Origin of the sequence: Acinetobacter sp. YH12046 (assembly GCF_013419905.1) — a bacterium.
GTDB lineage: Bacteria > Pseudomonadota > Gammaproteobacteria > Pseudomonadales > Moraxellaceae > Acinetobacter.
The window spans coordinates 57,672-145,502 of the sequence record NZ_VOZF01000005.1; the positions used below are offsets into that span (position 1 = coordinate 57,672).

Genomic DNA, 87,831 nt, shown 5'->3' on the forward strand with positions numbered 1-87,831 from the left:
AATGTGTGCTTAATTCGGTTTTTTGCCATCAATTTTTATCTACATGTTGGGTATCATGAAAATAAATTATCAATGGCCGTAATTTCCATAAGTATGGGTTAAAAAGCGAATTGAAACAGATCTGCTATTCCCTATCGAAATCTATGATCTGCACCTGATAAATTGATAGTTAATCCTAAAGACTTAAGACAACCTAAATAATAGTCACCTTTCTACTCTTTGTTCAGTTTAAATTATGTGCATTTTTTTAATTACCTTTACAAACACTGGAAATGTATCGACCGTAATTCAAATAAAAAAATGGTTCTATTGGTTTAATAGGCTTTAGATAATGCCAGTATGTTGGTTTAATTAATAAGAATCTTCTAATTAAATTTGGGTAGAATGCTGATTAATTTACAATAAGGACTTATTTTATGCTGAATTATTTAGTTAGTTTTTCGACATGGGCTGAGAGCAATTCAGGACAGATTCAGATTCTGATAGGCATATTAGCGCTAAGTCTTGCAATTTTTGGTTATAGACAAATAATTGAACAGATAAAAATTGCAAAAAAACATGAAGATCGTGCAGATGAACAAAGAAAATTTGAATTAAAGATACAATCCCTTAATATGTCACTCATAGCTTTAGATAAAAACGCATTAAAAATAAATAATTTTAAAAAAATATTGAAATTGTCGGAAGGGTCTATCAAATCACTCGATCAGAATAGCGAAGTAATAGAAGGTGATATTCGAAAGTTAATTACACTCACTAAAGAAAAAGTTAACCATGCTGAAGAAGTCCAAGAAGATATTTTTGATATGTGTAAGCGTATAAACAGAAAGAGCGCTTTCCATAGTCTAGATGAGCTAACTGCTATATATGATGTATTAATTTCTATAATAAATGATGCAAATAATACTGACTTAATGAGACATCACTTTACGATAACTGAAGATTAACAATCTCATATCACACAAAAATCCTCAGCCTCACTACTCACCCTACCCCATTAACTGAATAAGGCTTTTCGTATGCAGCCTCTAACATGTCAGCAATATCTTCGATCCCGGGTGTAGTAAGTATTTGCCAGCACTTTGATATACGCCCAGTGATCAGGGCCAGCACATCAATCGATAATTTCTATTTATTCACAAAGAGTTGAGTGCTTTATGTCGCGTGTCATAAAAATGAATATCTGGAAGCCCTGCCTTTTGCTTTCTACGTTTCCATATCAACTTAAATGAATTCTCTTTTTAAGGGATTAATATTAAGTCCGTCATATTGAATCAAATCCAGAAGCTCTATAGCCTTTATAGTTAACGGCATATTAAGTGCATCACCATTTTTAGTCTTTGGCAGATGAACATTTCTATCGTAAATATTTTTTATCTTTATACCCATTTCCCCCATCACATTGCAGTTTTAAGTGCAAACCGAAATGTCCATATAACAGAATGATCTGACCTTATTCATAGCATTATTTTAACCTGAATCGCGGATAAGAAATTAACTTGAAAAAAAGGTGACTGAAAACCATTAGGGAGTTACCACACAACCTAAGCCTTCAGCCACCATGTTCGATTTTACATATTTCTTCTGCATCGTTGATGACTTTTTTCAGAAATTTGAAGCAAGCTATTGGGAATTTTTAAAACACAACAACAAGCGTTTGAGAATGCGGTCTTCTCAATTGAAAATTTCAGAAATCGTATTCATCGCAATTTGGTATAAATGCTCTCATTTCAATAACTTCAAAGCATTTTTCTTTTCATTAAAGCACAATCATAGTCAACTCTTTCGATATTTACCGTGTTACCAACGAATGGTTCATCTCATCAGAGCACATCAATTGGCACTGCATGCTTTACATTTTGCCTTAATGAAAGACTGTCAGAGTCAGTATTTATGGATCGATTCGACCACACTACCTGTATGTAAAAATCAGCGGATTCAACGGCATAAATCTCTAGCAGCAATTGCAACACGCGGCAAAAGCTCAATGGGATGGTTCTTTGGCTGTAAGCTGCATTTAATCATGAATCAGTCAGGAGACATGGTCAGTACAGCTTTATCAAATGGGCATACAGCAGATATTAAAATGGTTGAACAGTTGGTAGAAGGATTAAAAGCCAAGCTCTATGCTGATCGTGGTTATATCAGTCAGGAATTAAAGAGTAGATTAAAAGTACAAAGTACTGATTTAATTACCTATCACCGAAAGAATATGAAATCTGTACAACTCTCAACAGCAGATGAATATCACTTAAAGCAGCGTAATAAAATAGAGACTTTATTTAGCCTGTTAAAAGGGAAATATCATTTGGTGACGAGTAAAGCGAGAAGCATTGAAGGATACTTAGCTGGAATTTATGCATCTCTATGTGCTTACCAGTTATGCCATCAAAACAAGCCAACCATTCGAGTAATGGAATGATTGGCTTAAGCAGGATTCAGGTTATTTTATTATCAAAAGATTCAATGTACTTTCTTATTCTTGGCTCAGTTAATTTCATGACGTACTTTCCAAAATTCTTGTCGTAACCTTGACGTAAATTAAGCTGTATAATCGGTAAAAAGCAGCGATTTTAAGGATAACGCGGATAAAGATACTTTTTATTGTAGGTATAAAAAAAGGGTTTTAAGCTACTGTTTTCGCTTAAAACCCTTATAACATTAGTTTTTGAATCCTGGTAGGTATATCCAGACTCGAACTGGAGACCTCTACGATGTCAACGTAGCGCTCTAACCAACTGAGCTATACACCTAGAATGCTTGGCATATTATAAATTTTTCGATCTCAAAACAAGTCTTTTCATTTAATTTTCAATATATACGTACAAGTTTTAAGCAAATCTTTGAATTGTTTCAGATCTTGGTTTGAGAATTCCCTGCCTGAATAAATTGATTTTTCAAATAGTCTAATTGCTTCAAAGAATACAGACTGATCTTTATCCTGAACTTGCTGAGATAGCCGTAACATCCACTGATGAAAAGTCTCTGCGGGTTGTCTTTTTAATTTTTTTTTCAAAGACTGATTAAACTGCTGAATAGAATGTTCAAAAGGTGACTGTAACTGCCGATTTTTAAAATAGATTTTTAAAATATAAAGCAGTACGAGTATGCCAATACCAGATATTAAAATAATTACGCTGGAATAGACTGAACTTAGGCCCAGTTTCGCTAACCAGCCCTGCTGTGATTCGGCATTATAGCCTACGACCTTACTTTGCCATTGGTAACTTGCATAATCACTCCAGACTCTTAGTTTGGTCAGCCATATATTACGGTGTGATGTCCAGCCAGAATTACTTGCCCATACTCGCTCATCTTGCGAGATTAAATTTTGCATCCCATCATCAATACGTTGCGGGGCTACCATTGCGGTAGGATCAAAACGCTGCCATCTTTGGTCAATCCAGACTTCTGTCCAGGCATGAGCATCCAACTGACGAACTTCCCAACTTTTCCCATCGGGCGCCAATTGTCCGCCTTGATAACCTGTGACCACACGTGCCGGAATTCCAACATATCGCATCAGCATCACGAAACTGGAAGCATAGTGTTCACAAAAACCCTGCCGAAATTTAAACAGAAATTCATCAATCCGGTTTTTACCGAGTACGCCCGGTTTCAGGGTATATACAAAATGATTTTGCTGATACCAGTTTAAGACTGTTCGGATATAACGTCGTGGATCCTCCTCACTTTGTAGATATAAACGCTGTGCCAACTGTTGTGCCTGAGTATCCAAATGGGCTTGAGTCTGGGTATTAAGTCGCTGAACAAATTGCTCCGGTAAAATACTTTCAGTATTTTGACTACCTAGCCATTGCAGATGAATCGGTTCTACTCGTTGGGTTAAACGCCTTGGTACGATACTCCAGTCCTGACGATTATAATAACGGCGTTCCAAAGGCATCGATTTTTCCAGGCCCATCACCCAGAACACAGAAGGATCAGCAGCCAGATATTGGTAATTCCACCCTGATGTGGATACTGGAACAACTTCTCCAGGCTGACGGATTAAAGGCTGCTGATTAATAAAGCTACTGGTCCAGCGCTGTCCATCATATTCATCTAGCACCAATGCCCGCCAATACAACTCTGAACGTGGCGGCAGTTTACTCACATCACCAATAATCCTGAAAGCTAGAGCATTAGATTGAGATAATTCAGCAATATCGCCCGGTGACATACTGTCACCGATTCCGGTTATACCTTTATTTTCTGGAATTGGGATATGCCAAAGCGGTGGCAAACGCGGAAAGAAAATGAATAACAAAATAAAAAACGGCAAAGCATAAAGCACAAATCTGCCGACATATTTGGCATCTTGCTGTAAGGCTATACGTGGTGATTGCTGACTCTGCTGAAACTCACTGGTCTGAATCCGGTATAAGCCAATTAGACAGCTTAATAAGCATAGAATAATCAAAACAGCCATGCCAAAAGACTGGCTATATAGAAATGAACTGGCCGCAACAAAAAGTGCAAAATTAAACAAGATAATCAGATCCCGCCGGTTTTTCGTTTCTAATGATTTGGCAAATAAAAAAGTGGAAAGAACTGCAACACCTGCCTCCACTCCAATAAAACTTTGGTGGCTAAGATAAATACTACCTAATGCTAAGGCCGTGAGAAGAAAAGTTCCTATTTTAGGAAATGGCTTTTGCCGTTTAAGAAAAATCCAGATACACAGTAAGCTAATGACAAAGATAATGCTGAGCAGCACCGGGATGAAAGCTACTTGGGCAAGGATGATCAAGCCTAGGGTCAAGACGATCGAAATTCGGATTTTTCCATCAATCATAGATTCACCCGTTATGCCTGAGCCAATAATTGTTTGGCCTTACGTAACTGTTCTTCACCTGCTCCCTGCGGCAATTCTGCCTGAGGTAAATGCAGTGCATATGCACATTGCTGCTGCTCACATTGCTCAATCAGTCCCATCATCAAGCCCAGTTTCTCCTCATGCGACTGGCTAGGCATGTGTTCATAATGAATCTCAAAGCTATGTTCATCCTGATACTGTTCAAAGACTTTGACATACAAGCCTTGCCCACGTGCAAACTGTTTCCAGGAAACCGCCTGCAATGAGTCTCCAGATTGATAATTTCGTAATTCACGGAACTCATCCATATCCGGTTCAAAGCTATTCTGATAAATCTTGTTTTCCGAAGTATTGTTTTGAGCTTTAGGTGCCACCCAAGCAAACTGATGATGATAAAGATAGGTCCAGGCTCGTACCAGGCCAAAGGGATAAACCGAATAGATCTGAATCACCGGATACTCAAATTTACCACGACGTTCAGCATAAAATGGCAGCACCCAATGCTGTTTCTGTTCACTCAGATAAACTTTCTCCAGCTGATTGCCGACCTTAATATACAGATAACGCGGCCGGGCTGTCGCTTGCTGAAAATAAAAATGCAGATTAAGTGCATGACCCACCTGCCCGACGTCTTCAGCAATCATTTCAATATCCAGATCATGCAACTGTTTAAAGGTCAGATAGAAGCTGACACATAGCACTGCACTAATCAGAAAGCAGAAACCTAAAATCAGGTTATTGGCATAGTTCACGCCAGCGATAAAGGTGATAAAAATCAGAACCAGATACAGATAGCCCTGCTGATAAATAAAGACCAGTACATCCTTTTGAGAAAGTCGTTTTTGCTGTGAAAATTGAAAGCGTTTCGCCAGCCAGTTTTGCCAGGTTTTATCCAAGAGCGGACTCCTTTAACTGACTGCGACCTGTTGCATCACATTTAATGTTTCTGCATCGCTCAGCCCCAGACGATGGGCGGCGACTGCCACAAAAACGGCTTGTACATCGTCCGGAGTTACGAAGCTACGTTGCTGAATAATGGCATTCGCCTGTGCTGCACGTTTAAGCGCCAGCAAACCTCGTGTTGATAAGCCTTGGCGTTTCTTACGGGTTTCTTCCGCAAGATCTAGCATATATTCCTGAACCGCTTCACTGATAAAAATCTGCTGGGTCAACTGCTGTAATTCCAGCACTTCATTTTCAGTAAATACATGTGCCAAGCTAGCGATCAAGGCAAAACGGGATTCTTGCTGTAATAACAGTTTTTCAGCATGACGGGATGGATAACCTAAAGACAGACGCATTAAAAAGCGGTCAAGTTGGGATTCAGGCAAGGCATAAGTGCCACTTTGAAATAAGGGGTTCTGGGTCGCGATTACCCAGAATGGCTTAGGCAAAGCATAACGTATCCCATCGACAGTGGCATAGCCTTCTTCCATCGCCTCCAGCAAGGCACTCTGAGTTTTGGGACTGGAACGGTTAATTTCATCTGCCAGCAAAATCTGGGTAAAAATAGGCCCCTGCTTAAACTCGAACTGATGTTCTTTCTGGTTAAACATATTGATACCGATCACATCACTGGCCAGCATGTCATTGGTAAACTGAATTCGCTGAAATTTCAGTCCTGCGAGATGGGCTAGGCTGCTTGCCAATGTTGTCTTGCCCAAACCGGGTAAATCTTCAAACAAGACATGCCCGCCTGCAATCAGACAGCATAGGGCTAATCTGGTCTGTGCATGTTTATCCAGAACAATGGCATTAATTTCTTGGAAAAATTTTTGAATCTTGGGTGCATAATCAGCCAGCTTCTGTTCAAGCTCATCATTGTTGTGCGCAATATCCAGCTTTTCTTTTTGTTTCATGCCCCAGATCACAATATTTTCCCTAATAAAACATGCTGTAGGATTAACATACACTGTTTTTTAAAATTCCCCAAAGATCAGTCATCTGCCGACTTTATTTCTGCAGAATAAATTAGGAATTTTAGAAATTTTATATGATTAAATTTCCTATAAGAGCCAATTGAAGCTTTAAGATTAAAGTTTAGAAAAATTACATTTTGATTGGCATATTTATTAGAGAAAACAGGTTATTAAAAACCTTTGAGATCTGAACTTATACCTAAAAGGTAAAGACTTTTAAAAATTTAAATTCCCAATGTCAAAATAGATCATAATTTTGTTTTATCTTGTTTGAATCCTAAAATTTGCCCGTAAAAAAGCGCCCCGAAAGGCGCTCATTTTATTCATCCATTAGCATGGACACTTCTTCATATCTCCACCGGCAGAGGGATAACGCGAATCTACACAGTGACGATAAAATGTTTTAGGGTCCATCGCTTCCAGATCAGGATGGTGCTTTTTCATATGCGCCAGATAGGTCTGATAATCCGGCACACCCACCATCAGGCGGAAACTCTGCTGTAAACGCTGCCACAACGTCGCAATCCGTGACCAGTTTTTCGGGTTCAGGATCAGGTCTTTTTGTGACATCACGGTCATCTTGATGATTTTATAGATAACCGCTTTTCCACCTTTAGCAAACTTCAAGTTCATGCGCTGCTCCTTAATGTCCTTTTGCAGGCTGAATTTCTTCAGGATCGCGATATACTGCTTCGGCTTCATTTACAGTTGGTACAGGGCTCGCCAGGGCACGACGGATCACGCCAATTGCAGCAAATAGCATTACAAATGCTACGATCATAAAGAAACCACAAAGTGCTGCGTTGATCTGGTTTGACATTGCGACAGTCTGCATTTCAGCCAGGGTTTTCGCTGGTGCCAGAATTTCATTATTCGCAATTGCCGTATTAAAACGCTCTGCCTGTGCCAGGAAACCGATCTTTGGATTTTCATGGAAAATCTTTTGCCAACCGGCTGTCATTGAAGTAATAAACAGGAATACGGTTGGAACAATGGTTACCCACACATATTTCTCTTTCTTCATCTTGAACAGGATGACTGTACCCAGAATCAATGCCATTGCAGCCAGAATCTGGTTACCAATACCGAACAATGGCCATAAGCTATTAATACCGCCTAATGGATCAACAACGCCCTGATAAACGAAGAAACCCCAGCCAGCCACAGCAACGGCTGTACCCAGCATATTACCGAAGAAGTTATGAGATTGTTTTACCGCAGGAATCACGATACCAACTGTATCCTGAACCATGAAGCGACATGCACGAGTACCCGCATCTACCGCTGTCAAAATGAATAAAGCTTCAAACAGAATTGCAAAGTGATACCAGAAGGCCATCATTTCACGGCTGTTAAAGATTTCGGTAATGATATGCGCCATACCAATCGCGAAAGTCGGTGCACCACCCGTACGTGACAGAATCGAGTTCTCACCTACTTCCTGAGCCAAGAGAGTCAGCGCTTCAGGCGTTACCACAAAACCAAGATTACGTACTGCTTCAGCTGCAGTATCTACGGTTGTACCTAGTAGTGCTGCTGGTGAGTTAATCGCGAAGTACACACCTGGATCAAGAATCGCGGCACAGATCAAAGCCATGATCGCAACAAATGATTCCATCAACATACCGCCATAACCGATTATCCGGATATCGCGTTCGTTGTTGACCAGTTTCGGTGTCGTACCTGAAGAAACCAGTGCGTGGAAACCGGAAATCGCACCGCAGGCAATGGTAATAAACAGGAACGGGAACATTGAACCAGCGAATACTGGGCCTGTACCATCAACAAATTTGGTAATCGCTGGCAATTTCATTTCCGGCATCGCGAACAGAATACCAATCGCCAGACCGGCAATCACACCAATTTTCAGGAAGGTCGATAAATAGTCACGTGGTGCAAGTAATAACCAGACGGGCAATACCGATGCAATAAAACCATAAATGATTAGTGCCCAAGTCAGCTCAGTACCCGTTAAGGTAAATAGCTGCCCCCAGTATGGATGCTGTGCAACGTTTTCACCATAGATAATGCCAAGCATCATCAATACGAAACCAATGATCGAAACTTCTGCAATTTTACCCGGACGGATAAATCGCATGTAGATACCCATGAAGATGGCGATCGGAATCGTAGCTGCAATACTGAATACGCCCCATGGACTATTGGTCAGTGCTTTGACAACCACTAGCGCCAATACTGCTAGGATGATGATCATCACACCCAGCGCACCAAGCATCACGATAATACCAGCAAAGGTACCCAGTTCCTGTTTTGCCATTTCACCCAGTGAACGGCCGTCACGACGGGTAGAAATAAACAGTACCAGGAAGTCCTGTACCGCACCTGCCAGTACCACACCGACCAGTAGCCAGATCGTGCCTGGCAGATAACCCATCTGCGCTGCAAGGATAGGACCGACTAAAGGACCCGCACCGGCAATCGCGGCAAAATGGTGACCGAATAACACGCTTTTATTGGTCGGCACATAATCCAGACCATCACCCAGACGATGTGCGGGTGTTAAACGGCGTGCGTTCAGTTCAAAAACTTTATTGGCAATAAATAAACTGTAGAAACGGTAAGCGATGCTGTACACACAGGCTGCGGCCAGTACCAGCCAGACTGCATTCACATGCTCACCACGACTGAGTGCAAGTATCCCGAAGGAGACTGCCCCGACTATGGCTACCAGGAGCCAGATGATTTTCGAAGTCATGGTTGACTTCTGTTGTAAAGTTTCCATTCAATCCCTCATTTTGTGAAGCATATAAATCAGCGTGATTTTTTTATTCGAGGTACTGCTGTTTTCCCTTGCGACTTTACGCTTGTTCCTTTCGAATTCCTCTAAGACTTTGGCATAAAAAAAGGGATGATTTTAGTCATCCCCTTTGATAATAGTCTATTTTCCGACCATTATGCACGTTCTAAATAGTCACCAGTACGAGTGTCTACACGAACGCTTTCTTCTTGCTGAACGAATAATGGAACACGTACTACTGCACCTGTTTCAAGTTTCGCTGGTTTACCGCCACCGCCAGAAGTATCGCCACGAACACCTGGATCAGTTTCAACAATTTTTAATACTACAAAGTTTGGTGGGCTTACTGTTAAAGGTACGCCATTCCACAACATGATAGTACATTTTTCATTTGAATCGTCTTTTAACCATTTTGCAGCATCGCCCATTGCTGTTTTATCAGCAGCGATCTGTTCAAAGGTTACAGGATCCATGAAGTTCCACATTTCGCCATCGTTGTACAAATATTCCATTTCTACTTCTACGATGTCTGCAGCTTCTAGAGAATCACCAGATTTAAAAGTTTTTTCCAAAACTTTACCACTGCGAAGGTTACGTAATTTAACGCGGTTGAACGCCTGGCCTTTACCTGGTTTAACGTATTCGTTTTCCATGATTGAACATGGGTTACCATCAAGCATAACCTTCAGGCCAGACTTGAAATCGTTCGTAGAATAATAGGCCATGATTGGCTCACTCCAAACTTACTAACTTTAAGCTATTGATGCTATGGGCTGTTGCAATGTCATTTAGCAAGTCTGACACGAACATGAGTTGCCACATGCACATTCATTTAATGTTGCGTATTCTAAATGAGCAATACACCAAGTCGCAACGAAAAAATCGGTTTTAACTTGCTGACACTGCTTAACTTAACATCAGCTATTCCAATACTGGTGCACAACCAGTCTTCCAAGCACATAAAAGTCTCTATGCTTTTGCATACCATAGCAAACTGATCGTGTTTAGAGAAATTTTAGCCAGCTTTCACATTCCCATCTGTAGACAAACTGCTAAACTGCGCACTTCTGGCTATCGCCTTCATCTTTTTTTGATCTTCCGGCATGACACAGTATTTATATCAAGAAGCAAATTGGCAATCGCAACTGAGCGACCTGATCACCGATCCACAGGAATTACTGCAAATTCTACAGCTTTCTCCAGATCAGCTGTTATCTGGTGCTCTGCTGGCCTCTCAAGCCTTTAAACTACGTGTGCCGCGAGCTTTTGTTTCCAGAATGCAGCCAGGCAATCCTTTAGATCCACTTTTATTACAAGTGTTACCGCATCATCTGGAACTGGAAGACCATCCGGGATTTGTCACCGATCCCCTAGGTGAAGAACAGGCCAACCAGCAGCCTGGTGTTCTACATAAATATAAGTCACGTTTTCTACTGACCTTGACCGGTGCCTGTGCAGTCCACTGTCGTTACTGTTTCCGACGCCATTTCCCCTATCAGGAAAACCTGCCTAAAAATGAGGACTGGATCAATATCAAACAATATCTGGAAAGCCAGCCAGATATTAATGAAGTAATTCTAAGCGGCGGCGATCCACTGACCTTATCTAACCGAAAATTAAAAACCTGGATTGAACGACTAGAATCGGTACCACATCTCAAATTTTTAAGAATACATTCACGAGTTCCTATTGTGATCCCAAACCGGATCGACGAAGAGCTACTAAGCATGTTAAAAAACAGTAGGCTACGTATTATTCTAGTGGTACACTCGAACCATGCATCAGAGCTGGATGACCTGACCTGTAAGCAGCTTAATCAGCTGGTTCAGCATCAGATCACGGTACTCAATCAGGCAGTTTTATTAAAAGGGGTTAATGATTCTGCTCAAGTTTTGATTGATTTAAGCTATCGCTTGTTTGATGCTGGCGTGATGCCCTATTATTTACATGTACTTGATAAAGTAAAAGGTGCGCATCATTTTGATTTACCTGCTGAGCACATCAATGAGATTTATACAGAAGTTTTAGCGAACCTACCGGGGTATCTGGTTCCTAAACTAGTTCGAGAAATAGCGGGCGAGAAGAATAAGACACCGCTTTTTGGGGTTTCAACATTTTTGAGTTAAATAATAAAGATGAGTAAGCATACTGCAGACATTTTTCAGACAACGGCTGAACTCACCATAGAACAGCTAAGTTTTTGTCCCACAAATGCCAAAGCATTGCAGGAATGGGTCGCAGGAATTTCAATCCTGCAATTGGGGAATTCATCCAAGTCTCTGTTCAGTGCTTTACTGGAAATTTCCGAACTGAAATGTGCGGAAACCTTGCGTTTTGACCTGATTCAGGTATTGCACCCTACCCTTGAAAATGTTTTGGCCAGTCTTGAGAAACATTTCGTCAATCAGGGTCTGATCACGACAGATCGCAATGACCAGATTATTGAGCTGGCTATGCTGTTACGCAGCTATTTTGCCAAAATCTATATAGATATTGCCAAACGCTGTAATCATCAGCTGAATCATCAAAAGTTTTCACTATTTTCCCTGGGCAAAAAGAAAAGCCTGCAAAGTGCCCGGATGGTGTCCATCTACTATGGGCTGCAACAGTTAAGCCTGCTGCTCTATCAACAGCATATGCTGTATAGCACACCTGGCGCTGGCCAGTGGTTGGCGGCACATCAGTTACTGGAATGTGCGATGGAAAATAATTTCTATCAGACCAACATCAATCAGGTTCTTGGCACCCAGCACGAAATCCAGAATATTACCCAAGCCTATGCACGACTGATTTTGCTGGATATTTTCAATACCCATCAGATCCGTCCAGCTGAAATTCAGGGTTTATATTTATGCAGTGCGGACTGGGCAAAACTGGTTCAGATTCTGCCAAAAGAAACCACACTGTCACGTTATGTGGTCGATGCCAGCAAAGATCATCCGCCTTTACTGAATTCTCATCAGGGTCAGCATTTCCAGCCGAGCTTCTATATTTCGACACAAAACCTGATGGAACACCTGACCGGTACGCAAAGCAAAAATGCCCAGTATCTGTCACGTAATGAAAAACTGTTCCTGACACCTGCCCTGCATTTTCATATCTATAACCTGCTTTCGAATAATGTCGAACGCCGTCATGAACGTTATGAATATTCCGCACAGATCAATATCTGCTTTGGCTTAACGGTGGCGCATTTTTATCTGTCTAAGGGTAAAAACTTTAATGAAACGCTGGAACTGGAAGGTAATTATGGTTTCCAGAGCGAAAGCAGTTTTGTCAGCTCAATGCATAATGCCGTTCCAAGCGGATTCAGCAGTATCAAGGCGCTCGATCGCGAAGCCAAACAGATTCATACCGCTGAAGTTCTCGATATCAGTGTCAATGGTTACCGGATTAAATGGTCAGGTATCACGCCTGCCAATCTGAAAACTGGTGAATTTATTCTGGTTCAGGAAAAATCTCAAAGCCAGTGGCGTGGCGGTGTCATTCGCTGGATCAAACAGTCAGCAGATAAAAGTCTGGAAATTGGTCTGGAAATTCTGGCACAGGAACTGTTCCCTTGCGCAGTTTATGCCCGTACCGACAAACACAGTATTAATTACCAGCCAGCTATTCTGGTACAAATGACCCAGCTCGATCAGGTCTCAACCAGTATTATTGTCTCTGGCTCACAAATGTTTAGGGAAAAACAGACCATTCATTTACGACTTGGCCAAAAAGAACTCAGAATCTACCTGACCAAGGCACAGCTCATTACACAAAGTTTTATCCGTTTCGACTATGAATTATTAAATGATCAAGAAGAAGATGTCATCGAAAACTTTATACATAAGCAATTGAATGAAACTAGAAATCACGATTTATGGGAAGCATTGAAGTGAGAAATCCATTATTGTCTAAAAAGTTAAAACGTACTGAAACACGTTTACTGATCATTGATGATAATCAAATTAGATATAACCAAATCCGTGATCTCTTAACCAGTAATGAATATCAGGTCGACGCCGTTCTGCTTGATGATCTGCAATCTTTTGAAAAACAGTTAAACTTTAACTGGGACCTGATTATTTTTGGTCGTGCTTATGATCTGAAATATGAACAGGCCTTAAGTCTGGTTCAACTTTCGCAGCAACCTGATCTTCCTATTCTTTTGTTAAAGCCGGAAGATTATCAGGCTGAACAATATGCCCAATATATCCGTAAAGGCATTTTTGACATTCTGAATCTGGATTATCCAGACCGCTTCTTCCTGAATCTGGTGCGTGCCCTTTCCTTTAGCCGTACCATGCAAGCCCAGCGCCATTTAATGGAAGAACTGGAAACTGCACAAAGCCAGGCACAATCACTGGTAGAAGATAGTAACCGTGCAGTCGCAACCATTCAGGAAGGCATCCATATTCAGGCTAATGCCGATTATCTCAAACTGTTTGGCCTTAAAAGCGAGGACGATATTATCGGTCTGCCACTTTTAGACCTGTTACAGCCGCAAGATTTGAATGATTTTAAATCCCGCTTTAAAAAGATTTCTCAGGGTCAATTTGATTTAGGTCGTTTTGATATTACTTCTTCGAATCCAAATGTGGCTGCTGCCAATCCATTAAAACTGGAATTTCTGGCATCTAGTGCTGAAGAAGATGCACTACAAATTACGATTGATACAGCGACTACTCAGGCGAGTGCCTCTTCTGAAAAAGTTGCAAACAAGCCAAATACCTTACAGTCACTTAAGCGTGAACTCAATCGTGAACCGGCCAAAGCCAATGCATTGATCACGTTCTCCTTTACTGCGTATGAGCCGCAAGTCCTGAATGGTGATTGGGCGACCTACATAGGTTATTTCCATGAAGTTAAGAAATTTCTAAAAGAGCAGGTTCGTATTCCACTCTTTAAACTGGAACATGATGTTCTGGTGGGGATCATTCAGGCAGATGCGCAAGACATTCTGGAATCCAAACTTGTTGGATTAGGTTCATTGACCAAACCACAGCTTATTACAGTGAATCAGCAAACTTATCCGCTCAATCTACGCATCGGTTATACCCTGCTTGACGGTGAGTTGCGTGATGAAAGCCATTGTAATGAATTAGTCGGTCGGGCCTTCTCTACTCCTTTACCACAAGCACAAAAAACGTCTGAATTTGTTCTGGATATTCCTGCAACGACTCAGGAATCGATTTCAATGCCGAGCATTGACTTCACGGTTTCAGAACCCGTTATTCCAGCGTCTGAGTCCATACCGGTCAGTCCGGCAGTCAGCACTGTACCACTCACAACCTCTCCAGTATTAAAAGCACTGCGTGAATGTCTGGAACGTGGTGAAATTCATCTGAAATATCAACAGCTCTATGATAAAGAAGATACCAACCTCTATATGTATGAGGTGACTAGTGGCTTTATCTTTGAAAATAAATGGCAGGATATTTCTTCCTTGATGGAACTTAATGAAGATGATGAATTGTCTATTAAACTGGATCGCTGGATTCTGGTTGAATCAAGCAAGCAGTTGCACAACTTTATTACCCAGTATCCGGATGCCCGTTTAATCGTGAACCTGAACCGTGCGGTGCTATTTAAAGACCGTACTTTCCCTGAATTTATTTCCAAACTAATTACCATTATTCGCAGTAAAGTCGAGCATCCTTTAACTTTACAGTTCTCTGAAGAGGATATCCTGATGAACCAGCAGGATGCGCAGAAATATCTACGTACTTTACGTGAACATGGCGCGCGGATTGCGATTCGTAACTTTGGTCACTCAATGTATAGTGAAACCTTGCTACGTGAGTTCGATATCAATGGTCTGAGCCTGGATAGCAAACTAACCAAGATGCTGAACAACGATGCTGAAATTGAACAGCTACAGGAAAAAATCATCACGTACAATGAAATCAAACCAGTGAATATCATGATTCGTGAACTGAATGACATGACCTTATTTGCGAATGCCTGGAACGTCGATGCCCGCTTTATTCAGGGTGATTATTTCCAGAAAAAACTGGATCATCTGATTGATGTACAAGACCACTAAGGTCTTGTACTCGCCTTTCAATCTAGAAACGTGAAATGATTTTCTAAATTGCAGGCACAAAAAAACGGGCATAAAGCCCGTTTTTTCATTTTGGGTATTAACGTTTAACAGAACGTGACATACCAGCAAAACGTTGTTTGAACTTGTCGATACGGCCGCCAGTGTCAACGTTCTTTTGCTTACCAGTGTAGAATGGGTGGCAAGCTGAGCATACGTCTAGGTAAAGAGTTTCTTTACCAACAGCTGAACGAGTTTCGATTACGTTACCACATGAACAAGTAGCAACTAGTTTTTCGTATTTTGGGTGAATATCGGCGCGCATCGTCGATTACTCCATTAAGATGAAAGAAGGTTTTGCTGTCATCGCAATTGATCACTCTCAAATATTGAGGAAGGGCCAGAATCAGGATTCAGGCAGATCAACACCACAACAGACCATTCTTTTGGCCCACCGAGACGGATACCGTCAGAGCTAAGCACAACAAGTTGGGCAGTATTATACGGCAAACAAAAGCAATAAGCGAATTATTCTTCTGTATGTACCGCCTGTTTGGCCCAGAGATTCGCAATCACGCCGCAGGCCATCAGCTGGATTTGATGGAAAATCATAATCGGTAAAACTATCATGCCAAGTGGCTGACCAATAAACAGAATCTGTGCCATTGGTACGCCACTGGCCAGTGTTTTTTTGGAACCACAAAAGAACACCGTTTTCTGGTCGGCGCGATTAAAGCCCAGCCAGCGTGGGATAAATAATGACAACAGCATTACGATGGTCAATAAAACCGAACATGCCAGCAGCAGTAAGAGCAAAGTACTTAAGCTGACTTCACGCCAAAGCCCAGCCACCACCGCACTGCTAAACGCCCCATAAACCACCATCAGAATTGAGCCCTGATCGAATACCTTGACGATCTTGGGCATTTTCTGCATTTTTGGGAAAATCCACGGACGCAGTAACTGACCTAAAATAAAAGGCACCAATAACAGCAGCGTAATCTGTAGAATCGATGCTGTCGGATCAAAGTCATGCTGGGATTGCCCAAGAATAAAGAATGCGACCAGCATCGGGGTAATGAACATCCCGATAATATTGGAAAAAGAAGCACTACAGATCGCACCGGCAATATTTCCCTGAGCCACTGAGGTAAAGGCGATCGAAGACTGTACGGTTGATGGCAAGAAGCACATAAACAGGAATCCCCAATATAATTCCTGCCCCAGCATTGGCAATAGGATTGGCTTTGCCAGCAAGCCTAAAATTGGAAAGAGCGCAAAGGTCAAGGCAAAGACCAAAGTGTGTAATTTCCAGTGCATCAAGCCTTCAATTACGGCTTCACGAGAAAGCTTGGCACCATGCAGGAAAAACAGAATCGCAATGGCTGCTGTCGTGATCCAGCTAAAGACTTCAGCTGCCTGCCCTGACACTGGCAATACACTGGCCAGTAACACCATAACAAAGAGCAAGATCGTAAAGCGGTCCAATGCCAGCAGTTTAAGCATCTGATGTCCTTCCCTCAAAATTTTATTATTCGATAAAAAATACCCGGCTATCTTAACAGATGCCGGGTCCATGTTATGCATTCAGATTGAAGGAATATTTTCATCCATACATGAATACATTTCACATATATCGCTTTATAACATTTAGTTATTACGTGCGTTGTTGTCTTGCTGGATTAGCTCGATTTTATAGCCGTCTGGATCTTCCACAAATGCAATCACGGTTACACCGCCTTTCATTGGGCCAGCTTCACGAACAACATTGCCACCACGTGCCTTGATTTCTTCACAAGCTTTATAAGCATCATCTACCGCAATCGCAATATGACCGTAGCCATTGCCCAGGTCATAGCTTTCTGTATCCCAGTTATGGGTCAGTTCAAGCACAGTGTGATTTTCCTCATCGCCATAACCCACAAAAGCCAAGGTAAAACGACCTTCTTCATAATCACGCTTACGAAGTAAAGTCATACCAAGAACTTTAGTATAGAACTTGAGTGATTGTTCCAGATTGCCTACACGTAACATGGTATGCAGCATGCGCATATTAATCATCCTTATTTACAGATTGTTGTTGGTGTTCACCGAGCAATTTTGCCACCCAAACCACCAGAATCAGGATTGGAATCCCGATTAAAGTGGTCATCAGGAAGAAATTCGGATAACCGATATTGGTCACTATAGTACCTGAATATCCACCTAAAATCTTAGGAGTCAAGGTCATGAGTGAGCTAAAAATAGCATACTGAACAGCGGTAAAGGACACACTGGTCAGACTGGACAGGAAGGCAATAAAAGCAGCGCCTGCGAGACCTGCGGCCAGATTATCGACAATAATTGCAAAATATAGCCACCATGAACTATACGGTTTAATCACCTTACCTTGAATTTCAACATTCTCGCCTGTTCCAATTGTAATCGGCTGAATATCAATATCCATCGGATTGGCCTGAGTCTGCGACAAGTCCACAGCATATGAATGCTGCTGGGTCACTATTGGCTGCTCCTGCTGCATTAAGCTTGCATTGATTCGCTTCACAGGTGCAGTAATCAGTTTCTCGGCAGGAATAGCAGCACTAAAGACACGCTCTTCATCCAGCTTGGCATCGAATTTATCGCCATTCAGCTCTAATACAATTTTTTGCTCTGCAGTTAAATCCGGCCCTAGATACTGACCGCGAACCACGATGCTATTCTCCTGTTCATTGGCACTGATCAGGTTATCTGTGGTAACAGGCAGAAGCTGTAATTGTGCTGCTTGCGAAGCATTCTGTTGCAGATAAGGCAGGTTGACTTGTACTGCATCTGCCGGATGATTCAGATAATGTGCACGAACCTGAATCTGTTCGGCCTCTTTAAAAGCAGTAGTGGGCACATTCAGTTTCCAGTAACCGACTTCATCTGTATCTGCCTGAAAGGTTTGCTGGCCTACCTGAACTTCGACCTGTCCCAGCTTTTCACCAGACTTTACTAAGCCAATAAAAATCAGATTGGTTGAACAGGCCAAAATCGCGCCTACAAACATCAGTTTCATGATGTTCATTTTCTGAGCCAGCAAGCCACCTAAAAAACCGCCAAGCAGGGAGAAAATTACCCCATACACTTTCACAGCTTCAGCAATCTGTTCCTTGCTAAAATTCAGATCCTGATAGAACACATTGGAAATCACACCGGCAATAATATCGGAGACCCTATAAAAACCGATCAGCAATAACAACACCAAAGCCAGTTTTAAGCCATAGCGATCAAAGAAATCTGCTACGGGATTGACCCAGGTTTCGAATGCCATTTGCTTATTCACAGCACCCATTTTGACCAGAATCGTACCCACACCGAAAGCGACAGCACCTGAACCGATAAAGCGTAAAGCCTCAAAACAGAACAAGGCAAAAGTATCCTGAATTGCCCACTGTGCAGTGATACTAGATACCAAGTCACCGGAATAGACATAGCTCAGAACAAAGCTGATAACTGCCACAAAAAACACGCCGACGAGACGGAAATAATCACTGCGCTGATAATCTTTACGTGCCCGATCTACTTGAGGCTCACGGATGACCAGTGTGGTAATAATCCCGACCAGCATAACCGCTGCCATCGCCAGATAAGTCCATTTCCAGGCATCATAAATATAGTTGCCTTTGGCCGTACCTAAATACGCCGCCAGAAACAGAGCCCCAGCCCCAGCCACAATCATCCCGATCCGGTAACCCGCGTTATAGGTGGAAGCCAGTACGGTCTGCATCTGGGTTTCGGCCAGCTCGATACGGTAAGCATCAATGACAATATCCTGTGTTGCCGCCGAGAACCCTAGCAGTACTGCACCCAATGCCATCTGCTGTAAATGTGCCTGCCCCAATGCCGGATCTGAAAAAGCCATAATTGAAATCGCAGTTACAATCAGGATCTGAGCAATCAATAGCCAGGCTCTTCGTCTACCCAAAGCTTTAGTCAGAAACGGGACAGGTAATTCATCGATCAGTGGCGCCCAGACGAACTTGAATGAATAGCCCAGTGCAGCCCAGCTGAAAAAAGTCACCGCACTTTTACTGATTCCGGCTTCACCAAGCCATAAAGACAAACTGGAAAAAATCAAAAGAATCGGGACACCGGCTGAAAATCCGAGAAACAGCATGATCAGGGCACGTCGATCCAGAAATGCTGTAAATGCGGATTTCCAACCCGTCGTTTGTGTTGTCATTGCCTTGTTATTTTCCACGAAAACCAATTGCTGCTATTCAATCCTTTAATAACGTATCTTTCAACAAAATTTATATATTTCTCGCATGCCCGATTTTTTATTTTGTGGCAAAACTGACATGTTGGCTTGAATTTTTCAAGTAAATCTGTATACCTTAAACCTTATCCACGTCATATTTCGTTTTGGACTTTCAACAGTGACTCAGAGACTCGATCAAATTCATTCTTCAATTTCAAGTAATACAACTATATCTCAACAAAACATCAGCTCCGACCTACTTATCTCAGCCTTTGAACAAAGCGAAATTACACCAACCCTTGAAAAGACATGCCTGAAACCGGCACAACTGACGCGTATTGCAGATCCGGATAAAATCCCGGCATCGACCAAGCGTATCAAGCCTTTAAATAATTTTTTAGGTCAGGATCGTGCCCGCGCTTCGGTTGAAGCCGGTATTGCCCTGCCATATTCAGGCTATAACATTTTTGCCGTGGGTACGGCAGGACTCGGCAAACGCACCATGGTAAAGCGTTTGCTGCAGCAACATGCCAAAACCATGCAAACGCCAAATGACTGGGTCTACGTCAATAATTTTCAGAATCCTCGTCAGCCTATCGCACTGGAATTTCCAGCCGGTCAGGGACCCAAGTTTCAGGCGATGCTGCACCAAAGCTGGCAATCCATTCTAAAACAGCTGGAGCGCCGTTTTACTGCGGAAAGCTATCACAACCGGATTGAAATGATTCGTCAGGAAACGGGGGATGAACAGCAACTCGCACTGATTGAACTGACCCGTGAAGGTGAAGAGCTCGATCTGAAACTGATTTCTCGTAATGATGAGCATTGTTTTGTGCCAATTCATCTAAAAGATGACAAAGTACAGGAAATGTCTCAGGAAGATCTGAATGCTTTAAGCAATAAAGATCGTGCTGAAATCGCCTCTAACATGCGTTACATGGACAAGAAACTGGAACGCCTGGGACTTCATTTGGGTGACCTGGAAGATGATGCGCGTGACCGTGTTCAAGTATTGAACCGTGATATCGCTAAACAGGTAGTGATGCCACGCGTTGAGCAGATGCTGACTAAATTCAAGCATGTCGAAGGTCTAGAACAATATCTGAAGCAATATGCTGAAGACATTATTAATAATGTCGAAATTGTATTAGAACAGGAAGAAGATGATTTTACCCCTGCCCAGTTTAGTCGCGTACCAGCGCGCTTCCAGGCCAATGTGATCGTCACCCATAAGCCAAATAGCGGCGCACCCGTTATCTTTGAAGACTTCCCGACGCATTACAATCTATTGGGTCATGTGGAACAGTTGACCCAAAATGGTACGATTACTACAGATTTCACCTTGATCCGTCCCGGCTCCTTGCATAATGCCAATGGCGGTTTCCTGATGCTTGAAGCTGAACAACTATTGGAACAGCCTTATGCATGGCAAGGTCTGAAACGTGCCTTGAAATCTGGGCATCTCAAGCTTTCATCTTTAGAGCATATGCTGACTCTCACCGGTAGCATTTCCATTGAACCAGCTTCTATTCCGCTGAATATCAAAGTGGTGCTGCTGGCAGAGCCAGAAATTTATTATGAAATTCTGGAACTTGAACCAGAACTAGGCAGTATCTTTAAAATCCGTGCTGATTTTACCGATACCTTGCAACGTAATGATGAAAATGAGCAAGCCTATACGCAGCTCATTGCTGACTATGTGCAATCAGATAAATTATTACCATTTGACCGTTCTGCATTATCTGCCCTGCTGACCGACTCAAGTCGTCAGGCTGAAGATCAGAGTTCCCTGTCACTACATGCATTAACGCTGGGCGACCTGATTCGTGAAGCGCATCATCATGCATTCGAAGCGGGTGATAAGATGGTGTCAGAAAAGCATATCAATACCGCACTGGATCATCGTAAATATCGCTTAGGCTATTTACGTGAGCTATTCTGGCAAGATCTGACCCGTGGCACTCAACTGATTGAAACTCGCGGTCATCGTCTAGGCCAAATCAATGCGCTGTCTGTGATTCATTATGCAGATGTTGAATTTGGTCTACCTTCACGCTTAACTGCTTCTGTATATCAAGGTGGCGGTGATATTCTGGATATCGAACGTAGTGTAGAACTTGGCGGTTCTTTGCATGCTAAGGGCGTGCTATTGATGGCCTCCTTTCTAAAAGCCCATTTTGGTCGTGAACAGACCCTGCACTTCTCTGCCGCTTTAGCTTTCGAACAAAGCTATGGTCAGGTGGATGGTGACAGCGCGACAGTTGCTGAACTTTCAGCGCTGATTTCTGCGATTAGTCAGTTACCGATCGACCAGTCCTGGGCGATTACCGGTTCTATGAACCAGCTTGGTCAAGTACAACCGATTGGTGGTGTCAATGCGAAGATTGAAGGTTTCTTCGATGCCTGTAAGTTACAAGGCCTGACAGGTAAGCAGGGTGTGATTATTCCACGACAAAATATGCAGCATCTGATGTTACGTAAAGATGTCATTGCTGCAGTCGAAGATGGTCAATTCCATATTCATGCCATTGATAATATCGCGCAGGCTTTGGAAATCCTGATGGCACGTCCGGTCGGGACTATGGACAAGAAAGGCCGTTATAGCAAAAACTCGATCTTTGCTGCTGTGATGGAACAACTCGAATACTGGCAAGCCATTGAAGATGGTGCCGAGTTTGAGGAAGAACCTAAGAAAAAGAAAAAAAAGAAGAAAAAGAAAAAAGATAAGGCGCCTATAAAGGAAGTTCTGACCGATCCAGATACCTTAGCTGAGGCCTTGGTTGCTGAATCAAAAGAACTAGAAAAATCTGAGGGTCAGCAGGCAGAAGATTAATTCTGCCCCCTGCCTCACTATTCACCCATAAAAAAAAGCGCTTCTCTCGGAAGCGCTTTTTCACATCTATCAGTTTAATCCAAGGATTAAGCTTCAGGTGCTGGACTGTATTGCTCTACTAAAGGCTGTAATTCACCTTTTTGGAACATTTCGAGCATGATGTCACTACCACCGATCAATTCACCATTGATCCAAAGTTGTGGGAATGTCGGCCAGTTCGCAATTTGTGGCAGAGTTGCACGAATATCCGGGTTTTCCAGAATATTAACATAAGCAAATGGACGACCAATTTGACTGAGTGCTTCTACCGCACGTGCAGAAAAACCACATTGTGGAAATTGTGGTGTGCCTTTCATATAAAGAAGTACTGCGTGCTTGGCAATTTGGTCACGAATTAACGCTTCGGTATCGCGTGCTTGTTCAGTCATTGATAAATCCTCAACTAATCTGTCTCGCATTATACCCAAAACAGAGAAAAACAGTACGTCTAAAGTAATAAATCCATTTTTATTTACAATTACCCTTTAAATCTGACCAAGTTTTTGCTTATATAAGTTTTTCTTTCCACCTAACAGTAAAGAGTTAGTCATGAACAATATTACCCTCGCTCCGGTACAAACTGATCAACCTTCACATTTGATGCCAGTCTTTGGTCGTCAACCGATCAGCTTTGTCCGAGGACGAGGTGCATATCTTTATACCGAAGATGGTACAGAGTATTTAGATGCCTTAACTGGGATCGCCGTTTGCGGTTTGGGTCATGCTCATCCAGTGATTGCTGAAGCAATTGCGGAACAAGCTGCAACCCTGATTCATACCAGCAACCTTTTTGAAGTGCCTTGGCAAACTGCTGCTGCACAGAAACTGGCTGAAGTCGCTGGCATGGAAGAAGTTTTCTTCTCCAACAGTGGTGCAGAATCGAACGAAGGCGCTATCAAAATTGCGCGTAAATTCGGTCATATGCAAGGTATTGCGTCACCAAAAATTATTGTAGCTGACAAATCTTTCCATGGCCGTACGCTGGCAACCCTATCTGCAACGGGTAACAAAAAAGTTCAACAAGGCTTTGGTCCATTGGTTGAAGGTTTTATTCGTGTACCTTTTGGTGATATTGAAGCCATTGAAGAAGCTGCAATTAACCATCCGGATATCGTGGCTATTCTGGTTGAACCGATTCAGGGTGAAGGTGGTGTCAACACTGCACCGCAAGGCTTTAGCTACCTAGAAGAAATCCGTCAGATCTGTAATCAGCACAACTGGTTAATGATGCTGGATGAAGTACAAACAGGTAATGGCCGTACCGGTAAATATTTTGCTTATCAGCACACCAATATTGTGCCGGATGTACTGACCACAGCTAAAGGTCTGGGCAATGGCTTCCCGATTGGTGCCGTGATGACTCAAGGTCGTGGTGTCGGTGTTTTGACTGCGGGTAACCACGGTTCGACTTATAGCGGTACTGCATTGGGTTCACGCGTGGTTTATACCATTATCGATATTATGCAAAAAGAGAATATCGTGGCCAATGCCGCTGAAAAAGGTGCATATATTGTTGAGCAGTTACGTAACCAGCTTGCAGATCATCAAGTGACTGTACGCGGTTTCGGTCTGATGATCGGGATTGAGTTGCCTAAAGACTGCGGTGAGCTGGTGGATATTGCACGCGATGAATACAAAACCATTATCAACGTGACTGCAGGTAATGTCGTTCGTCTGTTGCCTACCCTGAACATTACTCAGGAACAGGCCGATCAACTGATCGAACGTTTAGTGAAAATGATCAAGGCTTATCTTGCTTAAGTCTATCTTGAACAACAAAAAAGCCGCTTTAAAGCGGCTTTTTTGTTTATAGGGAATTTATGATGCGACTTGTAACAAACGTCCACCAGAGATCTGGCTAAAATATTGTTTCAATGCCTCCAGACAGCGCAGCACTTTAGTCGGTTGCTGTTCTCGATTAGGCATAACTGCATAAAGGGTGACTGGCGGAAGTTTCCATTCAGGCAAGACTTCAATCAGTGAACCATTTAATAAATCTTTTTTAACATCAAGATATAAAATCTTGGCAACCCCATTGCCTTGCAGACACATGGCTTTTGCAACCAGGCTGTTATTGGTACTAAAGCGTGAGCTCAGTTCAAATTCAACCTTTTCTGCACTATGCACATGCTGAAAACTGAAATTCTGATGATTTTTAATATGCGTTAAAGGCAAAACATCATGATGTTTCAGGTCTTCAGGACGCGAGATAATGGCGGTCTGGTTAATATAGCTTGGCGCAGCAACAAGAATCTGTTCAATCTGCATTAATGGCACAACCTGAAGGTTGTGATCATCATCGTTCTGGTCAAATCGCAGGGCAATATCAATACGCCCTTCCAACAAATCAACCTCATGATTGTTTGTTTCCAGGTGGACTGTCAGGCCACGGTGTGCGGACATCCAGTGAGAAAGTGCAGGAATCACATGATTCGCACATACTTCCGGTAAGGATACAATACGAAGTTCACCAACAAGATCGTCACGTAACTCGTTAATGCGAACCTTTCCACGCTCAGCAGCAGACAACATTTCCTGGCAGCTGTGAAAAAAAGCTTGTCCCGCTTCGGTCAGACTTAATTTTCTCGTAGAACGATTTAGAAGTACAACTTCCATATCCTGTTCTAAAGAGCGAATTTGTTGACTCACGGCGCTGGTTGTAATCCCTAGCTCACGTGCAGCACCGCTAAACGAGTTCTTTTCCACAACACAAGCAAAGACACCCATTGCTCGAAGTTGATCTAACATAAATTCCCCTCTAAACTTATGAGATGCTTCATCTTTTGATAAAAGCAACTCATTGTATTATACGGTGAAATTTACGTTTTGCATTATTTATTTAATTATTTGGTAAAACTGCTGTTGGATTAATCGGTTTTCCGTCTAAGCGAACCTGAAACTCAAGCATAGTACGGGTTGTACCAGTCGCCCCCATCTCGGCAATTTTTTGACCAGCCGTTACATTTTGGCCACTTTTCACGCTTAATTTACTGTTATGCGCATAAGCCGTAATATAGCCATTAATATGTTTAACTAGTACCAGATTACCATATTCCTTTAGGCCATCTGCTGCATATACCACCTGCCCATCTGCTGCAGCAAAGACCGGATCTCCGACATTACCGCCATAACGGGTACCTTTGATATTTGCAGCCAGATCATAGTTTTGTAATACCGGACCATTTGATGGCTTGACCCAACGTAATCCCGCTGCTGTCGATACTGGGGTAATCGGTGCAGAAGTAGTGGTGGCAGGTTTTGGCGTAGTCTTAACAGTTGTTGGAGCGGGAGTGGTTGGCGCTGGAATCGCAATCGTTTGACGCTGAATCGGGGCAGCTTGGGTAACAGGTTGAGTCGCTGTAGTACGGCGAGCAGTAGTGTTATTTTTCAGGCGAATCGACTGACCCACATAAATACGATACGGCGGAGCAATATCATTCATCTCTGCCACACTGATATAGCTCAGACCATAACGTGCAGCAATGCCACTCAAAGTATCCCCAGAGCGTACCGTATAGAAGTCAGGCGCTGCGGCATAGCGCGTCATATTATTGACCTGAGGTTTAGTGGCACAACCAGTAATAATCATTGTGGAAACAACCACAGTGGACAAAACCAGAGTTTTGATGAAGCTGGATGGTGAAGCATGAATGAAGTATTTCGGTGACACCAAGGACATTATCTTCCTCTCTAACATCTATACGGTTGCAAAAACCCAGTAAGATTAGCAAAGTTTTACTACAATATACTTGTAAGCTTTCATTTTTCACAAACTTATAACATTCATTAGATTTTATTTAGAATCTGGGCTTGCAAAGTGTGAAGTGTGTCATAGTTTGTGGCATCCATCTGAATTGGCGTCACGCTTACATAGCCATTGGCAATTGCAAAAAAGTCTGACTCGATTTCAGTTCCTTTATGTTTTGGCATTGCGACTGCTTCACCCGATAGCCCAATCCAGTAAACCTGACGACCACGTGGATCTACATGACTGGTAATCGGCTTGGACTGGCTACGGCGTCCCTGAAAGGTCACTTTAGTTCCTTTCAGCTCAGCCACATCAGGAATATTCACATTAAAAATATGACGCTCAGGCAAAGTCGGCAAACCTGCCGCAATAAAATCATGTACCCATTGCGCTGCAATGCGATAATCTTCTGGTAAGGTATAAGATCGAACGTTTTGCCCACATAGAGAAACTGCTAATGCAGGTTGTTTGGCCAGACGGCCTTCAAATGCAGCCCCCACCGTACCCGAGTACAGCACATCATCTCCCAGATTGGCACCACTGTTAATGCCGCTGACCACCAGATCGAATTCAACATCAAATAAGCCGTTCATGGCCAGATAGACACAGTCAGCCGGCGTGCCATTAACCGCCCATACATCGGGAGAAATCTGGATCGGTCTTAATGGTCGGTCTAAAGTCAGTGCACTGGAAAATCCGCTACGTTCACTTTCTGGAGCTACCACCACAACACGTCCTAAAGGCCTCAAGGCCTGCGCCAGTGCCTGTATACCTGGTGCAAAAACGCCATCATCATTGGAAATTAATATATTCACTGCAAAATCTCGTTGAGCTAAAAAATGACTCGCTAGGACATTTCATTGTATTAGTTCAGGAATTATATATATTTGTAGCACGATATCCATTAATACATATGGCTTAAGATGATGAAAAAATTCTCTCTTTGGGGTACTTTGGCTTTAAGTTTGGCAACTTTTGTTTCTCCTGCAGTTATTGCCAATGATTTGACAGCTGAAGAAAATGACATGATCGTGAAAGAAGATGTCGCATCTGCACAGGTAATGATTGAAGTATGCCCGGGCATTATTGGTCAGAATGCAAAATTCGATACAACGATTCAGCAGCTGATTCAATCTTATCTAAAAGAATACTCAGACAAATCGATGACCTATCAAAAACTTCAGGCAGACAGTGAATACAAGACTGTGCTTGAAGAAGCACGTCAAGGTGCAAAACAGACTGCAAAAGACGAACAAAAAACAGCGTGTGAAGACGTTTTAGCTTATCAGGAATAAGGTCTTTCTCACTGAAATGAGACGATGCCAGCATCGTCTTTTTTCTCTTACACATTTCTTCATAATTCTACAGCTTCACTACATTTCCCCTCTTTTCAATTTTGAAAATATCTTTAAGCTAACAAATTATTGTTCTACATGTAATTTTTGAGTTTTTTGATGAAACATACATTAATTAAAAGTTTAAGTTTATCTGTTGTTGCTGGTATGACACTTTGGGGAAGCTCGGTTTATGCAGCAAATGAAAATATTGAAGTCACCCCGAGTCAGGAAATCACCAAGCAAGAATTAGCTGCAATTTATGTCCTTTCTGAAATTTGCCCAAGCATGGTCAAAGACAAAGCAAAATTCAATCAGGGGTATAACCAGCTGGTGACTGAATATTTGCCCGGCCAAAAAAATCCGGTTGAGCGCCTGAACCAGATGGTAAAACAGTCAGATTTCCGTAACATTCTGGCCGAAGCACAGAGTGATGCCAAAAAGGCTGGCAAGAAAAAGAATCAGGCCATTTGCAATGAGTTGGTGAGCTACAGTAAATAATCCACTTTTTGCGTGATTGCTTACAATACTTTTGAAATAACCCCGGGTTTCCCATAGAAGTCAGCCTAGCTTTGTCCTAAAATGCTAGGCTCTTCGTGCTTACATCAAGATATTGGAACCCACTAGAAATGACCCAAAAAACTGCCCTTGCTGCATTATTATTAATTCCTAGTTTTAGCTTTGCAGCAACTGTCTTATCTGCACCACCAGAATTGAATAATAAATCTTATGTGCTAATGGACTACGAGACAGGGCAAATTCTCGCATCAAAAAATGAAAATGAAAAATTAGCCCCTGCTTCAATGACCAAGATGATGACCAGTTACATCATCGAGCAGAAGTTATTAAGTGGTGAGCTGACTGAAGATGAACAGGTTCGCATGAATGAATCTGCATGGTGCCGTGGTAGCAGTGCAGAATCATGTATGTATGTGCCTTTAAATGGTACGGCGACTGCACTAGAAATGTTGCGCGGGATTATTATCCAGTCTGGTAACGATGCATCTAAGGCGATGGCTGAACATATTGCAGGGAACGAGGGTACCTTTGCACATATGATGAACCAAGAAGCGAAACGGATTGGCATGACCAATACCAGCTTCATCAACTCGACTGGTATGCCAGCTGAAGGCCATTATTCGACTGCGAAAGATATGGCAACTTTGGCTCAGCACATCATCAAAGACAGTTCAAAATACTATCCAATCTACTCTGAAAAAGAGTTTACTTTTAACGGGATTAAGCAAGGCAACCGTAATGCCCTGCTCTATACTGATCCAAGTGTAGATGGTTTGAAAACTGGTCATACTGATGAAGCCGGTTACTGCTTAACGACTTCTTCAAAACGCGGTCCGACTCGTCTGATTTCAGTGATTTTTGGTGCACCAACCATGAATGAACGTGCATCACAAACACGTGAACTTCTGGCTTGGGGTTATGCGAACTTTGAAACCAAAAATGTTCAACCCGCTAAACAGGTTCTAGCCAAGTCTAAAGTCTGGTTTGGTAAGGAAAATGAAGTTCAGATCGGACTTGCAGAAAACTTTAACGTGACTATGCCTAAAGGTCAGGCCAATGCCATCAAGACTCAATTGGTCGTTCAGCCTAAACTGACTGCGCCTTTACAACCAGGTCAAGTCGTAGGTAAATATGTGGCGACTTTAAACGGCAAAGTGATTGCTGAGAAACCACTTGTTGCACTGAAAGCAGTTGAAGAAGCTGGTTTCTTTGCCCGCATGCTGGATCATATCAAACAATTCTTTAGTAACCTGTTCTAATATTTATTATCAATATTAGATCTTACTAAAGCCAAAGCACACATTCATCGAATGTGTGCTTTTTTATTTTATAATGCTTATAAACTTTCAGGATGATACTGACATGAGCCAAAACATTCGCCCTTATCTGGATACTCGCCCGCAAGTCGCTGACTCCTGTTATATCGATCCGATGGCGGTGGTCGTAGGTGATGTCGTTTTAGGCGAAAATGTATCTGTGTGGCCTTTTGCCGTAATTCGTGGTGATGTGAATCATATTCGTATTGGCAAGAACTCGAATGTACAGGATCATTCCATGTTGCATGTGAGTCATAAAAAGGCGGATAAACCTGAAGGTTCACCACTGATTATTGGTGAAGATGTGACGATTGGTCATCATGTAAAATTACATGGCTGTATCATCGGTAATCGTGTTTTAGTGGGTATCGGTACAATTATTCTAGATGACGTGATTATTGAAGATGATGTGATGATTGGAGCAGGTTCACTGGTACCACCGAATAAGGTATTAGAAAGTGGGTACTTGTATGTAGGCAGTCCAGTCAAAAAAGCGCGTCCACTGACTGAAAAGGAAATAGCTTTCTTGCCTTATTCAGCACAAAACTATGTAAAAGTCTCAGGTAACTACAAATAAATCGACAAACTAAGGCTACTTTATGTAGCCTTATTTAAATCAAGGAATAACCACATAATCATTCTTAAAACTATTGGCTTCAAAGTCTCCCTCTACCAGATGCACAAATTTCTGGTCCATCCTGTTCAGTTCTAAACAATCATCCACATCAATCACGGCATCGGTATGAGGTTTAAACCAGGTCTTTTCAATAGCCAGCTTACCTTGTGCTTTAGCTTCAGTTTTATTTTTAGCAGCAACTACCAGATATTTATGGATTTCACCAAACTGATCTGGCACATAAGCACCCAGATTGATCAGGAATAATTTTAAATCCTGTTTTACAGGTGTGTCTGTCACCTGAACCTGATAATTCAGATCCTGATAGCTGACACCATTGATCGTCATCCAACCATCGACATGCAGGCCTTTTTGCAAACCAAACCATTGTTCCTTCAGATATGGAAAAGCCGTCTTAATATCTGAACTAATGACCGGAACTACATCATGTACTTCTACATTGGCTTTTTCATGCTTGCCGCCCAATAAAGTAATGTAGAGCTTAAGTTCAGACATAAAAAAATCCTTTAAAAGCAGAATAGGGAAGACTTTAGCCGCATAGTGTAAATGAAACTTACTCGTTCCACTTCAAGTAAATTACCTCATATTCTTAAAATCCTGAAATTCACTTAAATCAGCCTCAATACAGTGAATAAACAATCCTAATTTGATCTATTTTTAAGCAAGCTTATTTGTATTAAAATAAGGTCCGAATTCCCCTTCTCTTATAAGTGAGTCACGCCAATGAAGTAAGTCTATTTTTCTCATCAACGATTATTTTTAGATTGATGTGCAAAATAGATCGTCTGGCTTGATCTTTTCTAGAAAAAATCTCTTGTTTATTTTGTGCATCCTGTATTTATGAGGTTATTTATGACTCAACAGGCATGTGTAATATCCAATCTGACTTTAGAATTCCCTTCCAAAGTCATATTTCAGAATTTAAATTTTACCCTTCCTAAAGCTCAGGTCAGCGCTTTAATTGGCCGTAATGGACAAGGTAAGTCTTTGCTCATGCAGCTTTTGTATCAGGCTCAGCATTCTTCTCCACATTGCTCAGGCCAAGTTTCCTGGCAAATGCATCATGCCTATCTACCACAATTGCATCGGTTAAAGGCAGCCACAATTGCTGAAGCACTCGAAGTAAGTCAGTTACATCGTGCTTTTAAAAATGTTGAACATGGTACAGCCAGTTTCGAGGATTATGAGCTACTTGAGGATAGTTGGCATTTGCCGCATCAATGGCAGCAACTGTTGAGTTCAGCACAATTACCCACCGATCTGGACTTTCCCGTACAATATTTGAGTGAGGGCCAAAAGACCAAACTTGCTTTATGTAGCTTGTTCTTAAAGCCTGAATATTATTTATTGCTGGATGAGCCGAGCAACCATCTGGATCGTGAAGCACGAACATGGTTAATAGAGCATTTAAAGTTACATCCTGCTGGTGCATTGATCATTAGTCATGACCGGACTTTGCTAGATCAGGTTGATCATATTTATTATTTAAATGAGCATGGATTACAGCACTCTACAGGAAACTATGCGGAGTTTTTTGAACAGTATCAGAAAAATGTCACTTCACTCGAACAGTCAATTCAGCAGAGTCAGCGTGATATTAAACAGATGAAGCACAAGCAGCATGACGTTTTAATGAAAGCACAAAAGCGGGAACGTGCCGGAAACAAATTACGTGATTCGAATTCCCAAGCCAAAGTGCTTTTAGACTTTAAAAAAGAACAGGCTGGTCAAAGTATAGGTAAAGTTCAGGCACAGCACCAACGGCAAATTTCCAATGAACAATCTGAGTTAAAATTTCAAAAGCAGCAACTCGAAAAGATAAAACCTCAGCTATTTCAATTTCCAGACCTTAAACCACAGTCTGGTGAAATTCTGCGGGTTAAAGAGTTAAAGCTTCCTTTTGGTACTCCACAGCCTGTGAATCTTGCTTTAAGTGCAGCTGAAAAGATCCATATTGCAGGCCGAAACGGAATTGGTAAATCCACTTTGCTGAAACTGGTCGCCCAACAAAAGCAGCAACCTCTGGATCAAATCTTTCTGGCACGAAACTGTTTTTATCTGGATCAAAATTTTAGTTTTCTCAATGAGGCACTAAGTGCGATTGAAAATTTAAGGCAGATGAATCCTGATATTCCGGAAGTGGAATGGCGTAATCTGTTGGGCCAACTCAGAATTCGTGGTGATAAAGGTACTTATCCTTTGTCTCAGTTAAGTGGTGGTGAAAAGCTGAAAGTGGCGTTATTAGGTCTTAGCCAGGTCTCTCCTCAACCCGAACTTTTATTATTGGATGAGCCAGAAAATCATCTGGATATTGAGTCTAAAGCTTTGTTGGCAAGTGCAATTCGATCTTATACAGGCGCTGTGATTTTAGTTTCACACGATGAACAGTTTGTGCGTGATTGCGGGATCACTGAAGTATTCAATATGAATGATTTTAATTAAACTTATATACGTAAAAGCCACCTCAACAGGTGGCTGATCAATCTCAGGAAATAAACTTATTGATTTGTAGTCACACTCTGAGAATATAAATTTAATAAATATTTTGACAGTATGGTATTCCCCACAAATAGAGAGCCTGATTCACTTAGGTGTCCATAATCCACCTGAAGCAGGTCTTCTCCTTGAGCTGCACGAATCCGACATTTGTATTGCTGCTGAACATCATCTTTTTTACATAAATGATCAATGAGGGATATATAAGTAATCCCCTGAGGATATTGTAATTTTTTCATTTTCTCGTCTACCTGAACTGCTCTTAAATCCAGTCCGGCATCAAATATAAAATCTTCAGTACTATTCCAGTTTTTCGGTTTCACCATCACTTTAGGAAGTGAAGGTTTCCATTGCGAAATTGGCCCCACAATGACGATATTGGATACGCCAAGCTGAAGTAAACTTTTCCCGATGTTTTCCCAATTGGTTTCGTCGTGCTTCAAGGCTTGGGTGATAACCACAATTTTGGGCTTCAGTTCTGCGATGCTCTTTAGTGCCAATTTATTGGAATAGTCACAGGCTTCTTTATAAGCCCCTTTATGATAGTTAATCTCGGTCAGCGATGCCCTGCAAATGGAAGAGGTTTTCTGATAAAAAGGGATATCATTGGATTTCAGTAATGTCCTCAGCCCTAAAGAAAGTGCTTCAGCATGAGAATCTCCCCATAAGAACACCCCGCCTTCCTTTTGTTTCGTGATACAGACCGGATCAGGATCATAACTATTATGCTCAGTCAGGCTCACGTAAGTATCACATTTTAGCCAGTACGCATCCCTTAAATTTTTGAATTTTTCATTATAATAATCTAAGAATTTTGCCTGTTCTGAGGCTGCACCTTGGCGCAGATCTGTATTAAAACCATTAAATATATTTAAAGTAACTCCTAAGCTCATGAGCACTAGAGAAAAATAAAGTGGTTTTATACGATAAATATCTTTCCATTGATGGTATGAAGGTAATTTAATCTGCTCAATATACTTATAGCTCAGAAAACCTAACACTATAGAAAGTACTATTCCGGCATATACATAATACTCAGGCAATGAGTAGATATAGATCAGCACCACCAAAGGCCAGTGCCAGAGGTAAATAGAATAAGACCAGGCTCCTAATTTTTGAAATACAATATTATTGGTAATAACGCTGTCATTTTGATGTGCCTGAATCATCAGGAAGGTACCGATAACAGGAAAAACTGCCAGATAGCCAGGCCACAAATCTTCTGCTGAAATGAAGAAATAAGACCCCAGTATAAGTGCCAATCCCGTTCCTTCCAGTAACCTTTTCTTATTTTCCTGCAAGGTCAAAGGGTAAAGATAAGCAATTCCCCCGATCATCATTTCCCAGGCTCTGGTAGGTAACAGGAAATAAGCCGGGTTTGGCCATTTATAGGTAGCGATTATTGATAGGATGAATCCTAAAATTGTTCCTGCCAGCAGCATAAATTTCATGGTCTGGATGGACATGAACTTGCGCATGGCAATGAGAACGAGCGGATAAATCATATAGAATTGCCATTCGACGGAAAGTGACCAGGTATGTAATAACCACTTTTCGTGAGTGCCTGCCTCAAAATAACCGGATTCCTTCCAGTAACTGATATTGGATAAAAAAGTCATGCTACTCGCAGCATGCTTACCCAATAACTTGTAATCAAAAGGTGTCAGATAAAACCAGCCAAAAATCATTAATACCAGACATAGCAGGGCCAAAGCTGGAATAATCCGATTCGCACGAGCCACATAAAATTTCAGAATAGAAAATTTTTCATGTTCTAAATCTTTAAATATGATTCCAGTCATTAAAAAGCCTGAAATCACAAAGAAGACATCTACTCCAACAAAACCGCCAGGCATCCAGGCCGCATTAAAATGAAATAGCATGACTGCAATCACGGCAATTGCTCTGAGGCCATTAATGTCTGTTCTGAATTTCATTGGAATCCTGTCCTATAAAGCCTGTTATTTATTTTAATTGTTATGAAATACTGCTAATTTTTATTAAATTTTATTTTAAATCAAATTCTTATATTAAAGCGTAGAATGCAAATATTACTGTTTTAGTATTTTATGTACTCATTATATTCTACGCTTTCTTTTTCGCCAAATACCTTTATTGTTAATCATCTAAATTAAAATCCCGAGTATCGACATAGCCACCGCCGCCTAAATTTTGTAGAATACAGTTTTTATTCCATGGTGCTCCTTTATGACCGCTTGGACTGCTCACGTCACTGTTGCAACTGTCGTCGAAAAAAATGGAAAATTCCTGTTCGTTGAAGAACATACTGAAGGTGTCACCCATACCGTATTCAATCAGCCAGCAGGCCATGTGGAGGCAGGTGAAACCATTGTCGAAGCAGCTATTCGTGAAACCATGGAAGAAACCGGCTATCAGGTTAATGTCACTGATCTGATCGGCATCTATACCTATACCCCACCGATGTTCCCGGATCGTACCTATTTCCGTTTCTGTTTGAGAGCAGAAGCCATCAGCCATGATGAAAATGCTGAACTGGATACCGGTATTGTCGGTGCAGTCTGGATGACGCTGGATGAACTGGTTGAAACCGCACGTGCTCGCAGCCCATTGGTGATTAAAGCCGTGCAGGATGCCCAAGCTGGCAAACGCTATCCTTTATCGCTCATTTACGAGCACCAAAATTCTCCCTTAATTTCAAATTTGGATGCCTAATCCTATGCAACAACGTGTCATCGTCGGTATGTCTGGTGGTGTAGATTCATCTGTGTCTGCAGCTCTCCTCCTTCAACAGGGTTATCAGGTTGAAGGTCTTTTCATGAAAAACTGGGAAGAAGATGACGGCACAGAATATTGTACGGCAATGGAAGATCTTGCCGATGCACAAGCCGTTTGCGACAAGATCGGGATTAAACTGCATACTGCCAACTTCGCGATGGAATACTGGGATCGCGTGTTCGAGCATTTCCTGGCTGAATATGCTGCTGGCCGTACGCCAAACCCGGATATTTTGTGTAATAAAGAAATTAAATTCCGTGCCTTCCTGGATCATGCGATCAATCTGGGCGCTGACTTTATTGCCACCGGTCACTACTGTCGTCGCGGTGAGACCATGACCAATTCACGTGGTGAGCAATATGCTCAATTACTGCGTGGTTATGACAATAATAAAGACCAGACTTACTTCCTGCATGCGGTTCATGGTCGTGAAATTAATAAGACCCTGTTCCCTGTCGGTGAAATTGAAAAACCACAAGTCCGTAAAATTGCAGAAGAATTAGGTCTGGCAACAGCCAAGAAAAAAGATTCTACGGGTATCTGTTTTATTGGGGAACGTCGCTTCAATGACTTCTTAAAGCAATATTTACCGGCTCAACCTGGAAAAATCGTGCTGGAAGATGGCAAAGAGGTTGGTGATCATCACGGCTTAATGTACTATACGCTCGGTCAACGTGGCGGGATCGGTATTGGCGGTATGAAAGGTGCTGAAGAAGGTGCCTGGTTTGTACTGCATAAAGATATTGAAGGTAACCGTCTGGTGGTGGGTCAAGGTCATGAACATCCACTGATGCAAAGTACCATATTGTGGTCTGAAGCGATTGACTGGGTAGCCGGTGAACAGGATATTCCTGAATCAGGTTTCCGCTGTACGGCAAAAACCCGCTACCGTCAGCCTGACCAAGCGTGTACTATTTTCAAGGATCCAGAAACACCAAATGGTGTTCGTGTTGAATTTGATGAGTCGCAACGTGCTGTGACCCCGGGTCAAAGCGTTGTATTCTACTCAGGTGAAGTTTGTTTAGGTGGTGGCGTGATTCATCATACCAATGCGCCTAAACCTGATTTTATTAAAGGATGATTTCGGCATGACGGAGTTACCGTTTCAACAAGCCACAACGTTGAATGTTCGTCAAAATCGTGCGTTGGCGCTGGCAGGGGTTTTTCAGGCCACTCAGCTGACGCATATGACTGCATTGACGGGACAGCAAAGCATTGGTGAAAGCGGTAATTTCTATTTTGAGCAGTTGATTAAAGCCAGTTTAAATATCCGTCCAAGCGGCAAGTTAAATGCCCAGACCTTAGACTTCTTTAATCAGCTGGCCGATATTTCCCTCGGTTTAAAAACCCTGGAAAGCAGCATTACCCAACCTTTTAATACGTCCCCAAAATCCCGACTTCCAAAACTTTCATCGACCAAGCTTCCAATGTCCTATGCCATGGCACTTCTTCAATTAGAAAAGAAGGTCTATAGTAATCCCAAGTTTGTTGAAATCATCGAACAATCCCAGCAAAAAATCCTCAGACAGCTCTCCTTCTTCGATAACAATTACATGCACCCCAGCATCATTGCCAATCTCGCTCAAACCTATGTCGATACCGCCGGACAGATCAATCCGCGGATCATGGTGCGTGGCAATGCTGAAGCCTTTAAAGATTCCGGTCATACCAACCGCATCCGTGCTTCACTATTTACTGGACTGCAGATGGCGCACTTATGGCGTCAGCTTGGTGGCAGTTCATGGGGCATGATTTTTGGCAAGCGCAAGCTGCTACAGGATATCCAAAATCTCGCGCGCTTACAGTTTCAGGTGATCTAAACCATGTTGTTGTACGCGCACCGTTTTTCGTTTAATTCCAAAATTTAGGGAATCGATATGAACGCTTTAACTGCACTTTCTCCATTAGATGGACGCTACGCTAGCAAATGTGATGCGCTGCGCCCTTTTCTTTCTGAGTTTGGTCTGATCCATGCTCGTGTGACTGTTGAAGTGCGTTGGTTACAAGCGCTTGCCAACCGTCCTGAAATCACTGAAGTGCCAGCTTTCTCATCTGAAACCAATGCTGCACTTGATGCGATTGTTGCAAACTTCTCTGAAGAAGATGCCAACCGCATTAAAGAGATCGAACGTACTACAAACCATGACGTGAAAGCGGTTGAGTATTTCCTGAAAGAAAAAATTGCAGGGATTGAAGAGCTGAAAAATGCAGGTGAATTCATTCACTTTGCATGTACCTCTGAAGACATCAATAACCTGTCTCATGCTTTAATGCTGAAAAATGGCCGTGATGTTTTAATCGCGTCTATGCAACAAATTATCGATTCAATCGTGGCTTTGGCTGAGACTCACGCTGAACAGCCAATGCTGTCTCGTACTCACGGTCAAACTGCCAGCCCAACCACTTTGGGTAAAGAAATGGCGAACGTGGCTTACCGTCTGGCTCGTCAAATCAAACAGTTCAAAAATGTTGAATTGCTGGGCAAAATCAACGGTGCTGTAGGTAACTACAATGCACACTACTCTGCTTACCCAGAAATCAACTGGCCTGCTCACTCACAAGCTTTCGTGGAATCTTTAGGTCTAACTTTCAACCCGTACACCACTCAGATCGAACCGCACGACTACATGGCGGAACTGTTCGATGCACTGCGTCGTTTCAACACGATTCTGATTGACTTTAACCGTGACGTTTGGGGCTATATCTCTCTTGGCTTCTTCAAACAAAAACTGAAAGAAGGCGAAGTGGGTTCTTCAACCATGCCGCATAAAGTGAATCCAATCGACTTCGAAAACTCTGAAGGTAACCTGGGTATTGCCAATGCTGTATTGGCTCACTTGGGCGAAAAACTGCCTGTATCTCGCTGGCAGCGTGACTTAACTGACTCTACTGTGCTTCGTAACATGGGTGTTGGTTTTGCACAAAGCTTGATCGCGTTTGAGGCATGCTTAAAAGGTATCGGTAAACTTGAACTGAATGCTGCTCGTATTCTTGAAGATCTTGACCACGCACAAGAAGTTCTGGCTGAACCAATCCAAACAGTAATGCGTCGTTATAACGTTGAAAAACCATACGAAAAACTGAAAGCACTGACTCGTGGTCAAGCGATGACTCGTGACATGATGGTGAGCTTCGTGAATGGTAATGAGCTTGAAGCTGTTCCTGCTGCAGACCGTGCACGTCTGGCTGAAATGACCCCTGCAACTTATACAGGTAATGCTGCTGACCAGGCAAAACAAATTAAAGACTTAATTTCTAAAATCTAATTTAGATAATTAAGACCAAAAGCGAGGCTCCGGCTTCGCTTTTTTTATTTATAATTATTTTCAACTTTAAAACAAAACGACAGATAACAAGATGATAGATCATCGATTGAGCGGCAAACATTTGATCAGCCTGGGGGTTTTGGTGGCTGCGATCATTGTTGCCAGCATTCAGCCTCTGGAAATGCAATCCTATTTACTGCATCAGACCGGTACCCTATTTATGATCGGTATGCTGATTTTCTGCCTGTATAAAATCGGACTCAGTTTTCTTAGTTTTAATCTGTATATTCTGTTTTTATTCATCCATATCGTTGCAGCACATTATCTATATTCTTATGTGCCTTATAATGACTGGATTCAGACACTGTTTGGCTTTGACCTAAATGCTCTCATAGGCTGGTCTCGCAACATGTTTGACCGTTTTGTGCATCTGGTTTTTGGCCTGTTGCTCTATCCTGTTTTTTATCGACTGTTTCAGGTCTGGTTACCCCAGCAAAAACCATTCACCATTTTTCTTTTAGTCATTCAATTTGTGATGGCAACCAGTCTGATTTATGAATGGATTGAATGGCTGATCGCCATTGGCTTATCACCTGAACAGGCGGAAAGTTATAACGGCCAGCAAGGTGATATGTGGGATGCCCATAAAGATATATTATTAGCGACAGTTGGGGCGATGTTTACTGGTGGATTGATGTTAATTCCAGCAAATAAAAAAGCCCACTAAAGTGAGCTTTTTTATTTGCTGGAATTAAAGACTTAGATTTTATATTTTCTTATTTTAAATTATGGAAGTGGGCAATATCGCTGCCAATCATCTTTCATTTTTTGCAATTCATTACCCGTCAATATCTCGCTGTAATAAATATAATAGGTGGCATCGGGATATTGAATCTCATGTCTGTACATAATTCCACGTAGAGAAACAGGCAACTCTTCTGGGAAGTCATCCGCTAAATTCAGTTCCTCAAATTCATAGTTAAAATAACAATTTTGGATTGCTAAAAATGCTTCAGCCACGGTCATCTTTCTGCTCTTAATGGAAATATGCTTCATTTTAGCTGATGAGCAGTAACCATGGCTGATATTTATGAAGGTTCAATCCATTTAACCAGCTTAGATTCTGCCAAATGCGGATATTTGAACTTATCTAAATATTCAAAGCAGGCTTTTTGACCTTGAGGAATTTTCTTTAGATGCTTATCAAAAAATAGATGGCGATTATATTGAGCACCATCAAAGCGGATGCTGACACGCTCAAAGTAACCACTCCGACGAGCATTGAATTGGTAAAATTGAATCACGCCACAGTCCTTCGAAGGACTAACTGGTGGAGCATCTGGCTTTAAAAATGCGTAAAGTAAAAAGATTGAAGTGCCCGGAAGAAAGCTGAGCCAAAATAAAATCTTCTTCGATTCGTCAGTGGTTAATTTCGCTTCAGAATAGAGCATAAATAGCATCGGAATAAAAATGATACTGAATAAGCCGAATAGTAAAAGAAACGTGAGCATATAAATGAGAAACTTCTATAAGTCAGTTATTTATAGCACAATTGTTTGATTTTAGATCATAAAAAAGCCCACCGAAGTGAGCTCTTAGATTCATAACTGAATAATGAATTAAAGTTTAGGATCACGCATCTGTACCAGATTTGAATTGGCTTTGGTTAATGTATCTACTACTTTATTCATCACCGCAGGGATAAAAGAATCTGCAATTTGTGCTGCTTGCAAACCTAGTTTTTCGCCCAGCGTTGGTTTTTTACGGGTCTGGATTAAATACACATCATGTTGTGGTAATAGGCCTAGCAGATATTCATCGGAAGTTTGCAATTTATCTACCAGATTCAGGTCTAGGGCATCCTGACCATACCAGTGTTCACCCGTTGCCACTTTTTCAACATTTAACTGTGGACGATATTTTTCCACGAAGTGTTTAAACAAGGCATGTGTCTGTTGCAATTCTTCTTCAAACTTGGCTTTGCCTTCTTCGGTATTTTCACCAAACATGGTCACCGTACGTTTGTATTGACCCGCAGTATAAAGTTCAAAATCGATCTTGTTTTCTTTCAGCAGACGGTTAAAGTTCGGCACCTGTGCCACTACCCCAATTGAACCCACAATCGCAAACGGCGCAGAAATCACTTCATTTGCAATACACGCCATCATATAACCGCCACTGGCTGCCACTTTATCGACACAGATGGTCACATGGAAACCCGCTTCACGTAAGCGCACCAGTTGCGCAGCTGCAAGACCATAACCATGTACCATACCACCCGGACTTTCTAAACGTACAATGATACGGTCACGACCAGCTTTTGCTGTAGATAGAATCAGGGTAATTTCTTCACGCAGGCTTTCTACTGCAGACGCAGCCATATCACCTTTAAAATCGAGCACATAGATTTTCTGGTTAGTTTTCTTACGCGCACGCGCTTCTTTTGACAATTGCTGGCTCAATTGCAAAAGTTCCAGTTTAGATGAAGTTGTTTGCGCTATTTTTTTTCGTTGCTCATTAATGCGCGCATTCAAATGACTAATACGGATTTCAGCGGGTAATTTGGGGGTATGAAATAACATAAAAATCGGGTCTCAATTATTTATATAGGTTTCAATTTAAGATAAGGTCAAATGATTTTTTTTCAATAGAATATTGTTGTTTAATTGCTGAAACAGAGCAGTATCCATGGGGCTCTAGTAGAGCAAAAATAATTTGTACTATAAAAGATTGATGCCATGCTGATAACCTGCCCAGAGAATAACACCCAGCAATACAGCAGAATTCGCATATAAGGCTTTTTCCTGCTTTTTAAAATAGAAATTCAAACTGAGTCCATACAGCAATCCAATCAGTGTATAAAACATGCTGCCGCCTTGTAATTGATGCCACAGACCACCCATGCTTAAACTTAATGCAATCAGCAGCATCAGAAAAACTGACATCTTTTTGAGTGTTTTCATAGCGGATGCAACCTTTTCTTAACATCTATCTTTTGACAGCTCTGCCATGTCAAAGACGGCATATTCTATAAGAATTTCGGGCACAATAGGATTCGGTTTATTTTTCCACATTTCACTGATTCAATTGATATATCTTCTATTCTTTGGTTACTTTTGGATATAAAAAAAAGAGCTTTTTAGCCCTTCTTTCTTGAGATAAAACTTCTTAACCAAAACGCCCTGTAATATAGGCCTCAGTGAGCTGATGATCTGGCTGGGTAAAGACTTTCTCGGTCGAGTTGACTTCGATCAGATCACCTAAATGGAAATAAGCAGTCCGATCAGAGACTCGCGCTGCCTGCTGCATGGAGTGAGTCACAATAGCAATGGTGTATTGGGTTGAAAGCTCGGAGATCAGTTCTTCAACTTTGGCTGTTGCAATCGGATCGAGTGCTGAACAAGGTTCATCCATTAGAATCACTTCAGGAGAAACGGCAATCGTCCGTGCAATACATAAACGCTGCTGCTGACCACCCGACAGCCCCGTACCCGGCTGATTTAAACGGTCTTTGACTTCATCCCATAATCCCGCTTTACGCAAGCTGTTTTCTACAATTTCTTCCAGATCATATTTGTCCCGTGCCAAACCATGTAATTTTGGCCCATAAGCGACATTGTCAAAAATCGACTTTGGAAAAGGGTTTGGCTTCTGGAACACCATCCCCACCTGCGCACGCAGCAATACCACATCCAGATTCGTGTCATAAATATCCTGATGATCCAGCAACACCTTACCGGTTACACGACAGCGATCAATCGTGTCATTCATCCGGTTTAAGGTACGCAGGAATGTTGACTTACCACAACCTGAAGGACCGATAAAAGCAATCACTTCATTTTCATAGATGTTCAGATCAATCCCTTTAATTGCTTCTGTTTCACCATAGTAAACATGTACATCTGAGGTACTGATTTTGACCTGATCTGACTTTTTCGGTGCTTTGTTTTCAGCCTGAGTATCAAACTGGGAAACAAAAGCAGTCGCCGGCTTTTGGGTCACAGAATCTTGGGTAAATTGTGTATGTTGTGGATTCACAGACGGATCCTTTTCTAAGGCATTTATAGTTGGATTTGCTGTATTCATATTCTGCTCTTCCTTACCAACGGACTTCAAATTTCTTACGTAACCAGATGGCTAAGCTGTTCAGGCTGATCATCATGGCCAGAAGTACAATAATGGCTGCTGCAGTACGTCCTTCGAAGAAGTTACGTAGCTCATTGCCTTGCCACAGGAAAATTTGCACCGGCAATGCTGTGGATTGATCAAATGGTGAAGCCGGTACACTTGCGACAAAAGCACTCATCCCGATCAATAATAGCGGGGCCGTTTCACCCAGTGCTTGTGCCACACCAATAATCGCCCCCGTCAAAATACCTGGTAGTGCAAGCGGTAAAACATGGTGAAATACGGTTTGCAAGCGTGATGCACCTAAGCCTAATGCTGCCTGACGAATGGATGGCGGTACGGCTTTAAGTGATGCACGCGTAGTAATAATCACAGTCGGTAGTGTCATCAAACTTAATACCAGACCACCCACCAACGGTGCTGACAGTGGTAAATGCATCCAGCCAATAAAAATCGCTGCACCGAGTAAACCAAAGACAATGGAAGGAACTGCTGCAAGGTTATTAATATTCACTTCTACGACATCGGTAATCCAGTTCTTTGGTGCAAATTCTTCAAGATAGATGGCCGATGCTACCCCGATCGGAATCGAGATAAAGATCACGATCAGCATCATGAACAATGAGCCCATAAATGCGCCTGCGAGACCTGAGGTAGCAGGTGAACTGCGCGAGTCCGGACTGGTAAAGATATTGGTATTAAAGCTACTTTCTATGATTCCGGCAGCTTTCATATCATCCGCAAGCTGACGGACTTCAGGACTGAGCTGTTGCTGTTCATCGGGCAGATCGCGGTCAATATTGCCAGCCAGCCAGACATCAACATTGGCATCTGCGAGAATTTTTACGTCTTTGGTTTGACCGACCAGAGCCGGATTATTCAGTACCATATCCCGCAGACGATACGCTTCTGAACTGGTATATAAATAGCCCAGTTCATCACGCTGGCTTTCCAGCTTACTGTCTTTGGCAATCATGCCATTTACAATCAAGGCATCCCAGTCAACCAGACCGACCTGCATTTGCCAATCCACCATACGCTGTTCAAATTGTGCCTGGGATTCTCCCGCAGCCTGTTTAGGTTTAGGATTAATATTGACAATGGCTGGATCAAAATAAATCGGCAAGCTCATACTGCTTTGCCAGAATGCCGGCAAACCTTTGCCCAAAATACTGCCGAAAAGAACTACCACAAAGAACAAACCAGCCAATACGGCAGAAAGCCCCATGACACGAAAGGTTTTTTCTTTGCGATGACGTCGTGCCAGAGAGCTTTGAATGGTCTTCCTGCGCTTTTCACGTTGCTCAGCAGCCACAGATGGATCAATAGGCTGATCTACAGGCGTTGTATTTGAAGTACTCATTAGTCGTATTGCTCTCGATATTTACGCACGATGTACAGTGCAACAATGTTCAGCCCCAAAGTAATGACAAACAAAGTAAGACCTAAGGCGAAAGCCACCAGCGCCTGCGGACTGGCAAAGTCAGTATCACCCGTCAACTGATTGACGATGGTAATGGTCACTGTTGAAACTGCTTCCAGTGGATTGGCATGCAGTTGCGGACTGTTTCCTGCTGCGAGTACCACAATCATGGTCTCACCAATGGCCCGCGATGCCGCCAGCAAAAAAGCGCCAATAATGCCGGGTAAAGCGGCTGGTAATACGACCTGACGAATCGTTTCAGATTTGGTCGCGCCCAGACCTAAAGAACCATCCCTCAAGGCACGTGGTACCTGGGTAATAATGTCGTCTGATAAAGATGACACGAATGGAATAATCATGATGCCCATGACGAAGCCAGCAGTAAGCGCACTGGTGGCATTAATATCAATACCGACCAAAGCACCTAGACTTTTAAGAAATGGCCCCAGAATCATTAAGGCGAAAACACCGTAGACAATCGTTGGAATTCCAGCCAAAACCTCAATGGTCGGCTTTGCCCAAGCTCGGAAGCGTGGTGATGCGTACTCGGCCAGATAAATCGCAATCATCAGTCCTAAGGGGACTGCAACAAGTAATGCAATCCCGCTGACCATCAATGTTCCCCACAGCAATGGCAATAATCCATAACTGCCTTCGGCATGACCCGTGGTGCTAAAACCCGGATCCCATTCGGTGCCAAAGAAGAAATCCAGTGGACTGACAAAGCTGAAGAATCGCATGGCTTCGCCAAACATCGACATCACAATGCCGAGTGTGGTCAGGATGGCTACTCCAGAACACAAGGCCAGCCCGATATTCATGATCTTTTCGACCTGATTCCGTGCACGAAAATTCTGGCTGATCCGTTTTTTTGCCCAGACCAGACCGGCCAAAGCCACAGAAATGACAACTGCCAGTTTGGCAAAAGTACCGATGGTAGAAAATTTAGCTAATTGTTCTGCTGCTGCAAGTTCATAAGCAGCCGGCTGATCACTGACACCGAAACCGGAAGCCAATGCCTGTACACGATCTATGACCACACTCAGACTGGCTTGATCCAGATGAGTCAAAACATCATGAGGCAGGTGTTTAATTACGACCTGTTCCAGCAGGCTAGGTTCAACAATGTTCCATGCCATCAGAATCAAAAATGCAGGAAGTCCACACCACAAAGCTACGAGCGCGCCATAATATCCAGGACGTGAATGTAGCATCTCAGAATTATTGCCCTGACCTGCTAGTTTCCGGCTTTTACTTAATCCGATTTGATAGGCGATGGCAATTAAAGCCAGTAACACACCTATAAGTAGCAGATTCATGTATTCTCCATGGTTCTTTTCAGGATTTTAGTCTGTGAAAAAACTTGCTTGCCATGAAAAGCCGATGACAGGTCGACTGTCACCAGCATTTCCCTAAATCCTGTTTTATTTCACTACTACGGCTTTTGCAGCCTTAAAATTTGCCAGCACTGCTGCACGTTCTTTGTCTGACATTGAAATCAAGCCGGCTTTTTCCAGCTTGGAACCCTTACCCGATACCTTTTTATTCAGGAAATACTCTGTGAACTGTTGCAAACCTTTGATTGATTTCAGGTGTTCGCCTTTGACATAGAAGAACAATGGACGAGATACCGGATAAGCACCATTTAAAATGGTCTTTTCAGAAGGTGCCACGTTATTGACTGTAGCTACACGCAGACGATCACGGTTCTGGTCATAGAAGCCCAGGCCGAATACGCCAACAGCGCTCGGTGAGGTTTTTAAGCGTGCCAAAGTTTCAGTATAGTCACCTGAAATTTCAACAACACGGCCATCTTTACGGAAGCTGGTACATGCTTTTTTCTTGGCATCTTTATCTAGAGACTTAATTGCAGCATACGTTTCACAGCCTGCATCCACCATCTTCTCCTGGAAGACTTCACGTGTGCCATGATTTGAAGCCGGAATCACTAAAGTGATGGGTTCATTCGGCAAAGCTGGATCAATCTGGTTCCAGCGGGTATATGGATTAGCCACCATTTTCCCTTTAGAAGGTAACTGCGCAGCTAAAGCAGCATAAACATGCTGAGGTCGTAATTTATAAGCGGCTTTATTCGAATTAGATGCAAAGACAATCCCGTCATACCCGATCTTGATTTCTAGTACCTTGTTGACACCATTCTTTTTACATTCTGCCAGTTCGGCACTTTTGATTTGACGCGAGGCATTGGCAATATCAATGGTATTGTCCCCTACACCATTACAGAACTGTTTTAGGCCGCCAGATGAACCACCTGAACCAACGACTGGTGTTTTAAACTGAGGGAAAGTATTGCCAAATTCTTCAGCGACAATACTGGCATAAGGTAAAACAGTAGAAGAACCTGCGATTTGAATAGTGTCACGTGCTGCATTCGCTGTCGTGGATGCCGCTACCCCCGCTGCAATTAAGATTGCTATATTTGTTAAGCGCATTCTGGATCTCTCTCATTTATTAAAATTTCGAGTACACCACTTTTGATTCAGTTGAGTACCTGTTTTCGATATTCACATTTTGATTTTGGAATATGACAGCCGGGTTACAGCTTTATGACGGTTTTATGATAATTAATCCGTCACCTGATCAAGACAATATAATAGAAAAAAGACCCTGTTCAGGGCCTTTTTATTTAAGTGGTGGGTTCAGTAGATTCAGGCAAGAGTACCGGTTTCCTGCGATATTTCATCACATACATCACCGTCAAAAACAGCAACCAGACCGGCACCAATGCAACAGCAATCTGCATTTCTTTGGTAAAGCTCATGATCATTAAAATCATGATGATAAATGAAATCGTCAGGTAATTACTCCAGCGGCCAAACAGACTTGGGAATGCGGTCGTCTGCTGCTGTTCCTGCATGGCTTTTCTGAATTTCAGATGGGTCAGTGAAATCATCAGCCAGTTAATCACCAGAGCTGAAACCACCAGTAGCATCAGAATACCAAAAGCTTCACCCGGCATGAGGTAATTCATTAATACACAGATACCGGAGACTGCTGCCGAGAATAGAACAGCATTTACCGGGATACCACGGCGGTTAATTTTCTTTAAGAATGCCGGTGCATTACCCTGCTGAGCCAGACCCAACAACATGCGGGTATTACAGTAAATACAACTGTTATAGACTGAAAGTGCAGCGACCAAGACTACAAAATTAAGAACATTGGCCACGCCGTGACTATTCAATGACTGGAAAATCATTACGAACGGACTACCGCCTTGCGCCACCAGATTCCATGGATAGAGACATAGCAACACACCTATGGCGCCAATATAAAAAATGAGTACACGGTAGACAATTTGATTGACTGCTTTTGGAATGGTCTTTTCTGGATTTTTGGTTTCACTGGCGGCAATACCAATCAGCTCCAGCCCACCAAATGCGAACATGATCACAGCGAGTGCCATCATAAAGCCCGACCAGCCCTCAGGGAAAAATCCGCCATGCTGCCACAAGTTGGTCACACTGGCCTGACTTCCTGCAGAACCGCTAAAAAGCAGATAGATCCCGAATCCGATCATGCTTAAAATGGCAATGATCTTGACCATGGAAAATATAAATTCGCTCTCACCGAAGAATTTGACATTGACCAGATTGATCCCATTCATAAGCAGGAAGAATGCCAGTGCCGTGAGCCAGGTCGGAATCTCCGGCCACCAGAACTGAATAAAAGTACCAATTGCACTCAACTCAGCCATACTGACTAAGACATAGAGCACCCAATAGTTCCAGCCTGAAATAAAGCCTGCTTTTTTGCCCCAGTATTTATTGGCAAAATAACTGAATGAACCACTAACCGGTTCATGCACCACCATCTCACCCAATTGGCGCATGATCAGAAATGCAATGATGCCAGCAATGGCATAGCCTAAAAGTACTGATGGACCTGCCAGCTGAATCGTATGTGATAAACCTAAAAATAATCCTGTACCGATCGCTCCGCCTAAGGCGATTAGCTGAATATGCCGGTTGGAAAGCTGTTTTTTTAATTGATGATCTTCAACATCCATATTGTCACTCCTTGTGAACAATTTTTTTAATTTCTACATTTTGCTAGATTGCCTTTTTGTAGGGAGGTGTATTCTGCTCAACCAGCTGCTTATAACCATATTCACCATAGTCATAGCGTGCCACGACTTCAGCAAACTGTTTTAAACGTTGTGGTGCATCCATACGTGGGAGTTGCAGTTCAATCAGACATAATTCCTCAGCCTGATGAACTTGTGCGAGTGTACGCTTTAATTCTGCCGGGGTTTTCACTATATGAGCCTGATGCGGAGTATCAGCAGAAAAGACTTGAGCAAACTGGCTGTATTGCCAGTTCTGAATATCGTTGTACTTGGCATTTTCACCCATGATCAAACGTTCAATGGTATAGCCGCCATTATTTAAAATAAAAATTACGGGTTTTAAGCCTTCTCTTAATAAGGTAGAAAGCTCCTGAATGGTCAGCTGAATCGAACCATCACCAATAAACAGCAGATGACGGCGCTGTGGTGCAGCAAGCATACTGCCAAGCAAGGCAGGCAAGGTATAGCCGATTGAACCCCAGATCGGTTGTACCAGATACTTGGCGGTCACTGGCAAGGTTAGTCCAGACAACCCCGCATTGGCGGTGCCCACTTCTGCCACAATCACATCATCTTCCTGTAAGAATTCAGAAATCTGCTGCCAGAGTGCAGTTTGGCTCAGCGCAGTATTTTCTTCGATCTGTTGAGTTTGTAACGATGGTTTCGGTGCAGGATTAAAAGTACGTGGTTGATCATCTAAAGTCTGTTTTGAGATAGCTTGGATCAACTGAGCTAAATCCAGTCCACTGATCATCTGCCCATCCAGACAAAGACAGGAATCCGCCAGATACAACATATTTTGTACGGATACACGATGTGAGAAAAATGCGGTGGCAACATCGGTAAAACGTGGCCCAATAGCGATCAGGCAATCCGACTGTTCCACCAGCTGACAAGTCGATGCTGCGCTTGCTGCACCTGCATAAACGCCCGCATATAAGGGGTGACTTTCATTCATGATATTTTTGGCAGTAGACAGACAGGTATAGGGAATCTGCATGCGCTCAGCCCAATTTTGCAGCATATCGGTAAGCTGGAAAATTTCTGCTTCATTGTCAATGAGCAGGACTGGCTGACGTGCCTGTTTGATGCGTTTGGCTATCCGTGCCGCAGTTTCTTGCAGAAGTTTTGGATCACTCTGTGGACGGCTCAGATCCAGAGGCTGCTTAGGTGCTTTAATCTGAAGATGGGTAATATCCGATGGAAGCTGAATATGAACCGGTCGACGCATCAATATACATTGCTTTAATACCCGGTCAATTTCACTCACTGCATTGGCTGGAGTCAAACGCGTTTGTGCCACAGTAAATTCGCGCATACAATTCATGATATTGTCATAATCGCCATCAATCAGGGTATGGTGTAACAAAGCGCCCTGCTCTACGGCATGCAAAGGCGGAATACCGGAAATATGCACCATGGCAACCTGCTCGGCATATGCACCTGCAATGCCGTTAATCGCGCTTAAGTCACCAACACCATAAGTGGTGAGTAAAGCGCCGACACCATGCAGACGTGCATAACCATCTGCTGCATAAGCTGCATTTAGCTCATTACAGTTACCAATAAATTCCAGTTTTGGATCAATTTCGATCTGTTCTAAATAGGAGAGATTAAAGTCGCCTGGCACACCAAAAATATGCTGAATTCCTAGCTCTTGCAGGCGCTGATTAAGGTACTGACCAATTTCCATAAACATTATTATTTTCCCTATCACTTATTATGCTTCAATTACAGAATATTGCATTTCATTTTCTGATTTCGTGCATAATGCAAGTCACAATGATTCAAAAACACATAAAACGTGTATCGGATAAGGATTCAATGCAATGGATGCAATGGATAAATTTGACTGGAAAATCATCCAGGCTTTGCAAAAAAATGGGCGCCTGACGAATCAGGAAATCGGAGATTTAATCGGTTTGTCAGCCTCTCAATGTTCTAGACGGCGTCAGCTGCTAGAGCAAAAAGGAATTATTTTGGGTTATAGCGCCTGCATTCATCCTGAAGCTTTGGGAATTGCAGTTTTGGCTATGGTTCAGGTCAATCTCAAAACACATGACGCAGCAGCGAAGATCGCTTTTCAACAATTGATTGAAGAAGAAGAAGCTATTCAGGAAGCTTTTTCTTTAAGTGGTGATGCAGATTTCATGTTAAAAGTAGGCGCTAAAAATCTGGAAATGCTGGCAAATTTTGTGACTGAAAAATTACTAAGCTGTAATTTTATCGGCCATATCAAATCTTATATTGTCTTAAATAAATTCAAGCAATTACATTTTGATTTTCAGGCTGCCCGCCCTTTATTACGTTGATATATTTTAAGTAAAAGAAAAAAGCTCAAGTTAAACTTGAGCTTTTTTTGATTTAATTTTTATTGATATGAACAACCTGTTGAATCGTATTTTCGAGCAGGCCACTCAGTCCAAACTGTGCACCGATGCCCGAATGTTTCCATCCACCAAAAGGTACATGCGGGAAAATCTCACCATGCGTATTGATCCACGCCGTACCACAACTCAGTCGTTGAGCAAACTGCTGCGCCTGCTCCAGATTGGATGACCAGATCGAACCACCTAAGCCAAAATCCGTATTGTTGGCTTCAGTCAGTACTTCTTCAATATCGTGATAACGAATCAAAGGTAACACCGGACCAAACTGCTCTTCCTGCACCAGACGGCTATCTGGGCTTACATTGGTCACAATTGTTGGTGCAATAAAATAGCCTGTATCCGGTAGATTCTGACCAGATGTCATGACTATTGCACCTTCATCCTGAGCTTCCTGAATCATGGTCTGAACTTTTTGGTATTGCTTGATGTTTTGCACTGGGCCAAAAGTAGTCGTCTCGGCTAAACCATCTCCCAGAGATTGTTGCTGTGCGACTTTTACTAATTCCTGTGCCAGTGCATCATACTGACTGTCATGCACATACAGCCGTTTCAACGCTGCACAGGTCTGGCCCATGTTGATAAAAGCTCCATTAAAGATTCGGGTTGCCATTGCCTGGATATCGGTATCTGGCAAAACAATGCCTGCATCATTGCCACCAAGTTCCAGTGTCAGATGTTTGAAAGTCGCGGCTGCATTTTGCATGATTCTTTGCCCAGTCGCAGTTGAACCGGTAAATACCACTTTGGCAATTGCAGGGTGACTGGTCAGCTTAGCCCCAACTTCTCCGCCTCCTGTAAGTATAGAGACCACTCCAGGTGCAACCTCTTGCTGAATCAGCTCACCGAGTCGAAGTGTCGACAATGGGGTAAATTCTGAAGGTTTATTGATCACCACGTTGCCAGCGCGAATTGCCGGCATGATATGCCAGACAGCAATCATTAAAGGCCAGTTCCATGGGGTAACCGATGCCACGACCCCTAAAGGCCGATGATGAAGTTCGATCCGCTTGTTGGCATCATCCTGTAAGATTTCAGTTTCAATTTTGAGTTCTGCCTGATAGCGGGTCCAGGCAATGGCCCCACCGACTTCAAATTCAGCCAGTGCATAGGGTTTGCCCTGCTCCTGCACCACTAAACGCGCTAATTCTTCTCGGTGTTCTTCAATACGATCTGCAATACGATGCAGGATTGCCTGTCGCGTTGCATCATCCGTATTTTTCCAGTGTTGAAATGCCTGCTCGGCACTACGGATGGTATCTTCAATTTGTGCTTCCGAGGGAGAGGAACATAGGGCCAATACCTGCTCATCAGCAGGATTAATCACCACAAAACTTTCGGCAGCGCCTTGTACCATTTTTCCTTGAATAATACAGCCAACGGGTTGGGATACATGCAAATTAGTCATCTCTTCATCCTGAATCAGATATTTTGTTGTTCCCTGACATTAGCTGATTTTGTCTGAATGGAGCTTGCATATCACATTAGGCATAAAGTCCTGAATGCACATTTTGTGCATGGAAAATAGAAGAATCATCTTTCGGGATGCTTTTTTGGAACTTTAAATATTGCTTCCTTTAATTTTTTGCCTATAGCTCATTCTTCCTTACATCCTGTTCGAATTTATGCAACAGGATGTCCTGATCTTTGAAATTTCGTAGAACATCACATTGGCCTATATTGGAAATAAAGAATCACAGTGATAGCGTCATGAATAGCACAACCATTCCAGTTTTCAATCCCGATTTACCGATTCACATGACATTTGAAGAACATGACTGGCATCTCCTGGCTCAATATTGGTATCCAGTGGCCTTAGCCCGTGATGTCTCTGAACAGCCGCTAGGGACAATGTTGTTAGATATGCCACTGGTCATTTACAAGATGCAGGATCAACTGATCGTGGCCAAAGATGCCTGTCCACATCGTGGTGTGCCTTTAAGTTTGGGAAAAAATGATGGTCAAGGCATCGTCTGTCCTTATCATGGCTTGCGTTTTGGTACACAAGGTAAATGCAACCGTATCCCTGCCCATCCACAGCATAAAATTTCAGATCGTTTTCATTTACGGACCTATGCCGCGGTTGAACGTTATGGTCTGATCTGGTGTTCACTGACAGCTGACAAAGATGCTGAACCGAATATTCCAGTGATGCCTTATTGGAATGATGCAGATTATCAGCAACTGGTTTGCCCACAAGTCGACATCAAATGTTTTGCTGGCAGACAGCTAGAAGGCTTTATTGATGTCGCCCATTTTGCCTGGGTACATCCGGATACCTTCGGTGATCCGAATGATGTTGAAGTCCCGAATTACACTACAACAGAAACTCAATATGGTTTCAGTGCTGACTATATCAGCAGTGTCGGCCGTTATCCGATTGGGTTAGATCAGCGTGGTCAGGAAGATTTTAAATGGCTACGGCATTTTGAAATTAGTCTGCCCTTTACCGCAACCCTGACCATCCATTTCCCTAATGATGCCAAACAGGTGATTATGAATGCTGCCTCACCGATGACCGCCCGTCAGACCCGACTGTTTGCTCCCATCTGTCGTAATTATGATAAAGACTTACCTGTCGAAGAAGCCTATGATTTTAATCTGAAGATTTTTGAAGAAGATCGTCTGATTGTCGAAAATCAGAAGCCTGAGTTTTTACCGCTAGACTTATCTCTGGAAGCACATTTCCCGGCAGATCGCAGCTCCAGTATGTACCGTAAACTGTTAAGGAAAAAAGGCTTTAATCCTTTATTTGCAGCTTAATCACCTTGAAGCTGATGATCTATATATGGATCAAAACCCAATAAAAAAGGAGATCATCTAGATCTCCTTTTTTCACCTGCAACCGCTTATGCGATTGGCGGTGTATAAGTACCATCAGCAATTGAATCTTTGATACGGTCCGCTTCTGCAAGCACAAGTGCCAACAGGTTCTTCACGTTTTCAAGCGTTGCAACCGGGCTTAAAGTCGTCATTTTCAGAGATTGAACCTGACCGACTTTAGTGACACCAATGTTCGCTTCACCACGCGCAAACAGTTCATCCGCGACGTTCTGATTTAAGGCATCGACAAACTCAGCTGGATAGCCTGCTGGAACCACACGGAACAATACCGATGCAAATTGTGGCTCAACCAGAAGTTCCAGACCATCAGTTGCCTTGATGTAATCTGCGACTTCACGAGTCAATTTCACGCCATGGTCGATCATCGAACCATAAAGCTCTTCACCCAACGCTTCTACAGTCATCCACAATTTCAACGCGTCGAAACGACGAGTGGTTTGTAGCGACTTCGACACCAGGTTAGGTACACCGTGCTCTTCGTCATAAGCAGAGTTCAGATATTCTGCTTCGTAGTGCATGAAACGATAGTTCGCTTCATCTTTCAGCAAGAACGCACCACATGAAATCGTCTGGAAGTAATGCTTATGGAAATCCAGTGTCACAGAATCAGACAGCTCGATGCCATCCAGCATAGAACGATAGTCATTAGACAGAATCAGTGCACCACCCCATGCTGCGTCGATGTGCATCCACGCACCATATTTATTGGTGATTTCACGAATCTGTTTCAGTGGATCAATTGCACCCGCATCCGTTGTACCCGCAGTTGCCACCACACATGCCACGATTTTACCTTCAGACTGAAGATGCGCCATGGTTTTTTCCAGAGCATCAACATCCATCTGAGCATTTTCGTTAACAGGAACAGTCACGACAGACTGGAAGCCCATGCCCATCATCGCCATATTCTTTTGCACAGAGAAGTGTGCATTTTCAGAACAGATGACTTTAACGTTACGCATTGCATCCGCTGGGATACCATCACGTTGAACAGACCACGGATTACCGTTTTCGTCTTTCCAGTTTTTTGCGATACAGGCATCACGCGCCAGCAATACGCCCATCAGGTTGGATTGTGTACCACCAGAAGTGAATACACCCGCCTGACCTGAACCATAGCCAACTTTCTGACGTAGCCAGTCAATTAGCTGCACTTCCATCAAAGAACCCGCTGGGCTTTGATCCCAAGAGTCCATTGACTGGTTAGTGGCATTAATCAACACTTCCGCGATCTGGCTAGTGACCATCGTTGGGCAATGCAAATGCGCTAAAGAATGCGGGTGATGTACTTTCAAGCTCTTGTTGAGGAATAGCTCAACCATACGCTCTAAAGACTTTTGTACGCCCAGACCTTCTTTAGAAGGATTGAAAGCAATTGCGCTACGCAATTCCTTGATGCTACCGCCAGTATACATCTTGTCGTTTTGCAACCATGCTGCAACCGCTTTGGTCGCCTGATCCATCGCCGACTCATAGTCAGCGATAGATGCAGCATCATTGCAGAGTAACGCTTTACGGTGTTCTGCAAAATCTACCATGAATTATGCGCCTCGAACTGCGACTAGAGCTTCAGCAACCGCTTTCTTGAAGCGAACCAGAACTTCTTCACACTCAGCCTGAGTGATGATCAATGGGCAAAGTAAACGGATCACTGTACCGTTACGACCACCTTTTTCCAGCAACAGTTTGTTGTTGAAACAAGCGGTTTGAATTGCTGCAGCCAATTGGCCATCAGCAGGGAAAGAACCCATATGGTCTGCTGGTTTACGCTCGTCGACGATTTCAACACCGATCATCAGACCGCGACCACGTACGTTACCAATACATGGGAATTCAGCCGCCAGTTTTTTCAGTTCAGCTTGCAGGAAATCACCACGTTCTTGTGCATTTTGCGCAAGATTTTGTTCTTTAATGGTTTGTAGCGTCGCAAGACCTGTACCCATTGCCAGCTGGTTACCACGGAAAGTACCGGTATGGCCAGCAGGTTGCCATGCATCGAACTTACGTTTAATACCCAGTACTGCAAGTGGCAAGCTACCGCCAACGGCTTTAGACATTACAACCACATCAGGTTCGATACCAGCATGTTCGAATGCGAACATTTTGCCTGAACGCGCAAAGCCTGCTTGAACTTCGTCAAGAATCAACACAATGTTGTGTTTTTCAGTCACTTCACGGATTTTCTGCAACCATTTTACAGGTGCTGTTACCACCCCACCTTCACCTTGAATCGCTTCAAGAATCACAGCTGCTGGCTTGGTTACACCGCTTTCGACATCTTCAATGAAGTTTTCGAAATAATAAGTCAAAGCATCAACGCCCGCTTCACCGCCTAGACCCAATGGGCAACGGTATTCATGCGGATATGGCATGAATTGAACGCCTGGCATTAAACCATTCACCGAGTTCTTCGCAGACAGGTTACCTGTCATTGCCAAAGAACCGTGAGTCATACCGTGATAGCCACCAGAGAAGCTGATCACTGAACTACGGCCAGTAAAGGTTTTGGCAAGTTTAATCGCTGCTTCAGTCGCATCTGCACCAGATGGACCACAGAACTGTAAGCAATATTCTTCTTTGCCACCTGGCAGGTAAGCCAGAAGTGCTTCAGTAAAAGCATCTTTTAAAGGAGTTGTGAGATCCAGCGTATGCAATGGAAGACCGCTTGCAAGTGTGTCCTGGATACTTTGAATGACCGCAGGGTGATTATGGCCTAATGCCAATGTCCCTGCCCCAGCTAAACAATCAAGGTACTCCGTACCTTCAACATCGGTAACCCAGCAACCTTGTGCTTTCGCTATCGCTAACGGTAATTTACGTGGATAACTACGCACATTCGATTCCATCTGACTTTGGCGAGTCAAGTAGTATTCGTTTGTGGAATTGGTGGCAGGATTTACAGAAGAAACGCTCATATCGAATTACCATCTCTGATATGGGTTGAAAGAAATAAGTCTGGTGACTTGCGGTCGTTTGACTCGGTGCTTTATATAATCTAGTTAGACAATTTTCTATTCAGTAACTAGGAGAGGCGGATGATACAGTTTTTTTCAGGAAAATAAACAACTTTTAGTATCAATTTGCCTCGGCTGTTATTGAAAAAATATATCAAAAAATGTTGCTGTCTAAATTATCAACTTTATGCATGGCAATGACAAGGAACCCTAAACATTTTATGCAATTTTGTTGTCATGAATACAACAGTGTAATTATCAAACAATTATCTCAATAAGTATATAATTTTTATCACATTTAGTTTCTATATACCTATAATAAATAAAATATATTTTTAACAATCCAACGACAATAATTTCGGAATATCAACACATTTCCACCTTAGTATTTTATGATCAGCACAAGGCCAACAATTCCACTAAAACAGGACAACAAAATGCGTCTTTCTTCTTTTTCAGCGCTTGCTTTGCTCGGCGCATTATCTTCTGCCGCTTTCGCAGCTCCTGAAGAAACCTTGAATTATAATGTGGTGAATATCTCGGCAGAAGCCAGCCGCGATATTTCCAATGACCTGATGAATGCCAATTTATTTGTTGAAAAATCTAATAAACAGCCGGCTGAGCTGGCAGCACAAATCAACCAGTTGATGACGCAGGCCATTAATACTGCTAAAAAATATCCTACGGTAAAAATTGAAACCGGTTCACAGCATACCTATCCAGTCTATGACAACGACAACCGCAAGTTAAGAGAATGGCGTGCTCGTGCGCAGGTACGGATTGAATCGACTGACTTTAAAGCCGCCTCGCAACTGATTGCTGAGCTACAGCAAAACTTCCAGACTGAATCGATTAACTTCACAGTATCTGAAGCAAAACGCAAGAAAGTAGAAAACGAGCTGATGCTTGAAGCTTCGAAAAACTTCCAGCAACGTGCGCAAAGTCTGGCTCAAGCTTGGAACAAACCGGGCTATCAACTGGTGAATCTGAATATCAACACCAATAATTCGGGCTATCCACCTGTGCCACGCATGGCGATGGCCAAATCTGCTTATGCCGAAGCAGTTCCAGAACAGGAAATGGCAGCGGGTGAATCCAAAATGACCGTCAATGCCAATGGTTCTATTCAGTTTAAATAAGTCTTAATAAAATTATTCAGATGTTTAAAAACCACCCTTTTGGGTGGTTTTTTATCACTTGAATATTCTGTGAAAAATCGATGCTACAAATTCATACAAACTCAGATATGAATTGAGCTTTGATCGGTTTAGAGTAACGGACATTTGTGTCAGCCCTCTCTCCTCATGTTACTCGATCAACTAAACCTGTATCTGTTTCATCTTCTCAATGTACCTGACCAAGCCTCGATCTGGATGATTAACTATGCCAGTCTGATAGCGCATGATCTGGTGTATGTATTCCTGCTGATTTTTGCTATTACCTGGCTGCGTGGCAGTCGTGAAATCAAAACAGGGATTATTAAAGCTGCGATCTTCACAGCAATCACCTTGTCGATTAGCGAGGTATTATCTGCCGTTCTAAACACACCCCGCCCTTTTGTCATGGAGGTTGGTCAAACCCTGATTGAGCACGCACCTACAGGTTCATTCCCAAGCAATCACATGAGTATTTTTAGCGGGATTGCCTTTGCCTATTATTTCTCAGCACAACGTGATTTGGGACGAATCCTGCTCTGGACTGCTTGGCTGGTAGCCTGGTCACGGGTTTATGTGGGTGTACATTTTCCGATTGATATGGTGGGAGCATTCCTGATTGCTTTAGCAGTCAATCTTGCCGGCTTACCGCTCTGGTGGAAATATGAGAATAAAATCATGAGCTTTATTTTCAGTATTCATCAATTCCTGTTTAAGCCTTTTATTCGAATGGGATGGATTAAATAAACTTAATCCAAATGTCATAAAAAAATCCCGCTCGAAAGCGGGATTTTTTTATAGACCGAAGATTTAGTAAATCGCCATATGATTACGGTGAATCATCTCTAAAGAACGCGCTTCACCCAAGACCTGATGCACTTTATCTGAGGCCAGACCTTTCACGATTTCCGCTGAACGTGAACTGAAGTTGACACGTCCTACAGCAATGCGGTGACCTTGTCGGTCAACACATTCAACCACATCACCACGGTCAAAATGTCCTTCTACCGCTTTGACACCGACCGGCAACAGGCTACGGTGATTCTCTTTAATGGCTTTAACCGCACCATCATCAATTACCAAACGACCTGCGGTTTGCAGATGCGCTGCCAACCATTGCTGATGTGCAGTCATGCGATCATCATCAGTGATAAATAACGTACCCAACATTTCACCTGCCATCAGGCGCGATAAAACATTGTCGCTATCACCACTAGCGATCAAGGTTGGGCAACCAGATTTCGCAGCCAGACGTGCAGCACGGACTTTGGTCAGCATACCGCCACGACCAAATTTTCCGCCGCCGCCTGCCATATCAAACAGGCTTTCATCCATGGCACGCACGGTATGGAACAGTTTGGCATCCGGATTAGAACGTGGATCCGAGTCAAACATGCCTTCCTGATCAGTCAGGATAATCAGCAGATCTGCGTGAACTTGTCCCGCCACCATCGCAGCTAAGGTATCGTTATCACCAAAGCGAATTTCGTCAGTAGAAACCGTGTCATTTTCATTAATGACCGGAATCACATGCCAGTCAATCAGGTGCTGCAAAGCATCACAAGAGTTGAGATAGCGACGACGGTCTGCCAGGTCATCATGAGTCAATAACACCTGAGCAGTTTGAATGCTGTGTTTTTCCAGCACACTTGACCAGGTCTGGATTAAACCCATCTGACCAATGGCAGCACAAGCCTGAAGACTGGGTAGATCGGTGGGTCGATTCTCAAGTTTCATTCGAACCATACCTTCAGCCACAGCTCCGGAAGAAACGAGAATAATCTCGTGTCCGGCATTGTGTAGATCCGCGATTTGTCCCGCCCAATGCGAGATAGCATCTAAATCTAAACCTTGCCCGTTTGCTGTGAGTAAAGATGATCCGATTTTAACAACGATTCGTTTACAACCCTTGAGCTGACGTTGCCCATCTACCACTTCTATCATCTTGTCCTCAGACTTATCTTTAAAAGATTAACGTACGTAATATACTTCTACGTCGCTGTCGTCATCATCTTCATCATCAAAGTCATCGCCGCCCAGACGTTGAGCGCGACGCATTTCACGATAAGCTTCTTTCGCAGCAATCGTTTGTTCACGTGTTTCAGCTTCAAGCTGATCACGGAATTCTTTCATCTCTGCTGCGTATTCAGGATCTTCAACTTCGCGTTCGCGTTGCTGCTCGATTTGATCCATCAGGTAATACACCACATCCTTAGTTCCTTCAGCCGTTAAGCCTGAAGTTTTAAAGACAGGACCTTCCCACTGCAATTCTTCAAGAATGTGATTACACCATTCATCGCGAGTATCTACAGCAAGCTGATCGACCTTATTCAGAACCAATACCACCGGTAATTTTGAAAGTGTTGGGGAGAATTTTTGCAACTCATTCAAAATCGCTTTGGCATTGTAAGCTGGATCTGAACCGTCAATCGGTTGAACATCGACAATGTGAAGCAGAATACGGGTACGTGCCAAATGTTTCAGGAAGCGAATCCCGAGACCTGCACCTTCTGCCGCACCTTCGATCAGACCTGGAATATCCGCCATTACAAATGAACGGTGACGATCCGCATCCACTACACCCAGATTAGGTACCATGGTCGTAAACGGATAATCTGCCACTTTTGGTTTTGCTGCAGAGACTGCACGGATAAAGGTTGATTTACCTGCGTTTGGCATGCCAAGCAAGCCCACATCAGCCAGTACTTTCAGCTCAAGGCGGATTTCACGGAATTCGCCTTTGGTACCATGCGTACATTTACGCGGAGAACGGTTGGTTGATGATTTAAAGTGGGTATTACCCAAACCACCTTGACCGCCATGTGCCACTAATACTTTCTGGCCATCTTCAACCAGATCGCCAATAATATCGCCAGATTCTGAATCGACGATAGTTGTTCCTACAGGAACTTTTAAAATAACTGATTCGCCACCACGACCAGCACAGTTTGCGCCAGCACCGTTTTTACCACGTTCAGCGCGAAATTTACGGGTATAACGATAATCTACAAGGGTACTCGTGTCGTCGTCAGCCTGAATATAAATGCTGCCGCCACGACCACCATCACCACCATCTGGACCACCAAATGGTACGAACTTTTCACGGCGAAAACTGGCTACGCCATTGCCACCGTCGCCAGCCTCTACGGTAATGACTGCTTCATCAACAAAGCGCATAATGCCAATCCTCTAAAAACTTTAAAAACCGCCTATTCTGCCATATTTTAAAGCATTTCTCGACTATATTTATTGGGCTTTCCATGAAGAAGACCCAATTTAAGATTATTTTATATTATTCAAGCAAAAAGCTGATACAGATTGACGATTTATCAAGAAATTATTGTGAGGAACTTATACAAAATAAAGATCAACAAAATATTTTTACTTGGCTTAAATTTGAGTTAGGTCTTTTCTTATAGTTGAAGTGATTTACTGCTTTAAGCTTAATTTTCTTGATTGTGTTTTACTCTTTGATTGAGTTGATTTTGAAAAAATAACTTATTTGTAATCCAAAAGAAAATTAGAAACTGTCTTATTAAGTTTTATAAAAAACAAGGTTGATGAGATAATTTCTAAGCTCTTGATTCGATTTATTAGCTTCACCTACTGTCATATCAAGATCATTTTCATATTTTAAATAATTAGCTTTAAAGTAAGTATCATCATTACCATATGTTCCAATATGATCACAGAGTTCTTTTATACCTTCATTCACCAACTCACATTCAGAATTAAAATTATTTACCAATGTCTTTAATTCTATATTTTCCTCTTGATACCGAACTATCATATCCAGATTCTTTTTGAGTGAAGATGTTCGATCTTTTAATTTTTCAATTTCAAAAAGATACTGGTTATTAAAAAGTTTTTCTCTATTTTCACTTAATTGCCATGATCTAAATTGATATTTCACACCATTTGCTACATCTATCAAATGATTCTCTAATTCAAGCAAAGATGCATAATTATCTTTAGACATACTAGATAGAATTTCACTCCCTTTCTGCTCTCTCCAACTCGTATAAGTCATCAATACTGCTATTGGAGCAAAGATTGAAGCTGATCAAAGTAAAAGATTAGTCGCTAAAGTGAGATCAACTTCTAAAAGTCGAAAGATCGCATAAATTGCGATGCATAAAGTTAGGATAATTGCGTACACTGCCAATAATCGAGCAACTAAATTTTCTGATTTATCCATTTATTGCTTCCCCCAAAAGCAATTTAATTTTTATTTAGTAACACGCTCTTTATTTTCCAAAATCTCTGGCAAACTGCGCTCTACCCAGCCAATCAAATAGTTTATTTTTTCTGCTGCTTGCGAACCGGTAATGGTCAATTGATATTCCACTTTGGGTGGCACAACGGGATAAACCGTTCTTAAAATAAAACCATCTTGCTCCAACATTTTTAAGGTTTGCGCCAGCATTTTTTCACTGACCCCTTCAATTCGCTGTTTCAGCTCACTAAAGCGATGTACACCTTCACTTAAACAGCGCAATACTAGCACTGACCATTTATTGGTGAGATGTTCCAGTATTTCACGGGATGGGCATTCATTAGATAGCACCTGTCCCAACAATGGACTGATTGCATACTTGGTCATTGAAGAGTTCCTTTCTTGATCACGGTTTTTAGTTATTACTTACTATTTTTAATGTACTTACCATTTGTAAGCTAACAGATTCATATGAGCGTATCAAGGTGAATTTTCCATCAATTAATGTATATGATTTTATTAAGCTGATTGGCCAACTTTATTTTCCACAATAAAAAAGAGCCTCAAAAGAGGCTCTTTTTTTAGATGACTTCTACAAATTATGCATTTGTTTCAGCAGGAACTTTTGGATAGCTTACGCCGCCCATTTGTTCAGCAATGCGAAGTACCTGGCAGCTATAACCTACTTCGTTATCATACCAAACGTAGCAAGTTAAACGGTTGCCTGAAGTGATGGTCGCTTGAGCGTCGAATACACCTGCAGTACGAGAACCGATAAAGTCAGAAGATACAACTTCAGTCGAGTTTGTATAACCGATTTGACCTTGAAGGTTAGAATTGATTGAGATTTGGCGAATGTATTCATTTACTTCATCACGATCAACTTCTTTGTCTAAAGTCAGGTTCAGAATTGCAAGAGATACGTTTGGCGTAGGAACACGTACAGAGTTACCAGTCAACTTGCCTTTCAGTGCAGGAAGTGCTTTCGCAACCGCTTTAGCAGCACCAGTCTCAGTAATAACCATGTTCAATGTTGCAGCACGGCCACGACGATCAGCTTTATGGTAGTTGTCGATCAGGTTCTGGTCGTTTGTGAACGAGTGAACTGTTTCAACGTGACCATTGATCACTGTGTATTTGTCGTTTAACACTTTCAGTGTTGGAGTGATCGCATTGGTAGTACAGCTTGCAGCAGAGATGATTTGATCTTCATCAAGGATGTCAGCCTGGTTCACACCAAATACAACGTTCTTCATGTCACCTTTACCAGGTGCAGTCAGAATTACGCGAGCAGCGCCTGGACATTTCAGGTGTTGAGCAAGACCTTCAGCATCACGCCATTTACCAGTGTTGTCGATCACTAAAGCATTTTCGATACCGTATGCAGTGTAATCCACTTCAGATGGATTAGATGCATAGATCACTTTGATGAACTGGCCGTTTGCAATGATTGCTTCGTTTTCTTCGTCTACAGAAATCGTACCCGCAAATGGACCGTGGATTGAGTCACGACGTAATAAAGACGCACGTTTTTCAAGGTCACCGTCAGATGATTTACGAACTACGATTGCTTTCAGGTTCAAGCCGCGGCCTAGACCTGACTGGCTGATCATCAAACGGGCCAGGATACGACCGATACGACCGAAACCGTAAAGCACCACGTCTTTACCTTCTACAGAAGTTGCATTGCCTTCAAGTGATTTCACAGCGTCAGCAACGAATGCGTTAACATCACCACCTTTTGCTTTGAATTCAACAGCAAGTTTGCCTAGATCAATTTCAGCAGTACCGATGTTTTCCACTTTTGCCAATGCTTCAAGGATTGGGAAAGTGTCTACAACAGAAAGCTCAACGTCTAATACGCGAGTACGACGATGCGCTTTAAGGATCTGGATTACAGAACGGTTAATTAAAGAGCGACCGTAAACTGTAGCTACGATATTTTTTTCACGATATAACTGACCTACTAGGGCAATCATACGTTCCGCAAGTTCTTCACGGTTTTTCCAACGACCTTGGTGCTCTGCATGGAGGGCAACGATAGTGTCTTTGCTCACAGATACGTCCTCTAATTAATTGTAAATCTAAGCATAAATTTCAAAACCCGATAATTGTAATGGAATTGGCCGCAAGTTTGAATCAAAAGCTGATTAACTCTGGCCGAAAATCCGATATATTCACTATAAATTTTGAAAATAATTGTAATTAGTCAGATGATTTTGCATTTAAAATTTGAAAAATCATCTATTCCCTGTAAAAACCAGATTTTTGTTAAATGTTGTTTATTCAGCCAAATTTATCATTCAAGAATCTAAACGTTTCTGATAACGCTCTAAATTTTGTGCTAGTGTCAGGCGTCTTTTTCGTTGTTCAATAATGTGTAGTATACCTTCAATTACCAACAATACGACGGCCAGCCAGATCGGAAGATAGGTCAGCCATTCGCCGGCTTCAACCCGCTCCCCTAATGCCATAGACGCAAAAGCCAAAAGTACTGGCTCCAGATAGCTCAATAGCCCAAAGATGACAAAAGGCAAATAGCGGCTTGCCAGAATATAGCTTCCCAATCCTAACGCACTTAAAAAGCCTAGACCCAATACCGCAAAAATCAGATGCTGCGCATTAAGAATCAATTGCATGGAATCGCTATGAATAAAGCCCAGATAAATCGCGACAGGCAGAATGATGAAGAGGTCCCACCAGAAACCGCCTAAATGATCCGTCTGGAATTTACGGCGCATAAAGAAGTACAGCGGATATGCCAGTGCCACATAGACCGTTTCCCAGGCAATGAAACCAATCCGCCAGATTTCATGTCCCACACCTAATATGGCCAGTGCGACTGCTGCCATCTGCCAGCGCGATAGTTTTTCCTTATAAAGCACACATCCGACCAGCACCATGACTAAGGGCAACAGGAAATATCCCAAGGATACCTGTAAACCGCGGCCATTAATTGGTCCCCATAAAAAGAGCCACAACTGTGTCGTACATAACAGGGAACTGATGATCAACCAGAGCAGAAAAGCAGGTTGTTTGAGAATGCGTTTTAAAATTTGAGTGATATGGCTGAGGTCACCTGACCACCACATGAACGCAGTCAAAAATGGAATGGTCGCCAGCATCCGCCAGGCAAAGGTTTGTTCACTGTCTAAAGGCTGCAACAATGGCGTGAATATATACAGGACACCAAATACCACTGATGCTAATACCGATAATGCAATGCCTTTATACATGCTTCAAACCCAAAATCATTCCGGCGCATTATAACGATTAGTCTAAAATAAAGCTTGAAGATTCATCTGACCAAAGGTGACAACAAGGCAAAATACATGATTCAAAAAAGAAAGCATTAAAAAACCATGCCGAAGCATGGTTTTTATACATAGCCCGAGTGGCCTTTTATTTTCTTGCCTGTTGGGTTTGTTTGGTATGAATCACATCACTCAAATCATAACCCACAGATTGCGCATATTGCAGGTATTCATTCACCACATTCTGATCCAGTTGAGGATCACGTGACAATACCCACATATATTTACGTTTTGGCTCACCGACCAGTACGGTTTGATAATTATCATCCAGCTTCAATACCCAATAATCGCCACGGCCCACTGGTAACCAGCGAATAAACTCTGGTAAGAAACTTACCTTAAGCTTGGTGTTATAAGGTGCATTCTGAATGTATGCCTCACCTACGGATTGAGTCACCTGACCATTTTTCTGGATACAGCGGTTATCTACATTAACGTTACCATTTTCATTTAATGTATACGTCGCCGTAACGTCACGATCACACTTGTTCTGGAATGTAAGTGGCTTACGAGCCACTTCATACCAGGTGCCCAAATAACGGTCCAGTTCAACTTTCTCTACAGTGGGTAAAGAATCGTTCTTGGCATAAGCCATGGTTGCAGCCCCGAGTCCAAGTAGAACTGCACTACCCACTGCAATTTTTGCAAGTTTCAATCCCGCATGAGGGAGATTATTTTTAGTTGTCATACGATACCTATTTGATCAGGACAAAATTTTCAACATGAATATTTCGTACTTACAATAGCGGCATCCGCAGACATATTTTGTAGCATTATGTTAGGTTTGTGATTGATTTTACGTAATTTAAATCTGTAATTTACACACAGACCTAACTTAACATCTGCGCTTTTAAACGTAAAATTTCATCCCGTATACGTGCAGCCTGCTCAAACTGTAGTTCTTTTGAAGCCTTGAGCATTTCTTTTTCCAGTTTATTGATATGCTTCGCGAACATCTTTGGATCGGCCATGATATGGCGTTCATCTGCACTAATTGCACGGGCCTGATCGGAAGCTTTCAGCTCAATAGTTTCATCATCCAGCACTTCGCCTGTATCAATTTCCTTAATCACCTGACGTACTGCACTACGTGGTGTAATGCCATGCTCTTCATTAAACTGGATCTGTTTGGCACGACGGCGTTCAGTCTCATCAATCGCTTTTTGCATAGAATCGGTAATGCGATCCGCATACAAAATCGCTTTACCTTTCAAGTTACGCGCTGCACGACCAATGGTCTGGATCAGTGAACGCTCTGAACGCAGGAAACCTTCTTTATCCGCATCCAAAATCGCAACCAGTGAAACTTCTGGCATATCTAGACCTTCACGCAGCAGGTTAATGCCGACCAGAACATCGTGCACACCGGTACGCAGCTCATGAATAATTTTCACACGCTCAACAGTATCAATATCGGAGTGCAAATAGGCCACCTTGATTCCATATTCTTTTAAATAGGATGTCAGGTCTTCCGCCATACGCTTGGTCAAGGTCGTCACCAGCACACGCTCATTCATTTCCTTACGAATATTGATTTCAGACAATACATCATCGACCTGTGTCAAGACTGGACGGATTTCAATTTCCGGATCAATCAGACCGGTTGGACGAACCACCTGCTCGACTACCTGTTCAGATTTTTCCAGTTCATATCGTGCAGGTGTGGCACTGACGTACACGGTCGTCGGTACAATACGTTCCCATTCCTCAAATTTCATTGGACGGTTATCCAGTGCACTTGGCAAGCGGAAACCGTAATTCACCAGATTTTCTTTACGGGAACGGTCACCTTTGTACATGGCTCCAATTTGTGGAACAGTCACGTGCGATTCATCGATAATCAGCAAGGCATCATCGGGTACATAATCAAAAAGCGTCGGCGGTGCTTCGCCTGCCGGACGACCCGATAAATGACGTGAATAGTTTTCGATACCGTTGGTATAACCGAGCTGCTGCATCATTTCCAGATCATAACGGGTACGCTGCTCGATCCGCTGAGCTTCCAGCAACTTGTCATTTTCACGGAAAAAGACCAGACGTTCTTTTAATTCATCTCGAATGGTTTCAATCGCGCGAGCCAAATTGTCTTTCGGTGTTACATAGTGACTTTTAGGATAGATCGTGACACGCGGCACTTTACGGATCATTTTCCCGGTTAAAGGATCAAACCAGCGAATGGAGTCGACTTCATCATCAAACAGCTCAATCCGGATGGCATCCTGATCCGATTCGGCTGGGAAAATATCAATGATCTCACCACGAATACGATAGGTACCGCGCAGGAATTCCAGTTCATTACGCGAATACTGCATTTCAACCAGACGGCGAATAATATCATCACGTCCAATACGGTCGCCTTCGACCACATGCAGCAACATGCTCATATAGGCATTCGGATCACCCAGACCGTAAATCGCAGACACTGAAGCGACAATAATTGCGTCGCGACGTTCTAAAAGTGCACGGGTGGCCGAAAGACGCATCTGGTCAATGTGGTCATTAATTGCCGCATCTTTCTCGATAAAGGTATCTGAAGATGGCACATAGGCTTCTGGCTGATAGTAGTCATAATAACTGACGAAATATTCAACCGCATTATTCGGGAAAAATGCTTTAAATTCACCGTAGAGCTGTGCAGCCAGCGTTTTGTTATGGGCCATGACAATAGTCGGACGCTGGGTACGGGCGATGACATTGGCCATAGTATAGGTTTTACCTGAACCGGTAACCCCCAGCAAAAGCTGATCGTGATAGCCTTTTTCTATACCCTTGACCAGCTTTTCAATGGCCTGTGGCTGATCGCCAGCAGGTTGATAATTGGTCACCAGTTCAAAGGGTTGTTTATCACTCATAGCTTTAATCATTTCACTGCGGATATCGACTCAATTTATTATGGGGGTAAAACTGAATTACTCAATCCCTATCCAGGTTTCTGTTTGGTAAAATAAAACAGTATCATTGTCATTATTTTATAGTGCTTTACTTTACTTAGATTTAATGAATAAGGTACAGATCAATCCAAATCAATTTTGAATTATGCAACAATCAATATAAAATTGAGATCTTTAAAAATTATAAAAAATTGGCAGGATAATGAAAGATAAAGAGTATCGTGAAATCGTGACTAAGAATCAGTTTCGCTATATGGGCACAATCATATTTTGTTTGGGCCTTTTCTATTTAGTTAGCGTTATTTACTTTCTTATTCAAAAACACTTTTTTTAAAACTCACCCATGAGTATCACTTGTGCAAAAGAATAAATTAAGCATTTTCAGACAACAACTTTATTTAGGTTTACTCGGTATGCTGTTTTGGATCATGGGTGGAATATTGTCCTATCTGTTTGGCTAGTCCTGCATAATAATACCTTGACCCTTATTCAATTCAAAGGCAACATGAAGCTAATCAGGACATCGAATAAAAAAGCCATGACTTACCATTATCACGATGAAAGTATTGTTAAATCTCTGCCAGAAAATACGGTATTTGTTTTCGGAAGCAACTTGGCTGGACAACATGCCGGAGGAGCAGCCAGAACAGCTTATGAGCATTTTGGGGCGGTCATGGGGGTTGGTCGTGGCTGGGCAGGTCAAAGTTATGCCATTCCGACTATGAATGAGCATTTGCAACAGATGCCTCTCTCACAGATCCAGCACTATATTGATGACTTCAAGATTTACACCAAGAACCATCCTAAAATTAAATATTTTATTACTTCGGTCGGTTGTGGCATTGCTGGTTATAAAGTCGAAGAGATCGCTCCAATGTTCAAAGGCATTTCTCACAATGTCATTTTTCCGCAATCTTTCCGGCCTTTTGTAGAAAAAGCGCTTCCGAAAATTACGTCGCAATTCCTGCATACCATCTTTCGGGATTCAGTGATTTTTACTCCGGCGACAGATGAGCTGATTGATGTTCTGGCACTGACCGATAATGAAAAGAGTCTGGCCAAAATTCTGCTCAATACTCAGATTTATCCGGTCGACAGCAATGGTCGTGATCGTGTATTCGAGATTGAAGATATTCTGCATAACCTGAATGGCAAGATTTTTGACTTTCAGAATAATTCTGAAGGTTCCATGCTGTTTGGTGCCGTAATTCTGGCGCTACTGGAACTTTATAATATCAATGAAAAAGACTTTATTGATGTCTGGAAAGGCGATCGTGAGATTGCCCCGCCAAAACCTGAAAATAAGGCGCGTAAAACAGTTCGCTAAGAAAATCTCAAATTTTACTCATAAAAAAGCCATGAACTTCATGGCTTTTTTATTTTTTAACGTTTGCCCATTGAACGGCGTGTACCACGAGGTGGCATCCAAGTCCGGTCGGCATAACGCTGCGGTTTAGGTCGCAGATCTTCCAGAACTTCATCTGAAGCAGATTGCTCTGCCTGTTTTAATGGAAACGGTAAATTAACCAGTGGCTTTTTCTTGGGAGAATTTTGGGAGCTCATGCGCAATACTCAATAATTTATGCGGCTATTGTACAAAAAAACTCTATCTGCTGTGTAGCATCGGTTAGCTAAATTTATTCAAGCTTTTTCTAGTAGGTTTTGAGCGGAAAATTTGCTGATTTCTTGTATAAATTACGTCCAGAGCAGAAAACTTAAATCATTATTTAAAACTTAGATTAATGAGAAAAATGTTACTCACTTATTATTCTATTACTTCGATAAAACTGAAAATTTTATAAAAATTAATATCCTATTTATCTTCACTATTCATAATAATTTTTACATAAATATATATTTTATTAATACAATTTATACAAATTTTGGAATTTTTTACTTTCTGTTAACTTTTCACTACTCGTTCTGTAACTGTGTAAATTGGTGAGATTTAACTAAATTGTTCAATAGAAAAACAAATAACTAGCACGGACAAGGAGTCCTCTGAACAATGAAGACAATCATGGTATGCATGGCAGGTCTAGCCACACTACCCCTGCTTGCACATGCAGAATCCCCATATTTCAGCCTACAGGATGGCGATGGCTTTAAGCGATTTTCCGTTTCAGTCGGTGCACTGCATGTCATGCCACAAGGAAAAGCACAACCATTTGCGGTAAATACAGCAGTTCAAGATGGTGAAACGGCTAAAGTTGGTGACATCTCGATCGCTGCAGTCAAAGGCAATCTTGATCCTGCTATGGAGTCGAATCTTTCAACCGGCTTCATTAACCTCATCGATGGCTTAGGCGGAAAAACTTTATCTGGCAATTTAAGTGGCAGTGCAGAGATTTATGGCTTGGAAAGCTGGAATAATGCTGGAACAGGTCTGGAAGCTGATGATGTCACTACACTCGGGATCATGACCAACTATTTCTTTACCGACAATGTCTCACTGGAAATAAAAGCCGGCATTCCTCCCAAAGTCGACTTGCAAGGTAAAGGCAAGATTTATGCACCATTCTCTGCAATGGCAACGCCAAGTATTGATTTAATTCCTCAAATACCGGGTGGCATTGATTTACCGAGTATTGACTTAAAAAATGACATCCCGATTACGGATCTGGAAGCATATGGACCGGCAGCATCTGCACGTGCCTGGACCCCGGCTTTTGAATTTCAGTACCATTTTGGCAAAACAGGTGTCAATAAATTCCGTCCTTATGTCGGGCTTGGACTCATGTATGCCTATTTCAATGAACTGGAAATCAATTCAAGTACTGAACAAGACCTGATTAAAGCCGGTCATATGATTGCCAACATTAAGGAAGGCAAAGCTGGCGCTTCTCTAGATGGGATAGAAAGTAGTGCTAATCCAAAAGTTGATCTGGAAGCGTCTGATGCTTTTGCTCCTGTCGCGACTGTCGGCTTCACTTATGACTTTAATGATACCTGGTTCGCGGTAGGTTCTGTATCTTATGCTCATCTGAAAAATGACACCACGATTACGGTAACAGATGCAAATCTAGGTGAACTGATTCGCTCCAAAGCCGATATTGAAGTCAATCCAATTCTGGCCTATGCCGGATTCGGGATGCGTTTCTAATCAATTAATTCTTTCATTAAAAAAAACTGAATACTTCAGGACAACGGCTACGGCCGTTGTTCTGTTTTCTGACGTTCTATGCAGCTATAAAAAAAATTTATCGTTTGATTAATTTTTATTTTATCGCCTCTCTAGGTTGAATCGAATACTATACCTATCAACTTTATATGCATGAATGACTTATGGCTGACAGTCAATTTTCCAGAACCCTGATTTGTATGCTGATTGGCGCTGCCATTATTCTGGCTTTATCTTTGGGGATTCGTCATGCATTTGGCCTGTATCTGGTGCCAATGAGTGAAGAATTTGGCTGGGGTCATAATGTCTTTAGTTTAGCCATTGCCATGCAGAACCTGATCTGGGGTGCTGTTCAGCCCATTACTGGTGCCTTCGCTGATAAATATGGCAGCAAGATTGTTGTTGCCATTGGCGGTGCCTTATATGCGCTTGGCCTGTTATTGATGGCTGTCAGTTCAACCGGATTATTGTTGAATCTCAGCGTCGGGCTGATTTTAGGTCTGGCCTTGTCTGCCACCTCTTTCCCGGTTTTATTATCTGCGGTTGGACGAGCTGCACCACCTGAAAAACGTAGTCTGGCAATGGGGATTGCCAGTGCAGCAGGCTCCTTCGGCCAGTTTATTATGCTGCCTTCAACATTATTACTTTTACAAAATGTCGGCTGGTCAGCAGCACTTGTCGTTAGCTCAATTTTAATCGCTTTGATTGTACCTTTGGCCTGGATGCTAAAAGCCCCGATGTATGTCGATCCGAATGCGACTCCTACACCGAATAAGGTATCACTCAGCTTTAAAGAGATTTTAGTGGTAGTCAAAAACCATAAGCCATTCTGGTTTCTGGCGATGGGCTTTTTTGTCTGTGGCTTTCAGGTGGTCTTTATCGGGATTCACCTGCCGGGTTATCTGATTGATCATGGGTTCAATGCTACAACTGGCACCATTTTCCTGGCGCTGGTCGGCCTATTTAATGTTGTCGGTACCTATACGGCTGGCTGGCTCGGTGGAAAGTATTCCAAACCACGTCTGCTAATGGGTTTATACGGTTTGCGCGGGATTGCGATTATCGCCTTTCTGATGCTGCCTTTAAGCACCTGGACGGTCTATGCGTTTGGTGTCATCATGGGATTATTATGGCTTTCTACCGTACCGCTCACTAACGGTATTGTTGCCAACATGTTTGGCGTGAAATATCTAACTATGCTCAGCGGGATTGTATTCTTTACCCATCAGGTCGGTTCATTCTTTGGCGGCTGGCTCGGTGGTTTAAACCATGACATGAGTGGTAACTATAATGCGGTATGGATGTTGTCGATTGCCTTAAGTATTTTTGGCGTACTGGTGCACTTATGGGTAAATGAGGAGCAAATCGTACATGACTGATTCGACCTTTCTGCTCAAGCTTTCCATTGCGGTAGCGATGGTACTTCTCCTCTCTACTTCTTTATGGCTCTGGAGCCAGACTCCAGAACTGTTTGAGTACTTTAATCAGGCGTTTTGTGCACATTAATTGTCAAATATTTGACATTTTTCAGCAGCTTTAGGACTTTGTTTTGCCATATTAATTAAAAGATATCAAATCAATCATTTAGATATTTTTATTCGGTTTTTCATAAGTTTAGCAATTCTTTTGATTTTATTTTTGCTCTGGTTTTTTTTAGATTTTCTGCAACAAGAAAATTCAGAGACTTTCCAATGACAAGCTTGACCCAACTTTCACAAGCCATTCACGATGCACCACGCTGGCATCAGCAAGATCAGTTCCAGAATACTGATGAAATCAAAATTGTCCCGCAGGCAGATCAAGCCCTAGGCGCAGTGGTTTATGGCCTCGATGCCCGTAAAGCCCAATCTGGCGAAACCATCCTGCGTCTGAAGCAGGCTCTGGCTGAACAATTGATCCTGATCTTTAAGAATCAAAGTCTGGATGATCTACAGTATCTGGCATTTGCCACCTATTTCGGTTCGATTTTCCGTCCAGATGCCGACACGCCAGTGCTGGCTTCTAAAACAGATACGGGCACTCCACCTGATGTCGTACCAGTTTCCAATGCAGTCGGTCAAGGGGATTACACCGGTCACGGTGAACTTGCACCGCATGCCGATCACCAGTGGACACCATTACCTTCTTTTGGCTCTTTACTCTATGCCATTGAACTGCCAAAAGACGGTGGCCAGACGTCCTGGATCAATACCATCAAGGCTTATGAAGCCTTAGATGAAAAAACCAAAGCAAAAATCGATCAGTTACAGCTCATTACCTATAATCCATTTGTACGCTTCCAGAGCAATAAAGGTGGTAATGCTTATGCAGGTAATATGCCAAAATATCGCTTTAAAGATCAGCCAATTTTAGGTCATGCCTACCCGCACCCACTGGTACGTACCCATCCTGAATCTGGCCGTAAAGCACTTTGGTTAAATACTCATACCGAAGTTGAGTTGGTAAATTATGATGATCAGGCAGGCAATGAACTGATTGCAAAATTACGTGAGCATGTCTTAAAACCTGAATTCGCTTATGAGCACCATTGGGAAGCAGGCGATATCGTGTTCTGGGACAATCAGGTTACTCTACATTCACGCCGTCCTTTCCCTGCTGATCAGCGCCGTTTATTAAAACGTATCAGCCTGGCAGGTAGTCGTCCATTTTAATCACCATAAAAATATAATAAAGAGAAAGGTCATTTAAGCCTTCGACAATAACGACTCATCATGTAGATTTTCCGCCATTGAGGAATGACCGCCTCAATGGTTTTATTTTTAAATTTTTAGTCATCCTATTTTGGGAATATCAGGATAGAGGTTTTAAATTAAATTTTTTAAAAATACAGCTTTTAACAAAATCGGTGATTGGATTACTTTTTCTCACTCAAACTGCCTAGTGTATTTTTCCTTTTCTGCTTAGCGTATTAAAAACAAGCGATTACTATAGCCGCAAAAAGGAGAAAAAAATGAACGAGATTCAGTTTTCAGATTGTGTCCGCGCATGTATGACCTGCTCGCTGGCCTGTACCAACTGTGCCAGTGCCTGCCTGAAAGAAGAACATTTAGAAATGATGCGGGAATGTATTCAGCGCTGTCTGGACTGTGCTGATCTGTGTCAGCTCTGCGCCCGCATGCAACAAAAGCAATCTCCATTTATCAAAGAGATTTGCGAGCTATGTGCTAAAGCTTGCGATTATTGTGTAGAAGAATGTGGCCATCATGAGGATGATCATTGCCAGCAATGTGCCGAAGCTTGCCGTCGCTGTGCTGAAGAATGCCGCAAAATGGCAGCCTAATTTCCAGCATTACTGACAAGATTGAATTTTTTCAATCTGGAAAATAAAAAACCCGCAAGCCAAACCTGCGGGTTTTTGATCTAACCTGAATAAATCAAATTAGAATAAACGGTTCATACCATTCAAGGTTGCCACACGGTAAGCTTCTGCCATCGTTGGATAGTTGAATGTAGTTTCCACAAAATACTTGATCGTATTGTTCGGGCTGTTCATGACTGCCTGACCAATATGGATAATCTCCGAAGCGTTATTACCGAAGCAATGCACACCCAGAACTTCCAGCGTATCGCGGTGGAACAGGATTTTTAATTCACCAACCGTATCACCGGTAATCTGTGCACGCGCCAGATGACGGAAAGAAGCCTGACCCACTTCATACGGGATTTTTTCTTCAGTCAACTGCTGCTCAGTTTTACCGATTGAAGAGATTTCCGGAATGGTATAAATACCAGTCGGAATATCAGTCACGGGTGCAACATCTTGCTCACCGCTCATGTTAGCACCTGCGCAACGACCTTGGTCATAGGCAGCAGAAGCCAATGATGGCCAGCCAATCACGTCACCTGCAGCATAGATATTTTCGACTTCAGTCTGATACTGCTCATTCACGGTTAATTGACCGCGACTGTTTGGTTTCAGGCCAATATTTTCAAGGCCTAAACCGTCAGTATTCCCTGAACGGCCGTTACACCACAGAATCGCATCTGCCTTAATTTTCTTGCCGCTTTGTGTATGTAGAACCACATAATCATCAGAAGTTTCAAGGAAGTCGATTTGTTCATTATGACGGATCAATACACCCTGTTCACGTAAGTGATAAGACAACGCATCAGAGATTTCATCATCTAAATAGCTGAGCAGTTTTGGTTGGGTGTTAATTAGGTCAACCTTATGTCCTAGACCAATAAAGATCGATGCATATTCACAGCCAATCACACCTGCACCATAAATAATGATTTTTTGGATTGAGAAATCCAGATCCAGAATTTTATCTGAATCAAATACACGTGGATGATTGAAATCAAGAATTTCTGGGCGGTATGGACGTGAACCGGTCGCAATCACCAGTTGCTGGAACATAATGGTTTCTTTTATGCCATCTGGTGTAAATACAAAGATCGTATTTTCGTCTTGAATATAAGCACGACCATGATAGATATCAATCTTGTTACGGTCATAAAAACGTGAGTGAGTATCCACCTGCTGCTGAATCACTTTATGTGCATTGCGCAGTACCTGTTTCATGGTGAATTGTTTCCATTCACCTACTTTTTGAAACATTGGATCACGTTGATAACGGATAATGCTGGATACCGTTTGACGCAATGCCTTACTTGGAATCGTACCTACGTGAGTACAGTTACCACCCAGCTGTTCACGCATATCCACAATTGCAACACGCTTACCAGATTTGGCAAGTTTCATTGCCGCGCCTTCGCCCGCAGGGCCTGAACCTAGAACTACCGCATCGTACTTAACGAAAGTCCCACTAACGACCTCTTTTTTACGTGGCATTCAACGCTCCTTAAAATTAAAAAATTTTGCTTTAATCTACGCTATATTATGACGTAATTGCTGCCAATTTGGTGTATTTAACTTACATATATTGTGTGATAAGAACATTTTTTAAATGAATAATCCTTTTCGCCCTATTTCACCCGAGTTTCGTTATAATTAAAAAAGTGTTAACTTTGATTTATCTCCCTCCTTCAAAACAGTGGAAAAGTTATATATGTCTGAAAACCGTAAACCTGAACAGGGTATCAAACTTCGCGGCGCAGAAAAGGTCGCCCGTATTCCTGTAAAAGTTGTTCCTACGGTTGAAACGCCACGTAAACCGGACTGGATCCGCGTGAAAATGGCCGCTCCCGAGGAAGTTCAGCGTATTAAAACTACACTTCGTCAGCAAAAACTGCATACCGTATGTGAAGAAGCGGCCTGTCCGAACCTGCCTGAATGTTTTGGTGGGGGTACAGCAACCTTTATGATTATGGGTGATATTTGTACGCGTCGCTGTCCGTTCTGTGATGTGGCACATGGTCGTCCAAATGCACTTGATCCGGATGAACCGCGTCATATGGCAGAAACGATTGCCAACCTGGGTCTGAAATATGCAGTTATCACTTCAGTTGACCGTGACGACCTGCTAGATGGCGGTGCACAGCATTTTGTAGATTGTATTAAAGAAGCTCGTGCATTAAGTCCAAAGACTTTGCTAGAAATTCTGGTACCTGATTTCCGTGGTCGTATGGACATTGCCCTGCGCATCATGACTGGATGTCCACCAGACGTGTTTAACCACAACATCGAAACTGTGCCACGTCTGTATAAAGCCATGCGTCCAGGTTCTGATTATCAGCACTCTTTAAATCTGTTGAAAATGTTTAAAGATTATTGCCCAGAAATTCCAACCAAATGTGGTTTGATGGTCGGTATCGGTGAAACTGAAGAAGAAGTTCTCGCTCTGTTAGACGACCTGAAAGCACATGACGTGGATTATGTAACGATTGGCCAGTATCTACAGCCATCTAAACAGCATGCGCCAATCGACCGTTTTGTAACGCCAGAAGAATTCGAACGTTATGCAGAACATGGCCGTAAGCTTGGCTTTAAGAATATCTGGTCAGCACCGATGGTACGTTCAAGTTACTTTGCAGATCGTCAATACTATGGTGAACCGGTTCCGGAAGTACGCCGTAAAGTTGATCCAGCGAAAAAAATCGCTGTACAGGCAATTGAAGCTTAAAATGACTTAGATCAAAGCCCTCTCAAGTAGAGGGCTTTTTTATGCCTAACTAAATTTATATTTGTTCACTTTTTAATTATTTTAACTACCCTCTCTTAAAGATTAAGTTATTACTTATCTTCACATTTCTTTGCGTGTTCTCACTTGAAGACTGTGCATTTTTCAAACAATCTCAAAAACAGATAAAACACTTCAATATATCGTTGAAATATTTAATAACGATCGTTCTCACAACAACAATTGTGAATTTGCCAGTTGCTTAAGCGATGTAAAAAAATTGATCAAGTCTTATGAAGACACCTTAGGGAGATCGGCAGCATCACAATTGTATGACCCTGGAGAAATATAACAATGCTATTTATTTTCGCCGTACTTCTTCTCATTGCCAGTTTATGGGCGATTTTCTTTTTTCAACTCTCCCGTACCACTGGTGCAATTACCCTGATTATCATGTCAGTAGTTTGTGCCTTTATCAGTCCTTGGTCACTGATTCTGGGTATTCCTCTGATCCTGATCAGTCTGGTCGTCATGATCGAACCTTTGCGTATGTCTTTCATTTCCAGGCCAGCCTATAAGGCATTAGCGGATGCCATGCCGAGCATTAGCCCGACAGAACGTGAGGCTCTTGATTCCGGCACCAGCTGGTGGGAAAAAGAACTCTTTATGGGTGCGCCGAACTGGGAAACCTTTAATAGCTATCCTTATCCAAAACTTTCCGTTGAGGAACAGGCATTCTTGGATAACGAAGTCGAAACGCTGTGTAGCATGCTGGATGAATGGGAAATTCATGAGAAGAAAATGCTGCCTGAACATATCTGGCAATATATTAAAGATAATGGCTTCTTGGGACTAATTATTCCCAAAGAATACGGCGGTCGTGCCTTTAGTTCCTTTGCTCAAAGCCGGGTGATGAGCAAAATTTCTTCACGCTCTCTCACTGCTGCTGTGAGCTGTATGGTGCCTAACTCACTTGGGCCGGGTGAGTTGTTACTACATTATGGTACCGATGAACAAAAAGATCGTTATTTACCCGGTCTGGCCAAAGGTGAAGAAATCCCATGTTTTGGTCTGACCAGTCCTGAAGCCGGTTCAGATGCCGGTGCGATTCCAGATACCGGTGTGGTCTGCTATGGACAGTTTGAAGGTCAGGAAGTCTTGGGACTGAGAATGAATTTCTCCAAACGCTGGATTACTCTAGCACCAATTGCCACCGTGGTTGGTCTGGCTTTTAAAATGTATGACCCTGATCATTTACTCGGTGATAAAACAGATTATGGGATTACTTGTGCCTTGCTACCGGCCAATCATGAAGGGGTAAAAGTCGGTCCACGTCATAATCCTGGCTCCCCTTTTATGAATGGTACTGTTGAAGGTAAGGATGTATTTATTCCTTTAGACTGGATCATTGGTGGCGTGAAAAATGCCGGCAAAGGCTGGCGTATGCTGATGGAATGTCTGGCAGTTGGCCGTGGTATTTCCCTACCGGCTTTATCTACCTCCAGTGCCGAAATGACTTACCTGAATGTCAGTGCATTTTCTCGAATCCGTCAGCAATTCAAGATTTCAGTGGGTAAATTTGAAGGCGTACAGGAAGCCAATAGTGAAATTGCCAGTGATGCCTATATGCTGGAAGCTTTCCGTTATTTAGTGACTTGTGGTCTGAACCAAGGTGGTAAACCGGCAGTCATGACGGCAATTGCTAAATACTATGCCACTGAGACCATGCGTAAAATTGTCAATCACGGTATGGATGTCGTGGGTGGCCGTGCGATTCAAATGGGACCTCGTAACTTCCTGGCTCTCAACTATCAGGCCATTCCAGTATCGATTACAGTCGAAGGCGCCAATATTCTCAGCCGTTCATTGATGATCTTTGGTCAAGGCTCGATGCGTTGCCATCCTTATTTGTATGAAGAATTACAGCTTCTGCAAGCTGAAGACCCAAAAGCCGCTCTGAATCCATTCGATATTATGTTATTTAAGCATCTGGGTTATACCTTTAACCGGACTGCCCGCTCTTTTGCCTATGCTTTTAGCGGTGGTTCGAGTGCTGCGCCACAAAGTGCAGTTGATTTTACCCGTCCTTATTACAAGATTATTAACCGGCTCAGTGCCAACTTTGCCCTGACTGCAGATATGTGTCTGGGTTTACTTGCCGGTGATATTAAACGCAAGGAAATGCTTTCTGGCCGTCTGGCTGATATTCATGCCCATCTGTTTATTGCGACGGCAATCCTGAAATTCTTTGAACATAGCAAAAAAACTGAAGCTGAACGTCTGCATGCACAATTGGCAATTGAGAAATCTTTATATACGGCTCAGGAAGCGTTTTATGACCTGTTTGCAAATTTCCCGGTGGGTGTTGCTGCTGGTATGGTCAAACTTATCTGTTTCCCATTTGGCCGCCCTGTCGCGAAGCCATCTGACCGACTTAAACAGGAAGTCGCAAATGTCATGATGGAAGATAACGCTTTCCGGAAAGTACTGAAAAAGCATGTTTTCTATAGCACAGCGGAAGATGATGTGAATGGTCGTATGGAATCAACCTTCACCATGTTATTGGAGATTGAGCAGCTTTGGGATCGCTTTAAAAAAGCCGAAAACAAAGGTCAATTTAAAGGACTCAGTTTTGCTGATCATGTGGCTGATGCGCATGAACAAGGCTTTATTAATGAAGAAGAAGCCAATAAGTTGCTGGACTATAATGCGCGTCGCTACGACAGCATGTTGACTGATGTCTTCGATCTGCATTTACAGGAAGTATTGGAACTTGAAAATCCTCATATTTCGAAAGCAGATGCAACAGGTACTGATACTTCAGTTCAAAGTGCACCTTCACATTCAACCAGTCCTTAGATAGAACTTTTATCTAAATCGGATCTTGCTTTCCAAAGTGAAGTTATTTCTTGACTTCACTTTGGATATTTCAAGTGGCTATTCAGCCACTTTTTTACGACTATTGCACGATGGTATTTAAGAGATAAAACGTTAAGCTAGACCCATAATAAAATTGAGGGTCAATGATGTCACAACAAGATTATGAAAATGGCTTGAAAGTCCGTACTGAAGTGATGGGTGCAAGTTTTGTAAAACGTGCTCAGGACAATACAGTTCCTTTTACTCAGCCTTTGCAGGACTGGATTAATGAACATGCCTGGGGCTCAACCTGGCAACGTGAAGGGATTTTACCACGTAAATACCGTTCTTTAATTACCATTGCTTTTCTTACCGCGCAAAAAAGCCCAACTGAATTGAAAGGCCATGTTCGTGGCGCTTTGAATAATGGTGCAACAGTTGAAGAAATTCAGGAAGTGCTACTGCATAGCCTGCCTTACTGCGGTGCCCCTGCTACTCAGGAAGCCTTCCGTGTAGCGCTTGAAGTGATCCAAGAATATCAATCGAATCAGCAGAGTTAAGAATTGCTTAGGCTATTTAGCCATCTTAGCAATAATAAAGCCGGGAATTAAAATTCCCGGTTTTTTAAATTTTGAATCGATAAATCTATTGTTCTTTAATTAAAGAATCATAGTTTCTCTGTTTAATAAAAAATTAAAAATAAACTTATCCTCTTAATTCAATTTGAGTACGTTGCTCCAAGCCTTGCACCGCAGCGGAAAAATCTAATTGACTGGCCTGAGATTTCGCTATTTGCTGAAACTCTTGCTGAACCAAAGACATCACCGATAAATCCAGTTGCTGTTGTTGTACCAGCTTCAAAGCAATGCCAATATCTTTCTGCAATAGATCCAGTGCAAAGGTCTTGTTAAATTCACGGTTCAGTACACGCTGCGCCATGATATTTTCCGACATGCTGCTTTTACCACTGGAATGATTAATACAGTTCAGTGCACTGCTTAAATCAACGCCCTGTCCTTTCAGTACAGTCAGTCCTTCAGCCAATGCCCATAAGTGAGTCGCCATTAAGGTATTATTCACGGCTTTCACCGCAAAGCCCGAACCACTTTCTCCCACATATTCAATTAAACTAGCAAAGGCATCAATGATCGGTTTAGCTTGCTCAAAGGCTTGTTCATTGCCTCCGACCATAACGGTTAAAGTGCCACGTTCTGCCCCAATCGTTTGACCCGAAACCGGTGCATCCAGATAAAAACTGCCTTGTTTCTCCAGGAGCTTCGCCAGTTTCTGGGCAGATTCTGGCACCCCGCTGGTACAGTCAATCCAGATTGCACCTTGTTTGGGTGGATGGGCTGCAATCAATGCTTCCACATCCTGACTGGTCGGCAAACAGGAAAAAATAAAATCCGCCTGAACCGCCTGCTCAATACTCACTGCTTGAGTTGCAAAAGTTTCGGCATGCGCTACAGCTTTCTGTTCAGTGCGGTTCCAGACCCAAACCTGATGTCCGAATTTTGGCAAATGGGAGGCCATATGCCAGCCCATTGCCCCGAGTCCTAAAAATGCAATTGAATGACTCAAAAAATACTCCTCATTTTAAGCGACTGGCTTAGCCTCAACCTCAGTTACGGTTTCAGCTGATTCAGATGCTGGTAATTCTTTATCTTCACCACGGTTCAGGAATAGATTCAATAGAATTGCGGCTAAGGTTGCGGTACCAATACCACCCAGATCAAAACCACCGATCTGCAAGCTATAGTTCCCTGTACCCATGATCAGACACACGGCACCAATGATCAGTGTACTGTTCTTGGTGAAATCAACACGGTTATCTACCCAAATTTTCGCACCAGCCACCGTAATCAGACCAAATACGACAATCGATGCACCACCCAATAAAGCCACTGGAATGGTACTGATCACTGCGCCAAATTTAGGCGAAAGTCCGAGTAAAATTGCGAAGATACCAGCAAAGACAAATACAGTGGTTGCATAAACTCTGGTGACTGCCATTACACCGATATTTTCGGCATAAGTGGTCATGCCTGTACCACCGACAGAAGCTGACAATGAAGTACACACCCCATCAGCAAAGAAACCGCGTCCCATATACGGTGACAGGTTTTTACCGGTCATCGCAGAGACTGCCTTAAAGTGTCCCAGATTTTCTGCAACCAAGATAATTGCCACTGGTGCAATCATTAGCATGGCATTTATTTCAAAGACCGGACTCTGGAAATTTGGCAAACCAAACCATGCTGCTTCACTGACCTTGGTAAAATCAATCGCAGGTCCGAAGCCCATCACATTGGTGAAAAGGAAATAAATCAGGTAGGAAGATAATAAGCCCAATAACAATAATAGACGGCGTACCATTCCTCGGGTAAACACAGCAATCACACTGATACAGATAATGGTGATTAATGCCATCCACGAATCAAACTGATTCGCTGAAACACTCTTAATCGCCACGGGTGCCAGATTCAAACCGATGATCATCACGATCACGCCTGTCACTACTGGCGGCATCAGTTTTTCAATCCAGTTGGTGCCAGTTTTCATCACCAGCAGACCAATCAAGGCATAAACAATACCGCAAGCAATCGTACCGCCAAGGGCTAATCCTATATTTGGATTGGCTCCAACCCCTGAATAACCCGTCACTGCGACGACCGCACCAATAAAGGCAAAGCTTGATCCCAGATAACTAGGCAATCGACCGCCCGTGATCAGGAAAAATAAAATGGTTCCAATCCCGGTAATAAAAATCGTGAGATTAGGATCAAACCCCATTAATAAGGGTGCCAGCACGGTTGCGCCAAACATGGCAAACACATGCTGTAACCCGAGAATAATACTTTTTCCAGCAGGCAGATATTCATCTGTTTGCACGGGTGTGGTATCGAGATTGCCTTGGTAAGGCTTGAATTTTGGAAACCACGTTTCTTTTTCTTGCATCGGCTTCCCCTCCTTGATTAGGATTGAATTGAATTAGCACATTTTGTGTGGCTCACAGTAAGAACGGTTGAAGTACATCAGCGCATTGCCTCGACTCTGGCACATGGCTTTCACCTCACAGAACAGCACGTCATGACTGCCTACGGATAAACATTGGACCACCTCGCAGTCAAAACTGACTAAGGCATCCTCAAGTACAGGTGACTGGGTCACCAAGGTTTTCCAGTTCCCCTGACTGAAACGCTCTGCCATTGGTGTTTTTCCACCAAACAGATTGGAGAGATATTGTTGATGTGATGCCAAGGTATTCACACACAACACCTGATTCTTTTTAAAGGTTTCATAGACTGACGCAGAACGGTTCAGACACACCAGCAACGTTGGTGGTGTATCCGTCACACTGCATACGGCCGAAGCGGTAAATCCAGCCATTCCTGCATCGCCTTGCGTGGTAATCACATTCACCGCAGCCCCCAAATTGGACATGCCCTGACGGAAAATCTGCTGATCAACCTGGGTAAAAATGTCACCCGATGCCTTAGTCGCCAAAACCTTATTTAATGCATTATTTTCTGCAACTGTTTCTGAGATGATTTTAGATAGTTTGGCATTCATGCTGTTCTCCCTACCCCAAGTCAATGTTCAGTTTCAGACCTGGGGCATCTAGTAATGAGATTGAATCAGGTGGATCGGCTTATATATGGGCAATCGAAGCAATTTCGACCAGCGCATCAGGTTTGACCAAACCTGTCTGTACGCAATACCGTGCCGGCTTATCTCCCGGGAAATACTCTGCATAAACTGCATTAATCGCAGCATAATCTGCCCAGTCTTTGACAAACACATGATTAAAGGTTACGTCATCCATGCTGCCGCCCGCTTCTTCAATCACGCGCTTGATAGTTTCTAGAATATGACGGGTCTGTGCTGCGGCATCCCCAACATGCACCACATTATTATTTTCATCAAAAGCTAATGTACCGGACACATATACAATATTGTCTGCCTTGGTTGCCGGTACATACGGTGCTAATGGTTTCGATGTTCCTGCTGGAATAATGATTTCTTTAGGCATAGTATTTTTTCCTTAATCCTGATCTTTAATTCTTTATGCGCTTACAGCTAATTTAGTTTCTTTTAGTGACTCACTTTCTTTTTGAAAGGTCTCTACAAAATTTGCAGTATCTGACACCCAGCCAAAGAAGGTCTTGATGTTATACAGACTGGCTTCATGCGCTTCGACTGGACCTGCCTGATGGCAAGCATCAGCAAGTGCGACACCAAAATACTCCAGGAAAAAACCATCACGTAGCGTCGATTCCACACACACGTTGGTGGCAATCCCGACAAAGACCAGATTGCGAATACCTCGGACACGCAACATGCTATCCAGTGCGGTATTAAAGAAACCGCTATAACGTGGCTTTTCAATCACCAGGTCTTGTGGCAGTGGCTTTAACTCATCAATCAATTCAAAATCCCAGCCACCCTTAGCCAGCAATTTTCCTTGTAATTCAGGACGTTTACGCATAGTCTTTAAGGCATTCGATTTATGGAAATTTGGAGAGTCAGTACCACCTGCTTCCTTATATTCCGCATCCCAGCCATTTTTGAAATAAATCACCTGAATACCTGCTGCATGCGCTGCATCAACTGCCTTTTTAATATTTTCAACCACGGGCTTGGTCTTTGAGACATCAAAGCCCGCCAGATCCAGATAGCCACCCTGAGAGGTATAGGCATTCTGCATATCAATCACAATCAAGGCTGTCTGTTCTGGTGCAAGACAGATCGCTTCTGGTTCCGCTTTAAGGGTTTTTCCTGTGCCGAGTTTTTCAGTAAAACCGGCTTTTACCATTGATTCACTCATGCACTTTTCTCCAGAACTGGCTCTTCACCTGCAATCACAATATGCTCACGGCATTTCATCAGCGGCTGGATTTTTTGACCGAAATCTTCAACCCCTTGAATAAAATCATCAAACGTCAGCAGCACCCCTTCGGTACCCTTGATCTCGCCAATTTCATCCAACATTCGTGCCACATTTTCATAAGAACCCACCAGCGTACCCATATTTATATTCACTGGAGATACGCTAGAAGCCATTTGACGGATATTGGTATCTGTACCAGAAGTCGTATCTTTACCGCCTTGATTCATCAGCCAGTTAATCGCTTCCATATCAGCACCATCGTTATAGTGCTGCCATTTTGCTTGCGCTTCTTCATCGGTTTCAGCAGCAATCACCATAAACAGCACATAAGTCTGTACATCACGGCCAGTCACATCTGTTTTTTCTTTTAGGCGGTCATTAATTTCTGCATAAGCTGTTGGAGTATTCAGGCCTTTACCAAATACGAAGTTGTAGTCGGCATATTGTGCAGAAAACTCTAAACCTGCATCAGACTGACCTGCACAGATAATTTTCATATCCGCTTGTGGACGTGGGCTCACACGGCAGTCTTCCATCTGGAAATGTTCGCCTTTAAAGTCTGATTTACCAGTCGCCCAAAGTTCACGAAGAATCTGTACATACTCAGACAGATATTCATAGCGTTTGCCAAAATAGTCATTACCTGGCCACATGCCCATTTGGGTATATTCAGGTGGCTGCCAGCCGGTCACGACATTCAGACCAAAACGGCCATTTGAAATCGAATCAATGGTTGATGCCATCCGCGCGACAATTGCGGGTGGCATCACCAGAGTTGCGGCAGTTGCGAAAATTTTAATTTTGCTGGTGACAGCCGCAAGACCTGCCATCAGGGTAAACGTTTCCAGGTTATGTTCCCAGAATTCAGTCTTGCCGCCAAAGCCACGCAGCTTGATCATAGAAAGTGCGAAATCGAAACCATAGTGCTCAGCGCGCTGTACGATTTGTTTATTTAACTCAAAAGTCGGCATGTACTGCGGTGCATTTTCAGAGAGTAACCAGCCATTATTTCCGATTGGACAGAAGACACCTATTTTCATTTTCACACCTCATTATTTTTAACACTTATTCAAAATTCTGATTCCACTTCGGGAATTTTATTTACAAGATAAACATTGCAAATCGTGTGCCAAATATATTTAGTTAATATTTATCAAATACTTAATATTTTATTTTTTGAATTTTTAGTAAAATAACCATTTTTACCTATGAGTCAATTTTGAACATACTGTTTCATTCAAGTGCACTCGTAGCAATTTGTGCATTTGCAGTTCATGCATCAATTCGAAGTAAAAACCATACTAACGCTACAAAATGATTAATTAGAAAAAATAAAAAACCAGACAGGAGGTCTGGCTTTTAAAAAATCTTCAAACTAAGGGGAAATCAGGAAGGAAAGGATCCGTTGATTGACCTGATCTGTCTCGGTCACGGTGGAAGCATGTGCACCTGTATCAAGCAAACTGAGATGACTATGCGGCAAGCATTGTTGTAATTGCTGTGACCGTTGATAAGGCACCAGAAAATCATCCTGATTAGCAAGCAGATGCACACGAACATCTTTGAGTGCTTGCTGATGCTCTTCGTTCAGTTTAAAGGCCTGTACAGCTTGTAAGCGTGCTAGAACATTTGAAATTGGAGGAAAATCTAAAAGCTGCTTATTTTCTGCTTCAGTTAACTGATCAATATGGGTTGAGATCCACTGCGACGGATAAAGAAATAAAGCCTGTGCTCTCACATAAGCCTCTGCCCCGCTATTCACCAATAAGGAAGTTCGTGCCTCGAAACATTTCTGAGTATGAGCATCCAGCTCTCCCCAAGCATTTAACATGGTCAGACTGAGCAGCTTAAACTTTCTTTCAGCCTGATAGGTCGCCAGTTGCATGCCGATATGTCCGCCCAATGCATGCCCGATAAAATGAAACTCTCGAATACCATCATTGATCAATAAATCCAGAATCTGGCAGGCCATATGGTCGATCGAATAAGGCATGGGCAAGAGTTCAGAATCTGAATGACAGCCTTCCTGATCATAAGTGACTACATGAAAATGCTGCTGTAAAACTCTAATTTGAGGATTCCAGAAACTGGCATGCCCGCCCAGTCCGGATGAAAGCACCACATAAGGTGCATCTGCCTGTGCTGCAGGATGAATAAATAAAGACATAAATTTCTCATAGTTTCGTTATGAGGTAAATGCAGCAAAATATATGCCTGAACAGGATTTTTTTTGAACAATTGATAAAATTATAGCCAGTAAACATTAAAGCTATAATAAAATTCCTGCACCTCAAAGCGCACGTTATAACCAAGCTCAGTCAACTCCGCCGAAAGACCACGAATTTCTTCCAAGGGCAAATGTTTGGGAAATACCGTTAGCACAGCGGTATTGCCCAGTCGGGCATTATCTTCAATCAGTTGAGCCAAGCGAGGCTTATACATTTCAATATTTAAATTGGCCACATCCGATAAAATTTTGGCCTGATCCGCAGTCATAAAACTCATTGTTCTTCACCCTTTTTGATTTTTATTCAATGAAGTTAAATGATTTAATTCACATAAAATATTTTTGTTTTGTATCTATAGTAAATACAGCGTGCATAAAAAATCCCTCACATGGAGTAATGCCAGTCAGTTAAGAGATTGACTGGCATTTTTTTGGGTATTTCTGTGGTTTCCCTTTCACAACTCGTGGGTAGTTTCTACTTCTTTTTTTCGGTAAAACATACCTTTTAGATTTTTCCATTAAACTTTCTAGATGTTTAGGCAAATTACCTGCGGAAGCCAAAGAATCAAACTTCAATAGGTTAAGGATAGCAATAGAGGTAATATGAAAGCTCATTCT

Annotated in this window: 77 protein-coding genes, 1 tRNA gene and 1 pseudogene; 30 read left to right on the plus strand and 49 right to left on the minus strand. The window is 42.5% G+C overall.

What is annotated here, in order from left to right:
• The first annotated feature begins 416 nt into the window (after positions 1-416).
• Together FTU03_RS05340 and FTU03_RS05345 are read left to right on the plus strand one after the other, a co-directional pair.
• On the plus strand, positions 417-947 hold the full coding sequence (locus tag FTU03_RS05340; protein WP_179992268.1) for a hypothetical protein: 531 nt from the start codon (positions 417-419) through the stop codon (positions 945-947).
• Between the two features lie 614 nt (positions 948-1,561).
• Positions 1,562-2,422, plus strand: a complete 861-nt coding sequence (locus FTU03_RS05345; protein ID WP_179992267.1) for an IS982 family transposase — start codon at positions 1,562-1,564, stop codon at positions 2,420-2,422.
• Positions 2,423-2,676: 254 nt separating this feature from the next.
• Here the strand turns inward: FTU03_RS05345 and FTU03_RS05350 are convergent.
• From FTU03_RS05350 to efp, 7 genes are all read right to left on the minus strand, one after another.
• Positions 2,677-2,753, minus strand: a tRNA-Val gene (locus FTU03_RS05350).
• 47 nt (positions 2,754-2,800) lie between these two features.
• Positions 2,801-4,798, minus strand: coding sequence for a DUF3488 and transglutaminase-like domain-containing protein (locus FTU03_RS05355; protein WP_159123143.1), 1,998 nt, complete (start codon positions 4,796-4,798; stop codon positions 2,801-2,803).
• 11 nt (positions 4,799-4,809) lie between these two features.
• The gene (locus FTU03_RS05360) at positions 4,810-5,715 is read right to left on the minus strand and encodes a DUF58 domain-containing protein (RefSeq protein WP_179992266.1); all 906 of its coding nucleotides are present in this window, start codon (positions 5,713-5,715) and stop codon (positions 4,810-4,812) included.
• Positions 5,716-5,727: 12 nt separating this feature from the next.
• A complete protein-coding gene (locus tag FTU03_RS05365; RefSeq protein WP_125278423.1) occupies positions 5,728-6,678 on the minus strand; it encodes a MoxR family ATPase in 951 nt (316 codons plus the stop codon).
• Between the two features lie 390 nt (positions 6,679-7,068).
• Positions 7,069-7,371 carry a YbdD/YjiX family protein gene (locus FTU03_RS05370; RefSeq protein WP_004782606.1) on the minus strand — a complete coding sequence of 101 codons (303 nt, stop codon included), beginning with the start codon at positions 7,369-7,371 and terminating at the stop codon, positions 7,069-7,071.
• 10 nt (positions 7,372-7,381) lie between these two features.
• The gene (locus FTU03_RS05375; RefSeq protein ID WP_034702078.1) at positions 7,382-9,481 is read right to left on the minus strand and encodes a carbon starvation CstA family protein; all 2,100 of its coding nucleotides are present in this window, start codon (positions 9,479-9,481) and stop codon (positions 7,382-7,384) included.
• Positions 9,482-9,651: 170 nt separating this feature from the next.
• On the minus strand, positions 9,652-10,221 hold the full coding sequence (efp, locus tag FTU03_RS05380) for an elongation factor P (RefSeq protein ID WP_004782608.1): 570 nt from the start codon (positions 10,219-10,221) through the stop codon (positions 9,652-9,654).
• Between the two features lie 378 nt (positions 10,222-10,599).
• Here efp and epmB point away from each other — a divergent pair, with 378 nt between their 5' ends.
• From epmB to FTU03_RS05395, 3 genes are read left to right on the plus strand one after another with little or no spacing between them, the layout of a single operon-like run.
• Positions 10,600-11,622: an EF-P beta-lysylation protein EpmB gene (gene epmB, locus FTU03_RS05385; RefSeq protein ID WP_004782609.1), complete on the plus strand. Its 1,023-nt coding sequence runs from the start codon at positions 10,600-10,602 to the stop codon at positions 11,620-11,622.
• A 9-nt stretch (positions 11,623-11,631) separates the two neighbouring features.
• Entirely contained in the window at positions 11,632-13,377 is a 1,746-nt protein-coding gene (locus tag FTU03_RS05390; RefSeq protein WP_179992265.1) for a GTPase, read from the plus strand.
• The gene (locus FTU03_RS05395; protein ID WP_179992264.1) at positions 13,359-15,524 is read left to right on the plus strand and encodes an EAL domain-containing protein; all 2,166 of its coding nucleotides are present in this window, start codon (positions 13,359-13,361) and stop codon (positions 15,522-15,524) included. The genes FTU03_RS05390 and FTU03_RS05395 overlap by 19 nt, the downstream gene beginning before the upstream one ends.
• 97 nt (positions 15,525-15,621) lie before the next feature.
• Here FTU03_RS05395 and rpmE read toward each other — a convergent pair whose 3' ends face one another.
• The 4 genes from rpmE to FTU03_RS05415 all read right to left on the minus strand — a co-directional run bounded on the left by rpmE (position 15,622) and on the right by FTU03_RS05415 (position 19,746).
• Complete coding sequence (rpmE, locus tag FTU03_RS05400; protein WP_004782616.1) at positions 15,622-15,846, minus strand: 50S ribosomal protein L31; 225 nt, start codon at positions 15,844-15,846, stop codon at positions 15,622-15,624.
• A 203-nt stretch (positions 15,847-16,049) separates the two neighbouring features.
• Positions 16,050-17,027: a bile acid:sodium symporter family protein gene (locus tag FTU03_RS05405; protein ID WP_179992263.1), complete on the minus strand. Its 978-nt coding sequence runs from the start codon at positions 17,025-17,027 to the stop codon at positions 16,050-16,052.
• A gap of 144 nt (positions 17,028-17,171) precedes the next feature.
• The gene (gene gloA, locus FTU03_RS05410) at positions 17,172-17,573 is read right to left on the minus strand and encodes a lactoylglutathione lyase (protein ID WP_179992262.1); all 402 of its coding nucleotides are present in this window, start codon (positions 17,571-17,573) and stop codon (positions 17,172-17,174) included.
• Between the two features lies 1 nt (position 17,574).
• Positions 17,575-19,746, minus strand: a complete 2,172-nt coding sequence (locus FTU03_RS05415; RefSeq protein ID WP_373684492.1) for an MFS transporter — start codon at positions 19,744-19,746, stop codon at positions 17,575-17,577.
• Between the two features lie 178 nt (positions 19,747-19,924).
• On the opposite strand from FTU03_RS05415, the gene FTU03_RS05420 reads away from it, so the two are divergent.
• Complete coding sequence (locus FTU03_RS05420) at positions 19,925-22,579, plus strand: ATP-binding protein (protein ID WP_179992260.1); 2,655 nt, start codon at positions 19,925-19,927, stop codon at positions 22,577-22,579.
• An 86-nt stretch (positions 22,580-22,665) separates the two neighbouring features.
• Here the strand turns inward: FTU03_RS05420 and grxD are convergent, their stop codons facing one another.
• Positions 22,666-23,007 (minus strand): Grx4 family monothiol glutaredoxin, encoded by a 342-nt coding sequence (gene grxD / locus FTU03_RS05425; protein ID WP_034702064.1) that lies wholly within the window; start codon positions 23,005-23,007, stop codon positions 22,666-22,668.
• A 160-nt stretch (positions 23,008-23,167) separates the two neighbouring features.
• Between grxD and FTU03_RS05430 the strand changes: the two genes are divergently transcribed.
• Positions 23,168-24,379, plus strand: coding sequence for an aspartate aminotransferase family protein (locus FTU03_RS05430; protein WP_034702061.1), 1,212 nt, complete (start codon positions 23,168-23,170; stop codon positions 24,377-24,379).
• A 57-nt stretch (positions 24,380-24,436) separates the two neighbouring features.
• Here the strand turns inward: FTU03_RS05430 and FTU03_RS05435 are convergent, their stop codons facing one another.
• The 3 genes from FTU03_RS05435 to surE form a co-directional block, all read right to left on the minus strand.
• A complete protein-coding gene (locus FTU03_RS05435) occupies positions 24,437-25,366 on the minus strand; it encodes a LysR family transcriptional regulator (protein WP_034702058.1) in 930 nt (309 codons plus the stop codon).
• Between the two features lie 91 nt (positions 25,367-25,457).
• A complete protein-coding gene (locus FTU03_RS05440; RefSeq protein WP_004782630.1) occupies positions 25,458-26,297 on the minus strand; it encodes a peptidoglycan DD-metalloendopeptidase family protein in 840 nt (279 codons plus the stop codon).
• 107 nt (positions 26,298-26,404) lie between these two features.
• Positions 26,405-27,181: a 5'/3'-nucleotidase SurE gene (gene surE, locus FTU03_RS05445; protein WP_125278414.1), complete on the minus strand. Its 777-nt coding sequence runs from the start codon at positions 27,179-27,181 to the stop codon at positions 26,405-26,407.
• 108 nt (positions 27,182-27,289) lie between these two features.
• Between surE and FTU03_RS05450 the strand changes: the two genes are divergently transcribed.
• The 4 genes from FTU03_RS05450 (at position 27,290) to FTU03_RS05465 (ending at position 30,112) form a co-directional block, all read left to right on the plus strand.
• Positions 27,290-27,661, plus strand: a complete 372-nt coding sequence (locus tag FTU03_RS05450; protein WP_004782632.1) for an MCR_0457 family protein — start codon at positions 27,290-27,292, stop codon at positions 27,659-27,661.
• A 159-nt stretch (positions 27,662-27,820) separates the two neighbouring features.
• On the plus strand, positions 27,821-28,201 hold the full coding sequence (locus FTU03_RS05455; RefSeq protein ID WP_004782633.1) for an MCR_0457 family protein: 381 nt from the start codon (positions 27,821-27,823) through the stop codon (positions 28,199-28,201).
• Between the two features lie 128 nt (positions 28,202-28,329).
• Complete coding sequence (gene dacC, locus FTU03_RS05460; protein ID WP_004782636.1) at positions 28,330-29,478, plus strand: D-alanyl-D-alanine carboxypeptidase PBP5/6; 1,149 nt, start codon at positions 28,330-28,332, stop codon at positions 29,476-29,478.
• Positions 29,479-29,581: 103 nt separating this feature from the next.
• Positions 29,582-30,112, plus strand: a complete 531-nt coding sequence (locus tag FTU03_RS05465; RefSeq protein ID WP_179992259.1) for a gamma carbonic anhydrase family protein — start codon at positions 29,582-29,584, stop codon at positions 30,110-30,112.
• Positions 30,113-30,151: 39 nt separating this feature from the next.
• Here FTU03_RS05465 and FTU03_RS05470 read toward each other — a convergent pair whose 3' ends face one another.
• Positions 30,152-30,667 carry a DUF1543 domain-containing protein gene (locus FTU03_RS05470; RefSeq protein ID WP_179992258.1) on the minus strand — a complete coding sequence of 172 codons (516 nt, stop codon included), beginning with the start codon at positions 30,665-30,667 and terminating at the stop codon, positions 30,152-30,154.
• Positions 30,668-31,024: 357 nt separating this feature from the next.
• Here FTU03_RS05470 and FTU03_RS05475 point away from each other — a divergent pair, with 357 nt between their 5' ends.
• Positions 31,025-32,614: an ATP-binding cassette domain-containing protein gene (locus FTU03_RS05475; RefSeq protein ID WP_179992257.1), complete on the plus strand. Its 1,590-nt coding sequence runs from the start codon at positions 31,025-31,027 to the stop codon at positions 32,612-32,614.
• A gap of 56 nt (positions 32,615-32,670) precedes the next feature.
• On the opposite strand, the gene FTU03_RS05480 is transcribed toward FTU03_RS05475, so the two are convergent.
• The gene (locus tag FTU03_RS05480; RefSeq protein ID WP_179992256.1) at positions 32,671-34,605 is read right to left on the minus strand and encodes an acyltransferase family protein; all 1,935 of its coding nucleotides are present in this window, start codon (positions 34,603-34,605) and stop codon (positions 32,671-32,673) included.
• 271 nt (positions 34,606-34,876) lie between these two features.
• On the opposite strand from FTU03_RS05480, the gene FTU03_RS05485 reads away from it, so the two are divergent.
• From FTU03_RS05485 to FTU03_RS05505, 5 genes are all read left to right on the plus strand, one after another.
• Complete coding sequence (locus FTU03_RS05485; protein ID WP_179992255.1) at positions 34,877-35,362, plus strand: NUDIX hydrolase; 486 nt, start codon at positions 34,877-34,879, stop codon at positions 35,360-35,362.
• A gap of 4 nt (positions 35,363-35,366) precedes the next feature.
• Positions 35,367-36,506 (plus strand): tRNA 2-thiouridine(34) synthase MnmA, encoded by a 1,140-nt coding sequence (gene mnmA / locus FTU03_RS05490; protein ID WP_034703632.1) that lies wholly within the window; start codon positions 35,367-35,369, stop codon positions 36,504-36,506.
• Between the two features lie 7 nt (positions 36,507-36,513).
• Positions 36,514-37,245: a high frequency lysogenization protein HflD gene (gene hflD, locus FTU03_RS05495; RefSeq protein WP_004782648.1), complete on the plus strand. Its 732-nt coding sequence runs from the start codon at positions 36,514-36,516 to the stop codon at positions 37,243-37,245.
• A gap of 57 nt (positions 37,246-37,302) precedes the next feature.
• Positions 37,303-38,691, plus strand: a complete 1,389-nt coding sequence (gene purB, locus FTU03_RS05500) for an adenylosuccinate lyase (protein ID WP_034703634.1) — start codon at positions 37,303-37,305, stop codon at positions 38,689-38,691.
• A 91-nt stretch (positions 38,692-38,782) separates the two neighbouring features.
• A complete protein-coding gene (locus FTU03_RS05505; protein ID WP_125278405.1) occupies positions 38,783-39,418 on the plus strand; it encodes a DUF2238 domain-containing protein in 636 nt (211 codons plus the stop codon).
• A gap of 59 nt (positions 39,419-39,477) precedes the next feature.
• On the opposite strand, the gene FTU03_RS05510 is transcribed toward FTU03_RS05505, so the two are convergent.
• The 10 genes from FTU03_RS05510 to FTU03_RS05555 all read right to left on the minus strand — a co-directional run bounded on the left by FTU03_RS05510 (position 39,478) and on the right by FTU03_RS05555 (position 50,031).
• Complete coding sequence (locus FTU03_RS05510; protein ID WP_159123128.1) at positions 39,478-39,717, minus strand: hypothetical protein; 240 nt, start codon at positions 39,715-39,717, stop codon at positions 39,478-39,480.
• A gap of 62 nt (positions 39,718-39,779) precedes the next feature.
• Positions 39,780-40,202 (minus strand): hypothetical protein, encoded by a 423-nt coding sequence (locus FTU03_RS05515; RefSeq protein ID WP_125278403.1) that lies wholly within the window; start codon positions 40,200-40,202, stop codon positions 39,780-39,782.
• A gap of 108 nt (positions 40,203-40,310) precedes the next feature.
• Positions 40,311-41,273, minus strand: coding sequence for a protease SohB (gene sohB / locus FTU03_RS05520; protein WP_159123126.1), 963 nt, complete (start codon positions 41,271-41,273; stop codon positions 40,311-40,313).
• A gap of 138 nt (positions 41,274-41,411) precedes the next feature.
• Positions 41,412-41,654 carry a hypothetical protein gene (locus tag FTU03_RS05525; RefSeq protein ID WP_179992254.1) on the minus strand — a complete coding sequence of 81 codons (243 nt, stop codon included), beginning with the start codon at positions 41,652-41,654 and terminating at the stop codon, positions 41,412-41,414.
• Positions 41,655-41,859: 205 nt separating this feature from the next.
• Positions 41,860-42,777, minus strand: coding sequence for a phosphate ABC transporter ATP-binding protein PstB (pstB, locus tag FTU03_RS05530; RefSeq protein ID WP_218946477.1), 918 nt, complete (start codon positions 42,775-42,777; stop codon positions 41,860-41,862).
• Between the two features lie 13 nt (positions 42,778-42,790).
• Positions 42,791-44,182, minus strand: coding sequence for a phosphate ABC transporter permease PstA (pstA, locus tag FTU03_RS05535; protein ID WP_179992253.1), 1,392 nt, complete (start codon positions 44,180-44,182; stop codon positions 42,791-42,793).
• The gene (pstC, locus tag FTU03_RS05540) at positions 44,182-45,561 is read right to left on the minus strand and encodes a phosphate ABC transporter permease subunit PstC (protein WP_179992252.1); all 1,380 of its coding nucleotides are present in this window, start codon (positions 45,559-45,561) and stop codon (positions 44,182-44,184) included. Before pstC ends, pstA begins: the two co-directional genes overlap by 1 nt.
• A 105-nt stretch (positions 45,562-45,666) precedes the next feature.
• The gene (locus FTU03_RS05545) at positions 45,667-46,695 is read right to left on the minus strand and encodes a substrate-binding domain-containing protein (RefSeq protein ID WP_179992251.1); all 1,029 of its coding nucleotides are present in this window, start codon (positions 46,693-46,695) and stop codon (positions 45,667-45,669) included.
• Positions 46,696-46,889: 194 nt separating this feature from the next.
• Positions 46,890-48,272, minus strand: coding sequence for an amino acid permease (locus tag FTU03_RS05550; RefSeq protein ID WP_159123120.1), 1,383 nt, complete (start codon positions 48,270-48,272; stop codon positions 46,890-46,892).
• A 43-nt stretch (positions 48,273-48,315) separates the two neighbouring features.
• The gene (locus FTU03_RS05555; protein WP_179992250.1) at positions 48,316-50,031 is read right to left on the minus strand and encodes an alpha-keto acid decarboxylase family protein; all 1,716 of its coding nucleotides are present in this window, start codon (positions 50,029-50,031) and stop codon (positions 48,316-48,318) included.
• A 139-nt stretch (positions 50,032-50,170) separates the two neighbouring features.
• On the opposite strand from FTU03_RS05555, the gene FTU03_RS05560 reads away from it, so the two are divergent.
• Positions 50,171-50,644 carry an Lrp/AsnC family transcriptional regulator gene (locus FTU03_RS05560; RefSeq protein WP_034703664.1) on the plus strand — a complete coding sequence of 158 codons (474 nt, stop codon included), beginning with the start codon at positions 50,171-50,173 and terminating at the stop codon, positions 50,642-50,644.
• A gap of 52 nt (positions 50,645-50,696) precedes the next feature.
• On the opposite strand, the gene FTU03_RS05565 is transcribed toward FTU03_RS05560, so the two are convergent.
• Entirely contained in the window at positions 50,697-52,127 is a 1,431-nt protein-coding gene (locus FTU03_RS05565; protein WP_179992249.1) for an aldehyde dehydrogenase family protein, read from the minus strand.
• A gap of 302 nt (positions 52,128-52,429) precedes the next feature.
• Between FTU03_RS05565 and FTU03_RS05570 the strand changes: the two genes are divergently transcribed.
• Entirely contained in the window at positions 52,430-53,482 is a 1,053-nt protein-coding gene (locus FTU03_RS05570; protein ID WP_179992248.1) for an aromatic ring-hydroxylating dioxygenase subunit alpha, read from the plus strand.
• 86 nt (positions 53,483-53,568) lie between these two features.
• Here FTU03_RS05570 and FTU03_RS05575 read toward each other — a convergent pair whose 3' ends face one another.
• Positions 53,569-55,101, minus strand: a complete 1,533-nt coding sequence (locus tag FTU03_RS05575) for an aspartate aminotransferase family protein (RefSeq protein ID WP_125278393.1) — start codon at positions 55,099-55,101, stop codon at positions 53,569-53,571.
• Positions 55,102-55,104: 3 nt separating this feature from the next.
• Complete coding sequence (locus FTU03_RS05580; RefSeq protein WP_159123116.1) at positions 55,105-56,478, minus strand: diaminobutyrate--2-oxoglutarate transaminase; 1,374 nt, start codon at positions 56,476-56,478, stop codon at positions 55,105-55,107.
• Positions 56,479-56,954: 476 nt separating this feature from the next.
• On the opposite strand from FTU03_RS05580, the gene FTU03_RS05585 reads away from it, so the two are divergent.
• Entirely contained in the window at positions 56,955-57,656 is a 702-nt protein-coding gene (locus tag FTU03_RS05585) for an SIMPL domain-containing protein (protein ID WP_034703657.1), read from the plus strand.
• A gap of 165 nt (positions 57,657-57,821) precedes the next feature.
• A complete protein-coding gene (locus FTU03_RS05590; RefSeq protein ID WP_179992247.1) occupies positions 57,822-58,418 on the plus strand; it encodes a phosphatase PAP2 family protein in 597 nt (198 codons plus the stop codon).
• 63 nt (positions 58,419-58,481) lie between these two features.
• On the opposite strand, the gene proB is transcribed toward FTU03_RS05590, so the two are convergent.
• The 8 genes from proB to uvrB all read right to left on the minus strand — a co-directional run bounded on the left by proB (position 58,482) and on the right by uvrB (position 68,053).
• On the minus strand, positions 58,482-59,615 hold the full coding sequence (gene proB, locus FTU03_RS05595; protein ID WP_005234922.1) for a glutamate 5-kinase: 1,134 nt from the start codon (positions 59,613-59,615) through the stop codon (positions 58,482-58,484).
• A 27-nt stretch (positions 59,616-59,642) separates the two neighbouring features.
• Entirely contained in the window at positions 59,643-60,848 is a 1,206-nt protein-coding gene (gene cgtA / locus FTU03_RS05600; protein ID WP_004782712.1) for an Obg family GTPase CgtA, read from the minus strand.
• Between the two features lie 358 nt (positions 60,849-61,206).
• Entirely contained in the window at positions 61,207-61,701 is a 495-nt protein-coding gene (locus FTU03_RS16180; protein WP_227607459.1) for a hypothetical protein, read from the minus strand.
• A gap of 198 nt (positions 61,702-61,899) precedes the next feature.
• Complete coding sequence (locus tag FTU03_RS05610) at positions 61,900-62,274, minus strand: helix-turn-helix domain-containing protein (protein ID WP_125278388.1); 375 nt, start codon at positions 62,272-62,274, stop codon at positions 61,900-61,902.
• Positions 62,275-62,486: 212 nt separating this feature from the next.
• A complete protein-coding gene (locus tag FTU03_RS05615; protein ID WP_004782721.1) occupies positions 62,487-63,944 on the minus strand; it encodes a glyceraldehyde-3-phosphate dehydrogenase in 1,458 nt (485 codons plus the stop codon).
• Positions 63,945-64,190: 246 nt separating this feature from the next.
• Positions 64,191-65,123 (minus strand): EamA family transporter RarD, encoded by a 933-nt coding sequence (gene rarD, locus FTU03_RS05620; RefSeq protein WP_179992246.1) that lies wholly within the window; start codon positions 65,121-65,123, stop codon positions 64,191-64,193.
• 166 nt (positions 65,124-65,289) lie between these two features.
• Positions 65,290-65,889, minus strand: coding sequence for a lipocalin family protein (locus FTU03_RS05625; RefSeq protein ID WP_179992245.1), 600 nt, complete (start codon positions 65,887-65,889; stop codon positions 65,290-65,292).
• Positions 65,890-66,031: 142 nt separating this feature from the next.
• A complete protein-coding gene (uvrB, locus tag FTU03_RS05630; RefSeq protein ID WP_034170047.1) occupies positions 66,032-68,053 on the minus strand; it encodes an excinuclease ABC subunit UvrB in 2,022 nt (673 codons plus the stop codon).
• A gap of 577 nt (positions 68,054-68,630) precedes the next feature.
• Between uvrB and FTU03_RS05635 the strand changes: the two genes are divergently transcribed.
• Complete coding sequence (locus FTU03_RS05635) at positions 68,631-69,419, plus strand: hypothetical protein (RefSeq protein ID WP_034580895.1); 789 nt, start codon at positions 68,631-68,633, stop codon at positions 69,417-69,419.
• A 56-nt stretch (positions 69,420-69,475) separates the two neighbouring features.
• On the opposite strand, the gene FTU03_RS05640 is transcribed toward FTU03_RS05635, so the two are convergent.
• Positions 69,476-69,655 carry a hypothetical protein gene (locus FTU03_RS05640; RefSeq protein ID WP_004782731.1) on the minus strand — a complete coding sequence of 60 codons (180 nt, stop codon included), beginning with the start codon at positions 69,653-69,655 and terminating at the stop codon, positions 69,476-69,478.
• Positions 69,656-70,100: 445 nt separating this feature from the next.
• On the opposite strand from FTU03_RS05640, the gene FTU03_RS05645 reads away from it, so the two are divergent.
• From FTU03_RS05645 to FTU03_RS05660, 5 genes are all read left to right on the plus strand, one after another.
• Positions 70,101-71,195, plus strand: a complete 1,095-nt coding sequence (locus tag FTU03_RS05645; protein WP_034702885.1) for an OmpW family protein — start codon at positions 70,101-70,103, stop codon at positions 71,193-71,195.
• Positions 71,196-71,377: 182 nt separating this feature from the next.
• A complete protein-coding gene (locus FTU03_RS05650; RefSeq protein ID WP_179992244.1) occupies positions 71,378-72,592 on the plus strand; it encodes an MFS transporter in 1,215 nt (404 codons plus the stop codon).
• Positions 72,585-72,719 carry a hypothetical protein gene (locus FTU03_RS16185; protein WP_257224148.1) on the plus strand — a complete coding sequence of 45 codons (135 nt, stop codon included), beginning with the start codon at positions 72,585-72,587 and terminating at the stop codon, positions 72,717-72,719. The genes FTU03_RS05650 and FTU03_RS16185 overlap by 8 nt, the downstream gene beginning before the upstream one ends.
• A gap of 185 nt (positions 72,720-72,904) precedes the next feature.
• Positions 72,905-73,864, plus strand: a complete 960-nt coding sequence (locus tag FTU03_RS05655; RefSeq protein WP_179992243.1) for a TauD/TfdA family dioxygenase — start codon at positions 72,905-72,907, stop codon at positions 73,862-73,864.
• A 299-nt stretch (positions 73,865-74,163) separates the two neighbouring features.
• Positions 74,164-74,493, plus strand: a complete 330-nt coding sequence (locus tag FTU03_RS05660) for a four-helix bundle copper-binding protein (protein WP_004782738.1) — start codon at positions 74,164-74,166, stop codon at positions 74,491-74,493.
• A gap of 99 nt (positions 74,494-74,592) precedes the next feature.
• On the opposite strand, the gene sthA is transcribed toward FTU03_RS05660, so the two are convergent.
• Positions 74,593-76,008: a Si-specific NAD(P)(+) transhydrogenase gene (sthA, locus tag FTU03_RS05665; RefSeq protein WP_005234884.1), complete on the minus strand. Its 1,416-nt coding sequence runs from the start codon at positions 76,006-76,008 to the stop codon at positions 74,593-74,595.
• 217 nt (positions 76,009-76,225) lie between these two features.
• On the opposite strand from sthA, the gene lipA reads away from it, so the two are divergent.
• The 3 genes from lipA (at position 76,226) to FTU03_RS05680 (ending at position 80,655) form a co-directional block, all read left to right on the plus strand.
• Positions 76,226-77,239 (plus strand): lipoyl synthase, encoded by a 1,014-nt coding sequence (gene lipA / locus FTU03_RS05670; protein WP_179992242.1) that lies wholly within the window; start codon positions 76,226-76,228, stop codon positions 77,237-77,239.
• Between the two features lie 351 nt (positions 77,240-77,590).
• Positions 77,591-80,095: an acyl-CoA dehydrogenase gene (locus tag FTU03_RS05675; RefSeq protein WP_179992241.1), complete on the plus strand. Its 2,505-nt coding sequence runs from the start codon at positions 77,591-77,593 to the stop codon at positions 80,093-80,095.
• A gap of 167 nt (positions 80,096-80,262) precedes the next feature.
• Entirely contained in the window at positions 80,263-80,655 is a 393-nt protein-coding gene (locus tag FTU03_RS05680) for a carboxymuconolactone decarboxylase family protein (RefSeq protein ID WP_179992240.1), read from the plus strand.
• Positions 80,656-80,800: 145 nt separating this feature from the next.
• Here the strand turns inward: FTU03_RS05680 and FTU03_RS05685 are convergent, their stop codons facing one another.
• The 9 genes and pseudogenes from FTU03_RS05685 to FTU03_RS16085 all read right to left on the minus strand — a co-directional run.
• Entirely contained in the window at positions 80,801-81,676 is an 876-nt protein-coding gene (locus FTU03_RS05685; protein ID WP_179992239.1) for an NAD(P)-dependent oxidoreductase, read from the minus strand.
• 15 nt (positions 81,677-81,691) lie between these two features.
• Complete coding sequence (gene rutG / locus FTU03_RS05690; RefSeq protein ID WP_179992238.1) at positions 81,692-83,053, minus strand: pyrimidine utilization transport protein G; 1,362 nt, start codon at positions 83,051-83,053, stop codon at positions 81,692-81,694.
• Between the two features lie 33 nt (positions 83,054-83,086).
• The gene (gene rutF, locus FTU03_RS05695) at positions 83,087-83,602 is read right to left on the minus strand and encodes an NADH-dependent FMN reductase RutF (RefSeq protein ID WP_373684494.1); all 516 of its coding nucleotides are present in this window, start codon (positions 83,600-83,602) and stop codon (positions 83,087-83,089) included.
• A gap of 145 nt (positions 83,603-83,747) precedes the next feature.
• Positions 83,748-84,128: a pyrimidine utilization protein C gene (rutC, locus tag FTU03_RS05700; protein ID WP_179992236.1), complete on the minus strand. Its 381-nt coding sequence runs from the start codon at positions 84,126-84,128 to the stop codon at positions 83,748-83,750.
• A gap of 33 nt (positions 84,129-84,161) precedes the next feature.
• Positions 84,162-84,923, minus strand: coding sequence for a pyrimidine utilization protein B (gene rutB / locus FTU03_RS05705; protein WP_179992235.1), 762 nt, complete (start codon positions 84,921-84,923; stop codon positions 84,162-84,164).
• Positions 84,920-86,026 (minus strand): pyrimidine utilization protein A, encoded by a 1,107-nt coding sequence (gene rutA / locus FTU03_RS05710; protein ID WP_179992234.1) that lies wholly within the window; start codon positions 86,024-86,026, stop codon positions 84,920-84,922. Before rutA ends, rutB begins: the two co-directional genes overlap by 4 nt.
• Before the next feature lie 335 nt (positions 86,027-86,361).
• A complete protein-coding gene (gene rutD, locus FTU03_RS05715) occupies positions 86,362-87,153 on the minus strand; it encodes a pyrimidine utilization protein D (RefSeq protein WP_179992233.1) in 792 nt (263 codons plus the stop codon).
• Positions 87,154-87,233: 80 nt separating this feature from the next.
• Complete coding sequence (locus tag FTU03_RS05720; RefSeq protein WP_005234869.1) at positions 87,234-87,491, minus strand: hypothetical protein; 258 nt, start codon at positions 87,489-87,491, stop codon at positions 87,234-87,236.
• 130 nt (positions 87,492-87,621) lie between these two features.
• A pseudogene (locus FTU03_RS16085) lies at positions 87,622-87,831 on the minus strand (DDE transposase); the annotation flags it as partial.

Coding starts and splice junctions, on each gene's coding strand:
- FTU03_RS05640 (WP_004782731.1), bottom strand. CDS start 69,655: ATGAGCTCCCAAAATTCTCCCAAGAAAAAGCCACTGGTTAATTTACCG.
- FTU03_RS05655 (WP_179992243.1), top strand. CDS start 72,905: ATGACAAGCTTGACCCAACTTTCACAAGCCATTCACGATGCACCACGC.
- FTU03_RS05390 (WP_179992265.1), top strand. CDS start 11,632: ATGAGTAAGCATACTGCAGACATTTTTCAGACAACGGCTGAACTCACC.
- FTU03_RS05590 (WP_179992247.1), top strand. CDS start 57,822: ATGTTACTCGATCAACTAAACCTGTATCTGTTTCATCTTCTCAATGTA.
- FTU03_RS05720 (WP_005234869.1), bottom strand. CDS start 87,491: ATGAGTTTTATGACTGCGGATCAGGCCAAAATTTTATCGGATGTGGCC.
- FTU03_RS05475 (WP_179992257.1), top strand. CDS start 31,025: ATGACTCAACAGGCATGTGTAATATCCAATCTGACTTTAGAATTCCCT.
- FTU03_RS05555 (WP_179992250.1), bottom strand. CDS start 50,031: ATGTTTATGGAAATTGGTCAGTACCTTAATCAGCGCCTGCAAGAGCTA.
- FTU03_RS05580 (WP_159123116.1), bottom strand. CDS start 56,478: ATGAGCGTTTCTTCTGTAAATCCTGCCACCAATTCCACAAACGAATAC.
- FTU03_RS05575 (WP_125278393.1), bottom strand. CDS start 55,101: ATGGTAGATTTTGCAGAACACCGTAAAGCGTTACTCTGCAATGATGCT.
- pstC (WP_179992252.1), bottom strand. CDS start 45,561: ATGAATCTGCTACTTATAGGTGTGTTACTGGCTTTAATTGCCATCGCC.
- pstA (WP_179992253.1), bottom strand. CDS start 44,182: ATGAGTACTTCAAATACAACGCCTGTAGATCAGCCTATTGATCCATCT.
- FTU03_RS05340 (WP_179992268.1), top strand. CDS start 417: ATGCTGAATTATTTAGTTAGTTTTTCGACATGGGCTGAGAGCAATTCA.
- FTU03_RS05675 (WP_179992241.1), top strand. CDS start 77,591: ATGCTATTTATTTTCGCCGTACTTCTTCTCATTGCCAGTTTATGGGCG.
- FTU03_RS05625 (WP_179992245.1), bottom strand. CDS start 65,889: ATGACAACTAAAAATAATCTCCCTCATGCGGGATTGAAACTTGCAAAA.
- hflD (WP_004782648.1), top strand. CDS start 36,514: ATGACGGAGTTACCGTTTCAACAAGCCACAACGTTGAATGTTCGTCAA.
- rarD (WP_179992246.1), bottom strand. CDS start 65,123: ATGTATAAAGGCATTGCATTATCGGTATTAGCATCAGTGGTATTTGGT.
- rutC (WP_179992236.1), bottom strand. CDS start 84,128: ATGCCTAAAGAAATCATTATTCCAGCAGGAACATCGAAACCATTAGCA.
- rutA (WP_179992234.1), bottom strand. CDS start 86,026: ATGAAAATAGGTGTCTTCTGTCCAATCGGAAATAATGGCTGGTTACTC.
- dacC (WP_004782636.1), top strand. CDS start 28,330: ATGACCCAAAAAACTGCCCTTGCTGCATTATTATTAATTCCTAGTTTT.
- FTU03_RS05645 (WP_034702885.1), top strand. CDS start 70,101: ATGAAGACAATCATGGTATGCATGGCAGGTCTAGCCACACTACCCCTG.
- FTU03_RS05635 (WP_034580895.1), top strand. CDS start 68,631: ATGACTTACCATTATCACGATGAAAGTATTGTTAAATCTCTGCCAGAA.
- FTU03_RS05395 (WP_179992264.1), top strand. CDS start 13,359: ATGGGAAGCATTGAAGTGAGAAATCCATTATTGTCTAAAAAGTTAAAA.
- FTU03_RS05505 (WP_125278405.1), top strand. CDS start 38,783: ATGATAGATCATCGATTGAGCGGCAAACATTTGATCAGCCTGGGGGTT.
- epmB (WP_004782609.1), top strand. CDS start 10,600: ATGACACAGTATTTATATCAAGAAGCAAATTGGCAATCGCAACTGAGC.
- purB (WP_034703634.1), top strand. CDS start 37,303: ATGAACGCTTTAACTGCACTTTCTCCATTAGATGGACGCTACGCTAGC.
- FTU03_RS05480 (WP_179992256.1), bottom strand. CDS start 34,605: ATGAAATTCAGAACAGACATTAATGGCCTCAGAGCAATTGCCGTGATT.
- sthA (WP_005234884.1), bottom strand. CDS start 76,008: ATGCCACGTAAAAAAGAGGTCGTTAGTGGGACTTTCGTTAAGTACGAT.
- FTU03_RS05405 (WP_179992263.1), bottom strand. CDS start 17,027: ATGCTTAAACTGCTGGCATTGGACCGCTTTACGATCTTGCTCTTTGTT.
- FTU03_RS05355 (WP_159123143.1), bottom strand. CDS start 4,798: ATGATTGATGGAAAAATCCGAATTTCGATCGTCTTGACCCTAGGCTTG.
- FTU03_RS05570 (WP_179992248.1), top strand. CDS start 52,430: ATGAATAGCACAACCATTCCAGTTTTCAATCCCGATTTACCGATTCAC.
- FTU03_RS05450 (WP_004782632.1), top strand. CDS start 27,290: ATGATGAAAAAATTCTCTCTTTGGGGTACTTTGGCTTTAAGTTTGGCA.
- FTU03_RS05455 (WP_004782633.1), top strand. CDS start 27,821: ATGAAACATACATTAATTAAAAGTTTAAGTTTATCTGTTGTTGCTGGT.
- FTU03_RS05435 (WP_034702058.1), bottom strand. CDS start 25,366: ATGTTAGATCAACTTCGAGCAATGGGTGTCTTTGCTTGTGTTGTGGAA.
- FTU03_RS05375 (WP_034702078.1), bottom strand. CDS start 9,481: ATGGAAACTTTACAACAGAAGTCAACCATGACTTCGAAAATCATCTGG.
- FTU03_RS05610 (WP_125278388.1), bottom strand. CDS start 62,274: ATGACCAAGTATGCAATCAGTCCATTGTTGGGACAGGTGCTATCTAAT.
- gloA (WP_179992262.1), bottom strand. CDS start 17,573: ATGCGCATGCTGCATACCATGTTACGTGTAGGCAATCTGGAACAATCA.
- FTU03_RS05440 (WP_004782630.1), bottom strand. CDS start 26,297: ATGTCCTTGGTGTCACCGAAATACTTCATTCATGCTTCACCATCCAGC.
- FTU03_RS05650 (WP_179992244.1), top strand. CDS start 71,378: ATGGCTGACAGTCAATTTTCCAGAACCCTGATTTGTATGCTGATTGGC.
- FTU03_RS05510 (WP_159123128.1), bottom strand. CDS start 39,717: ATGACCGTGGCTGAAGCATTTTTAGCAATCCAAAATTGTTATTTTAAC.
- FTU03_RS05525 (WP_179992254.1), bottom strand. CDS start 41,654: ATGAAAACACTCAAAAAGATGTCAGTTTTTCTGATGCTGCTGATTGCA.
- rutB (WP_179992235.1), bottom strand. CDS start 84,923: ATGAGTGAATCAATGGTAAAAGCCGGTTTTACTGAAAAACTCGGCACA.
- FTU03_RS05565 (WP_179992249.1), bottom strand. CDS start 52,127: ATGACTAATTTGCATGTATCCCAACCCGTTGGCTGTATTATTCAAGGA.
- FTU03_RS05370 (WP_004782606.1), bottom strand. CDS start 7,371: ATGAACTTGAAGTTTGCTAAAGGTGGAAAAGCGGTTATCTATAAAATC.
- proB (WP_005234922.1), bottom strand. CDS start 59,615: ATGATAGAAGTGGTAGATGGGCAACGTCAGCTCAAGGGTTGTAAACGA.
- lipA (WP_179992242.1), top strand. CDS start 76,226: ATGTCTGAAAACCGTAAACCTGAACAGGGTATCAAACTTCGCGGCGCA.
- pstB (WP_218946477.1), bottom strand. CDS start 42,777: ATGAATACAGCAAATCCAACTATAAATGCCTTAGAAAAGGATCCGTCT.
- sohB (WP_159123126.1), bottom strand. CDS start 41,273: ATGTTATTTCATACCCCCAAATTACCCGCTGAAATCCGTATTAGTCAT.
- cgtA (WP_004782712.1), bottom strand. CDS start 60,848: ATGCGCTTTGTTGATGAAGCAGTCATTACCGTAGAGGCTGGCGACGGT.
- mnmA (WP_034703632.1), top strand. CDS start 35,367: ATGCAACAACGTGTCATCGTCGGTATGTCTGGTGGTGTAGATTCATCT.
- rpmE (WP_004782616.1), bottom strand. CDS start 15,846: ATGCGCGCCGATATTCACCCAAAATACGAAAAACTAGTTGCTACTTGT.
- FTU03_RS05485 (WP_179992255.1), top strand. CDS start 34,877: ATGACCGCTTGGACTGCTCACGTCACTGTTGCAACTGTCGTCGAAAAA.
- FTU03_RS16180 (WP_227607459.1), bottom strand. CDS start 61,701: ATGACTTATACGAGTTGGAGAGAGCAGAAAGGGAGTGAAATTCTATCT.
- FTU03_RS05550 (WP_159123120.1), bottom strand. CDS start 48,272: ATGGATGTTGAAGATCATCAATTAAAAAAACAGCTTTCCAACCGGCAT.
- uvrB (WP_034170047.1), bottom strand. CDS start 68,053: ATGAGTGATAAACAACCCTTTGAACTGGTGACCAATTATCAACCTGCT.
- grxD (WP_034702064.1), bottom strand. CDS start 23,007: ATGACTGAACAAGCACGCGATACCGAAGCGTTAATTCGTGACCAAATT.
- FTU03_RS05515 (WP_125278403.1), bottom strand. CDS start 40,202: ATGCTCACGTTTCTTTTACTATTCGGCTTATTCAGTATCATTTTTATT.
- rutG (WP_179992238.1), bottom strand. CDS start 83,053: ATGCAAGAAAAAGAAACGTGGTTTCCAAAATTCAAGCCTTACCAAGGC.
- FTU03_RS05585 (WP_034703657.1), top strand. CDS start 56,955: ATGCGTCTTTCTTCTTTTTCAGCGCTTGCTTTGCTCGGCGCATTATCT.
- FTU03_RS05560 (WP_034703664.1), top strand. CDS start 50,171: ATGGATAAATTTGACTGGAAAATCATCCAGGCTTTGCAAAAAAATGGG.
- efp (WP_004782608.1), bottom strand. CDS start 10,221: ATGGCCTATTATTCTACGAACGATTTCAAGTCTGGCCTGAAGGTTATG.
- FTU03_RS05365 (WP_125278423.1), bottom strand. CDS start 6,678: ATGAAACAAAAAGAAAAGCTGGATATTGCGCACAACAATGATGAGCTT.
- FTU03_RS05470 (WP_179992258.1), bottom strand. CDS start 30,667: ATGTCTGAACTTAAGCTCTACATTACTTTATTGGGCGGCAAGCATGAA.
- FTU03_RS05660 (WP_004782738.1), top strand. CDS start 74,164: ATGAACGAGATTCAGTTTTCAGATTGTGTCCGCGCATGTATGACCTGC.
- FTU03_RS05465 (WP_179992259.1), top strand. CDS start 29,582: ATGAGCCAAAACATTCGCCCTTATCTGGATACTCGCCCGCAAGTCGCT.
- FTU03_RS05680 (WP_179992240.1), top strand. CDS start 80,263: ATGTCACAACAAGATTATGAAAATGGCTTGAAAGTCCGTACTGAAGTG.
- FTU03_RS05545 (WP_179992251.1), bottom strand. CDS start 46,695: ATGCGCTTAACAAATATAGCAATCTTAATTGCAGCGGGGGTAGCGGCA.
- FTU03_RS05345 (WP_179992267.1), top strand. CDS start 1,562: ATGTTCGATTTTACATATTTCTTCTGCATCGTTGATGACTTTTTTCAG.
- rutD (WP_179992233.1), bottom strand. CDS start 87,153: ATGTCTTTATTTATTCATCCTGCAGCACAGGCAGATGCACCTTATGTG.
- FTU03_RS05430 (WP_034702061.1), top strand. CDS start 23,168: ATGAACAATATTACCCTCGCTCCGGTACAAACTGATCAACCTTCACAT.
- FTU03_RS16185 (WP_257224148.1), top strand. CDS start 72,585: ATGACTGATTCGACCTTTCTGCTCAAGCTTTCCATTGCGGTAGCGATG.